This is a genomic window from Sulfurovum sp. TSL1, assembly GCF_019972135.1.
GTDB lineage: Bacteria > Campylobacterota > Campylobacteria > Campylobacterales > Sulfurovaceae > Sulfurovum.
In genome coordinates, this window is sequence record NZ_BPFI01000001.1 from 345,867 (window position 1) to 461,209 (window position 115,343).

Genomic DNA, 115,343 nt, shown 5'->3' on the forward strand with positions numbered 1-115,343 from the left:
AGCGCATCAAAGATACCTCTGGATGCACCGTCCAAAATGTTTTTGGCTTCCTGTTTGGAGGTAGAATGTTCACCACGATGTACGATCTGTGAGACGGTACCGCGTTTTGCTTCACTATTGAGATAGAGGAGGTGACCTGCATCTACATGGGCACGCTCAGCTAATTCTATTTTGAGAAGTTGCAGTGCATTGTCTCCACCCAGATCAAAACTTTTAAAGACGGCATGTGCATTTCTGTCAACATTGATCTTATGTGAAGCCACCATACTATAGCCGCTGTCTTGCATACGCTGCATTTTGACCACGCGCAGTGAAGAGTCCTGTGCAATATGCATATCATACCCATAAAGCACCAGTGAATTCTCAATACCTTCTTCTACAAAGTTCTCATAGACAGTGGCATGACGGTTCGCCTGTGTGTAGAGTACGATACGGTAGTTGATCAGTGCATTGCTTTGGGTAAACTTATGCTCTATCTCAACCTCTGTATCTCCATCCAGTTCTATTTTGATCGCTTGGGGAGAGAGCAGGTGCCCAAGATAATAGAGCGGATCAAAATGATCCATATCGATCTGTCCGCACGGTTCATTGTAGATACGCAGACCTTGTGGAGCAGCTACTACTACACCATCAACGATCTCTATCTTATCAGAGACCCTAAGCGTTTTTGGAACGTATGTAAGTGTTTTGTACTCTTTTTCCAGGAGTTTTTCTACATCAAAGTAACGATACTCTTCTGACTTTTTACTCGGAAGTCCCAGTGATACAAAACGCTCTACCAAGATATCTCTATCTTTTATATCCAACAAGCCGTTGACCTCTTGCAGGTTTTTGTTTTTAAGCGTTGAAAGGTTCATTATTCTTCCTCTATCGCATCATATCCGGTATCTTCAAGCTGTGATACAAGCTCTGGTCCTGCTGTTTTGATCACTTTTCCGTCTTTCAGTACATGGATATAATCCGGTTCGATATAGTCAAGAATACGGCTGTAGTGTGTGATAACGAGGAATGAACGTTTACCGTCTTTCATCTTGTTGATTCCTTCAGATACAGCTCTCAGTGCATCGATATCCAGCCCGGAGTCGATCTCATCAAGAATGATGACATCCGGCTCAAGGATAAGCATTTGAAGAATTTCATTACGCTTCTTCTCACCACCTGAGAAACCTTCATTAAGTGAACGGCTGATCATATCTGATTTCATACCGAGCATTTCCAAATGGTCTCTCATGAGACGTAGGAACTCAGCCGAGTTCAGTTCTTCTTTACCTTCGTGTTTACGTTTCGCATTGAGTGCCGTCCTTAGGAAATAGGCATTGTTCACACCAGGGATCTCTACCGGGTGTTGAAATGAAAGGAAAATTCCCTCTAAGGCTCTCTCTTCAGGTTCCATCTCATTGATGTTCTTACCTTTGTAGATGATATTTCCACCAAGTAATTCAATGTCGTAGTGTCCTACAAGCGCTTTAGAAAGGGTAGATTTACCGGCACCGTTGGGTCCCATGATAGCATGGACCTTCCCTGGTTCCAGTTCTAGGTTTAGACCTTTTAAAATCTTTTTGTCACCTATTTTCGCTTCTAAATTCTCAATTTTCATAATACTCATCCTACACTTCCTTCTAATGTTAATTCTAATAATGCTTTTGCTTCCACCGCATACTCCATAGGGAGTTGGCTGAAGACTTGTTTACAGAAACCGTGAACAATCATACTCACGGCATCTTCTTCATTGATACCTCTTTGACGCAGGTAAAAGAGTTGTTCGTCACTGATCTTTGAGGTGGTTGCCTCGTGTTCTATCTGTCCTTGGGTATCTTTTGATTCAAGGTAAGGGAACGTATGTGCCCCACAGTTAGGACCGATGAGCAATGAATCACACTCAGAGTAGTTTCTTGCACCTGTAGCATTGGCACCGATCTTTACCAGTCCTCTATAGGTATTTTGACCCTTCATGGCAGAGATACCTTTAGAGATGATGGTCGAAGAGGTGTTTTTACCGATATGTATCATCTTTGTACCTGTATCAGCCTGCTGTGCCAGAGTGGTGACTGCCACTGAATAGAATTCACCCACAGAGTTATCACCCTTCAAGATACATGACGGATACTTCCATGTAATGGCTGAACCGGTCTCTACCTGTGTCCAAGAGATCTTGGAATTGTCTCCTTCACATATACCTCTTTTGGTCACGAAGTTGTAGATCCCGCCTTTCCCGTTTTCATCTCCCGGGAACCAGTTTTGGATCGTAGAGTACTTGATCTCCGCATCCTTCATTGCAACGAGTTCAACCACTGCGGCATGAAGCTGGTGCTCATCACGTGTTGGCGCAGAACACCCTTCATTGTAACTTACATAGGATCCTTCATCTGCTACGATCAGTGTACGTTCAAATTGCCCTGTGTTCATGGCATTGATCCTGAAGTAGGTACTAAGCTCCATAGGACAGCGTACGCCTTTAGGAATGTAAACAAAGGTTCCGTCTGTAAAGACTGCAGAGTTCAGTGCGGCAAAATAGTTATCAGCCATGGGTACGACAGAGAACATATATTTTTTAATGAGCTCCGGGTGACGTTCTATCGCTTCTGAGATCGAGCAGAAGATGACACCATGCTCAGCAAGCTCTTCAGCATAGGTGGTCTTGACCGAAACTGAGTCAACTACGGCATCCACAGCCACTTTGACACCGGCAAGCTGCTTTTGCTCTTCTAAAGAGATACCCAGCTTCTTGTAGGCCTCCAGAATTTTGGGGTCTACTTCATCCAGACTGTCAATACCTTCTTTCGGTGCTGAATAGTATGAGATAGACTGGTAGTCTATTGGTTCATAGTTTAGTTTTGCCCAGTGCGGTTCAGTCATGGTTTGCCATTTTCTAAATGCTTTGATACGAAGTTCAAGCATCCAGTCAGGTTCACCTTTCTTTTTCGAGATGAATGCAATCGTCTCTTCTGAAAGTCCCGGTGGTGCGGTTTCGGTTTCGATATCTATCTCAAAGCCGAGTGCATACTCACCTGAGACAGCTTTATCTAATCCTTTGTTTGCCATTTAAAATCCTTATATAGATCGTTATTCTTTACACGTTATAGCACAATTAAAGTGTGCCGTCAAGTATTTTTTTTAATAAAGGAGTAATTTTATCCTATTTACCTTGTACTTTCAATAGGAATCAAATAATTCCTGTAATTTTTTTATATCATGGGTAAGCGTTGCAAGCGGATCCTGTTCCTCTCCCCTGATATTCTCTTCAAATGTGGCATGCGTATGCTGGTAAAAAACGCCTATAGGTATGGGATCATTTTCAAGTGCTTTTTTCATGGCTGAGGAGAGATCGTTCTTTTCATAGCTGCTATCGAGTTCATAGGTATTTTCATTGAACCATTTATAGGTGTTGATCTTGTTAAAGACCACACAGGGCTGAAAGACATCTACCAGGGCATACCCTTTGTGTAAAAATGCCTCTTTGAGCACTGTTTTGGCATGGGCTTGATTACCTATATTGACCCGTGATACAAAACCGGCCCTGAGTGCCAGTGCAACCGAGATGGGATTGAACGGTTCATTACTGACGCCTTTCACCTGTACAGAGCTTTTAAAACCTATTTGGCTTGTGGGTGAGGCCTGACCTTTGGTAAGACCATAAACCATATTGTTGTGTACGATATGTACGATATCAGGATTCCGCCTGATGGTATGTATAAAATGGTTTCCCCCTTCACCATACATATCTCCATCTCCGCCTTCTGCAATGACATTGAGTGCAGGGTTGGAAGCTTTGAGCGCTGTAGATACAGGCAGTGCACGCCCGTGAAGTCCACAGAACATATGCGTATCGATATAGTAAGGTGTTTTGGCGGCTTGCCCGATACCAGAGACGATGACTGTATGTTTAGGATCACATTCCAGTTCGGTCAATACTTCTTCCAGAAGTTTCAGTATCCCGAAATTCCCGCACCCGGGGCACCATGCATTGTCTATATCTGTTCTGTCAAGAGGATGTTTCATTTTAACTCCTTTAGTACTTTTTCTAAGGATTCTTTCAACCGGTCTGTAAAAAAGCTGAAACCATTGGACTGGAGTATACGATGATCGATCCTGATATCATGGCTTTTCAACAACTCTGCAAACTGACCTGTGACATTGTTTTCTATGACAATATTGACCTTCGTGTGTTTGAGAAATGTAAGCTGCTCCGGGTTGAGGGGATGTACCCAGAAAAAATGTACATGAAAGAGTCTGGGATCATCTAACGCGTTCACTGCTTCCATGATGGCCCCTTTGGTAGAACCCCATCCTATGAGAGCGATATCTCCTTCTCCATAGACCTTAGGCCCAAGTGCTTCAGAAATGCTCAACTCTATCTTTTTTTGCCGCTTCTCTACCATCTTATCACGCACTTGGTAGCTCTCAGTGATCTGCCCACGCTCATCATGTTCATCACTGGTAGTGACGATTATTCCATCTCCAAGACCCGGGACTCCCCGTGCTGAAATACCTGTATCATTGAGTGTATAGCGGTCATATGATGCATCCGTTGTGTCAATATAGCGTCGTTGTTCATAGGTTTCAAAATCAATCGTTTTTATGAGACTGATAGTGTCCGCAAGGTATTGGTCACTCAGATAGATCACGGGCATCTGGTACCTGTCTGCGATTTCAAAAGCAAGATAGCCGTAGTCGATGCATTCCTGAAGATCACCCGGTGCTAAGACAATACGACCAAAATACCCGTGGCCACTGTGTATGGCCAGGTTCAGGTCTCCCTGTTCTGTTCTTGTAGGCAAGCCTGTGGCCGGCCCCGGACGTTGTGCCAGGTAGACCACGGCGGGTGTTTCACTCATCCCTGAAAGACTGAGCGCTTCACTCATGAGTGCAAATCCGCCGCCCGAAGTGGAAGTCATGGCTCTTGCACCGCCATACCATCCGCCCAGTGCCATATTCAGTGATGCGATCTCATCTTCACTCTGTTCAACTACTAGGGTAAACTCATTGGACATCGAAGCCATAAAGTTCAGTACACCCGTGGAGGGAGACATCGGATAGGCAGTGATCATATTGCATCCTCCAGCCAAAAAACCGAATCCTGATGCGGAAGAGCCATCCATAAGATGCATGGAATCCGCAGAATCCAATAGCCTTTCAGGTAGTGTAAGAGATGGAGGTGACTCCAGCTTTCTACCATAGGTCAATCCTTCTTCCATCGCTTTTTCATTTCCTTGACGATCCTTTTCATCAAAGAGTCTGGTGATACTTTTTGACAAAGTGTCAGATTCAAGGTTAAACATCCCAAAGAGTACACCGGCGGCATAAGAATTTGCATAATTTTTGCTTCCAAGCTCTTTGGCTGTATGACTCATAGGTATGCCTGTGGTCTGTATCTGTTCATGTTCAACATTCTCATCTGCCAAAACAACAGTATTTTCCGTCAACCGTTCCTGTACATGAGAGAGGGCATCGGTATCCAGGGCGATAAAAAGGTCCACATACCAGCATGGAGCACTCACAGGTTTATCTGAGATACGAAGCAGGGTAGTGTTGCTGCCGCCTCGTACCCTTGACATATACTCTTTGGTAGAGAAGACAAAATAACCGCTGCTTTTAAATGCTGCAGATAATATATTTTCCAGTGTCTTGATCCCTGTTCCTGCTGCACCTCCGATGAGTATGGAGATACTATGCCCCTCACCATGTACGTTTACGTCTTCCTCTTTAGGCAGAGATACGGGCGGATCGGAAATCGCTGACTGAAACGGTATGGTCAGCTCTTTCATGGTAACATGCATCGTCTCTTTCCCGCTCTCTCCTTCATTCTCGTCTTTGGCATCTTTTCTGATATCTTCATTCGTATCCGGCCATGTAAGTTTCCCTCCGTAATATCCCAGCACGATCACTGTGATCCCTGTTAGCAATATAGTACCGTGGTAGACGATACCCGGAAAAGCAGTTGAATAGGCCACATCAGGATAATTCAGGTAGATCACAATACCGATAATACCAAGTATGAGAGTAATCACAGAGAATGTCAGTTTCATACGTAAAATATGGGTCAATGCCAGTCGATAGTTGATCCACCAGCTTAACATTCCCGAAAGTATCGTAAATACACCCAATACAGTGGAGACAAAAAATGTGTAAAACACTGCTGCAGCAAAAGAAGCTTTAGGTTGAAACAAAAAAATAAGATCCATTCCGGCAGCGAAGAGGTGTAGGGCAATAGGAAAATGAACCAGCATCGGATGCGGGTGGTATTTGCGATACCATCGAACCCAATCTCTTCTATTCTCATTCTCATCTTCACCGTTTTGAACCTTTTCAGCATAGTTGTCAAGCGTATCTACGATCTCAAACTTGCTAAAGACCTCTTCAGCATGCGGTGCATTGGCCAGTGCATCCGTGAGATCAACACCCGCTTCATGTAGACCTTCATGCATTCCATTTTCCCATAGAGGACTGTCGGTTACATCATAGACATTCCCTTTATAGGCAAAATATGCTTTTTGATCGTTTTTTCCATTAAACTGCTTCAATTGTTCCAAGGTCATAATATAAGCTCCTGATCAGAAAAGCAGTGACTTTGCACATAATACGAGATCAAGTTGCATTATCGGTATCATTGGTCTGATTATCATCTTCTGCTTTTACTTCTTTATATTGAGGATCTCTGGAGTAAATGTTACACCAGCCATTGGGGTCAACACTTCCTTCCACAGTTTTACACTCATTGGTCTCAGGGATAAAGTGTATACATGTCTTACATGAATCCCCATCTTTTGGTGTTGATTGATATTTGACGATATTTTTAGCTGTCTTAGCATTGAGGGGTGTAGTGAAAAAACTCACCAACCCGAGTGCAGACATAAATCTGAAAAAATCTCTTCTTGATGTTTTCATGATGGCTCCTTTATGTGTTAGAATGATTGGGATGCCCTACACTGTCACTTTATAGGACATCATTTTCAATTGTTCCAAGGTCATAATTTAAGCTCCTGATCAGAAAAGCAGTGACTTTACACATAATACAAGATCAAGTTGCATTATCGGTATCACTGGTCTGATTATCATCGGTATCACTGGTCTGATTATCATCTTCTGCTTTTACTTCTTTATATTGAGGATCTCTGAAGTAAATGTTACACCAGCCATTGGGGTCAATACTTCCTTCCACTGTTTTACACTCATTGGTCTCAGGGATAAAGTGTATACATGTCTTACATGAATCCCCATCTTTTGGTGTTGATTGATATTTGACGATATTTTTAGCTGTCTTAGCATTGAGGGGTGTAGTGAAAAAACTCACCAACCCGAGTGTAGACATAAATCTGAAAAAATCTCTTCTTGATGTTTTCATGATGGCTCCTTTACGTGTTAGAATGATTGGGATGTCCTACTCTGTCACTTCATAGGACATCATTTTGTACATGCTGCCAGATTTTCCGATACAAAGTCCCAGTTCACAAGCTCCCACCATTTTTCAAGATAATCCGCTCTGGCATTTCTATAGTCTATATAGTAAGCATGCTCCCATACATCACAGGTAAGTAGCGGTGTATGATCTAAAAGAAGTGGATTACCGGCATTTGAAAATGATTCTATGACCAAAGTGCCTGATTCATTTATACTCAGCCATACCCAGCCCGAACCGAACAAACCTGCGGCCATTTCTAAAAATTTCTTTTTAAATGACTCCAGAGAAGTAAAATCACGTTCAATTAAATCCAAGAGTTCTTTAGAGGGTGAGGTTTCTTTCTCGCTCATGCTATTCCAATAAAAATTATGGTTAAAGACCTGTGCACCATTGTTAAATATACCGCCATCTGCTTTTTTGACGATCTCTTCAAGCTCCATGTCCGCATAGACCGTACCTTCAATCAATGTATTCAGTTTTTCGACATATCCGTGATGATGTTTGCAATGATGATACGTTAGTGTTTCTTTAGAAATATGTGGCTCCAACGCATCCATCTTAAACGGTAACTTCATTAAATTGTGTGTCATTCCTGATCCTTTTAAATACTCACTTATTGAGTTGTTTTATTACTCTTATATAGTAGTCCAGAGTGTGTGCAGTCTGCGTGTAATTTTGTGTTATAGATAAAAAAAGTCGTATATTTAGAGTTTCTTATTTTTTAATCTTAATGCATTCATGATCACCGATACCGAAGAGAAACTCATTGCAACAGCTGCGATCATGGGAGAGAGCAAAATGCCAAAGAAAGGGTAGAGCACGCCTGCGGCGACAGGCACACCTAAAGTATTGTAAATAAAGGCAAAAAAGAGATTTTGTCTGATATTCTTCATGGTTGCCCGGCTAAGATGCACTGCCTTGACGATACCTCTTAAATCACCCTTAACAAGCGTGATCCCCGCACTCTCCATAGCAACATCGGTACCTGTTCCCATAGCGATACCTACATGGGACTGCGCCAGTGCAGGGGCATCATTGATCCCGTCTCCTGCCATGGCGACGATCTCGCCCTGGTCTTGCAGTGTTTTGATGATGTCTGCTTTGCCTTCGGGGAGTACATCCGCATGCACTTCATCAATACCGAGTTTTCTGGCAACAGCATTGGCTGTGGTCAGGTTGTCTCCTGTCATCATTACCACTTTCAGTCCATCTTTGTGCAGTGCATTGATGGCATCTTTTGTCGTCTCTTTTATAGGGTCTGCCACGGCAATGAGGCCGGCGATCTCATCATCTATGGCGACCAGTACCACAGTTGCACCGTCATCTCTTAAAGATTCAGCCTTCTCTTTCAAACTGCTTGTATCGATCTCCAAAGATTCAAACAGATGTATGTTACCTATCACCATTGCATGTCCATTGACAACCCCCTTGATACCCTGACCGGTGATGGAGTCAAACTCTTTCACCTCAAGCAATGGTATCTTTTGATCGTCTACTTCTTCCATAATGGATAGAGCGATAGGGTGTTCACTTGCATGTTCAAGAGAAGCACTCAACTGAAGCAGATCATTTTTCTCTATATCTCCGGCTGTTTCTATGGTAATCAGTTTAGGTTTACCCTCTGTCAATGTCCCTGTCTTGTCGACGATCAGAGTAGTTACTTTTTCCATGATCTCCAACGCTTCGGCATTTTTGATCAGTACCCCGTTAGTGGCTCCTTTCCCCGTACCCACCATGATCGAAATAGGTGTTGCCAAACCCAAGGCACAGGGGCAGGCTATGATCAGAACAGCTACAGCAGATACCAGTGCGTATGCCAATCTGGGCTCTGGTCCGACAAAATACCATACAATAAAGGTCAGAATAGATATAAGCACTACGGTCGGTACAAAATAAAAGGAGACAAGGTCTGCGAGTTTCTGTATAGGTGCTCGTGAACGTTGTGCTTTGGCGACCATATCGATGATCTGTGAGAGCAGGGTATCTGCACCGATCTTTTCTGCCTCCATCACAAGTGTACCGTTGCCATTGATCGTGGCACCTATTAGTTTCATGCCTGATGCTTTATTGACAGGGATGGGCTCACCCGTTACCATAGACTCATCCACATGGCTCGCTCCTTCCAGTACGATACCGTCCACAGGTATCTTTTCTCCGGGACGGATACGCAGTTTGTCACCTACTTTAACCTCTTGTGTAGAGACCCTCGTTTCCGATCCGTCAGGATGAATGAGCGTGGCAGTGTTGGGTGCAAGACTGAGAAGCATTTTAATGGCTTCATTGGTTCTTGAACGTGCCCGAAGCTCCAGTACCTGCCCCATCAGCACCAAGGCAGTGATCACCGCTGCTGCTTCAAAGTAGACATGTACCGTACCCTCCGTTGAGCGCATCTGTGGCGGGAAAATGGTGGGGAAAAGCAAGGCCACTACACTATAGGTCCATGCGACGGAGACACCGAGCGCGATGAGCGTGAACATATTGGGGTTCCAACTTTTTACAGAGTGCCAAGCCCTGACAAAAAAAGGCCAGCCTCCCCAAAGCACTACAGGGGTCGCCAAAGCAAACTCTATCCAGTATAATGTTTTTGTTGAGAGTTCTTGCGGCAGCAGTGAAGGCATCATATCTGCTACCATCGCCAAGACAAAAAGAGGAAGCGCCAGGAACGCAGAGAACCAAAAACGCTGTGTCATTGACGTGAGTTCAATGTTCTCTTCTTCTTGGGCAGCCATCACAGGCTCCAGTGACATACCGCATATAGGACAGTTTCCCGGTCCATCCTTGATGATCTCCGGATGCATGGGGCAGGTGTATTGTGTCACACCCGGGCTTATGTCACAGCTGCCCTCAGGGCAGGTCACTGCATCATCTGTCTCTTTTGGATGAATATAGGTCTCTGGCGAGGCGTCAAACTTGCTTTTGCACTGCTCACTGCAGAAGTAGTAGGTCTCATGATGATAGGCACTTTGATATTTGGAATCCTCTGAAACATCCATACCACACACCACATCTTTGTGAGTCTCTTTCATCATTTTCCTTTTTGATTACTATCTTTACAGTCATTTTGTCTATGCTATCATATAAGTGTGTATTGTACGTGCAGATGTGAGTTGGCTGATTTCAAGGAAATAGGAGAGGGGAAAGTATCTATTTATCAACGATCGTCCTTTTTATCGTATGTTTTGGTATGCTTTGTCAGGACCGAAGATGTTTTTTCTTTGCACCTACAAGCCAGTAAGCAATGGCCAGTCCGACTATCACTCCGCCTATAATGAGCAGCTCTTCCCCTTTTTCAGAAGAGAGAGAGTATATCAGTACTTTTCTGATGAGGGCTGCCATAGCCAGCATGATAAACGCACCTATGGCAAAACCTTTGCCCTGAAGGTGGTTTATCTCTTCATGGATAAGCTCGATCGTTGCCCATAGGACAAGCAGGCTTCCAAGCACTGTCAAGATACCTTCTTCTATCTTCACATCCGTAAACAGTAAGAGATAAATGTCATATAAAAAAAGGCCTATAGAAAAAAAAGCAACGATGGCCAACGCAGCCGCCAAAAAATAATTGATATATGAGTTGAACTCTTTCAGTCCGGTTAAGATCTTTTTTTCGATCTTGGACAAAGAGAGAAATCTTCCCAGTTCTTCTTCTCTGTAGGAACTTGTTAAAGAGTCAAGGTTCATATCTATGATCTTTTCAACAGCATTGATCACTTTAATGTGTTCTTCTTTATTGTCGTAGTCTTCTTCGATGTGCTTGAGTACAAAGGTTCTGACAAAGGTAAAAGCAGAATTGACATAATGCGTGGGTAGACCGATCTTCATATGTACTTCACCGATCTTATAGAGGTATAAAAAGTACGGCAGGTCATACTTACCGCTAAACAGGTTGATAAACCATTCTCTGATCTTTTTTCTATGGTTATCAATGATCTCTTTATTTTTCAAAAACTGGGCCGTTTTACCGAACCCCCAGATATAATCATAAAATTCATCTATAAAAGTATCTGCAATGGCAGCCATTTTAGGCTGAAGTGCTTTTAAGCCCTCTTCTTCCTCTGGTGTGAACCGGTAGTGCTCTTTAAGGCTTTTATAATCATTCATCATGAAGACCCTTTCTGGTGCAAATATAGAACGGCTGAAGGAGCAAAGTCTCCTCTGTTGCACTAGTAATAGTAGGTAGAGTATATCAAAAATGTCTTTGAATAATAAATATTTTAAATTATATGACTTTATAAGTAAAAGTGAACAAAGAAAAATCAACCCGTCCCATTTAATTCCAATATGTAAATCCTTTTAAATTAATTTACTTGACTACTGTATCAAATAAATCTACTTTTTAGAATTTACACAGTTAGATTTACACTCCCTCTATTTGATCTTATAGCGACTTCTGTCATTTGCAAAGGTGACTTTACCTTTATAATTTTTGTGTATTTCTTTTTTTGTCTCTTCTTCTTTCCCCAAAGTTCTAAGCATTCTGTGTGAGATAACGACAGATCCTGCTTTCGCTTTTCTTACTATCTCACCAATAATAAGAGGTGTCATATGTAGTTGTGCGGCTACTCCTTTTGCATTTTTAGGTACAGCATTGTGCATGACTAAGATATTTGTTTTAAAACCGAGTTTTTCAAGTGTGTGGTAGTCCCCATTCATATCGCCAGAGAATGTGATAGACTTTTTACCTATATCTACTCTATATGCGATAGCAGGTATAGGACCATGATGTACACTAACTGCAGTAATTTTTATGTCACCTTGTTTATAGACCACTGATTCTTTTTTACTTTTTTTAATGTTATGTGCTTTGAGTTGTAGTCTCGCAGAACCATCTAAGTGGTCTTCGAGATATTGCCATGCACCTTTATCATTTTCAAAGAGCCTTTTTACAAATATTTTAGTGTTAGGCATAAATTTATTTTTATCAGGTCCAAAGAGTTGTAAATTTCCTGAGGCTCCTGTAAAAAAAGATGATTTTAACAGGGCAGGAAGATCTGCTGTGTGATCTACATGTAGATGTGTGAGCAAGATGAGATCCAAGTCTTGAATGCGGGCACCTGCTTCTTCAAAACGTAAAGAGGCGCCTCCACCAAAATCTATGAGTATTTTACTTTTACCGTCTATCCATATGACGTAAGAGGAAGAGGCACGCTTGTCTCCGCTTTCTGGGCCACCAGATCCAAGTACTTGTAGGGTAACTGAGGATTGTGCTAAAAGTAGTAGAGGGCTAAGTAAAAGAATTAAAAAGAGTTTTTTCAAGTTGTTTTCCTGTTTTAATATGATTGCATAGAAGCTACATAGAAAAGAGTATATACTCAATATGTGTAAAATTTGTGTACCTTGAAGGAGTAAGATGATGAAGAATATGTTTTTCTCGTTCTGCCTCTCCGTAGGTGGAATGCATAGGCAAATCTAATATAATCCGGTCTCGTTCCCAACGTCCTTCTCGTCGTATACTAAAAATGTGCAGAAATTTACATACTTTTAGAATGAATCATACATTTTAGGTATACTGATAAAATGAAAAATTATTATCTTCCCCTAACAAATAGTTAGGTGAATAATTTGCAGGAGGAACACTATGTCAGAAACCATAAAAAATGTGCTTATAGAAGCGATCAATGATGAATACAAGGCACTTGCAACCTATCAACATGTGATCAATAAATTCGGCGAGATACGTCCATTTATTAATATCATTGAGGCAGAGGGTCGGCATATTCAGGCCCTGCTGCCTTTGTTCGATAAATATGGCATCGAAGTTCCGGAAGATGATTGGGCTTCACGTACTGAAGCACCTCGCACCATTCAGGAAGCCTGTCAGGTGGGAGTAGAAGCGGAAATTGAAAATGGCGAAATGTATGACAGACTGCTTTCGTTAACAGTAGATCACCCAGATATTTATGATGTGCTCAAGCAATTACAAAGAGCATCCGTTGAAAACCATCTTCCTGCGTTCCAGCGGTGTGTCGAAAGAGGAGGAGGTCAAGGTCAGGGCCGAGGACGTTAAGACCGTCATCGATCATTGGGTGCTAGAAAAACCACCGTATCCCCGCACCCCATTTTGTATCATTGTGATAACGTGCACTTATACTGAATTGTTTATTGATACGGTAATCCAAAGTGGCCGACCATTCACTTTTGAGTTCTGTATCATACTTATATTCTAGTTCCAAGCCTGTGTTGTTGGTCAACATGATCTCTTTAATGAACCATATCCGCGCATCTCCCTTGCTGTCCACCCATAACATTGTATCGATTAGACCGGGAAGCAGGTAATTATATCCGATGATCGCACGTGTCTTATCGTTTTCTCTGTCGGCAATGCTTACACCAGCGAACCAGGAACTGAAGCGGTCTATATACCTGTTATAAACGAAATAGGTATCATACTCTTTGTCATAATCACTCTCCCAGTAAGCGATCAAACTGTTCTTTCCGCTTGCACCTGCAAGTAATCCTTCATTCATACTGTCAAGTGCCAGCATATTACCCCAGAAGTACCACTTGTCAAACTCTTCGAGGAACCTGTCGTAACTGGCTTGTTCTTCTTCATTTTTCGGTGTATCATAGCTGACGACACGTGTCATGCCTGACATCATATGGTAGAGAAAGTGGCAGTGGAAAAGCCAGTCTTTCTCATAATCGGCTGCAAACTCTATAACACTCTTTCCCAAAGGCGGTATGTCTACGGTATGTTTCAGCGGTGAACGACTGCCATGTTCGTTGACTACACGAAAAAAATGCCCATGCAAATGCAGAGGGTGGTGCATCATGGTCTTGTTATCGAAAATAAAACGTACATTCTCACCTTTTTTGATAGATATTTTGTCTTCTTCGCTCAGTATTTTGCCGTTAAAGCTCCAGATATACCTGCGCATATCACCATTGAGTGTAAGATGCACTTCTCTCCATGGCCGTTTTGTATCCAGTGTGGTATCTTCCAGTGCTTCGAGTTTTGCATAAGGGGTAAGCGGTCTTTGATCTGATGACATATCCATTTTATTCATATTCATGGAAGCACCGCACTTCATACCAGCTGTCGACTTCCCACCGCTGCATTTCATTGTTTTGCTACCACCGATCGCTTTACCAATGGATGACATCGAAGAGGCGCATTTCATCGCATAATAATTTGGCTTGGGTACCCCTTTGACCGATACCTTTTCTCCTTTGCCTATATAGATAGAAGCTTTTCCTGAACCATCCTGTGCTGTGGCTCTCAGTTCAAAAGCACCGTCTTCTGGTACAGTGAGAATAGCGTCATACGTCTCTGCGACAGAGATAAGAAGTTTATCTTGATCAAAAGGTTTAACATCTACACCATCAGCAGAGATAATGCGCAACGGTCCATCTGCATATTGCATATAAAAATAGGTGGAGGCAGAACCATTGATGATCCGTAACCGTATCTTCTCTCCGGCTTTTGCCTTGTAAGTACTGCTCTGTTTCCCATTGATAAGGAAAGCATCGTAGTAGACATCAGATATATCCATACCGGGCATTTGGTTTTTCCATTGGGTAAGCATATTACCCACAGCATCATTTTGAATGAATCCCCAGAGTGATTGTACAGAACCTTTTTTGATGGCATAGTATTCACTGCCGCGTTTGAGTGTTCTCATGACCTCTTCGGGATCCTCATCGGTCCAGTCCGAGAGAAGGAGAACCAGTTCTTTATCTACTTTATACCGTTTCTTTTTCGGTTGGATCATGATAGAGCCATAGATTCCTCTTTGTTCATGAAGCCCTGTATGGGAATGATACCAGTATGTTCCGGACTGTATCAGAGGAAAACGGAATGTAAGCGAGCCGTGTGCTTTTATAGGGGGAGTTGTAAGGTAGGGAACACCATCCTGATCATTACGTCCAGGAAACAGAATACCATGCCAATGGATGGAAGTGTCAACATCCATCTTGTTTGTCACTTTAATGTTAACCCAGTCTCCTTCTTCCGCTTTAATGGTTGGACCGGGAATGCCTCCATTGATGGTCATGGCTTCTACATCTTTTCCCGTAAAGTTAACAGTTTTATACTCTATTACAAGATCGTAGTATACATCTTTGGCTGAAAGTAGAGTACTCAGTAGAGTGAATAATAGCAGTAATTGCTTCATAACATCCCCTTCTAACGTTCATGAAACAGGATAATACAAAAGTGTGTAGTGCCTGTGTAACTTAAAACAAAGTCTCATGAATCGTTTTTCTTATAGAAGTGCGCATCATCTATGCACACTTCTATTTTTACTTTGTATCTTTTGTCTTTTTAGAAGCTAAAATAAAAGCCAAAATGTCTCTTGCCTCTTGTCCTGTAAGTCCGGCACGAACACGCATATGCTTCATAGAAATCGGCCACTTACTTTTACTAAGACTTGATGGGGTACGTAAATTGTGACAACGCATACAAGTATCAGCCCAAAGTTGTGCACCATTTTCAATATTACTGGTATTTTCATTTGCTACAGAAGCTGTGCCCATTGCAGCAAGTAATAGCATCGTTATTGTTGTTATTTTTAATATATTTTTCATCTTGTTCTCCTAAAAACCAATTGCAAACTGTACAAGGAAACGATCGTTATTTGCATGTGAATCAATTGCTGTATCATCTTCATCTTCATTGAACTCATATGCAACTTTGGCAAGAAGAGTGTTCGTAAAAAGATAGTTCAATCCAAATGCCCACTGGTTGCGATCGGCCTCAGGATTATGATACTCACTGTAACGAACGACGGGTTCAAGTTTCACCGATGAAAATTGATAGGCTGCCTGGGCATACCATGCCTTCCATGTGCCACCCTCTAATGTACTCAAAGCATTCTCACCAATTTTTTGTTGTATATACTCAGCTTTTAAATTGAGCGCATCAATGTTATACATTAGATCTGCCCCAAATACATCGTAATCACGGGCAACAGTTTCTTCTGAGGGGAGTTCCTCTTCAACTTCTCCAGTTGCCAAAGAAACGCCAATTTCCATATTTCCCAAAGGATTAACAGCATAACGTCCACCAATGGTCATACTTGCATCACTCACGTCTGTTTTAGCCTCTGTATCAATGATCACATCACCATCATCTGCTACACCAAAGGTCGGTGCATTTGCCACAAAGATAGCATAATTACTTCGCATCTCTCCTATCTTTGGCAAACCACCCCGAAGTGCTATACCGATATTAGAAGAGAGTGCTGCCCCGTCATGTCCAAAGCCGACCGGTGCACTTGGAAGTTTATTGATCCAGGAAGGATGTTGGTTTTGTACAAACTGTCCTATAGGTGATAGGAACTTACCTACTTGTAACCCCATATAATCATTGATAAAGAATGTACCTGCAGCATATTCAAGGTTCGTTTCGGTTTCACCTTCATCATTGATCTCAAGCTCTACTTCAGCTTCGAACAAAAAGATATCACCATATGTGTAGAGTAATAAAGGAGAAAACTTAACCTCAGAGAAGGAACCATCGTCATCTTCTTCATTTACAAAGTCAAAAGATGCATAGCCTGCCAATTGGAATGCAGACATTGAATGATCTTCAAAGCTATTTTGCATTTGTTTATCTCTTAGTTGCAAGGCGTCTACATCCTCACGCAGCTGTTTTATATCAACATCTTGTGTTTCTGCCACTAATAGTGTTGATGTCATCATCGTACTTAGTACAACGCCAATCATTAACTTTTTCATACAATACTCCTTGATGTATAAGATTTAATTATAAAAATTTTATGTGCAGTATGTGTGTAGTTGTTAGATTGATAAGAACGTTAAAGTTCTTCAGTTCTATACTTTTTTAAAAATATACTTTCGCCTATAAGTATGAACAAGATCCCTATCAATGCAGCATAAATTATCATGATGTCCGTGGATGCTTTTATCATAAGAAATGCACCAAGTACTATGACATCAAATATGATCGCAGATATCAGAATAAATGCATTAGCATGGATCTCTTTACGTAAATACCTGAAAACACCCCAGTGAACAGCAATATCCATAATGATATAAAAAATAGCCCCCAGTGATGCGATCCGACTCAAGTCAAAAAATATCGTCAGACATATAGCAATGACAACAGTATAGACCAATGTATGCTTTTGGATGTCCCCAGGCATACCAAAATGACTATGTGGTACAAGCTTCATTTCAGTCAACATAGCAAGCATACGCGATACTGCATACACACTTGCGATCAAACCTGATATAGTAGCTACAATCGCTATGGCTACAGTAAACCATAAACCATAATTACCAAATGCAGGTCGTGCTGCCTGAGCCAGTGCATAATCTTTTGCATGGATGATTTCCGGCAACGTTAGATTTGCTGCCACAGCCATAGCGACTAAAAAATAGATCACTACGCATATCACAATAGAAATGATAATGGCACGTCCGACATTCTTATGTGGGTTTACAATTTCTGAACCGCTATTGGTAATCGTGGTAAACCCCTTATATGCCAGAATAGCCAGGGCCATTGATGCTATGAACCCAGTAAGAGATGTATCTGTCATATTTACAGAAGTGTTTTCAAATGAAAAACCGGCAACCCATAAACCACCGAGTGAAAATACAATGATACCGCCAATTTTTATAAGAGCCATCAGTAAGGAAAAGAGTCCGATTATTCGATTTCCGGAAATGTTAAGCAGGAAGGCAAAAATCAATAGACCAACACCTAATGCCGGAACTATCCAGCTATTAGGATCAATATCAAATAACTGAGTGGTGTAGGTACCAAAAGTACGTGCGACAAGGCTTTCGTTGATGACCATGGAAAAGTACATCAAAAGTGCACCTACAGCTGTCTTAATACCTTTTCCGTAGGCTTTTTCCAAGAACATCGCAATACCACCGGCAGACGGATAGGCATTGGACATTTTTACATAGGAATAAGCACTGAATGCAGTGACTACAGCAGCCACAAGAAATACAAGAGGAAACAGTGAACCTGCAAGCTCGGCAATTTGCCCAGTAAGGGCCAAAATACCTGCACCTATCATCACGCCTGTACCCATTGATACAGCCCCGACAAGTGTCATACTGCTTTCTTTATATTTGGTAGATCTATCGTGTTTTGAATGATCTTTCATACTACTCTCTGTTTAATTATTGAATTTATTTGTTCATCATACCTTGATTGCCCATCATGCCTTGACCACCACATTTCATGCCTTGGCCCTGTTTCATACCTTTACCTTGCTTCATATCCTGGTTGTCCATGCCTTTTTTTCCCATCATACAACGATTGTTCATCATGCTCTGGCAACAACAGCAGCAACAACAGCAATGCATACCTTGGCCACCCATCATTCCCTGGTTGCCCATGCCCATCATGCCTTGACCACCCATCATGCCCTGACCACCCATCATGCCCTTACCTTGCATACCGTATTTTTGACGCTCTTCCTGTGTCATGGATTGCATACGTTTTTGCATCTCTTTTCTAAAGTCATCTCTCTGTTCCATAGGTACACTTCCACGCATATGCATCATATCTTCAGTACTCATATGTGTAAAATCTATCGCATAAAGTGAAGCGATCATAGCTGTGATTATGATTAAATATTTCATCATTTTTTCCTTTTTATGTTAATTATGTCATGATTGGACAGGCTTGATCCCGTCAACATATTGTTTCTTACTCATAAATTTGACGCTGATGTATTGTTGATGACATATTATCTACCTCCATCCTTCGCAGGATAGCACGTATGTGTGCATTATATGTGTAGAAGTCCTTTTCTACTACACACTCACTCCATACAGCATCTATTATAATTAATTATATTAAGCAGAAAAGAGTTATAGATGAAAGATGTATTGATCGTAGGCGGTGGATACGGTGGTATTGCCGCCTTGAAAACACTGGCACCGAGAAAAGATATTACTATCACTTTGTTAGATCAGAATCCTTACCATTTTTTACAGACGGAGGGATATTCGTTGATCGCAGGTACACTTCCTTTTGATAAAACGATCGTCAACTTAAATTCTCTGTGTCAGAGCTACGGTGAAAATATATCTTTCATACATAATGGTGTTTCACACATTGACTTGGATAGTAAGTGTGTCTATATAGAGCAAAAAGAGCAAATATTTTATGATTACCTGATCATCGCTACAGGTAGTGTGACACGAATGATGGACTCTATTGAAGGATTGCAGAACTGCAGTTATGGTATTAAAAGTCTTAGGGGAGCCTTTCATATGAAACAGTTCTTCGAGAAGGAGCTTTTTACAAGGTTGGAAAATCATAAACATGCTAAAGCCCATTATAGCATTGTTGTCGGTGGTGCAGGGCTTACGGGTGTAGAGATCGCTGCTGAAATGCAGCATTATTTTAACCGCTACTATAAGAACAATACACTGGCCTGTGATAAAATTACCATCCATCTCATTTCAGGTTCAGATACAGTGCTCAAAGGTATGCATCCAGATATCATTAAATATGCAACAAAACATTTGGAGCATCTTGGTGTGATTCTGCATTGCGGATTGCATATCTCTAAGGTTGAACCTCATAAGGCCTATCTGGAGAATGGTGAAGTGATCGATTTTGATTTCATGCTTTTTACCGGAGGAATTAGTGCTACGGCAATGGTAAGGTCCATAGAGGTTGAACACAATAAACTCGGGCAGATCATCGTGAACCCAACCTTACAGATACCCGGTCATACTGAAGCGTTTGCTGTGGGGGATGCTGCTGAGATATTGGATACGAAAGGGAAACGCATTGCCGATACTGCACAAGCAGCCATCAAAAGCGGTATACATGCCGCATCTAACATTGAGCATATCTTGAACGGAAAAGAGCCTGTGGCTGCGGATATAAGAATAGTGGGACTGGCTATTGCGATGGGTGGGAATTATGCCATTTTGAGCATTGGATCTATTAAAATGAGAGGGAAGGTAGCCCATTATGTCAAAAAACTGATTGAAAACTTATATAAATGGCCACTTTGGATACGTTGCAGGTTCGGATTTAATAAAGCGTGCGAAATAGAAGGATAGAAGATGTTGCAAGAGATAGGTACCTTTTCATCACTGTATGACCATTTGAAGGGATTACCTGAAAATGAAACATTTTTGAATCATTTGGAAATGGGTGAATGGAAGCGCTTTTCCAAATCGGAATTTCTTGAAACGGTACGCTATCTTACACTGGCATTCGATGCAAGAGGATGGCGCGATAAAAAGATCGCGATAGCGGTCTCTCCTTCTTCATACTGGCTGATGGTTGACTATGCACTGATGCTTTGCGGTGCGGTCAGTGTACCTCTTTTTACTAATATCTCGCCCAAAAACCTGCATTTTGAGATGGAAAACGCTGAGATCGATACAGTGTTTATGCAAACCGATGAGCAAAAAAATGCTATATATCTTGCTGATGAGAGTGTTACTTGTATCCATTTTAGGCCTGCGGATCCTCCATGTCAATCCTTCGAGTCATTCATCAAAGAGGGGAAAAGTATCGATCTGGCTGACAATACGAAGTTTGATCGTCTTTTATCCATGATCACACGGGACACACCGCTCACTGTTGTGTATACATCGGGTACTTCAGGATTGCCAAAAGGAGCACTGCTTACCCATGCAAACCTGATCTCACAGCTCATAGACACGGAACTTATCTATAAGCTTTATCCTGAAAGTGACAGAGCACTCAGTGTGCTTCCTTTGGCACACATCTTTGAGAGAATGGTCATGTACTTTTATCTGAGTCAGGGAGTCAGTGTCTATTTTGTCGATAAAGTCAAACATATAGCAGCAATTATGCAGGAGGTCCGGCCAACCTTGATGACCGTAGTACCAAGACTGCTTGAGAAGGTCTATTTTCGGATGTACCAAAAAGCACTTGACAATGCGTTCTTCAAACGTCACATCGCAATGCTGGCTTTCAGATATGCAAAACAAAAGATACCAGATGGTACCTCAAGCTTGCGGGCAAGGTTCTTCGATCATCTCGTGTATCAAAAACTGCGTGACTCTATGGGTAAAAAGTTCCGTATGATGATCTCGGGTGGGGCACAGCTTCCCGAAGAGATCAATTGTTTTTTTACCAATATCGGTATACCTGTGTATCAGGGATACGGGCTCACTGAAGCCAGTCCGGTGATCTGTGCGAATGCACCCGGTGATAATAAAATAGGTACCTGCGGCAAACGCTATGCACATACGGAAGTCAAACTCAGCAGTGAGGGTGAACTTCTGGCTAAGGGGCCTGGGATCATGCAAGGTTATATCAATAATCCTGAAGCGACCAAAGAAGCAGTAGATGAGGAAGGATGGCTTCATACAGGTGATCTGGCTGAGATTGATGCAGAGGGGTACATCACGATCACAGGAAGAAAGAAAGAACTTGCCAAAACCTCTACGGGTGAATATATTTCGGTGCAATATATAGAAGAACTTTTGACGGCCTGCGGATGGTTTGACTATGCAATGGTCATCGGGGATGATCGGCCTTTTGTCGTCGCACTGCTGATGCTCGATCCCAATATGATAAGTAGTTACGCACAAAAACATGGATTTTCAACGGCCCAAGAGGCTGCTGTATCCAAAAAATTCAAGCAGCATATAGACACCTTTATCGATCAGGTCAATACAAAACTGAACGATTGGGAGAAGATACGGAACTATCATCTGATCACTGAAAAGTTGAAAATAGAAAACGGTGATATCACCCCGTCAATGAAACTTGCCAGAGAGCATGTCAAAAAGCATTTTGAAAATGAGATCGCACAGATGTATGGAGGCCATAGATGAAAAGAGAACGTATTGCGATCATTTCGGGACTTCGCACGCCAATGGCAAGAGCAGGGGATAAGTTTCAACATCTCCAGGCGGATACCCTGGGGACCAGGATCATACGTGAAACAGTGATGCGTTCACCTCTGGGTTTTGACGAATTTGACGAAGTTATCATTGGAAATGTCGCACAGCCTATTCATGCGGCGAACATAGCCAGGGTCATTGCGCTGCGTTCTGGGTTTCCTCGTGAAACTCCGGCTTTTACTGTCAACCGTAACTGTGCTTCAGGTATGCAGTCGATTACTTCGGCTGCCGATCGTATACGTGCCAATGAAGGGAATATCTATCTGTGTGGAGGAGTGGAATCGATGAGCAATATCCCGCTGGTCTATAATCAAAAGATGACTGCACTCTTTCTAAAACTCTCTAAATCGAGAACCTTTTTGGAACGCTTCCATGCGCTTTTGAGTTTTCGTCCGGGTTTTCTTAAACCTATTGTCGGCTTGATGTCAGGTTTGACCGATCCGGTGAGCGGTCTGATGATGGGTTCAACCGCCGAAGTATTGGCCAGGGAATTCGGGATCAGCCGTGAAGCACAGGATGATTTCGCATTAGAGAGCCACAAAAAAGCAGCAAAAGCCAAACAAAGCGGCAGGTTCGCACAAGAAATGATGCCGATCATCTATGATGAAGAGAATGGCAAGATACTTGATTATGATGACGGTATCAGAGACGGACAAACGATAGAAGCACTCGCTGCACTGGAGCCTTACTTTGATAAAAAGAACGGAACCGTCACTGCAGGAAACGCATCACAGATCACAGACGCTGCTGCCGCAGTCATCGTTATGGGAGAGGAAGAAGCAAAACAAAGAGGCTTGACACCGTTGGGATATGTCAGTGACTATGTGTATGCAGGGCTCGATCCCAAACGCATGGGGTTGGGTCCGGTCATCGCAACCCATAAACTTTTCAAACGGACAAAGTTAGGTATGAAGGATATCGATCTGGTCGAGATCAATGAAGCCTTTGCTGCCCAGGTCATCGCATGTTTGCAATCATTTGACTCTACGGTATTTTCCAAAAAGCATTTTAATGAAAGTAAAGCTGTCGGTGCCATCGATCCTGCGATACTTAATGTCAATGGCGGTGCAGTAGCATTGGGACATCCTGTGGGAATGACGGGTACGCGCATGGTACTGACACTCTTGCATGAACTGAGAAACCGTCATCTTCAGCGGGGATTGGCAACACTTTGTATCGGTGGAGGGCAGGGTGCATCACTACTGCTGGAGGTAGAATAATGGACTATTTTAGACTGGAAAGACAAACCGACCAGATCGCAACGCTCTATTTTGATACGCCTGACAGCAAAGCCAATGTTTTCTCCACGACTGCACTTGAAACATTTGAAAGATATTTAGATATGTTGGCGCAGGAGAATACGCTTAAAATCCTTTTTATCGAAAGTACCAAAGAGGATATCTTCATTGCCGGGGCAGATATTCATGAGATCAAGCTGGCAAAAGATGCTCCGAGTGTTGAAACCTTTATACAAAAAGGACAGGACATCTTTAATAAACTTGAAAAATTACCGTTTGTAACTGTAGCGATCATTGACGGTGCATGTCTGGGCGGCGGGCTTGAGATGTCCCTTGCCTGTAATTACCGTATAGCTACATCAAACTCTCATACCCGCATAGGATTTCCGGAGATAAAGCTGGGTATTATACCTGGGTTTGGAGGTACACAGAGGCTCTACAGGCTGATAGGATATGCTAAAGCCATGGAACTCATTGCGGGTGCGAAACAGCTTACAGGTGATGAAGCATTCCAGGCAGGTATCGTCGATGCAAGTGTGCCGCAGGGGTATTTAGGATTTAAAAAAGATGCACTGGTCCATGGAATTTTAGACGGTACTTTAAAAGAGAAGATCATCTCTCAGCGAAAAGGGATCAAGTGGTACGAACATTTGAGAATAGTACGGCGTATAATAGAAAAGATAGCAACAAAAAAAGTTTTAAAAAAAACTCAGGGGCATTATCCGGCACCACTGGCCTTGATCAATGTAATAAGTGAGAGTTTCGGTAAGTCTATAGAAGCAGGTCTGTCCATCGAAAGAGATGCAGTGACCCAACTGGCACTCACCTCAGAATCCAAAAATATGGTCGGACTTTTTTTGATCTCAGAGAGGCTCAAGCATGAGACGTTCAGTAGAGCAGCTCCCAAAACGATCCTGCATGCTGCGGTCGTAGGCACGGGTACGATGGGGAGCAGTATCGCATGGGCACTGGATAATCAGAAGATCGATGTACGCCTGAAAGTGCGTAGTATCTCCAGTGCAGCCAATGCGGTCAAGAAGATACGACAGATCTATGAAACGATGAAGAAACGCCGTAAAATCGATAGACGTCATATACAACTCAATATGGACAGGATCACATATGCATTGAATGATGAAGGATTTTCGAGAAGCGATTTCCTTATAGAGGCGGTAAATGAAGATATCGATGTAAAAAGAACAGTCTATAAAGAGTTTGAAGCACTCCTGGAACCAAATGCGATCATCGCGACGAACACCTCTTCTATCTCTATCAGCGATCTGGCCAAAGATCTCAAACACCCAGAACGTTTTATAGGAATGCATTTTTTTAATCCAGTGGAACGCATGCCTCTGGTCGAAGTGATCCCCGGGGAGTTGAGCGATGAAACAACGATCGCAACGGTTGTTAATCTTGCCAAAAGTATGGGGAAAACCCCTGTCAAGGTGAAGGATAGCCCGGGATTTCTAGTCAACAGGGTCTTATTGCCTTACCTCAAAGAAGCAGCAATGATGTTTGAAGAGGGTGAAGATATAGAAAAGATCGATCGGATACTCACAGATTTCGGGATGCCAATGGGCGCATTTTTACTGATGGACGAAGTAGGCGTGGATATCGGTGTGGAAGTTGCCACAGTGCTGCATACAGCATACGGTGAACGTATGGCCATGGGCAAGGTGCTTGATGGCATGCTAAAGAACGGATGGCTTGGCAAAAAGAGTGGTACCGGGTTTTATAACCATGGACAAAAACGCCCATCGATCAATCCTCATATCCATATACTCCAAGAAGGTGAAACACGTTTGGATGCCCAGGCGATCATTCAACGTGCACTCTATATCATGATCAATGAAGCTTCACGTTGTCTTGAAGAGGGGGTCGTGGAGGATGCTGCATACCTGGATATGGCTATGGTCATTGGTATCGGGTTCCCAGCTTTTAGAGGAGGTTTGATGCGGTATGCAGACAGTGTCGGTATCGCTCAGATCGTAGAAACACTGAAACACTTCAGTACCACTTACGGCGATCGGTTTAAGCCATCCTCATTACTGCTTGTGATGGCACAAAAGCATGAAACATTTTACGGAGGGCAATGATGTCTTTAAAAACATTCAGAACAAATTACATTACCAAACCGCTTTTTAGGACACTCAAGCGTAAAGGATTGCTGCCTTCCATCTCCGATACGGAAAAAACAGCATTAAGGGCGGGCAGTGTCTGGATAGAAGGAGAACTCTTCAGCGGCAAGCCCGATTTTGAAAAGATCTTCTCTTATAGCTATCCGACACTCTCCAAAGAGGAGCAGGCATTTTTGGACAATGAAGTCGAAGAGGTCTGTGCGATGACGGATGACTGGCAAGTTTTTCAGACCAGGAGACTGCCTAAGAAAGTTTGGGAGTATCTCAAGGATAAACGCTTTTTTGGGATGATCATACCGAAAGAGCATGGAGGACTCGGGTTCAGTGCCTACGGACATAGCTGTGTGATCGAAAAGCTTGCTACACGATCCCAGGTACTTGCTATTACCGTCATGGTACCAAACTCATTGGGACCTGCAGAGCTTTTGCTGCATTATGGAGAGGAGAAACAAAAAGAGTATTATCTGCCGCGTTTGGCAGAAGGCAAAGAAATACCCTGTTTTGCTTTGACAGAGCCAGAAGCGGGAAGTGATGCCGCAGCGATCCGTTCTCATGGTACCGTCTTCAAAGATAGTAACGGAATGCTCAAGATCAAATTGGAATTTGAAAAAAGGTACATTACCCTGGGTGCCATCGCAACAGTTATCGGTCTTGCATTTGTCTGTAAAGACCCTGAAAATCTGCTTGGGATGGGGGAAGAGCCTGGTATCACCTGTGCACTAGTGGATGCTAAAAAAGAGGGGGTCGATCAGTCCAGACGCCATGATCCTATGGGGGTACCTTTTATCAATGCACCGCTGGTCGGAAAAGGAGTCGTTATCGATATCGATGATGTGATCGGAGGGAGTGAAGGCGTAGGCAAAGGGTGGCAGATGCTGATGGAATCCCTTGCGGTCGGCCGCGGTATTTCACTTCCTTCCACGAGTTCGGGCGGCAGTAAACTGGCAGCATTTGTTGCTTCGACATACAGTGTTGTACGGTATCAGTTCGGTATTGCCATAGGTAAATTTGAAGGGATTGCCGAAGTGATAGGGCGTATGGGTGCAGATGTCTATGTGATGGATGCGGCTAAAAACTTCACACTCGGGGCAATCGACACCGGAGCGAAACCTGCCGTGGCCAATGCCATCATGAAATACCACAGTACGGAAAAATTTCGAAAAAATATCATGGATGCGATGGATATACAGGGTGGAGCGGCCATTAGCATGGGTCCCAAGAACCTTCTTGCACATGCCTACTATGGTGCACCGATATCGATCACGGTAGAGGGTGCCAATATCATGACACGTACGCTGATCCAGTTCGGTCAGGGAATGATACGTTGTCACCCTTATGTCTATGCAGAGATCGAGGCACTTGAAAAAGAAGATATCGAAGCCTTTGATACGAACTTTTTCGGACATTTGGCGCATATCGGACGGAATATGTTAAGGGCTTGTCTTCTTGGGATCACAAGAGGGCATTGGCATCGCCCCGAAAGCCGGGGGATAGCAGCTCGATATGAGCAAAAGCTGGCATGGTGTTCGGCGCAGTTTTCCTGTATGAGTGATATAGCCCTCGGGATCATGGGGTCAGGGTTGAAAAAAAGAGAATCAGTCTCTGGACGCTTTGGAGATGTATTGTCCCAAATGTATATACTGAGTGCAGCACTGAGACGTTTTAAAGCAGAAGGAAGTCTAAGATCGGATGAAGTCATACTTAAGGTTGCGATGGAGGAGGGGTTTCGCAAGATAGACGAAGCCTTTTGGGGGATACATCAAAATCTCTCTTCCGGGCTGCTTGGGATGCTGTTTCGTTTCAAAGGCTTCTGTGGAAGGATCAACCCAATGGGAAATGCAGCCAATGACCGTGATCTGCATGCTGTCGCAATGCTGCTTGCATCGGATGAGTCCGTACGTAACCGTGTATGCAGCAATATGCATATAGGAGGCAGGGTCGAGGAGCTGCACGAAGCTTCGGATCTGATGATGAAAGCCAAAGAGGCGATCAGAAAACGGAAAAAAACGGGAGAGGATGCATTGAGCGAGAATGAGAAGAGGCTTTTGGAAAAAGCAGACAGAGCCCAAGCGCATATCATTGCAGTCGATTCCTATACGATAGAGGATTATTTTAAATGCTGAAGCTGATACTCTGGATATCATATTTCATTATCTATTTGATCAAAAAACTCAGTGGTGCCAACATCACTACAAGCGGTGAAAATATACCCGATCCCCCTATAATGTTTTTGGCAAATCACTTTACACGTTTTGAAACATTTGTCGTACCTTATTTGATCTTCACCAAACATAAGTATGTATCACGTTCCTTGGCCGATGACACGATCTTTGTAGGATGGTTGGGTGAGTATATGAGATTGGCAGGTACCATCTCAAATAAAAATAAAGAACGCGACTGTATCATATTGGATGATCTGATTTCGGCCAAAGCATGCTGGATCATCTATCCGGAAGGAGAAATGGTCAAAAACAAACAGATCAGTTTTGAGAACGGCGAGTTTCACATCCATATGGAAGATTATAACGGGCATGTGCATACAGGTTCCGCTGTACTGGCACTCAAAGCCGAGATCATGCGCGAACGTATCAAAACTATGGATGATGAAGCAGCGATCCGACGGTTTTGCAAAGCCCATCGTGTGGATCGTTCCAAACTGCAAGAAGGCGTGCATCTCCATATTATGCCGCTTTCGATCACCTATTATCCTATTCGTCCGGGTGAAAATAGACTGCTTTTGTTCATCGATAAGTTTTTGAACCTGCGGGGAACACGTTTTTTTGAAGAGCTGGAGGTAGAGATCAACCTGTTGATGAAAGCCAATATGCATCTCCATTTTGGAAAACCGATCGTAGTTAAAGAGTATATTGATGCATATCTTTCTAAACATGGTGGTACCATTGATGATGACAGCCTAATGGAAGAACTCATTGAGAACCAGAGAAAGAAACTTACCACAGATATCATGCGTGAAGTGTATGGTAATATGCAGATCAACTTTGATCATATCTTCATTCTGAGCCTTGTGACTATGCCGACCTTGAAAGTCTGCCCCAGCTATCTTAAAACATTGATCTACAAGAATGCCAGAGAGCTTCGGGTTATCCCAAAATTAAACCTGCATCCGGAACTTCAAACAGGTCTGTTCAGATTGATCCTTGATGAGGACTATGCACCGTTCGTCTCTGCCCTGAAAATAGCAGATGCACAGAATATCCTTTATCAAGACAGTGACGGGGATTATCTTTTTGATAAAAGTTTGTTGGAAAAAAACTATGATTTTCATAAGATCAGAGTGAAAAACACTATGCAGGTTGTTCTGAATGAGATCAATTGGCAGGAAAGATTTGTTAGCAAAGCAAAAGAGAATGCTACATTGAGTGAACAGGAGCTTAGAGTTGATAATTTTGAATATCTGAAAACATCTGATAGAAAAGAGTTTGAAAGAGAATATGTCTATTACCATTATCTACCGCCAGCAAAAAACAGCATCGGTGTTCCACAATTCTATTACGATCAAAAAAATTCGGTTGGACTGGTCTTCTCACACGGCTATCTTTCCGTGCCTGCAGCACTTGAGGAAATGGCAAAATATCTCTTTGAAAAAGGGATCAATGTCTATCTTGTGAGACTCAGAGGACACGGTACGGACCCTAGAGCACTTCAAAAGGTTAAATTTGAAGAGTGGGAGTGTGATTTTGGACGCGCTTTCACGGCTATGAGGCAAGTGTGTGACAAAGTCTTTATCGGAGGATTCTCTACCGGAGGGCTTTTGGCACTATTACATGCCGGAAAATATCATGTGGATGGTGTGATTGTGGTCAATACTGCCCTTAAACTCAATAACTTAAAGGTGGAATATGTCGTTACGACACTGAATGCCTTTAATGAGATGGTCGTACATTTGCATGCACAGGGTATCAAAGAGTGGATCGATAACCACAGTGAACTTTCTGATTTCAATTATCCAAGACACCCGCTTTCATCTGTTTCTGAACTAGAAAAACTGATGGATAAAACCCGTAAACTACTTTCACAGGTAGATGATCCTATTTTGATCATTCAGGGCGATCATGATCCTGTAGTCTATACGAAAAGTGCCAATATGATCTATGAAAGGGTCAGTACACAAAAGAAAGAACTGCTATTTATCCCTAGTATATACCATAATATTCTGACGCCAGGTAAAACTGATCCTTATGATCTTTATGAAAACATCTATGACTATATTATTCGGGCAATTGCTAACTAATATCGATACCATACGCTAGAGAAATAGAGACAGTTGGATGCGTTATTTTTTAAGTCTCTAATAGATGATCTTATCTCCGACATGTATCATACCACTTTGTACAATGAGAGCCCTGTACCCGCCTATATATTTCAGTCCCTTCATCATATCTTCATCTAACAGTCTAGAGAGGTAACGGCAGGGAGGGCAGGTACGTACGATGCGGAACTTTGCCGTTCCGATGGTAAATATTTTGTCTTCCAGAAGTGAAGCATCGAAGTTTTTGATGACAAGATTTCTACGCAGATCCAGAAAATCCAGATCACTCCCCAATCGTCTGTTACACTCTGCAAGGGATTCAAAAGGAAGTATGCTGACCTCTCGGACATCCTGGGAGAGTGGGGGTTTGTTGAAGGTACCTTGCCCGTAGAAATAACGGTCACCTTCCAGTCCTTTGCCTTTGACAGCCCGGACACGCTCTACATAATGCAAAGGTTCTTTGGCTTTTTCTCCGATGATAATGGCATGCAGGGTCATGATTTTCAGACACTATTCGGGTCTGTATACCCTTACATTTTTAACATCTTCCGCATCCCGCAGATATTGGGCATGCAATTGACTCATGATCCCTTTGTCACAGTAGAGGAGATACTCTTTGTCCTGCGGCAGCTTCTTGAACTCTGTTTTGAGTTTGTGGAAAGGAATCTTAATGCTCTTGCATGGTGTTTGGATGCATTCATCTTCCGTACGTATATCTATGACCACATACTTGTCATCATTGAGATCATGTATCACCTCTACCGGTGCTGCATTGGTGACATCATCGATGATCTCATCCACATAGATCTTCTGTGCATCTTCTACGGCTTTATCCAACACACTGTAATCAAAACGTGCTGCTTCTTTTTCCATACGTTTGTATGAACCGTGTGTAATAGGGTTCTTGGAGATGACACCGCAGTACTCCGGCATATTCTCTGCAAAACGGCGTGTACCTATCTCACTGGCTATCTTGATGATCTCCGGTTTGTTCATGGTAGCCAGAGGACGTAAAATGAGTTTATTGGTCACCTGGTCTATGAGTGCCAGGTTACGCAGGGTCTGACTTGAAACCTGTGCCACACTCTCACCCGTAAGCAGTGCATCTATCTCGAGTTCATTGGCCACTTTTTCAGAAGCAAGGAGCATCAGGCGTTTCAGGGTCACACCCATATAGCTCTCATGTGTAGAACGGAATATCTCCTCGATCACTGCATCAAACGGTACAGAGATGAAAGAGACACGATGCGACGCACCGAACTTGGACCAGAGGTAAAGGGCCACCTGCTTAACACCTATCTCATGGGCGATCCCCCCAAGATTGAAGAAGATAAAATGGGTTTTTATACCTCTTTTCATCGTGAGGTAAGAAGCCACTGTCGAGTCAAAACCGCCGGACATCAGCGAGAGGATATCTCCCTGTGTGCCCAAAGGAAAACCGCTGAGTCCTGCATGTTTGAGAGTAATGATATTGAGTTGCTTGTTGATAAGTTCCAGACGAATGGTCACTTCGGGATGATGCAGATCGACACCTTTTGTGTCATTGTGTGCCAGCATATATCCGCCCACCGTTTGCTCTATATCAAGTGATCTAAAAGGGTGTTGTCCCGAACGTTTGACACGTACCACAAAGCTCTTGCCAATGATCTCTTTGGCCATCATTTCATTGACCTTGACCTTGATCTGATCCAGTGTTTCCATGCCGTCAAACTGTAAAGCTTCAAGGACCTGCTCTATACCCGGAGTGTCAAGGAGCGTTTGGCGTACTTCCGTGAGAAATTCTATAGGTGTCACAACCTCAATCTTATCAGAAAACTTTTTGACGGTGATCTCAGCACTGTATCTGCCTAAAAGTTTTACAAGATTATTGTAAAGCTGTCCTACCATCTGCTTTTTGGCAGATGCACCTTTGACCATGATCTCCGGAAAGAGTTTTAAAATGAATTTTTGTGTTTTGACTGATGGTGTTCCCACTGTTGTATACCCTTGTTTTTGTCTGAGCGGCATTATAACACAAGAGGACTAAATGGCTATCACCTAATCTTCAAGCGGAAAGTGCAATGATACAGATCTTGATGCTTCAAAAAGGGCCTGCGTTGCAATGAAAACACTGCGGTTTGTATTGAGCAGAGAGATCACGTTCTTTTCGTTGATACCTTTATGACTGATAGAGATACTTGCTTCGTTCATGATTCGATGATTCTCTTCTTCTGCTTTAGAGAATTTTTCCTTACAGGTATCCATACTCCACACTTCATCCATATAATTGATATAGATCATGATCGCATAGAGAAGATTTCTTCGTATCGCATCATAAATAGTATGAATGGTCTCACTGCTGCTTTCGGAGAATTCGTTCATATCATTCTTGATATCTTTAAGCATTTTTGCTGCATAGACAGATTCACGTACAGAAGCTAAAAGTGTATCCAGGCTCTCTTTCTCATCCGGCAGTAGATCCTGTTGGTTCAAAGCCGACACAAATTCCATGATCTTGATCTCTATCTCTTTGATCGTGTTATAGGCTATTTTATGATTGAATTCTATTTGGTCCTGATTGGCTTCTACGGCCTCTTTCAAACCAAGTTTTTTTACAAAAACATCATTGGGTTTTATATTTGCGATCAAAAGTGCATATTTCATTGTTTTAACAAACAGATTGTTGACTTCATCACGTAATGCCACAAGAGCCGTTTCTGAAAATTGGGGATCGACCAAATGTATGTATCGTGTGGGTGCTGGTTCAACATGTACGAAGAGTTGATTCAGGTATTTGGCCATCAATGATACAAAAGGAAGAAGCAGCACCACACCGAGCAGATTAAATATCGTATGAAAGAGTGCCAATGCTATGACCGGGTCATCATACAACTTTTGAATCCCCATCAAAAAGTGTGCCAACGGTGTCAGTATGATAAATGCTGCTATTGCGGTCATAAAATTAAATATAAAATGTGCCAGTGCAACACGCTTTTTATCGGGTATACCACCCATAGCACCAATCATTGCTGTCACGGTTGTCCCTATATTCGTACCTATCACCATTGCAGCAGACTGTTCAAAGCTCAAGATATGTACATAAAGTGCACTCAGTACGATCGCCGTAGCTGCCGAACTTGACTGGATCAATGCAGTGAGAAAAAATCCGATACCGATAAAAGCGATGAGAGGTAAATGTGAAAATTTCTCAAGATCAATAAGAGTGGTCAAAGATTCTATAGCGCTTTTCATAAATTCAAGACCAAGAAACAGAAGACCAAACCCCACAAATACCTTGGCAACGAGAGTGATCTTTTTATGATCAGGCGCAAATATAAGCAGTAGCCCTCCTGCACCTATCATAGGCAGGGCAAACGCTTCGATCTTGACCTTGAAACCCAGTGTGGCTACGATCCATGACGTCAGTGTCGTACCCACATTTGCACCAAATATAACGACAATCCCTGAATACAGTGAGATCAATGACGCACTTACAAAAGAGAGCGTCATAAGCGTGACAACGGAAGAACTTTGAAGCAGGGCAGTCGCAACAGTCCCGGTCATGAGTGATTTTATCGTAGAGGAAGTTGAATTCTTGACCCAGCTTTTAAAACGACGGCCCGCTGACTCCTTCAATGCAAGTTCCATATACAACATACCAAACAGGAACATTCCCAAACCAGAAAGTGCTTGTACAAGTTGCGCAGTCATACATTTATCTCTTTTTTTGACCATTATAACACTATTATTGTCATCAAGCAACCAAGTCATTTGAATAATTATGACTGTGGCAAGGGTTAAAGGTATTTAACACTATCACCATATTCATAAATTATTTTCAGTATTTCTAAAATTAATTTATCTTATACTTAATTTATGTATATCAAAAGGAGCTCAATATGAAGCATAAAAAGATAGAGCATAGTAAACCTTTAGTGGATCTGTTACATGGTGAACCTACAGAAGGCATAAGCAGGAGAACCGCACTTAAAATGATGGGTGTTGGCGGTGCAGCCACACTGATGGGCTTGCCTACTTCTACACATGCAGATGAAACATCCACAGTCAAAAGTGAAAAGAACGCCAGGATCCTGGTCGTAGGCGGTGGGGCAGGTGGTATTATGGCACTTGCCAGGCTGCACAGTGCTTTGTCCAATGCAGATATTACGATCATTGCACCCAATGAAACACACCTGTATCAGCCCGGACAGGTCTTTATGGCCGCCGGTCTTTATACGTTAGATGATATTGCTAAAGAGAATAGAGAGTTCATACCGGAGGATGTCACTTGGATCAAAGATGAAGTCGCTTCTTTTGATCCGGATAACAATAAAGTGACTACACGTGCAGGGGTGGAAGTTCTTTATGACTATATGGTCGTAGCCACAGGTATTGTCTACCATTATGACTGGATCAAGGGACTGAGAGAAGAGGATATCGGTACAAATGGTATCTCCAGTGTCTATCTGAACAATCTGGAAAAAGGTACCGCCAAAGGCGGTGAAGTCACATGGGAATGGTTCAATGCACTCAAAGAGGCAGCAGCTTCAGGAAAAAAACCAACGGCTCTCTATACAAGCCCGAACACACCGATCAAATGTGGCGGGGCACCGCAAAAAATTCTCTATCTTAGTGCAGATCATTTGAAAAAAGATGATCTAGGGGCCAATTTTATCTACGTAACAGACAGTGCAAAGTTGTTTAGTATTCCTGAGATCGAAAGTTCACTGCTCGAAGTACAGAAGAGATATGACACCATTACCAATCATTTCAGACACAATCTTGTTGCTATAGATGTAAAGAACAAGGTAGCCACTTTTGAAGAGACCTATGAGGTCAAAGGTGAATATGATGAAGATCTGGAAGAGTATGATATATCAGAAGAGAAAAGAATGGTCGATATCGCTTATGACTTCATTCATGTCGTACCGCCTATGGGGCCGCCTCAGGCATTGGCGGATTCTCTTTTAGGATGGCAAAAAGGTACAGCTAAAGGATGGCTTGAAGTAGACCAGGTAACGCTACAGCATAGAAGATACCCAAATGTATTCGGCATGGGTGATGTCTGTGGTATTCCGCTAGGAAAAACCGGCGGATCTGCAAGACATCATGGTCCTGTCGCTGTGGGGAACCTTGTTTCGGCATTGGAAGGCAAACCACTGGTAGAGAAGTTCGATGGGTACACTGTATGCCCGCTTAAAACGCAATATGGTGAGATCATCATGGCAGAATTCAACTATAAAGGTCTGGCACCTACCATGCCATTCCTGGATCCTGCAAAACCAAGATTTATGTGGTGGGTTTTTGACCTGTATCAGTTGAAACCGATGTACTGGTATCTTATGTTGAGAGGTTGGTTTTAGAAAATAGAGAGCATTGTATAATGTAAAATTATCTAATGATATTTATAATTATAAACATCATTGGAATTCCTATGATATACTTAGCACATATAAAAAATAAAAGGGGTTGAAGATGAATGGTTTTGATGCACTTTATGCAAAAGCAAAAGATCGTATACGGGCGTTGTCTGAGTTACCTTCGATCAAAGAAGAGTCGATCGAACAGATGCTTGAAGCACGTGGCGTTGAGCGGCGTGATTTCATGAAGTGGGCTGCGGGTATTACCGCAATGCTTGCCTTACCGTCCCAGTTCACCCCTTTATTTGCTGATGCTGTGAAAATGGCAGACCGCATACCATTGGTCTGGCTGCATTTTGCAGAGTGTACAGGATGCAGTGAATCATTTATACGCTCGGATGCGCCAACGATCGATTCACTTATCTTTGATTATATCTCTCTTGAATACCATGAAACACTGATGGCTGCATCAGGCTGGCAGGCCGAAGAAAACCTGAATCATGCTTTGAAAAAATATGCAGGAAGATATATTTTGTTGGTTGAAGGGGGTATACCCACAGCTATGGATGGACAGTATTTGACCCTGGGGCCCCAAAGCCGGACTGGGCTCAGTGTAATCACTGAAGCGGCCAAAGATGCAGCAGCGATCTTCTCCATTGGGACCTGTGCCGCGTTTGGCGGTATTCAGGCTGCTGCACCTAATCCTACCGGTGCAAAAGGTGTGGACAAGGTGATCTCACAACCCGTGATCAATGTGCCTGGCTGTCCTCCAAGTGCTTCAAATATCGTCGGGACACTGATGCACTTCTTACTTTTTGGTACACTGCCGGCCCTGGATCGTTACCATCGTCCAAAATGGGCATACGGTAACCGTATACACGATCTTTGTGAACGTCGCGGACATTTTGATGCAGGAGAATTCGTAGAGAGTTTCGGTGACGACGGGGCCAAAGAGGGATGGTGCCTTTATAAACAGGGATGCAAAGGTCCTTATACCTTTAACAACTGTTCCACGGAACGATTCAACCAGCATGTCAATTGGCCTATTGGTGCAGGCCATGGCTGTATGGGATGTTCTGAACCAGACTTCTGGGATACGATGGGGCCATTGGAAAAACCCATTGATTCTCATCTCGTCATGGGACTCAATTCTACCGTTGATAAGATCGGAACGACACTTCTTACTGCTACGCTGGTCGGTATCGGTGCACATGCCGTTGCGAGTATCTTTATGAATAAAAATGATGAGAAGGGGGAGTAAGTCATGGGTAACAGACGTGTAGTGATCGATCCGATCACGAGAATTGAAGGCCATCTGCGTATAGAAGTAGAAGTGGATGAAAACAATGTGGTACAAAAAGCCTACTCCTCATCCACATTATGGAGAGGTATTGAACTTATTCTCAAAGGGCGTGACCCTAGAGATGCAGGCCTAATGGCTCAGCGCATCTGCGGTGTTTGTACCTACTCACACTATAAGGCTGGAGTAGAAGCGGTAGAAAATGCATTGGGTGTGGAAGCACCCTACAATGCACGATTGGTACGTTCGCTTCTGAATGAATCCCTTTATATGCATGACCATGTGGTGCATTTCTATCACCTGCACGGGCTTGACTGGGTGGATGTGGTCTCAGCATTGAGTGCTGACCCTGCAAAAGCATCAAAGCTGGCTTTCAAGTATTCCGACTCTCCTATTGCAACAGGTACGGATGAACTGACGGCTGTTCAAAAAAGAGTCAAAGAGTTTGTTGATAAAGGGCAACTGGGACCGTTCGCCAATGCCTATTGGGGAAACGGCACCTACAAATTCTCTCCCGAACAGAACCTTATCGCACTGTCTCACTATCTTAAGGCACTGGAAGTACAGCGTGTAGCCGCACAGATGTTCGCTATCTTTGGTGCAAAACAGCCACATCCTCAAAGTCTTGTAGTGGGTGGAGTGACCTGTGTGAGAGATATATTGAGTCCTACCCGTCTGGCCCAATGGAAAGAAAAATACAAGATCGTTAAAGATTTTATCGACCGTGCCTATCAGGCAGATATCATCATGGCTGCAGAAGCCTACGGTACAGAAGAGACCGTACTGGGTGGCGTAGGGGTAAAGAACTTTCTTGCTGCTGATGCATTTATGCTGAACCGCACAGAAAATCTTTTCCAAAGCGGATACATTAAAAACGGTGATCTCTCTCAAGTCTATGATATAGATGATATGAAAATAGAAGAGGATGTAACACATGCCTGGTACAAAGGCACAACGCCGCTTCAACCCTATGATGGGGTCACAGACCCTGAATATACAGGTTTTATAGATGGTGACACCGTCAATGGAGAAGCAAAGATCATTGATGAAACGCAGAAATACTCATGGGTGAAAGCACCTCGTTATGATGGTGAAGCGATGGAAGTAGGTCCTCTATCTTGTCTGCTCGTCAATTATGCCAGAGGTAATAAAAAGGTGCAAAATGAAGTCGGCGCCTTCCTCAAACGTACAGGATTGCCAGTGGGGGCACTCTTTACGACACTGGGCAGAACCGCAGCGAGAATGCTTCAAACTAAATTGATCTCTGACAATGCCATCATAACGTTCAATTCATTGGTGGAAAATATTAAAAGTGATGACAGTACCTATACCAAGTTTGAAATAAACCCTGACAAAGAGTACACAGGACGTTTTATCGGTGAAGTGCCTCGCGGGACACTGAGTCACTGGGTACGTATTAAAAATGGTCTTATTGAAAACTATCAGGCAGTCGTACCGACAACCTGGAATGCCGGGCCGATGGACGGTAACGGTACAATCGGTCCTTATGAAGCATCTCTGGTAGGATTAAAACTTGAAGATCCTGCAAAACCGCTTGAAGTTTTGAGGGTCATACACTCTTTTGATCCATGTATGTCCTGTTCTGTGCATGTGATGGATATGAAAGGGGTAGAACTCAGTGAATTTAAAGTAACCCCTATGAGCAGTGGAGCGGCCTGTTAGGGGATTAAATGAAAATGTTCATACAGATAAACGAGAAGGAGTAACCGTGGGACAACCAGAAAAATATACGTCAGACCATCCTGATTTTGTCTATAGTGCTATCAATCGCATCCTCCACTGGATAAGGGCGCTTGTGATAACTGGCCTTATCATCACAGGTTTTTACATCGCTGAACCTTACCTTTCCTCAAAAGGTTCAAGCGATATACTGATCTATGGAGAGTGGTCTATGTGGCACTTTATCCTGGGTTTCATCCTTATCTCTTCAGGGTTGTTAAGGATCTATCTTTTCTTTTTTGGAAACGACAGTGGAAGAGAGCTGAGTTCGCTCAAGGATGTCTTGAGTATCAAGTCCTGGATCACGCAGTTGAAATCTTACTTTTTTATCGGGGAGTTGCGTAAAAAAGGTTTTTATGGTCCTTTACAGTTCATTATTTACACGGCTATTATGATCCTGGTTGTTTTGGCTTCGATCACAGGATTGATCCTGTATGTCCATGTCTATCATCAGGGAATAGGTGGCTTACTCTATGAACCTATGCGCGTGATTGAAGCATGGATGGGTGGCCTTGCCAATGTCCGCTATATTCACCATATTACAATGTGGGGTTTTTTGATCTTTATTCCTATACATATCTATATGGTCGTCTGGTCTGCGGTTCGATTCAAGCATGGTGCACTGGATGTGATGTTCACAGGTTATGACTACCATCTGAAAAAAAAGCAAGAAGAGAAAGAAGAGAATACGTGAAAATACTACTACTAGGCATAGGTAACCTGCTTTTTGGGGACGAGGGCATAGGTGTCCATTTCATCAATTATATAGGAGAGAAATACCGTTTTGAAGGTGAACCAAAGATCGATCTGGTGGATGGAGGAACCCTGGCACAAAGACTCATACCTATTATTGTAGAGTATGATCATGTGATCATTGTTGATACGATCAATGCTCCGGGCGTACAGGCGGGTGAAGTCTACTTCTTTGATTTTGATGCTATACCTGATACTGTAGACTGGCAGGGAAGTGCACATGAAGTTGAAATGCTGCAGACCCTCAATATGATGGACCTTGCAGGTGATCGTCCGACTACGATGATCATGGGAGTCGTACCCACAGTAATAGAAGCCACAGAATTCTCTCTTTCTGAAGGTGTGGCTGCCGCTGTACCACTGATGGAAAAGACACTGCTGCATTACTTAAAGAGCATGGGGATCGATGCGGTGAAAAAAGCTGAAGTCGATATACAGGCCATTCTCCCAAATTCATATAGGGTACTTGATGCATATTGCATTTAAATTTAGATACACCCATAGTAATGGGTTGTTCGCACGGCTGTTATACCGCATCAATGAACTCTCAAATCTGCCGCTTTCACTGCATCAAAATGGTACAGAGTTCAGGATAGAAGCTTCAGGTGACCAAACAAGTTTAGAGGCACTGGCGGAACAAATAGCCTCACTCGTACCCCAATCTCTCTTTTTGGAAGCGTACAAGATAGAAGAGGCTGACACTGAGGAAGCTTCTGAGATACTCTCTAAGAATGATACTCCATATGAAGTGCCCTATTGTCCTGAATGCCAGGAAAAAGTGATCAACACATTAAATCCCTTTCATCTATGTACTGTTTGCGGGTTCAGCGAAGTGTCTATTTCTATGGATGATCTCACTAGATATACAGGCATCACAGCAACTACAGATGAGGACTTTTTTCTGCAGTTGGCAACTGCTTTAAAGGAGACAGGGGAATTGACCTTGCCCACCTATAATGGTACACGCCGCTTTGCTTTGTTACATACAAAGGAGCAGAACGGGCAGGGTATTCTTTTTTGTGATCCTACAGATATTTCCGATAAATTTCTTATCACGCAAGGTGAACTCGATAGCTTGATGACGGTGGAAAAACCTTCCATACGTTTGAAACCGAAATTGAGGTTTCGTTCTGAACATGAACTAAATAAACCGTTTTACCCGGTTTTTTTCGCAGATGATAAGATCACTTTGGCTCTCTCCACAGCACTCAAAAGCAAAGGCATCGATGCAGTCTATTGCGACTGTCTATCGACACTGCGTGTTGCAACCGCACTGGATGAACAGATGATCATTACATCAGGTCGTGATATGCTTCCATGTTCTATGGATATCCCTTTAAAACAACCTTCTTTCTGTGACTATAACGGTTTCCAAGCCTATGGAGATGCAAATGGCTTACAGTTGAACAAAGTACTTCACTTAGAAAAACCAACGATACACTATATTGCAAACCATGAAACACCTAACGTTGCCAACGCGATACGTTTTGAACCTGCACATGCCGCCATGCGTTCCATTGTACTTGAACATGGACTGGGAGGAGAAGCTCTCTGCGGGATACATTTCAGCCGGGTTCATCCATCTCATATCTTCTCTTTTTCCACCAAAATAGGCTATACCCCTATGGTACTCTTCAGAGATAATGCCATCACACAACCAAATCAGTTGTTAGAAGCGATCAAAACTATGGACGAGGGTGGTATGCGTCTGGTGAACAATTTCCAAAAACGTTTTCCTGCCCTCTATGATACGATCGAACAAGTGGAGTTTACCTCCCATACCGATATTTCTGACATTACCAAAATATGGTCTATGGCAGCTGTTTTTATCGGCTTGTATGCAGGGAGTGATGCACTGGAGTCATGCGAAAAACTTGAGTCGACTGCTATTGAATTCAACGGTAAATCCGGTCCTCGTATCGATTATAAGGTCATAAGCACAGAAGAGGGATACCAGCTTGACCCGAGGCTTGCCATCCGTTCTGCCATGAGTTTCAAACTTGCCGGCCTTGATGACTATCTTCTGAGTTTTGGTTTTATTGATTCTTTGGCAGACTTTATTGCACTGCAGGCTGAAAATGCGGATGCAAATATAGGGATCCGCGGTGTGACACTCAGCGGTGGGTTATTTGAAAACCGTCAATTGTTGATGCGTGCCTATAATGCTCTGAGCGTCAATTATCCGATCTACAGAAACAAGCGTTTGAGCATAGACGATGCCAATGTCGCATTCGGAGCGATCACCCTTGGAAGTGAATAAAAAACTCGACATCACAGGGATCGTACAAGGCGTAGGTTTTCGTCCTTTCGTCTACCAGCTCGCGGACCGTTTCCATCTGAACGGATCCATATGTAACACTGCATCCGGGGTAAAGATAGAGCTTGAGGGTCAAGAGCATGCCATTGATGCTTTTACAGATGCACTCTATGAAGAATTGCCTCCTTTAGCACGTATTGATGCATTCTCAAGTGAAAATGCACCGTATGTCGGTCATACAACTTTTCAAATTCTTCAAAGTGAAACAGAAAATCAGAAATCCACTTTAGTCTCTCCTGATATAGCGATCTGTAAACATTGTCTGCAGGAGATGCATGATCCAACCAATAGACGATATGCCTATCCTTTTATCAACTGTACAGACTGTGGACCGCGTTACAGCATCATAGAAACACTACCCTATGACAGACCCAACACGTCTATGCATGTTTTCAGGATGTGCAAATCATGCAGGAAAGAGTATACGGATCCCTTGAATCGACGTTTTCATGCACAGCCTATCAGCTGTCCTGACTGCGGGCCCACGCTTAGATTACTTGATAACAGCGATAAAGTCTTAGAAGAGGGAAATGACACTATAAAAACAACTGCTGAGGCCATCAAAAAAGGTGCTATTGTCGCAGTCAAAGGACTTGGAGGATTTCATCTGATCTGTGATGCGACCAGCACCCATGCCGTTGAAAAATTGAGAAGAAGGAAACAAAGGCCACTCAAGCCTTTTGCTGTAATGTTTCCGGATATCGAAAATATCAAAGCTTCTGCAGAAGTATCTCCAAGGGAAGCAGAACTGATCACTTCGAAAGAAAAACCTATCGTGATCGTTCCTCAAAGAGAAGAGAGTTCTATCTCTTCTCTTGTAGCACCGGGTATCGATCGTATCGGTGTTTTTCTTCCTTATACACCTTTGCATCATCTTTTGCTCAGAGAGCTCAATGTCCCTCTTGTCGCCACAAGTGCGAATCTGAGCGATGAGCCGATCATACGGGACAGTGTTGAGTTACTTGAAAAACTTGGCCCGGTTATTGACCTGGTACTCGACCATGACCGTGATATACGCAATGCAAATGATGACAGTGTGGTGCAAATGGCAGGAGATGAGAAGATCACGCTTCGTATGTCCAGAGGCTATGCACCCAAAAGCATAAAGCTGCCATTGAAGAGTAAGAAAAAGATTCTTGCTGTCGGAGCCAATCAAAAGAACAGTATGGCTTTGGTCTTTGATGATACGCTTGTGATGACTCCCTACATCGGTGATCTGAATTCACTGGAAGCCTTCGAATATTTTGAACGTACACTGCGCTCTTTTAAACGCTTTTATGATTTTGAACCTGATGTCATCGTCTATGACAAGCATCCGGAATATATGACCACAAAGTGGGTGAATGAATCACAAAAAGAAAACCCTGAGTTACAAGCTATTGAAGTCCAGCACCATTATGCTCATCTACTTGCAGCGATGGGAGAACATCAGATTGATGGAAAGGTGTTGGGCTTTGCATTTGATGGAACAGGCTATGGTGATGACGGAAACATATGGGGCGGGGAAGTGATGATAGCGGATCAGCAGAACTATGAACGTATCGTATCCCTTGCATCTTTTCGTCTTCTGGGAGGAGAAAAGGCCATTAAGGAGCCACGCAGAACTGCACTTTCGCTCTTGTTTGAAACCTATACACTGGATGAGATAGTTACACTTAAGATACCGCTACTACAGCAGTTTTCTGATGAAGAGATCCTTATGCTCCATAAGGTATGGGAGAAGGGTATCAATGCTCCATTGTGCAGTTCTATGGGAAGACTCTTTGATGCGGTGGCAAGCTTTGCAGACATTGTACATCTGTCAAGTTTTGAAGGAGAAAGCGGCTTGCGCATGGAACAGTATGTCGACGAGAATATCACTGACATCTTTGAGTTTGAGATAAAAAGTGGCACCATAAACCTGCAATCCATGGTAAGATCCATGGTCAAAATGAACGATAAACAACAGATGGTCTCCACCTTTTTCAATACGATCACAGAGATCATTTTTCATATCGCTCGGAAACATCCTGCACTTCCGCTGGTTTTTTCCGGAGGTGTTTTCCAGAATAAAGTACTGGTGGAGAAAATAAGCAGTCGCTGTAAAGTAGAGAACCGTACCTTTTATTTTCAAAATGAAACAGCGATCAATGATGGAGGTATTGCATTCGGACAGGCATGGTATGCCTTGCATGATTACTCAACACAAAACGCATGATCAAGATACCAATCTTTAAACACAATTTTATGAAAAGACTCTATAATTAAAACTATAAGGAAGGTAAGATGGAAGCTGGCTTATTACTCATTTTCTGGTATGGCATATTACATGCATTCGGTCCTGATCATCTTACCGCCATTGCTGATTTTTCCATAGGAAAAGATAAACCAAAAACCTTGTTGATCACGGCACTCTTTGCCGTAGGTCATGGCCTCAGTCTTTTTATCTTTGCAAAAATACTTCAACATACTGCATTATCTGAAGAAATTTTAGCCTATGGAGATATGATCTCCGCCTTAGTGATCATTGGTATAGGTATCTATTTGCTTCTTATGGTCTTTACAGATCGTATTCAACTTCGAAAACATACCCATGGTAAAAAAGTGCATATACACATTTGGTTCGGAAAATCACATGAACACCATGCTATAGAGAACAGTTCTTCATTTTCACTGGGACTTTTAATGGGAGCAGGAGGTGTGAGAGGTATGCTGATCACACTGGGTGCTGTTCAGGGTGGCAGTGTAGATCTATCGATGGTAGCTCTTTTTACACTGGGGGTCATGCTGGTATTTTTTGCATTTGGACTGTTGATACTCTATATCAATCAAAGCTTTTTAGGTACTCTACAAAACGTAAGAAGAGCATTTGCAACGGCCGGTTTGGTTTCACTGCTTGTAGGAACCAATATATTATTAGGATAAAGGAAAAATATGTGTACAGATTGCGGGTGTAGTATAACAGAGAGTGTGATGGAACACAGCCATGAGGGGAATGGTCATGAGCATTCACATCAGCATCAAAAAGCACATGAGCATTTACATCACAACCCTCAGCTCAATGATGCCAAGACCATCTCGGTCATTCAAAAGATCCTGGATAAAAATGACCATGAAGCAGAGCATAACAGACAACATTTTAACAACAAGGGTATCTTGGGTATCAACCTTATGAGCAGCCCGGGAAGCGGGAAAACCACACTCTTGGAGCATATGGCAGATGTAGCAGATTTCAAATTCGGTGTGGTTGAGGGTGACTTGGAAACCAGTAAAGATGCCCAGAGGCTTCAAGCAAAAGGCATTCCTGCAATGCAGATACAGACTGGTTCAGCGTGCCACCTGGATGCTTTTATGGTGCACAAAGGTCTGCATGATATGCCACTGGATGAGTTGGATGTATGCTTTGTGGAAAATGTAGGGAACCTGGTCTGTCCTGCCTCATATGATGTGGGTACACATTTGAACATTGTACTGGTCTCTATACCCGAAGGGGAAGACAAGATAGCCAAATACCCAGTCATGTTCCGTCAGGCAGACCTTGTTCTCATCACGAAAACAGACCTTCTTCCATACTTCAAGTATGATATTGAAAATGAAAAAGCCCAGGCCAGACGCATCAAACCCAATGTGGATATCCTGGAGGTCAATGTCAATGATAAAGAATCTATTCGTTCCGTTGTAGAGTGGATCAATTTCAAACGAAAAATGAGAGGATAATATGTGTCTCTCCATACCCTCAAAAGTGGTTGAAATCGATGAGTGCAATATGGCCACGGTCGATACCATGGGGATCAAGCGTCATGTCAGCCTTGATCTCATAGCGGATGAGATCCATATAGGAGACTACATACTCATCCATGTCGGTTTTGCCATGAACAAAATAGATGAAGAGGAAGCGCTGCAAAGTTTAGAGCTTTATCGAGAAATGCTTGAAGCCATGGAAGAGGAAGAGAGACGTCAGGTCATTGAATCTGATGATAATTGTGAGAATCGGACCCAAGCATGAGTGAACTTCAGCTTAAAGATCTGTATGACGGCTTTCGAGATCCTGATGTGATCAAAGCCCTGGCTAAGAGCATTATAGATGAGGCAAAGCATTTAAAAGAACCGTTAAAACTCATGGAAGTCTGCGGCGGGCATACCCATACCATTATGAAATACGGCCTCAAGCAGCTGCTTCCTGACCGTATAGATTTTATACATGGTCCTGGCTGCCCGGTGTGTATCATGCCAAAAGAACGCATCGATCATGCCATTACCCTGGCACAGATGTCAGATACCATTTTACTGACCCTGGGTGATATGATACGTGTACCGGGATCTAAAAGTTCTTTGGCTGTGGAACGGGCCAATGGGTATGATATACGAGCACTTTATTCTCCTTTGGATGCGCTCAGGATCGCACGTGAGAACCCGGACAAAAAAGTTGTTTTCTTTGCCATAGGTTTTGAAACAACCACCCCTATGACAGCAGCACTTCTTGAGCTGGTGGAGAAACAGGGTATCACTAATCTCTATTTTCATATCAATCATGTGCTTGTGCCTCCCGCAGTGGATGCCATCATGGCAGATGGTCAGGCAAAGATCAATGCATTTATAGGTCCTGCTCATGTCAGCGTGATCAGTGGAGCGAAGATCTATCAGCCATTACCGGAAAAATACAGTACACCTGTGGTTGTCAGCGGATTTGAGCCTATTGATGTCTTGCAGAGTATTTTGATGATCGTGAGACAAAAGAATGAAGCACGCTGTGAGATGGAGATTCAATACAGCCGTTCTGTCACACTGGAGGGCAATACTAAAGCACAGGAAATGATCGAAAAATTCATGGAACCCCGTGTACATTTTCGCTGGCGCGGCATAGGTGACATTCCCTATAGTGCATTGGCTTTAAAAGCACAGTATGCTGCGTATGATGCCGAGAAAATATTTGCCGATATTCTTCCAACAGAGCCTATTGATGATCATAAACTCTGTATATGCGGTACCATACTCAAGGGATTGGCCAAACCGAATGACTGTCAAGTCTTTGGAACGGCCTGTACGCCAAATACACCTATGGGAAGCTGTATGGTAAGCTCAGAGGGTGCCTGTAATGCCTACTACCGATATGGAGCCATTAAATGACACGTCCGAAACAGATACAGCTAAGCCACGGAGGAGGAGGCGAAGAGACCAACAGTCTCATACATGATCTCTTTTACCATCATTTTTCCAATGATACACTGCTGGCTGCAGAAGATGCTGCCGTTTTGGATGTCAAAAACAAGATCGCTTTCACTACAGACAGTTTTACCGTAAGTCCGATCTTTTTCAATGGCGGTAATATAGGGAAACTCGCCATAGCCGGCACGGTCAATGATCTTGCCATGATGGGCGCGAAACCGCTTTATCTCAGTGCATCCTTCATCATCGAGGAAGGGTTTACTTTTGCTGACCTTGAGAGTATCGTCAAAGCCATGGCAGAGGAGCTTAAACACTCTGGGGCAAAGATCGTCTGCGGCGATACCAAAGTGGTTCCCAAAGGTGCTGTTGACAAACTGTTTATCAATACCTCCGGCATAGGGGAGATAGAAAAAGAGGGGATCTCAGCGAATCATCTCCAGGAGGGAGATGTCATTATCGTTTCAGGTGATGTGGGACGGCATGGTGCAGCGATCCTTATGGAACGTGAAGGATTGGGGATCTCCGGTGACCTGCAAAGTGATTGTGCCACACTGTGGCCGGCAGTGCAAGCCTTGATCGATGCAAATATTTCTATCTCTGCGATGCGTGATGCTACACGTGGAGGTCTTTCAGCCGTATTGAACGAATGGGCTGAACAAAGTGCAGTGTGTTTGGAAATAGAAGAGTCAAGTATACCCGTTGATGAAGCAGTACAGGGGATATGCGAGCTGTTTGGTTTTGAAGCGTTTGATTTTGCCAATGAGGGTACCTGCATACTGGCTGTCCCCCAAAAAGATGTACAATCGGCTTTGGATGCTCTGCATGAAGTAGAGGTCACAAAGAAGGCGACGATTATCGGTCAGGTAAGCAGAAAAAAAGAGGGCAGAGTGATCCTTCATTCTGCTTATGGAAGCAGCCGTTATCTTGACTTGCCTAAAGGCGAACTTTTACCCAGGATTTGCTGACGCATGCATGAATACTCCATCGTCCAGGCTCTTTTAGATCAATGTGAAGCACATGCCAAAGCGAATGATTCAACAAAAGTCACCAAAGTAGTAACCAAGATAGGAAAACTCAGCGGTGTGGAACCGCATCTGCTGGAAAGTGCTTTTGAAACCTTTAAAGAGCATACCGTCTGTGACGGAGCAGAGTTTGTCATGCATCTACAAGACCTTAGGCTCTACTGCAATGCCTGCCAAAAAGAGAGCGAGCAAAATGAAGTACGGTATCAGTGTCTCCACTGTCAAAGTACAGAAGTATCTGTCATTGACGGTGAAGAGATGTATTTAATGACACTGGAGATGGAATAAGCTGCACGATCTACAGAAAATGTATCCAAAAAGATCGGGCCACCGTAACGATCAGTAAAATACCCAAGATGTTAAAAACAATACCGTACGTTGCCATGGTTTTGACAGAAACTGCCCCTGAACTCATCGCTATCGCATTAGGCGGAGTAGCAATAGGAAGCATAAATGCATAGGAAGCACAGATCGTCGCAACCATCATGATCAATGTTGCATCGATACCCGTTTGTTCTGCCACCTTGTAGAGAATAGGGAGCATGATAGAGATCAGTGCTGTATTGCTGGTGATCTCTGTAGTAAAGGTGATCATCACAGCAATGATGAGCAAAAAGAGCATCATAGGCATGTTCGCAAAGCCCATAAGATGGGAAGCGATCTCTTCGGCCATGCCTGTCTGTGTGACCGCTGCTGCGATCGCAAAACCTGCACCAAAAAGAAACATAATACGGTAAGGGATACTGTCTTTGTCACTCATCCAATCCAAAATGGAAAAAGGCGGGGCAAAAAGGAGCAGCCCGGCTGCAAGCAGTATACCGGGTTCACTCAATCCCAATCCGTTATAATAGGGTTTGATCGGAGCATTCACCAAAAGAAGTATGATCAATCCGGAGATAAGATAGACGACTTTCTTTTGATCCGCATTCAGTGTTTTGTTGCTGAGATCTGCTTCGATGTACAGGTTTTTAACACCCAATCCCAGTATAAAAGCCACCACTACAAACATCATAAGAACCAACGGTAACACCATATATATCCATTGTACAAAAGGGATAGGTTCCATCCCCATCTCATTCATGATCCCCAGAAGTATAAGGTTGGGCGGTGTACCGATAGGGGTCAATATACCCCCGATGCTTGCCCCATACGCTATACCCAAAGCAAAACGCATTTTGAGTTTAGGATCATCAGTCAAAAAGAGTGCGATAGGAAGCAGGAGAAGGGTGGTCGTGGTATTGGAAAGTATAGAGCTTAAAAGCCCCGATGTGATGATCAAAGCAAAGATAATACCTCTGACAGAACTTGGGAAAAGATACAACATTCTACTTGCTATCACTTTGTGAAGACCTGTTTTCTCCACGGCGATCGCGATCAGAAAACCACCCAGAAAAAGGTAGATGATAGGATTGGCATAATTAACTGCCGTCTCTTTGGTAGACAATATACCCGCCGCTGGGAAAAGAACAATCGGAAGCAGTGAAACCACAGCCAGAGGCAACCCTTCATTGGTCCACAGTGTGACCATCAACACGATCACTGAAACCATGAGGGACTGCTGCAGTGTAAAAAATGCGATCATCATTCCAAATGCGATCACACCCAATAAAAATGCCATGAATATTTTATCTGTCTGTCTAGCCATTGATGTTCTATATCCCTTTTATTATCAACTTGTAGTTTCATTGTGCCTCAAAAAACTTAAGAGTAGTTCTCATTTTTACTTATATAGATACAAAGTGTAACAGGTGAATCTAAGTGATGCGTATAGCGCAGTATTATTCATAAAAACAACATAGTAGGGTTTACCACTTCAACAAAAAAACAAGTTTAAAACTTTACCTTTTCAGTACCATTCTGTTGGCTAATCCCTATACTTCGATGTACATTGGTCAGTGGCTTTATATGAGAATCTCTACCATATATATAGCTCTGTTCATCGACAATCACTTTGTATGCCTTATTCAGATTCAAGGCTCTGCTTGTTGAAGGGTAAAGAAGATAAGAGATATCCTCTTTGATCTTCGCTGTTGCTTCCTCCTTTAGTGTTCCATTTTGATCAAAGAACTTCTCCAATATCTCATCATTTGCTCTAAATTCATCACCTGCATGGTTGACAGAAAGATAGAGCTGATATTCATCTCGTCCATCTTTCGTCAGAGGCTCAGCGATATCTTTTAGACCGTTTGGTTTTTGACTCCAATGGTACCAACTGTTTTTTTCTAATTTTCTTTGGAAAACAAATGTACTATCTTTGATCGCACCAATACCACTGTGACACCCGATGCAGTATTGAGTCTCCTCATAATTTTGCGGTCTTAACTCCCCTTGAACATCTTCGATAAATCCCTGATAGACCCACCCTAGACTAGTTTGAAGTCCCTGTTCTGTGTCACCTATGATAGTTCTAAGTCTGTTTGGAAACGCATCTTTCTCTTTGATCTCTGCAGTAGCCGCATTTGAAAGCTGAGGATAGGTATTCCAGTTCACTTTGACACCGTAGCGAAGTTCTTTCATACGCTCTGCCATTTTGATAGAGACATTGTTTTCATCGATATCGATATAGCGTACAGAGTGTAAAAACTCTGTATACCTTGGATAGAGCCCAGGTGCAATAAGAGACTCGTTTGTTGCAAGCAAGGATTTTGCCTTTCCAACATAACTCATTGAAAAATTTTCGATTTTTCCTGTTCCACTGTTATATCTTGGGGGAATCCATCGGAAGACGATCTTATCTGCCAGACCAAGTTTTCCGTTTTGATCCAGATCCACCCTATACACATTTTCATCAACTGCAGATTCAAGCTTGATATTTTTTTCTTTGATCAGTGATTCAACAATTGCGAGATTGACTTTATAAGTTTGTAGATCAAAGACCCCCGCTTCATTTTCACGGAACACTTTTGGAAGTCGGATCAGCACATCATCCGTAGAACCGTTGGTAGGCCAAAATGTACCCAAGACCGGATAGTATGCAAAAGCTCTCCATCCAGTGTACTTTCCGCTTTTATCTTTATCAAATCCTTCATGATCGAAGTTAAAATAACAATCTGGTATATACCCGTCCCATTTCCCGTTTTCATTCGCATCCCAAACACTTGGAAGATTTTTCAGTTTTTGAGCGAGTTTTAGCTGACCATTTACATCTTTATAGTTATCCTCTCTGACATACTCCAATATCTCTTTATCACTGATAGCTGCTACTTCTTCCGTTCTGTCTTTGAACAGGTTCTTAAACCTGTTGATCCTGGTATATTCTCCAAACTCATTATTGAGTTGAAGTTCCCAGTCATTTATATAGTTTGGACCTTTGGAATTGATATGACAGCTAAAGCACGGATTATGGATATTACCGTTATTGTCCATGGTTTTAGTATAACACTGGGAAGTCACATAGGCTGCTTTATTGTTCTGTGATACAGTCACTTCAAAATCAATACCGCTTTCATCAATATGGGAAATATTTTCTTCCATTTGATTGACATGATTTGTACCAGAACTGCTATAGCCTGTCAGGTAAATGCCAAAAGCAGTCACTACAGTGATAGAGAGACCTAAAAATATATTTTTATTCATTGTGTGGATCCTTATCGCATAAAAAATACCTATACGAAACGTACATGAGATATTTTTTATACCATACGAGGCAAAAAAGGGGATTCCCCTTTTTTGAGACAATCATATGATTATCTAACTCCTTTGCCGTCACCTTCGATAAAGTCAAATGGTCCAACCACACCGATAGATGAATCTTTTTCAGCTGTGCTATCTGAAGCAAGTGCATAATCAGGATCAGATGAAGACGTTTCACCAAATGGGTGCTGTGTAGTAAGTGTCATATATCCAAATCCGTTCACATCTTTATACCAGTATGGAGAAGTTGTTTCAGAACCATAAGGTGTAGATACGATTCTAGTCAATGCACCTGTTTGTGTATTCATCGCCCATACAAAGTCGTTTGGATGTGAACCTGTATCTTCCCCGATTGCCAGTATATGTGAACCTTCAAGATATGTGACGTTGTCCGGGTTTGAGATACCATTTACATCACAGGTATAAGCAACATACGGTGATGATGCATCATAAGTCGTAGGTGTACCGGCAATGATACCTTTCATATTCATAACAACCATAGAACTGTTGATGTCCTTTCCTGTTGAATCTTTGATAGCACCTTGAACATCTAACGCATAAACTGCACCACAACTATTTCCTGTAAGTTTAATATCACCGCTAGTGTCGCTCATTCCTTTGGTTACCTGACTCATTGCAACGTAAAGCTTGTTATCATCTGCATTAAATGTGATACCCTCTTCTTTTCTGAACTCTGTCGTAGCACCAAGGTATGAAGCATATCTTCTTGTCTCCATAAATGCAGCTGCTTTCTCTTGTCCTGCAACCACTTTCAGACATTCATCTCCAGTAGCGGTTTTCGTATGTATAAAGTCTGCAGGACATCCTGTTGTCGGATTAGCAGTAGTATCATAAACAGCTGTATCAAAAATATCACTAAACATTGGTTGACCTGAAACTATAGCCTTGATTTCTGCATCTGTTGCTTTTCCAAGTTTTACCCAGCTGAGATCTGCTTCACCACCGTTTGCTGTATCAGCAGTCTGATTCCATTTTGCAGCATAAAGTGTACCGGAACTAAGATCTTGTGCTTTGTCTGCAATATACATATAGAACCCTACATTTGTGCCATCATCTGAAAGATATACTGTTCTTTCATCCGGCATTACATAAGCCATTTCCCATGCCGCTCTACCCATAGAGAAGTGTTTTGTATAAGTATATGCTGTAGTGGCACCACTACTGTCTACTGTAACTTCCGGGATATATCCATAGTAGTAAGGGTTATTATCATACATTGCATTGGCATTGTTTTCATCGTTCCAATAATATTGTGTTACTTCATCAAACCTCCCATTACCTGTAAGTTTTGTAGTCGGATCCATTATAGTTTTACGTGCATCAGGCTCATACTCTTCTGAACCAAGGTGAGTGTTCCATGGTGTCGTCATACCTGCACAGTGTACCCATCCACCAAAACCATCCTTTTGGCTGATATATTGCATTGAGTTTTCTTTCACGCTAAGCTCGCCTGTCATACTGTCCTGTGCAAGCTCCATACCGTACATCGCTCCTACTCCACACTCAAACTGAGTAACCATAAAGATTTTTCCGTCCTTTTGAAGGATCGAAGCATGGTCAAGCCCAGAACCACTTGCATTACCATTAGCTCCATCACAGATGAACGGTGAACCGTCCGAAAAATTAATTGGGTTATCATTGTGGTCTTTTAGAAGACCAAAAGTTTCTCCATTATTGATATCTCTTGCTTTAATTAGCTGAGTATAGAGAAGATCATCTGCTTCCCCATTACTATATGTTACGCTATCTGAAGTCATGATAGCCATTTTTTCAGCATCTGTTATAGGTGCAGAAACTTCACTGAAACTCTCTACCGCAACACTTGTAACACTTACAGATTCATTTGTAGTATTACTATCACTATTACACCCTGTCAAAGTACCTAATAATACTGCAGATGCAGCTAAACTTATCCATTTATTCACAACATTCTCCTTGTTTTGTTTTTTGTTGTAGGCGAATGGTAAAGTAGTTTGATAACAAATTTATATCATTATGATAACTTTTTTGTATCTAATTTTTTTGATTGTCGTATAAAATGACCAAGACACACGTTTAGATTGTAAAAGTATCTTAATGCCCGAAAAAACTCACTATTGATTTATCCAATGAGTATAGATATATTGAAAAGTGTGACTCGTATATAATAGACTTGACTAAAGTATATAAAATTATTATAATAAAATATAATAAAAAATAAAATAGGTAATGTGGTTATGAATTTTGATGGAAATATTATTGTTATTGCCAACTTAGGCGGGTTTGAAGCATATCAGGTTGAAACGGTCACAGGTATTGATCAGCAAGAAACAAGAAATGTCAGTGCCAACACGCAAAAAGTAAGAAGAAATCTCACCTTAATTAAAAAATTTGAATACATCGAACCGCATACCCATACCTCTGATGATATGAGCGACCAGTTAGGAAATCAAGGGCATAATACCGGAGAGCAGCATAACCGTTCATTAGAAGCAGAACGCCGTGCTATGCAACAGATCTCTGAGGATATTACTGCATTGATCTCGAATACCAATCCAAAGAAATGGCATCTTGCTTTTCCACAGGAAAATTTGAATAAAGTTACTGAAATGATCGATACTAAAACCAAAGGAAAGCTCGGAAAGAGTATTGGAAAAGATCTGAGAAATGCACATGTGAAAGATCTGTTATCTTTTTTTGAATAGGTTTCCATTCTTAATACTTTGATCATGAAGTGATGGTAGGCCGTAGTGTTCAATGTATACATGGTGATATCATTGCATGACCTGGAGAAACCGCTACAATCCCAAGACTACATTCAATGCATCATAAAGACCTCGTTTATACTCTGTATCATCAAGACAATCATAACGCTTCAACTGTTTTGATATCTGCTGCTTGAACTCTTCACCTATCTTCTTCTCTTCCTGCAGGTAATAGTAAGTAAGCTCGGTAAGGTATTCCAGAGCGGTTAATCTCCCTTCTCTATACTTATCACTGATATGAAGTGTCGCAGTGTTGAACTTATACAGTGTTAACTCATTATAGCAATGCTTACTGACCGCTTCAAGCAGTTCCTTAGATGTAGGTTTCATACGCATATTCTGACAGAAAAAAATGGAAGAAGTTGAAAGTATGTCAAATTGTCATAGAAAATAATAGGGATAAACAGCTCATGGTATTTTTGATAAGTCAATGGCGAAAAAAGTGCTACAATAATAGTATAGATGTAATGCTGAATTTCAGCCTCTGAAGTGCCTGTGTGAGGGCTAAGATCAAAAATAGGAGAGAAAGATGGACAGAAGATTTGTATTAACCGGTTTGATGTATGCCATTGTCGGATTGGCACTCGGTATCTACATGGCAGCATCCAAAGATCATGGTCATTTGGTAACGCATACACATATCCTGCTTATAGGGTTTGTCGTCTCATTTATCTATGGGGTGTGTCACAAACTATGGCTCAATAATCTGATATCAAAACTATCTGTTGCCCAATTTTATATTCATCAGGTCGGAACACTTGGTGCTGTGATCGGATTATTTTTATATTATGGAAATTTTGTTTCCCTTCAAACTATTGACCCTTTTTTGGCACTCTTTTCTATCACCATATTTATAGGAATGATCCTTATGACAGTTCTTTTCATTCAATCATCTAAAACTATATCGAAAGATGCTCAAGTAAAATAGGTAACGATGCTTTGATAATGGTCGAAGAAGAAACATCATAAAAAATAATGTCAAAAAAATATCAAAGATAAATCATCTTGCTAATAAAATAGGTAATATAATTTAAAAAAAGGAACAGAAATGAAAAGAATACTACTCGCAGGTATACTCGTATTAGCAATGGGTGCCTTTGCACATGCAGAATCCGATGAGTTCGATGATGATCTGGGTGAAGATCTAACAGATAGAGAGATCGTCCAGGATTTTATAGATGATTGTAACAATCATGGGGACTATTACGGATGTTTTTCAGCCGCAATGAAATATGAAAAGGGTGAGGTATTGGAAAAAGATATTTCAAAAGCGATCGAGTATTACGAAAAAGCCTGTAAACTTGGTTCTAAAGAGGGCTGTAAAATGGCGGAAAAGCTTAAGACAAAGTAATTCAATTCTCTAGATTAGGAGGATAAGATAAAAATAGTTTTTATACAATCGCTCCACATTTTTATTCTATACTATGATGTATAAAACGAGGAGGAACAATGAAAAAAATGATGATGACGGGGTTGCTGTGTATCAGTGCATGCATGCCTTTACAAGTGTCCGCACAGTCTTTGCTGGAAAGAGTGGTGGTAGATGTGATCTTGGGTGTGTATGATAAACCGCAGTACCGTGATAACAGACCTTACTACTTTTACAATAACAGATACTATTATGGCGGTGACTGGAGAAACGGATACTACTACTATGAGGGTAGAAGACTAAGCGGTGGCCACTATTATGAAAGAGGATATTACGACCACTATAATAGAGCGTATGATAGACCACACTACCGTGATGAGAGACCGTATTACTTTTACAATAACAGATACTACTATGGTGGTGACTGGAGGAACGGATACTACTACTATAAGGGTGAAAGACTCAGAGGCGGCCACTACTATGAAAGAGGGTACCAAGAGCACTATAGAAAACAAAAGCATCCAAACCATAAGAACGGCCACTACAAACATAACAAGCACTATCGAGATAATGACGGTCATAGATATAGAGAGTATGACGATCATAAAAAATATAAAAAGAACGGAAAGCCAAAGAAACATGAGAGATAGCTCTCTTGTTTCAAATTGAATTTAAAGACGTTGATTCACACTATTCTAAATAAGTTTAAATAACTATCTTATTAGAAGAGGATCAAAAATCCCTACTTGAAAATCGGCATTCCTTTTGTTGATTTTTTCTTCTACTCTCAAGAATGAAAACCCTTTCTACACACACATTACACCTACTGTTACTATACTTTTAACATAAGAATGTTCATAAAGGATAGAAAATGGATTTTATCGGACATGGTTGGGGTATGGGTTTTGGTATGTGGTTTTTACCGGTATTGCTGATCATCATTGTCATCTATTTTTTAAAAGATAACAGTAAAAATGAAGAAAAACACTCTTCTGCACAGGATATACTTGATAAACGCTATGCCGGTGGAGAGATAGATACAGAGGAGTATAAAGAAAAGAGTGATGTCCTCAAAAAAAGAAAATGACAAATATGACTGTGTGTAGTAAGTGACTGGAGATGTGTGATGGAGAACAAGATGAATTTATTTTCAGAATTAACCATAGGAAAGAGCACTTTAAAAAATAGGATCATCATGGCGCCTATGACACGATGTAGAGCGGTAGAGAAGAACTGTGCCAATGATCTTATGGCTACCTATTATGCCCAGAGAGCAAGTGCAGGGCTTATCATTACTGAGGCATCACAGATATCTCCTTTGGGGGTAGGGTACCGAAATACGCCTGGTATCCATACTGATGCACAGATAGAGGGATGGAAAAAAGTCACTGCAGCAGTACATGAAAATGGTGGGATCATCTATCTGCAATTATGGCATGTGGGCAGGGTCTCCCATTCCTCTTTCTTAAATGGCCAACTTCCTGTAGCGCCATCGGCTGTAAAAATTGATGGCAAACATTATACCCCTGAAGGCATGCAGCCATATGAGACACCAAGAGCACTAGAGGTTCATGAGATCAAAGAGATCGTAAAAACCTATGCGCAGGCAGCTACGAATGCCATGAAAGCGGGTTTTGATGGCATAGAGATACATGGAGCAAATGGCTACCTGATAGACCAGTTCATCAAGGATGGCACCAATAAGAGAACCGATGCGTATGGCGGAGGTATAGAAAACAGAAGCAGATTTCTCTTTGAAGTTGTTTCAGCTGTCTGTGAGGCTATAGGCAGTGAGAAAACAGCTCTTAGACTTTCACCCAGCGGTACATTCAACAGTATGACCGATACCGATCCCCATGGAGACTTCACCTATATTTGTAAAAAACTGAATGATCATGATCTGGCATATCTACATGTCATTGATGCACTGGATGAAGATATCAGACACGGTGCCAATGTAGTGGAGCTTCAAGCACTTCGAAATGCATACAAAGGGATATTGATCACCAATGGTGCATACGATAAATCAAGAGGTAACGAAGCCATAGAGAACAATCTTGCAGATGCTGTTGCATACGGTACATTATACATTGCAAATCCTGATCTGCCTAGACGTTTTGAAATTGATGCGCCTTTGGCTACAGCGGATCCCCATACATTCTATACACACGATGAGAAAGGGTATACAGACTATAAAAGTTTGGAACGTTAGATATGTTTTCTTCCCTATTAAAGCCTTAAGTCTGTACAGATACAATAATGAATAAACATATACAACTTTAAAGGGACACTTATGAAAACCATTGGCATCCTTATGTTCGTCATCTTGGCTATCCTTCTTATTTTTACCGGTCGTGAGGATACACAGGAAGTGGATACAACTACTACACAAACACCTCAGAAAACCTACCTTGATACCCCGACAAATACCTACAAAAGGCAAGTGGAAGCGCTGAGTATCTCCAACACCCTGCAAAACCCTGTCAATAGCTATATGGACAGTCGTGTCGATGCGATAGGCAATTCCAGAAAGTCGGTCAATGTGGCTAATAAAAGGATGAAAGAGCAAGATAAGGCCATGGAAGATTTCATAAAATAATATTTAACTTTTTTTTCATATGTATTGTACTCATACCAAACAAATTAAATGATATAATTACTAATGATAAAACTAATTTTATTACTATTATCTATTTCATATACATACAGTGCCTACGGATTGATGATACAAGGTACACAAAATGCAACGGCCAAAGATCACAACTTAGGGGGATTTGGACAATTGCGATATACCTATTATAAAGGTGATATTTATAGACTCGATGGGATCAATAAAACACCTTTTTCATTCAACAGACCTGATCTGAAAAAGCAAGAGACATGTATACTCTCTCGTTTAAGAGCTGGATTAAAAGGATGAGATTCAATCAAGCAGCTTTATCAAATATTGTTTTAACAATTATCGGGCTTGTTATGATTGTTTTTTTTAGCCATACTCTACTCAATATCCGTACAGATGCACTTGTCAACGAGAAATATACCAGTGTTGCCAACGATATACAGTTTAAAACCCAATCATACATTGATGCGAAAAAAGAGTCTATTTTATTTATTGCACTCTCTCTGGCACAGGATGATCGATACATCAATGCGCTTGCATCATCAGCTAAACCAAATTTTGATCTGGATACGTTTATAGAAAACCTACGTCTTAATACAGACTATCAAAATGTATGGATACAGGTCTCTGATGAAAAAGGAATAAGTTTATACAGGAGTTGGACCGACAAAAATGGTGATGATCTTAGTAAAGTGCGTAAAGACATTATCCAAATGATCCATGATCCAAAAGTCAGGTCAACTATAAGTACAGGCATTTATGATATGACTTTTAAAGCGATGGTTCCCATACTGAAAGATGGCAAATATATGGGCACTATCGAAGTCATCTCAAAATTTAACTCTATTTCCAGACAATTGTCCAATATAGGATATGAATCTGTATTACTTGTCGACAGAGCCTATACGGATCAGATCAAGAGACCTTTCACAAAAATGTTTTTGGATGATTACTATATTGCGAATTTAAATGCTTCGGAGTCAAATCGACACTATATTCAGAATTTTGGCATTGAAAAACTATTGCATGACAAAAACACCTATATCATTGATCAAAAGCATAATCAATTTATCACCAAATATGTACAAAAAGATATCAATGGCAAGGATATGGCATATTTTATTTTATTCTATCCATTAGATAAGATCGATCTAAGTCATATCAACTTTTTTCACAATGCGATATTACTTTTTATCTCTTTATTGATCATCGGTATATATCTGGTGTTGCAATTGCTTAGATCCAAACATAAAAAAGAAAAGACCGATCTGAAGAATCAACTCTTATCAAAAGAGATTGAAGAGAAAAATAATGAATTGGAAGAACAACATGACTTTTTACAGAAAGTGATTAATGGTATAGACCAATCTGTTATGGTTATAGATAAAGAATCTAATGTTCTCTTGGCAAATGATGCAGCTAAAAAATTCGATGATAAAAAAATGATAAAAGGGATATCACAACCTAAATGCTATGAATTATCACATTCTCAAGATCATAGTTATAACTGTGACCAACAACCATGGCCACTTATAGATACATTTGATAAACAAAAAAGTGTACAGAAGATTCATAAGTATATGACTCCTTCAGGAGAGGATGAGTACATTGAATTAACATCGACACCACTCTATAACAGAGATAATGAACTCTGTGCCGTTGTAGAATTAGGCCACAATATCACAGAGCACTTGAGAATACAAAAAGTACTTGAAGAACAAAAAGATGAGCTTGATTATCAAGCACATTATGATGCTTTGACCGGACTTCCAAATAGAGTACTCTTCTTGGATCGATTAAAGCATTCGATAGATATTGCAAAACGTGACAACAATAAAATTGCATTGATCTTTATCGATCTGGACCATTTTAAAGAGATCAATGACTCCATAGGCCATCATGCAGGAGATTACATTCTTAAAAAGTGTGCAAAAAGACTGAAATCTATGTTGAAAAACAGTGATACAGTATCAAGGTTCGGAGGTGATGAGTTTACCATTATCCTGGAAAAGATCGATAATGATAATGAGATCGTCGATATCGTACAACGCATGCTTCATAAACTCCAGGAACCTTACTTTTATGAACACAGAAAATTGTACAGTGGCGCGAGTATCGGGATAAGCATTTATCCGGAAAATGGATACAGCGATCAAGAGTTACTCAAGAACGCAGATGCGGCTATGTACGAAGCAAAAGAAAAAAGTAGAAATACCTACAGTTTCTATACACAAGCTATGACACAAAAAGCACATGAAAGAGTGGTTCTGGAGACTAAGCTAAGAGAAGCGCTTATATACAATGCATTTACACTGCATTATCAACCTATCATCAATATGCAAACAAATAAGGTGATAGGATATGAGGCACTGCTTCGCTGGATAGACTTAGATGGTACTATCATATATCCAGACGCCTTTATATCGATCGTGGAAGAGATAGGACTCATCATTGATATAGGAAAATCCATATTAAATAGTGTTTTTTTACAAGCTGTCACATGGAAAAAAATAAATATGCCGTTTGAACGGATATCCATTAATATCTCTGCAAAACAGTTAAAAGACCCTGACTTTATACCTTTTATTGAACAACTGCTGAAACATACTGAATGTGCATCTGAATGGATAGAATTTGAGATCATTGAAAGTTTTATCATTGGAGATATTGTTGAAGCGATAGATATACTGGAAAAGATCAGAAACATAGGTATCAACATCAGTTTGGACGATTTTGGTACAGGGTATTCATCATTATCCTATCTTAAAAAACTTCCGATCGACAAACTCAAAATAGACAAATCCTTCATCGATGACATACCCATTGATGAAAATGATATGATGATCACAAAGACCATTATCAATCTCGCAAAATATATGAATATCGATGTCCTGGCTGAAGGTGTTGAAACCATAGAACAAGAGAAGTTTTTGATAGAAACCGGGTGTAACCTGGCTCAAGGATACCTCTACGATAAGCCATTATCAGTCAAAGAGATAAATAAAAAGTGGAATGCTGCTTTAGATGAATTATAAATTTGGTTGCGGAGACCGGATTTGAACTCACTACCTTCGGGGGGATACATTTTATACCATAAGATTGCGAAGCTGACTTGCCAAATTCCATTATAGCTTTAAATATGGATTTTATTGCACATGTAGTACACGCTACTTTAGGATAATTGATATATTGCATAAAAGGATATGTCATGAAAATGTTTTATATTTTCGCAGTGATACTGTTAGTTTCAATAAGTAGTTATGGTGCTTCGAACCAGAATGCAAGCCAAAACGCACAGAACCCAAATCAAGAAATACTGGACAGACTGAGTGATCTTGAGACAAAAATAGATGACCTAGCTGGTCCCCAAGTTACAGCAACTTTTTGTATGTCTCAAGATCGTGCAATTAGTTTAGGGGCCGACTGGATACTTCAAATCGATGCAGAGTTTGAAGCTGGTGTTGGTTGGGCGGAAGTTTTTAGCGGAGAGGGGACATACGAATCAAAGATACCTGCTGGACCTATTCCATCAGAAACAGCTATTAGTGTAGCTGCAAGTAAAGGACGGGGTCTCAATGTCTGTGTAGACTTACCTATAAGACTTGGTCCGACAGATACCGCTTTACTTACTGAACTTGCTCAGGATATTAATGTTAATGCTAACGATTTTCCTGATCGAGGAAAATTTCAACGTAGGGCTCATCGTCTGCTTAATTACACTAAACTTCGTGTTCCTGGAGTACAAATACGTACAGATGCAGATCCAGCATTTTCCACTCTTGCTGTTATACAGGAAGAGGAAGAGGGTAGTGATGATGAATTTGACGTGAGTGATACGGCGGTTGAGAATATATTTACTAACGGCCTCAGAGGAGGGAATGGCCCTTTCGCTGTTTTCAAAAATACAGATATTAAAAACCTGGTTGCTTCTCTTGGTGGATTACCAACAGATATAACTGCAATGATAAATGATCCCGAACAGATAATCAACCCGATTTCAGATGCCGTAAATAGTGGAATCGATAACATGGATTGTGCAAGCTTTGGTATTGATACAGGGTTACGTAATGAAAAGCCGGGACTTAATAAGCTTTGTAACAGACTTGAAGGGCTCCCTGATTACTCGGATATAGAGCGTGTACTTTCCGGTGAACTTATTGGTGAACTCTTTTCAGCGTTAGATACTCTTACAATCGGTGATACCGCAGGTAATGTAAAAGATGGTGCACAGAATAGGTTTTGTCAAACTAGAATTGGCCAGCTTCCAAAATTTGATCAATTTTGTAAGCGATAATAAAGACTAAAAGGATAGAAATAAAAGGGGATGGAATCACTTCCGTCCCACATAATAATTATAGAAAATCACTATTACAGTTCTAATAGAGCTGTTAGCGATGGAAAAGTAAAATGAAAACAATTAAAAGTAAAAGTGTTGTAAGATTATGAAAACGCCAATTCTAACAATAAACGCAATTTTACAAATCAAGACCAAGAAGTCTTTATGAATATCTCGCAAAAAAAGATATCAGCTGTTAAACTGTTATTGACAACTGGAAATTATATTAACGCTTCTAAAGAATAAGGTCACCCCCCCTCACAGAAAAGGTTTGGCATTTATTTTAAATAGGGATGGTCATGTCCTAGAAATATTAGCCAAAGTTAACTGATCTAAGAAGACAGCTATAAAAAACGATACTTAACCAAGAGTCCGAGCGGAATTTCTTTGTATTGCTAAGCTATGCTACGACTCATCTAATATACTCACAAGAATTCGCTACACAGGCAATACACACTTTCATAATATTCTATAAAAAATAGGAGAATAGTTATGAAAACATTAAACATTAAAAACATTTTACTTGCTGGTACTGTAAGTGTAGGTGGAAATGATGATTATGTTTACGATTCGCCAAATAATTATAAAAGGAAAATAAAATGCTTGAAACGATTGCAATTATTCTAATTATACTTTGGGCTCTTGGACTTGTCAGTGCATATACTATGGGCGGATTCATCCATATTCTTCTAGTCATTGCAATTGTGGTTATTTTGATTCGTGTTATTAAAGGTCGTCGCATACTTTAAAGAGTCAAAAATAGCTCTGCACAGAAAACATCTGGCTTCTATTTTTTAGTTACTTGTATCTGGCGGAGAATCAAATCGAAAAGGAAGTAAAATGAATGCAATCAGAATTTTTGGGATCATACTGATCATAGCTGGTGCACTAGGTTTAGCATACAGCAGTTTCAGCTACACTAAGGATACAGAGGCGGTCAAGGTGGGACCAGTAGAGATGACCGTAGAAGAAAAACAGACGGTAAATATTCCAGTTTGGGCTGGTACTGGTGCCATAGTATTAGGCAGCTTGATATTGCTTTTGGGAAACAGACGAAGCTAAATAGAGTATTTTGGGTAACTAGGTAGATCAGACATTTATTTGAAAGTCACCCAAAATAAAACAAACTTATTACATAATAATTTATGATATAATAAGTTTATCTAAAGAAATAGGAGAATAATAATGAAAAATATAAACGTTAAAAAGATGTTAGTTGCTATTTCAGTTGCAGGGTTGATCTCTGGATGTGCTCAGCCCGGCCCAAAAACACAAAAAGGTGCTCTGATCGGAGCCGGTACCGGAGCAGTGGTTGGTGCAGTATCTGGAGGTTCTGTACTTAAATCAGCAGCCGTCGGTACAGCCATAGGTGCAGGTGTTGGATATTACGAAGACACAAAATAAGATAAACACCCGTAAAAAGTGTAAAATTAGACCTCTGTCTAATTCAGCCTTTAGTTGACTCATTACAAAGCCCTACATAGAGAGACATTCTGACCATTTTGGGAGTGTAGTGAGTCAAGAAATGCGTCAAGCATATGACTTTTTTTCATCTTCATCTCTTGTATTTCACCCATTCTAACAATAAACATGATTTTCTAAATGTAGTGTGAACGAGGGGATTAATCGAATATTGGCTATCCTTTTTCACTACGATAAAGATGTGACAACTCAAGAATATACTATGCATTTGCAAATACAGTTGCAACACAATTCGCTTAAGTTTTAGCTGCTTGATCAAGGTGAAATTACACATGTGATTAGAATTGGCGATTAATTTAACGATGTAGTAGATGCTTATGATTGGTTGCGGAAACAGGATTTGAACCTGTGACCTTTGGGTTATGAGCCCAACGAGCTACCAGACTGCTCTATTCCGCGACATTTTGTTGTAGTAAATTGTTTGCTTAAAAAAAGATTCAGGTTAGTGAAAATATTCAGAAGAAAATAATTGGTTGCGGGAGCCGGATTTGAACCAACGACCTTCGGGTTATGAGCCCGACGAGCTACCAAACTGCTCTATCCCGCGACAGGAAATCATAAATCTTTACGATTTAATTGGAGTGAGATTGTATCTTGATTTAATTAAACCAAGATTAAATCTTATGGATGGGGTAGAGGGATTCGAACCCCCGAATAACGGTACCAAAAACCGTTGCCTTACCGCTTGGCGATACCCCAATCGATATAAGCTAACTGCTTATGTGGACGGCATTATAGCACCATATACTTCACATGTCAAGGGGTTTGAAAGAAAAATTTAAAAAAGTTTCTAAAGTGAAGTACGAGATAGGTATAATACGATTCATAATATATACAGTATAAAACAGTAATAAAAGTTTTTGGAGTAATTGAATGTCAATTGAAGCGATTAAAAGAGTAGAAAAAGCGATTGAAGATATAAAACATGGGAAAATGGTCATCATGATGGATGATGAAGATCGTGAAAATGAAGGTGATCTTGTTTATGCAGCGACGTTCTCTACACCGGATATGGTAAACTTCATGGCAAAAGAAGCCAGAGGACTGATCTGTACACCCATCACCAATGAGATCGCCTCCAGGCTTGATCTAGCACCCATGGTAAGCAATAATGTGTCTGCCCATGAAACGGCATTTACTGTATCTATAGACTCTACCAATGCTGAGACAGGTATCTCTGCAGCAGAGAGAGATGACTGTATCTCCAAACTTGCGAATCCTCAAACAGTGAGTGAAGACTTTGTACGTCCGGGGCATATCTTTCCGTTGATCGCCAAAGATGGTGGTGTTTTAGTACGAACCGGGCACACTGAAGGTTCTGTAGATCTCTGTAAGCTCGCTGGACTTGCTCCTGCAGCTGTGATCTGTGAGATCATCAAAGATGATGGCAAAATGGCACGAATGGATGACCTTAAGATCTTTTCACAAGAGCATGATCTCTCCATCGTGTATATTTCAGATATCGTTGAATACCGTTTGGCCCATGAAAAACTTATCAAACGTATCAAAGAAGAAGATTGTGAACTCAGGGGTATCAAAGTAGAAAAGATCACATACTGTGACCATCTCGATAGAACACATACCGTCATACAGTTTTACAAACCACATGAAACTGCCAATGTGAAGTTCCATAATATAGGCTCAGATATAGGACTGGTGCTTGACGACAAACGTTTTGATGCACTCAACAACTCTATGGAGTACTTAAAAATCAATGGAGGAACATTGATCTTCCTTGATACTAAAGTGATCTCTCACGAACAGGCCAAAGAGTTTGGCGTGGGTGCACAGATACTCAAAGACCTTGGTATTAAAAATATTAATCTGCTTACCACAAATAAAGACACGGAATTTGTCGGACTGGCAGGTTTTGGACTGGATGTCATAGAAAAAATTGAGATCATATAATACACATTGGTCCCAACATCTAACAAATAGGAGCAAATACTCCTATTTAAACTTTCTTACTTAATTCTATGTTAAAATGATTCTTATACTTATACAAAAGGATGGTTAATGATAAAAGAGACTTTTAACCCAAATCCAGAACTCGCTGCAAATGCCGCAATTAAAAATATGGATGAATATTGGGCGTTACAAAACAAGGCTTTAGAAGACTATGAAGGTTTTTGGAAAGAATATGCTGACGAGAAGATCGATTGGTTAGCTCCTTATGATCAAGTACTTGACGAGAGTGATGCACCTTTTTATAAGTGGTTTATCAATGGTAAACTCAATGTTTCCAACCAGTGTATCGACAGACACCTTGCAGACAAAGCAGATAAAACCGCTATCTTATTCGAGGGTGACAGAGGCGATGTAGAGCAGATCACTTATGCGCAGCTCTCATTACGTGTAAATAGAATGGCAAACCTGCTCAGAAATGAATTTGGTGTAGGCAAAGGAGACAGGGTTGTACTCTATATGCCGATGATCCCTGAAGCTGCCTATGCGATGCTTGCATGTGCCCGTATCGGTGCAATACACTCTATCGTTTTTGGCGGTTTTTCTACAGAAGCACTAAAAGACCGTATCGAAGATGCAGAAGCGAAGCTTGTGATCACTGCTGATGGTGCCTACAGAAAAGGGAAACCTTATATGCTTAAACAAGTGGTCGATGATGCACTCTCTCAAGGTGGAAAGAGTGTTGAAGCAGTACTTGTCGTAAAAAGAAACAATGAAGAGATCAACTGGATAGAGGGTAGAGACCATGATTACAACGAACTGATCACATCTCAGCATGCAGAGTGCCCATTTGAACTGATGGACAGTGAAGACCCGCTTTTCTTACTCTATACCTCAGGAAGTACGGGTAAACCAAAAGGGGTACAGCATGCGAGTGCAGGGTACATTCTTTGGGCACAAATGACCATGGAGTGGGTCTTTGATCTCAAAGAGGATGATGTCTACTGGTGTACCGCAGACATCGGTTGGATCACAGGGCATACGTATATTGTTTATGGACCTTTAGCCGCCGGTACAACAACACTCATGTTCGAAGGCGTACCGACATACCCTGATGCAGGCCGTGCATGGAAAATGGTACAAGACCATAAGATCAACCAGTTCTATACTGCACCGACTGCGATCCGTGTGCTGCATAAGATGGGAGAACATGAGCCTGAAAAATATGACCTCTCAAGTTTAAAGGTACTGGGAACCGTTGGAGAACCGATAGATCCGCCGGCATGGAAATGGTATTATGAAACCGTAGGTAATTCAAAATGTGCCATAGTGGATACATGGTGGCAGACAGAAACAGGTGGACATATGATCTCGCCACTGCCTGGTGCTACGCCTATCAGACCCGGATGTGCGACATTTGCACTACCGGGGATCATCGCAGAGGTCATTGATCCTGATGGCACGTCTAAAAAAGTAGGGGAGACAGGACTCCTTTGTATTACAAGACCTTGGCCAAGTATGATCAGAAATATTTGGGGTGATCCTGAACGTTATAAAAAAGCATACTTTGGTGATGCAGTAAAAGACGGTAAACCGGTTTATTTCTCCGGAGATGGTGCAGTAGTTGATGAAGATGGCTACATTACGATCACAGGTCGTGTGGATGATGTGATTAATGTTTCCGGTCACCGTATGGGAACCGCTGAGATCGAAGCAGCAGTAAAAAAAGATGATTCTGTAGCAGAAGTTGCTGTTGTAGGACGTCCACATGAGATCAAAGGTGAATCTATTTTCATCTATATCGTACTCAAAGAGGGGCATATCAACAAAGATATCAAGAATCATATCAATGCGTTGCTTGCAGCTGAGATCGGTAATATTGCCAAAGCAGATCATATCATTGAAGTACCTGGATTACCTAAAACACGTTCCGGTAAGATCATGAGAAGGATTTTACGTTCTATCGCGAAACACGAAGAGATCACGCAGGATATATCCACACTTGAAGATCCGTCTATCGTTAAGGAGATCGAAACAAAAGCAAGAGAAGCCTAAGCACTTCTGATTCATCGTATTTCCCGATTTGGATCGGGAAATAGTATTTATTTATCCATCAACTCTTTGACTTTCAACAGATCCTCAAACACTTCTTTTTTAGCACTTGGATTTCTAAGTAAATAACTTGGATGATAGGTAGGAATGACCGTATAGTCATTTTGTTTGTGTATCGTACCTCTCACTTTACTGATCTCTGTATCATCCCCTGTAAGATAGTGATATGCAGTTGCACCCAGCGTGACTATGAGCTTTGGCCGTATCAGTTCGATCTGCTTCATCAAGTAGGGTTGACAGGTATGTGCCTGGGTTGGGGTAGGTGTTGCATTATTTGCTGGACGGCATTTTACGATATTGGTGATGTAGACATCTGATCGGGAAACCAGCAATACATTTTCTATCATTTTCGTGAGCAGTTCACCCGATCTACCGACAAAAGGTTTACCCGAACTGTCTTCCATCGTACCTGGTCCTTCACCGATAAAAAGTATATCTGCTTGTGGATCACCCTCTCCAAATACCACTTTCTGACGACTTTTACTCAGTTCACACAGATGACACTCCATGGCTTGTTTTTTCAGTGACTCCAGTGTATTTGGAAGTCTAAGGTCCTGTTCATCTTCTTTGTAGGGTGTGACTGATGTATATTTGTACCCCAATTGTTTCAATTGATAAAGTTGTTTAAGTAAAAGTGCATTTCGCAGGTTCTTCATGGAGATATTATACTCCCTAATCTCTTAATATGTACACTCTTGCTACTAAACTAAAGAGTTAACTCTAAAACAACTTATTTTGTTTATTATTTTTGTTCTCTTGCTCATAATAAACTAAAACAGTTTACCATAGATACTTTGAATCAAAACCTGAGGGTAGTAAAAAGAGAAGCGTGGCGAAAACTATGGCTTACCCAAAAAAGATATTGATAGGTAGAGACCTCTAAACAGTTAGCGTTTATATGTTTGTAGTGTTCTAATAAAATACGAAAATAGTACACTTCCTGCTGAACAGTTGACATAATACTTAAAAGCCTTCTTACAAGAGTTCTATTTTGTTTTCTCATTGGAAACGATTCCATTTTTTCCATTCATTTTTGCTCTATACAGTGCCTTATCCGCACGAGAAATTATACTCACTATGGTATCATTTGGAGAAAATGCCGTAACGCCCATACTGACCGTTTTATTACCGACTGTTTTAAAGTTATTCGCATCGACCTTTGACCTAATACTTTCTGCAACTTCTAACGCTGAGTTTAAATCTGTCTCCGTGCAGATTATAAGGAACTCTTCTCCTCCCCATCTTCCAAAGACATCAGTTTTACGTATCATAGGTAAGATGATAGCAACAAGATCAACTAAAACCTTATCCCCTATAATATGGCCATACTGATCATTTACACTTTTAAAGTCGTCGATATCTATTAAAATAATAGACAAATCATTACCATACCTTTGTGATCTTTGTATCTCCTCTTCTAAGAACTGATCTAAATATAAACGATTGCAAATCCCCGTAAGCGTATCTGTGAGGGAAAGTTTCGTTGTTTTTTTCACAGCTTCTTGAAGCTCTTTTTCTACTTCTTTTCTTTTTATGATCTGATTCCGTAGTAAAACGACCCAAACCATGGGAATTATCAATAAAACAATTAATCCAGCAATGATCTTCATAAGTACATAGTAATCGATTTCATGTTTATGGTCAAAGAACAGCCAATTACTATATAGATCATCTTTTTCTTTTTCAGTGATGGAATCCATGGCTTTCTGCAAGATATAAGCAAATTCAGGCCAATCCTTTCGTACAGCCATTCTCAATTCTAAATGCTCACCCATATCTCCGGAAATTTTTAAATTACTTAACCCATTTGCTTTAATATAGTGACTGCATGTTGCAATATTCTCTACCATAGCAAAAGCATTTCCATATGAGACCATTTTTAATCCCTCTTCTATGGTTGGGACTCCAATAAAATCCATTTTCGGATACTTTCTGGCAAGTATATGCTGAGTGATAGAGCCATTCTGTATAACTACTTTTTTTTCTTTAAGCTGTCGCAGGTCATGCAAATATGAGACATTGTCTTTTGTAATAATCGAGATAGGGAAAGAGAGATAAGGTTTAGTATAATTTACATATTGAATTTGATCTGCACTTAAAATAGACAGACCCAGCATGTCCAGTTCTTTTGATTCCATCTTATTCTTTACTTCAGACCGACTATAAAACGTTTCTACCTGAAACTTAACACCTATTTTTTTTTCGAGAATATCCAAATATGCACGAACCATTCCCGTATGTCCCATTGTATCAACATATTCAAAAGGTTGATAATTTTTATGAGCACCGATATTGATCACAGGATGTTCTTTTATCCATTTTAATTCTTCTTGGCTAAACTGAAGTTTTCTTTTATCTTTAAAGTCACTATAGAGAATATCATCAATAATATACTCTTTTTCAATAAGCCCTAAAATGAAATAGATATCTGCTATACGTCGTACCTTATTAATATCGACATGTCCTAAATCTATGTTATCCCTATAAGCATACTTTTTTAATACTCTTCCTTCATAGATCAAAGCATCTAAACTTTTGTTTTGTGTATTGTATTTAGTACTGATCAGCTTAGCCGTTTCTTCAATATGGGAAAAAGCATATTCCCAACCTTTCAATGTTGCCTTGTAGAATGCCTCTACCTGCTTAGGATGTTGCCTTAGTTCTTCTTTTGAAGTAAATAAGAGATCACCATAAAGGTCAAAACCATAATCTGCCGGATCCAATATATTGTATTTAATCCCTTTTTTCTTTAGTTGATAAGGTTCATTAGAGACGTAAGCACCCATAATATCTGTATTTTCTTCGATTAAGTCATTAAGATCAAAAGTATGTTCTTGTATCTTTATATCATTTAAGGAGAGTCCCTGATTCGCTAACATCGCTACAATTGAAGCTGAATTGATCAGATCATTAGTAATCATTGCCCGCTTGTTTTTCAGGTCTGATACACTCTTGATATTTGATGATTCTTTAGATAGAAGTATGTGTGGTGATTTTTGAAAAATGGCTCCGAGTATAATGATCGGCTTATCTTGAATCCTATCAATAATCAATGATGATCTGCCAACACCAAAGTTACTTTTCCCTTCAAGCACTTCATCCCTAACATTCATTCCATATTTGAATTCTTTTAACGCTACATCTAATCCTGAATGTTTATAGAATCCTTTCTCTTTTGCCATGTAATAACCAGCAAACTGAAACTGGTGAAGCCATAAAAGTTGAACAGATACTTTTTCAAGATCATCATCTCCAGACTTAGAGTTATCTGCATTTATGATAGATGAAAATAAAATAAATAATATTAAAAATATTTTATTCATCTTTTTATCCCTTACATAAAGATTTACTAACTCGCCATTGGTCCTCTAAATATTATAATTATTTTAACTTGATCATCTACACTTATATATACATTTATAAATTATTTATAAATCAATTATACCCATATTTTTTATCTGAAGAAAATAATTTTCAGTAATAATTTTTTTATTATTCTTCCTACTGTTCGTTAATAATAGCATTTTGAATATAATATTCAGAAATTAAAAAATTAAAAATATTTTAGATGATTTTTTAGCCTATTTTTAGGTTAGCTCGCTAAAGTGCACATTATATCCTAAAGGAAAAAATATGGATCAACAGACAAACAATGAGTATGGTATCAAGGTTGCGATGTTTATAAACGAACCCAAATATTTAGGTACTATCTCTGAAGAAGAAGCCAAAGCCCTAGGTGCCACACTTTTTAGCTATACCTATGGAGATGAATCTCTAGGGTACAAACTTACAATATATTGGGCTGTAAACACACATGAAGACACCATTGTTCGTGCACGTTATACGTATGAAGGAATAGCGTCCGGTATTGCAGTCAATCATATACTGGCGCTCATTTGTACGAATAAAAGCATACCACAGATCAATGACATCTCTTACAAAGCTTTGGAACGCTTGCTGCGTGACAACCCTACGATAGAAGCACTCCCTGCTTCTGAACGCTATACGATCACTTTCGCGATTGATGCTGCAAAATTGGCGGTAAAAGAGTATATTCATACACCGCTGAGCCATGAAGAAAAAACTGTTCCCTGTAAAGACAGCCCAATGAGCATTGCCTCTATCAAAGAGTCTATTGAATTACATAACATCGATACACTCGAAGGCCTTGTAGAGTATACAAAAGCAGGATCTTCGGACGCTGCTTGCAAAGAGAACCTTTTAAGCTACATTGAGGCACACCAAAAATTATTGGAAGAACAAAAAGAAGCAGAGAATGCGTTGGCGGATGTACCGTTTAGAGAACTAAGTACAGGATATAAAATTATGGCAGTGGAGACTGCCATAGACAACACTGTAAGACAGTTTCTTATTATGGATGGTGGCGATATCGATGTGCTTAATGTCAAAGAGAACGGTGAGATATTTGAGGTTTACATCAGTTATCTTGGTGCATGCAGTGACTGTTCCAGTTCAGGTACAGGTACACTCCAGGCCATACAAAATGCGCTAAGGGATAAACTCGATCCAAATATCTATGTTATTGCTATTTAATGATAAAAGTAAGATCCAGGTCTTTTAAAAGCCATACGTTATTGTATGGCTTTATTTATTTTGACACTCTTTGTTAGATTACTCTTCAGGACATTGATTGCATTCATCAAAAATTTCATCCATACCTTCGATAGATTTTATCTCGCTAATACATTTTTCCATTGATTTTATAAAGCTTTCTGTCACTTTACCCTCTGATTCACAATAGATCGTGAGCATACGACAGTATCTTTTGATCAACGGTAAGGGTACAATCGAACTGTCACCCATCTTCTCTTCTATTTTTTCTAAAAACTTCTTTTCACACGTGTCTGCTATCTCTTGCATGTTCATTTTTAACCCTTAATCTTTTGTAAACGTAGTGTAGCAGAAGATAGATAAAGGTGTGAAAATAAAAATCTTTTATCCCCCTATCAAATCTATACTAAAAGATTAGAACGAAACATATGAAGCAGATGTGTGAGAATTTTATATTTAATAATATCAGTTTTATATTATCTTTTTTACGTTACTATAGATAGACCAAATCATAGGTTATCTAAGAAATGAGAGGTAAAAGTATGAAGTTTTGCACTAGTTGTGGTCATAAGGTTTCCCCGTCTGACCGTTTTTGCAGTAATTGTGGCATGGAATTAAGTCATGTGACCGACAATGCCGGTTTTATAAAATCGGATCTGAAAGTTCAAAATATTATTTCTGATACAAAAAAATCTGCAAAAAAAGTAAGAAAACTGCTATTACCGACATTATCAGTATTCATCGTCGGTGGAGTTGCATTGGTAGCATACAAGATCATAAAAGATCAGGAGCAGGAAAAAGTGTACGCCGTTCGTGATCAGGCATTACAGGAACAGGAAGCTAAACAAAGGTTAATAAAACTGGAAGAATGCGTACTTGAAAATTTTGCCAATGCGCATGGTAACAGTAAGAAGGTTTGGAGTTATCTAAAGGTCATGTGTTCGTTAAAAAATGCAGAAGTGGGCAAGTATCAAAACGAATGGGGGAAAAATTTGGAATTACTCAAAAACAAGAGAGCAAAGGAAGCTATGATCGTCCATTAAAATAGATATTGACATATTTATTTAACTATGATAATATCCAATCAATGAAATCACATAAAGTATATTTTTTAGCGATCATCATTGTTATGTTGAATGTAATGTTCTTTGCTGGTTCATCATCTTCACTTATTGAGAATACATCGGAAACCAAAATAGAAGTTTCTCTTGAAGAGCAGGGATCGGAAGAGAAGTTAGATGAGAAGTTACTTGTCAATATGTCAACATTTTCGCTCAAGGATCCAACATTTTATACACTTTATGATTTTACTACACCTATTGTAGATCAACTTTATCTCAACAATATCTTTAAACCCCCTATATTCTCTTAAAGCACGATCACACTGCCTGCATTTGTTGGTATGTACTCGTGTGATTGTTCGTATATCAATATTTAACCAATACAAAAAAATGAAAAACATATATACATATTTAGGAGAATACACTCATGAAAAAATTATTAACACTTACAACTATAGCGAGTTTTTTACTAGTTTCTAACGGATCTGCATCGTCTCAAATGACAACAAAAGAAGAACAAATGTCCAGTACCATCCAAAATGCTGCTGCTGAGGATGGGTGGACACAATATACACCGACTATGCACAATGCTGCACAATCACTTTATTTCAAAAAAAGTATCAAAAATAAAGACTACTACACATACAGATATCAGAACAGACATCAGAATAAACGTATGACTGTGTATGCAAAAGTAGATTACACAGCAGATACTGTTAAGGTAGAATTCGTAGATAAAATAGCTATGAACCCGGGAAGACTCGGTATTGACAATAAAGTAGATAGAAGCTTGGATGAACTCAAAGAAGCAATTTCTATGAAGCTGGCTGCAGATTAAGAGCCGCAGCTTTATTTTCATTCCCATCAGAATGATGGGAATCATTCTAGAGATGAGAAAAAGTTCTAGAACATACCGATAAGACTTAAGGGTCTTATTTAAGACCCTCTGCAACAGTGATGGTCACCTGATTGGAGATAAATGTGATCATTATTCTTGCATTATCATTTTTCCATTCACAATTGCTTATTCCAAGTGTTTCTGAACATCCCTCAGGTTTACCCAGAAGTTCTACAGTTTCCTCATAGGTCATTCCGCTCTTGATTTTATCGTAATTCTCTTTAGTCACTTTGCTGCATCCACTTAACAATAAGATGAATATTGTGATGATCAAATACCGTTTTTTCAACTCTTTCCTTTTTATAGACTAGACTTATAAATGTATCATTTATATTTTTTGCATAGGGATTATAACAAAAGTTAAGAAAGATCACTCATAAATAGATAGGACATTCAAAAAAGATTTTATGGATCGGTTGTAATTGTATGTGGTGTTTTAAAGTAAGTTAGAAGTTATGAAGCGTAAGCTAAAGCCCTCAACAAGGGCTTTAAGGCTTACAGAGTAGGGCAATAATTATGCTTCTACAGTTACTTCTTTTTCCGTACCTTCCCAGATACCGTGCTTAGTACAGTAACCATGTGCATTAAGCTTAAGCTTTTTACCAGTTGGGATGATAGTAAAAGTTGTTGTGTTATGTGCTTTAGTGTTACCAAGAGTTCCCGGTACATACGTTGCTTTTGCAAGTTGAGTATCACCATCAAAAAGTGTTACAGATTCGATATAGTGATCAAAGTCATCCGGGTGAGTATACTCGTTACCCATTTTTACAGTTACTTCAAACGGCTCACCGGCTTTTGCAGTATCTGCACAGTGAATGAATGGAGAGTGTCTGTCGATAAGGTCTTTTTTCGCTTCTCTATCGATCTCTGAAATGTCTTGGTATTTGTTGATTTTTGGCATATTTTTCCTTTTTTATTTTTTTGTGGGATTATTATAGCACAAAAAAAATTAATTAGGATAAAATTTGTCTTATTTATTTCATTTTTATGTTCTTGTGCAAAACAGTACAGTCGAAAAACTCAAAAAGAGTCATTTGGTTCACTGTCATAAATCAATAGTGACGATAAAAAGAGTGTAATAGAATGTATATAAGAGGAGAAGAATCGTATAGATCAGACCATTCAGAACGTAACTCTTTGAATGGTCTAAGAAGTAGTCATATATTATGCTGTATAAAGATGTTTCGCTTTTTGAACGTGGAAGTTAAGTCCGATCTCTTTTTCTGTACATCCAAGCGCAAGCGCAACCATTTGCGGCATATGTAGTACCGGAAGTTCTACATCACGGCCCATCACTTTACTTATACTGTCCTGGTAGGTATCCATTTTCAAGTGACACAGAGGACATGGTGTGACCATGAGGTCTGCATTGTTATCCATGGCATCCAGCAGGGCATTACCGGCAAGCACTTCAGACGTATGGTTCGCTTGTAGTTCTACGTGGAAACCACAACATTTGTTCTTACTCTCATAATCTACCGGGTTACCTTCAAGTGCATCGATAAGACTGTCAAGAGATGTAGGTTTGTACGGGTTTTCATGACCATTCGCATCTTCATGCAATTCAGAAGGACGGATGTTATGACAACCGTAGAACGGTGCAATATTCAGATGACTGAGTGGTACTTGTACCTTATTTTTAACATTCTCCAAACCATACTCGTCGATAAGTGTGTAGAGGAAGTGTTTGATCTCAGATGTACCTTTGTACTCAAGCCCGACTTCCGCAAGTTTTTCGTTGACTCTCGCTTTAAGCTCCGGATCGGTATCAAGGGCATGTTTTGTCATCGCAGAGTTCAGCTGGCATGTATTACAGATCGTGATCATCGTAAGGCCCAGTTTTTCTGCATAACAGATGTTTCTCGCATTGAGTACGTGTGCCAAAAACTCATCGAAGTCCTGCAGGTGGCTTGCACCACAACAACTCGCTTCTTCCAATATAGTGATCTTGATACCCAACTTATCAGCTACTGCAAGTGTAGATGAAAGTAACTCAGGTGTAGACTGCTTCGCAGTACATCCTGTAAATAATGCATAGTGTAATTGTTCGCTCATCTTTTCTCCTTACAGTTTATTTGTTTGTGAAATTTCAATCAGTTTTTGAACTTCATCCAAGTTTTTGATCTTTGGAATACTGTCAATGAACGGTACCCCTGAATGCCAGTGAATTTTACCGCTTTTCATCATTTTCATCGCAGTACCTATGTGTTTATATGCACCGAGTAAGCCTTCAGAGTAGGTAACGATATCTGCTTCATCAAGATAACCGTACTTTTTCATACCTCTAAGGAAACCTTCTGCGTGTTTTGTTGCCACGTTTCGCTCAGCAATACCCTGTTCAAACTGCATGTTATGAAGTTTTGTGATCTTCTCTATAGGATTGATCTCTTTTGGACACGCTTCTGCACATTCAAAACACTTCACACAATCCCAAACACCTTGACCTGCCTGTGCAGTCAACTCCAGACGTTCTGCACCAGCACTGTCTCTCGTGTCTACAGTAAACCTATATGCCGCAGCAAAAGCAGCAGGTCCGAAGAACTCCGGGTTCACTTCAAGAGCAGGACATGAGTAGTGACACGCACCACACTGGATACAAAGATCAGAATCCAGGAAGTTATTGAACTCACTGATAGATTGCTTTGTCTCATGTGTTGGATGAGGATCAACGTCTGCAACGACATAAGGCTTGATCGCTGCATGTTTTTCCCAGAAGTCTGATTTGTCAATGATCATATCTTTGATAGCACGTTTTTTAGAACTTGGCTCAAGCGTGATGTCATTATCAAAAAGGTCTAAGAGTTCGATAGCATTTTGTTTACAGGCAAGAACCGCTTTTCCGTTGACTTTGATTGCACAGGCACCACAGATACCGTGACGACAAGAACGTCTATAAGAGAAACTTCCGTCATGCTCCCATTTGATTCTGTTCATAAGGTCAAGGATCAAATCATCTTTTCCTACTTCCATTTCATACTGCTTTGTATATGGAAGATAGTCTGTTTCAGCATTAAATCTGAATGCTTTTATTGTTACTTTTCTAGTTTCACTCATCATGACCTCCTTAATATGTTCTTTCTTTAGGCTCAAACTTACCAAGCACTACATCACCCCATTCTTGGGTAATGTTAAAATCTTTATCCATATATGCATAGGTATGCTTCAAGAACTTCTCATCATCTCTTTTAGGGAAGTCTTCACGATAGTGACCACCGCGGCTCTCTTCTCTGTTAAGCGCTCCGACAACAATGAACTTAGAGAACTCTAACATATGTCCAAGCTCTAAAGCTTCCTGAAGATCTGTATTGAAAGTGTCTGATTTGTCATCTATACGGATGTTGTTAAATCTTTCCAAAAGATCATCGATAAGCGCCATTTGTCTTTCTAAAGATTCTTTACTTCTGAATACACCTGCATCAGCGGTCATCCCGTTTTGAAGCTCGATTCTGAGTCCAGGAACCGTTTCAATACCGTTTGACGTTTTGATCTTATGCATCTCTTCGATCATTCTGTCAGCATCTGAAGCAGTAGCTTTACGCAATTCTATACCTTCATCAAGTGCCTTGATCATGTTTTCACCGGCATGACGACCAAAGAGCAGGGCTTCAAGTACTGAGTTTGCACCCAAACGGTTCGCTCCATGTACCGATACACATGAACACTCACCAGCTGCGTAGAAACCTTCTACCAATTCTCTTGGATTTTTACGAACCTGACAGTCGATATTTACGGGGATACCACCCATAGAGTAGTGCGCTGTTGCCGAAATATGAATAGGCTCTTTAAGCATGTCCTGTCCTTGGAACGCGATAGCAAGTTCACGTAGTTCCGGAAGGCGTGTTAAGATGATCTCAGGATCAAGGTGGGTAAGATCAATGTTCACTGACTGGCCATCCTTACCTACACCTCTACCTTGGCGTACCTCTTCCATAATAGCTCTGGATACAACGTCACGTGAAGCAAGTTCCATGGCATTTGGTGCATACTTGCTCATAAATCTTTCACCTTCAGAATTGTAAAGACGGCCACCTTCACCACGTGCCGCTTCTGAGATAAGTACACCTGAACCACCAAGTCCACTTGGATGGAACTGAACAAACTCCATATCTTCAAGAGGAAGACCATGACGTGCTACAATTGAAAGAGAATCACCCGTGTTCGCATGTGCATTTGAGTTAAATCTATAGGCTCTGGCATGTCCGCCTGTAGCGAACATCGTTACTTTTGCATTGAATATAGCCGGTTGTGAATTACGGATATTATAGGCAGCAACACCAGATACTTTTCCATCTTCATAGAGAAGATCAGCAGCATACCACTCATCAAATATCTCTACACCAGCACGGAATGCCTGCTCATAAATAGTCTGAAGCAGTGTAAGTCCTGTTCTGTCTTTTGCATAACATGCTCTAGGCTGGGACTGTCCACCAAAAGGTCTGATAGCAATATCACCTTCTTCATTTCTTGAGAATACAGCTCCCATTCGCTCTGCCCATCTGATAGTCTCAGGAGCTTTTGAACACATAAGTTCAACACAGTCCTGGTCTGCAAGATAGTCAGAACCTTTTACCGTATCGAACTCATGAAGTTCCGTAGAATCATCCTTACCAAGAGCGGCGTTAATTCCACCTTGTGCTGCGCCTGAGTGAGATCTTAATGGGTGAAGTTTTGTAATAACCGCTGTCTTTTTCCCTGCTTCTGTCAACTCTTTAGCTGCTGCCAGTCCAGCTAGTCCAGAACCAACGATGACTGCGTCATATTCGTAGATTTTAATATCTGAGTTTTTGCTCATAGTATCTATATCCTTTTGTTTACAATTTGGCCTATTATATCTTTTTAGCATTAATTTTCGTAATAAATTGGAGTATAAGCGAGGAAAAGTAGGGAGGTGTACAGTTTCGTAGCGTGGCAATTCAGCCAACACTACTTGTGGATCATGCTGCGATAGAATTTACTTGCAAAACAAAATCATTTGCAGAGATAAGTTCTAGACCTTTTATCTTTCTACCTACTATTTTTTCTATGGCAGCATAGTGTTTCCTGAACATGTCAAGTATGTCAAGATCTTCAACTATAAGCACTTCAGCACCACGGTCATACGCATCTAAAAGTATGACACCTGCTTTTTGTAAGGCAAGGTCTCTGTTCTCTTCCAATATCCCAAGTCCGGCAAGTTTTCCAGATCTTGAGAAGTGCACACCTTTCATACCTTTTTCAGCGATCAGTTTGTGCATGGTATCATGGGAAGCAGGGCCATGATAATGTGCGACCTGTTTTTCTTCCAGATTTTCAATCGTCTCAACAGCTCTTTCGGGTACAGCAGCTTCAATCTCTTTCTCCTCTTTTTTGGAAAAGCGTGCTATCAGTCTTGCACAGAGAGAAGGACCTTCTTCCGGTTTAGCCATCGCTTTGAGTTCATTGATCGCAGCAGTATGGTCCTGGGCATTAAAGAGGTTGTTTTCATATTCACAGTCAAACAATCCCGAGTTCACAGAAGTGATCGCCTCAAGTATCGCTTCTTTATGTTCTGACCCTTCTGTGATCATTTTATGTGCCAGAACGAGTACTGCATCACCGATGTACTCACGGTTAAAGTTTTCTGTCTCTGATGCATAGTGAAGTGCATACAATGTTTTGTAGTATGTTAGATCTGATTCTGAAGCATAAGGAGCCAAAAGTTCAAAACTTTCCATAAAGTCACTGTCATTGATCTTCAGTCCATCATTGGAACGATAGCTGTTTGCCGGATCGATCTGTAAAGAGGTTCCAAGTCTTTCCACCAACGCTGAAACAGGTTGCTTCGCCTCTACAACAAGACCGTTGATCTTCATGATAAGTTTTTGTTTCGGAAAACTGAAGTTTTCGTTCTCTTCTTGTATCTTTACAAGCAGGTCTTTCGCTGTCGCATCCTCATTCACCCGGATCGTGAAGTTTTTGTAGTAAGGCAGATAGTCTGTTTTCGCATTAAAAAAGAATGCTCTTATTTCAAGTGTATATGACATAGGTATTTCCTTAATAAAGATTATTTAGTATAACTTATACAACTATGAATGAGACTATTTGACTCTTACTAAAGCGAAAACACTTGAACTATGTTACAATTCTACCAATTCTAAAGATCTAAGCGCTCAAAGGACAGAAACTATGCCCAAACAGGATAAAGAACAATACCTTATAAACAACCTAGCTTCGAAGTATGTAGGTGATGATGCCGCTGTTGTAGGAGATACGCTTTACAGCATGGATGCTTTCTTTGAAGATACACATTTCAAACGTGAATGGATGAGCATAGCACAGATAGGACGTAAAGCGATGCTTATCAACATTTCTGATGCCATTGCCATGAATGCTCAGCCGAAATTTGCTCTTATTACCGTCTCTCTGCCTCACAGTGTTACTGAAGATGAGATAGATGAACTCATGAATAGTATGGACAAGACAGCAAAAGAGTACGGTTGTGAGATCATCGGAGGAGACACGATAGGAGGAGACAAGCTTCATCTCTCTATTACGATCATTTCGAAAAGTGATACCCCTCTCTTACGTACAGGATTAAAAGAGGGGGATCTGTTAGCCTATACAGGAACACTGGGAGAGAGTAAACGAGACTTTGATGCTCTTTCCAGGGGTGAAAAAATAGCTGATGATTCCCGCTTTTTTGAGCCTACTTTAAGGTCCGAATTTGTAACCAAAGCAAGACCTTTTTTACGGACAGGTATGGACATCTCAGATGGACTCTTTTGCGATACGAACAAGATGTTAGATATTAATAAATATGGATTTCATGAATTTGAAAAGATCGACGATGAGATGGGGCTTAGCGGAGAAGAATATGAAATGTTGGTAAGTTTTGCACCGGAGCATTACAGTGATGTCATGCGGATCGCCGAAGAGACCAATACCCCTTTAACCGTCTTTGCCAAAGTGGCTAAGAACAGTGATAGGTATAAGTGTAAAAGTCACCACTTTTAGTCAGTCAAAAAGCTCATTGGCTTTGCCATTGAGCCTTTATCTGTCGTCTAAATGCTTCATGCACTTCATCCAGAAGCATCTTTGCTTCCTCCCCAAATACAAAGACACCTTTAAACTCTTTTTCTACCGATTTGATATAGGTGTGAAGTGCTTCCTTTTCCAACGCTGTTTTTGGAGGGGTAAAAAGGTATTTCATCCCACTCTCTTTGTCATAACTTTTTCTTGCTGTTTCTATATAGACCTTGCTTGATATTAATACGACCGTATGATCCGGGAGCATTTCATACTGCTGTATCCTTGCTCCGTAAGGGCTGTCATACGCTTTTCCTTTCCTGTCCCAAAAACTGTAAAGTGTGATAGTTGTACCGTTGATCTCATAAGCGCCTTCTTGTATGCTTTTATCTGCACAGGTACCTGTTTTGTCTTTTAAGATCAAACTCAATACAAAGGTGAGGTCATTGTTGCGTTCTTCTTTATAAAACTTCATCACTTCACCTTTAGAGTCATAGATCTCATAGGATTCCGTGACTATGGAAAAGTCCTGATTTCCCAGTGTGACATGTTCAAGCTCTGCAGTAGCGAAAAGCATATTGACGGTTAATACTATGAGAGAAAAGAGTTTCATGGGACCTGCTTTGAAATATTTCTGTTGGCTAAAGCGCTCGGGTAGTGACGTTTTACTGCGATGGATTCTGCTCTTTTTCTTAATGAAGTCTCATCCAGCTCTGTAGCATGTGTAAAGTCACGTTTACCCAGTATATCGGCCTTTAGGTACCCTAATTCAATGAATTGTTTCGCAATGGCATCTATCATATCCAACACTGAAGAGACTTTGACGATCTCGCATCTGGCATAACGCTCTCTGGGGAAAGAGACTTCCGCCACACGCAAGGTCGGGTCATCACCAGGGATCTGCTGTGCACCAAAAAGCGGTTTGCTTCCTACCGTTGCCGTATGAAATGAGGGAATATACTGAGAGAGATGTTCAATCGCAGCTTTTGTACGTTCTTCTGTCTCCTCTTGCGTCCAGGATTTTTCTATCTTGTCTATAAAATCCTGCCCCAATCTGGGTTGGCAGCTTACAAGAGAACTTGAGACCAGCCCATCTTCATAGAGTGTGATCTCTTTGGTCATGCCATGCAGTTGAAAATAGCCTCCGGGGTAGGGAGTGAATTGTCCCATACCTCGAGGTGTACCACGCTCTCCATGAAAAACAATTTCGGGGAACTGTGTACCTTCAGACCCATCCCAGTGACTCACATAGGCTGCTTTGAATTCTACCATCGACTTACAGGGTGCACCTAAAAGATCATCGATCTTGCCTGTTTTAAAGCCCGCAGCATTGATGAGATAATCAAAAGAATCTGTATGGCTGACATCTTCTTTGACATAACTTATATCCCAGCCTTCAGTTTGAACATTTTGCTGTACATTATAGACGATACTTTTTGTATGGAGTGTGACGCAGTCCAGTGCTTCAAGGGTCATTGCTACACCGGCTGAAAGCCTGAAAAGGTTGAGTCCGTACTCCTGGACGAGAACAAGAGGGAACTGTACTTTATCCAGATCGATGTTTTTGGCTACAGGTATCATCCATTCGTCAGATGTTTTTGGTCTTTGGACCAATGCTTTTTCTCTTAGTCTTTCTATCTCTTCTTTGTTGTAGACCTGATAATAGTTTTCCGGTTTTCCCAGCACTTCATTCTTGGGGTCTTTGGCGATATGTGCTTTATACTCCTCTGTCAGTAACTTAAGACGTGGAAGCAGTGCCTCAGGCGTGGAACTGTCGGTAGTGGGTAAGACTATCACTGTAGGTCTGTAGTCTACGACAAAAGGGTAGAAGCGTAAAAAGTCTATGGATTGTTTCAGTAAAGCGATACACTGTGCATCAGATATTTCACGATAAAGATTGCCCCCGGCATGCAAATGACACCATGGCGGCCCACTCACTAAGCTTTCATCCTTTTCAAACAGTGTCACATGTAGTCCAAGCTGACCAAAGTAGAGCGCTGCACTTGAACCCGCAGCACCTCCACCAATAATAGCAATTTTGGCTTTACTCTTTTCTATCATACTCATAGCAGTGCGCTTAACTCCGAAAAATCATCTATGATATATGTTGGGTCATATATCCCGATCTCTTCTCCATAATTATACCCATACGTGACACCGACACTCTGCATGCCACACGTTTTTGCAGCCAGGAGATCATTTTTGGAATCACCGACCATCACACACTGATCTACAGTTACATCCATATGCTCGCATGCATGCAGTAAGGGGAGGGGGTCCGGTTTCTTCTTCTCCAGACTGTCTCCTCCCAACCAAAAGTCAAACACGCCATCAAGTCCCAGCGCTTCCAGGATAGGGCCGACAAAATTAAAAGGTTTATTGGTCACGATCACCAAACGGTACTTTTTCTCTTTTAAGGTATGTAGTGTAGTAGCTACATTGGGGTAGGTAGCCGTATCGATACAAAGATTCTGTCCATAGAACATTAAAAAGATATCTAAAGCCTTTTCAAACAGTGCCGGATCGAGATTTTCATCTATCTCTGTCTGCCCTGATAAGGCACGTTTGACCAATATTTGTGCCCCGTTGCCCACCCAGTAGCGAATCGTATCTTCACTGAATGTCTCACGCTCTAATGCTTTTAACATATGATTGACTGCTGATGCCAAGTCCGGTACACTGTCGATCAGTGTGCCATCCAGATCAAATAAAATGACCTTTTTTTGAGTGAATTTCAAATTTAAAACCTTCTTCTGACTTTTTATATATAACTTATTTATATTATTCCGGTTGATTATACATTTTTTAGCTAAAAATGCTTAATCTACAGAAAAGTTGCAACTTTCATACCATGCAGTGTTACAGATTTGGGTCAATGGGCCTGTTTGCATAGATGGAGAGAAATTTTTGATATTCTTCATAGTATTCTCGGTATTCCTCTTTAAGCACTTCATTCATTTCAAAAGTGATCTCATCGGTATACGCTTCAAATGTACCTGTCGGATTTTCTTTCTTCCAATGATCATATTCAACTTTTTCAAATAAGCCAAAAGCGGCAACTCCCATGACCGGCATGGCAGACAGGGTTCTCTGGATCTTTGCTTTAGCCCTTTCTCTGGCTTTTACTTTTGCCAATTTTTTCTGATACTTACGCTTTATCCTGGTTATTTCTTTCTCATGGGACTTCTTGAGCCTGGATACTTCTTTTTTGTGCTTAAGTTTTTCGGATACCACAGCGGTAAGTGCTGCGTTTTTCAAGCTCTCTTGCCAAAGAGAATATCCTTTCACTCCTCCTAAGACTAAAGCAATGATGATGATCATAGATACATTTTTCATACATTAAGCCTATTATTTAAGATGGACGTTCAAATCCTTTTTTCTGATGCTACTATAGTCTCTATGGAATATTATATAGCAGTTAACTTAGAAGCTTCTCAGGTAAAAAGCGTAGTAGCAGGATGAAGCAAATATATCTCACAATTCCTCTGAACTAGAGATAGGTAATTAATCACTTTTCAGCTAAAATATCACTCACTAAAACAGAAAGAAGCCCATGAAACTGATCTACCCACTGAACGTCAAAAATGAATTTGTTTTTAACTCTTCTCCTAGAGATTTTACCGTAGAAGAGATACCTCTGTATGAATTTACGGGGGAGGGTGAGCACCTGGTACTCAAAGTACGAAAAAAAGAGTTAACGACATGGGAGATGCTCGATATCATCTCCAACCATGTAGGTATACGCCGCCGTGATATGGGCTATGCTGGGTTAAAAGACAAACATGCTATGACGATACAATATATCTCTCTGCCAGCGAAATTTGAAGAGAAATTGGCAACATTTACCCATGAGAAGATAAAAATACTTGACAGTACAAAACACAACAATAAGATACGAGTAGGGCATCTAAAAGGAAACCGTTTTAAAATTCGTTTGAAAAAAGTGCTTGGTGTCCAAAAAGACAAATTGGACTCTGTCATTCACTGGATAAAAGCCAATGGTGTTCCAAACTATTTTGGTAACCAGCGTTTCGGCACGGATGGGAACAACTGGGAAGATGGGAAAAAACTCATAGAGGGAACACTCAAAATACGTGATAGAAAAACGAAAGAGTTCTTGATGGGTGCTTACCAAAGCTACCTTTTTAACCAGTGGCTCTCCAAGCGTATGGAACTCAATCACTTGCTTGAAAAATTCACTGAAGCTGAGACCGAACAGGTGATGAACTTGCCTGAAGGCTCACTCAGGGGAACAAAGTCCCAGCCGAACTTCTTTAAACTGGTAGAGGGTGATGTGATGATGCATTACCCTTACGGGCGTTTATTTACGGTAGAGAACCTGGAAGAAGAGGCGATACGCTTTCAGGCTAAGGATATCGCACCTGCAGGACTGCTTCCTGGGAAAAAAACAAACAGGGCCCAAGGTGTTGCCGGTTTGATAGAAGCACCTTTTGCAGAAGATATGAATTTAAATGGTGCCAGACGCTATGCATGGATACAGGTAACCGAGATCAATAAAAACTATGTAGAAGAAAAAGCCCATTATGAACTGAGCTTTGCATTGCCTAAAGGCTGTTACGCTACAAATGTTTTGGACGTTCTAAGAGGCGGAGAAGACACCGGAGCTTAGATAAAAAATCATTTCACACGTATTGCACACTTCTGGTTTATGATTTAATTCAATAACCACTACAAAGGAATGTAGCATGATAAGAAGTAATCTTAAACTTATAGGTGCAGCAAGCATACTTACTTCAGCATTGATCTTTAATGCGTGTAATCCACAGGAAAGAGCATTTGCTACTGGAGTAGGGGTTGGTGTTGTGGCCGCCTCAGTCTACAGTCATCCTCACTATTATGGTCATCCATACTATTATTACGATGGCAGATATTACTATGGTGGATATTATCGTAACGGATTTTATTATTATAAAGGACAGAGGTTTAGAAACGGCCACTACTACCATAGGGGATATAGATACCATCATGGACACAGTTATCGTGCACGTGTAGGTAAATATGGTTATTATCAAAATAGAAAACAATATAACAATCGCCACAGATATAGATAGTCACTGAAATTGTAAATTGAAGGAAATTTTATCTTAGATACAGCAACGTTGGGTTTGTTTCGTTGGTAGTCGAGACAATGATGTTTTTCTAAAAGGAGGAAGAATAAAAAAAACTGCCATACCTAAGATATGTGCGAATTTTATCTAAATAAGATAAATTTAGTCTTAATTTAAAACTTATAAATAAAATTTGTTCAAATTATTTTAATTAACCTAACACACAAGCCAGTTTTCTATTTTGAAGATCTCCTCTGTAGCAGGCATTCCTTTCCACCCATTCGATTCCAGGTACATCATTTTATTTCCAAAATATCCAACAATGTATTTTTCTTTATAGATAGGAAATGTCCCTGAATGCAACATGGCAAAGATATCTTCATGGCTTTTGGCTGTTTCGTAATAGCTGAAGTCAAAACTATGCAGGGCTATCAGAGCTGTTTGCAGCATCTCATTGTTATGCATAGCACTGCTTAATACATAGTAAGAGGGGTAAGGAACAGCAGGGTTGTCCAGTAGGTCACAGATATATAATCTTTCTTTTTTCTTGTTATACATGGCGGTATTGTATGGTAAAGGGTCATAGAAAAGCTAAAAATATGTCAAATTGCCATATTTTTAGCATCAACACTGTGAGGCATCTCACTGCTACATAGAGAGTACACAAATTTTAACTATAGTTATAACAAATAAAAAAATAGGTTGTTATAATGAAAGTATTGATCGTTTACTACTCAATGTACGGACATATCTACAGGCTGGCAGAAGAAGCTGCTGAGGGAGTCCGATCTGTTGCAAATGCAGAAGCTATCCTGCGCCGGGCTCCAGAGACGTTATCCGAGGAGATATTAGAAAAAATGGGTGCAACTGAAGCCCAGAAACAGCAGTCACATATACCTGTATGCACTGTAAAGGAGCTGAGTGAAGCTGATGCGATCATTTTCGGTACACCTACCCGATTTGGAAATATGTGTGGACAGATGCGACAATTTCTTGATGCTACCGGAGAGCTATGGTCTAAGGGATCGTTGGTAGGGAAAGTAGGAAGTGTGATTACGAGTTCAAGTACCCAGCACGGGGGACAGGAATCAACGATATTGACCTTCCATGTTACTCTCCTGCATCAGGGTATGATCATTGCAGGTTTGCCTTATACGTTCGAAGGACAGAGGATGATGGAAGAAATAAGTGGCTGCTCTCCCTATGGTGCATCAACGATCGCTGGAGAAGATGGCAGTCGATTCCCAAGTAAAAATGAGCTTGACGGAGCACGATACCAGGGTGCCTATGTCGCAGAGATCGCAAAGAAACTCACAACGTGATGAAAAATACTCTAAGAATCTGCTTCAGAGGTACGGCTTGAGAAACATCCCAATTCAGATGTGGAGAGAAATTCCAGTCCTCTATCATGCCACTATTCAATCAGATACTGTATAAAAAAGAGATAAAGTCAGTCGTGGCGTAGATAAAGAGGCTTTGGTACGCGGCCTAGTTTGGTAGAGCATCACTTTTATATCTTCATAGAGCGTATCCGAATGCATTACCAACTGCCGCCGCCTCCACCTCCGCCGCCGCCTCCCGAGAAACCACCTCCACCTGAAAAACCGCTGCCGCCATTGGAACTTTTGGAAGGTGATGTGGATGCTGCGCTAACAGAAGAAGAGAATCGACCCAGACCTGAAATATCTCCATGATACCAATACGGTGGGTTCACATGCAGTATATCATAGAAGGAGAGCCAATGGTCCGCTTCATCAAAAAGAACGGCATACGGCAACATCGTTTCCAGATAAAGCGGATCCATTTCCAAACGTCTTTTGATCTCATCTTCTTTTACACGTTTGATGAACTCTTTTAATCCCAGTAGATGCTTCGATGTATAGGCACCTTTTCGTGTAAACTTTCCTATCTTTCTATAGGTTAAAACCAAAGCTGCCACCAGTACGATCAAAACGCCTAAAGGACCCAGAATCAATTCATTGAGATGTATCCCCTCTTTGTGTATGGCAATAAAAGGCATCATTCCTGCTACTGCGAAGATAAGGCCTGTGATTTTAGAGAACCAGTTTCTATTCAATGTCATAACATTGAGACCTACACCGCCAAAGACCAGTGGAAAGATAAGAAGAAAAATCACCTCTTCTCCAAACTTCACATAGAGGTTGTAGAACACCAATCCCACCACAGGTAATAAAAGTAAAATACTCTTAAACAAAAAGTTTCTGCGTACTCTTTGTGGATTCTCGACCATATACCCATCTGCCACCGACCAAGTATAAAGGTTGTCATTGATATATTTGAACCCTTTCTGCAGAGCCGATGCTTTTTCTTCGGAACCAGAGGAGAGCACAAAACTGTTTTTCCCTTTAAAAAGTACCTGTTCAAGCAGATACTTCTGGTCCATTCTTAAATCTGATGTCTCACTCTCTTTACGTATCAAAAGAGGGTCAAGTTTCTTCTCTCTTTGGTCTATCTCCAGATGCCCCAAATGTGCCAGTTCAAGTACAGCTGCTGCAAAGTCTTTATTGTCAGCGAACTTGTCCAGAACAAGTCCTGATTCCAACAGACTCAGCCCTTTGGGAGGATCATATTGCACTGCTATGGACCGTTTGTCGACAAATCCTCTATTCTTCGTGTAGGTATGATAAAAATAGAACAAAAAACCGACCAATGCAGCCCAATGAAAATGGGCCAAAAACCACTCCGTAAAAGTGGCTTTGACATTCTCCAGTCCATTTTGATCTAAAATATCGGCCGGATATGCCAGCTCGACCGTTGCTCCTTCATAGGGATAAAGTTTTGCTGCTTTGACTTGCAGATGTCTTGGATCTACCCACATACTTGTAGCAGAAGAAGCCTTTGAGCCATAATGGCCTGTATACGTTGAGAGTGCAATATCATGTTGACTGAGGGAAGAGGGTAGGAAAAAATTTGCTTCAATATTGGTAATAGGGACCTGCCATCCTGTACCGATGACATTCCAACGTATCGCATCCTCGTCTTCATTCTGGGCAGCAGGAAGCACCCCTTTTTTCACACGGTAAGCGATCCTATAGTGGTGTTCCTCCGTGATATACCTGTTTGGTGAACCTATTTTCAGACGTAAGACATCTCCTGCCTGTGTAGAAGCAAGTGTGGACTGCTGCCACTCTACGATTCCCCCGTCAAGCTGTACCGAAAAGTTATAGAGCCCCAGATCTTTTATAAGATCGTTTCTTTTGACGGTGTAGGGAATATCTCGAAAGATCCCGTGCTTATTTCTACCTTCAAAGTCATACGTAATATACTCTACGATAGAGAGTTCACCACTCTGTTCTACCGTAATATCTATCTTATAGTTTGTAATCTTTTCAGCGTAAGCAGAGGCATTCAACCCCCAAAAGAGGAGGATGAGGATCAGTAGTTTTTTCATAAGGCTAAAAGTCTATTTTAGGCATCTTTTTCGCAGCTTCGGCTTCACTCTGATCCAGTTCAAAATACTCACGCGCGGTAAAGTTAAACTTTTTCGCTACATACAGATCAGGAAAAGAATCAAGTCTATAGTTATAATCTCTTACGATGGCATTATAGTAACGTCTTGCATTTTGGAGCGCATCTTCTATACTTGACAATTCATTTTGAAGGTTCATAAATGTGGTATTCGCCTTGAGATCAGGATAGGCTTCTGCCAGAGCAAAGAGTTTACCCAGAGCCCCGGAGATCATATTGGCTGCGGCAGCCTTTTCTTCTATACTTCCTGCATCCAAACCCTGTTGGCGTGCCTGTATCACTTTTTCAAGCGTCTCTGCTTCATAATCCTTATACCCTTTGACCGTATCGACCAGTGCCGGGATAAGATCGTAGCGACGCTTCAACTGAACATCGATATCGGACCATGAAGCATCTATACCCGTACGCAAAGATATGAACCTGTTATAGATGACCACAAGATAAGCAGCTACAGCTACAATGATGAGTAAAACAATATTTCCAAAACTCATTTCTCTTCCTTTACATGTTGTATGTTGTATGGCTTTATTATAACCAAAGATACTATTTTACTCTTCTAAATGTTCTTGCTCTTCCTTGAGGATATAGATAAAAGTATCTACGTCGAGTTCATCATATCTCTCAACACTCACAGCAGTACGGATAAACTCATCTCCTTCAAATTCATCGAGATATTCCCAATGCTCATCCAGATTCCGTGAGTAGAACAGGTAACCATGAACCGTATCGCCATGCGGGTCGAGTTTGATACCCGGATACCCCATAGAAGCCGACCAACCCGCGCCTATAAGGTTTCCTCGAACCGTTGCAGGGACAAACTTACCTGTGATATTTTCCAGTACATGACCATTGGGACAATTTGGCATCAGCGTACCGTATACAAACAGTGTTTCCATCTTTGACCTTTGATTTAGTAAAAGAATTCTAGCATAGGTTTTATTTGGTACACTCTTTTCTCTGACTCATAAAGTAAAATTGACTACAATACAGCAAACAATAAAAGGAAACTTATGGCTTATGATCTTCAGAACAAACTTGTAATTGCCATCTCTTCTCGTGCACTCTTTAGTCTTGAAGAAGAAAATAGCATCTTTGACAAAGAGGGATTAGAAGCATATTATAACTATCAGCTGTCTCATTTGGATGAACCATTATCCAAAGGTTCTGCATTTAAATTTATACAGAACCTGCTTGCGATCAATAAAAAATTTGACAACAAACTCATTGAAGTGATCATCCTTTCTCGCAATAATGCTGCGACAGGCTTACGAATAGGACGATCCATAGAACACTACAAACTGGATATAGAACGAACAGGCTGGACCGCAGGTACACCTGTAAGCAGGTATCTTGAAGCGTTTAAAGTAGACCTGTTTCTTTCTGTGCACTCCCCGGATGTTGAGGAAGCAGTAAACTCGGGAGTAGCTGCTGCGACCATACTCCCACACACCCCTATCACCTCTGAAGAGAGTGATATGGTAAAAATTGCCTTCGATGGAGATGCTGTCTTATTTGGAGACGAAAGTGAAAGAGTCTATCAAGAAAAAGGCTTGGAAGCATTCATCGAACACGAACGTCAAAATGCCAAAAACCCGTTAAGCCAAGGACCGTTTTTCAAGTTTCTTAAAACAATATCAGAGATACAGGACAAGTTCCCTATGGAAGGTTCACCGATCCGTACAGCACTGGTGACGGCAAGAAATTTCTCCACACATGAAAGAGTGTTAGGTACCTTAGAGGGATGGGGTGTACGTGTAGATGAAGCTTTTTTCCAAGGCGGTGTACAAAAATACGAAGTCGTTAAAGCGTTCGGTGCTGATATATTTTTTGATGACCAGGATACGCATCTAGAACATACATCCAAAGAGACCCCTTCTGCCAAAGTCCCATACAGACGTTTATAGTATTTAATATTATACTACTTTTCCTTGGTATCAGATGCGTTAAATATTATTTCCGTTTTTCGTAGAACTCTGCTTTAAATGCATCAAACCTTTGTGCTTGTATCGCCTCTCTCATCTGTGTCATCAAGTGAAGATAGTAGTAAAGATTATGGATCGTTGCGAGCCTGAAGTAGGTGATCTCTCTTGCACGGAAGAGGTGGCGTAAATAGGACCTTGAATAGGTTTGGCAGACCATACAGCCACACTCAGGATCGATGGGAGCTTCATCCGTCGTGTATTCAGCCTTTTTGATATTGACTTTACCAAAACTTGTAAAGAGGGTTCCGTTACGCGCATTCCTCGTAGGCATTACACAGTCAAACATGTCCACACCACGTGCAACGTTCTCGACCAGGTCTTCAGGAGTTCCTACACCCATAAGATAACGTGGTTTCTCTTCGGGCATGAACTGCGTGGTCCACTCTACCGTGTCATACATATCCTTATTTGATTCTCCTACGCTGAGACCGCCAATGGCAAAACCGTCATAATCCATCGCACAGAGTTCTTTGGCTGATTTCTCACGAAATGCTTTATCGGTACCACCCTGGATGATCGCAAAAATGTTTTGATCGACACCGATACCTTCTTTCTGCTTGGTTCTGAAGTAGTCTATGGATTCCTCTGCCCAACGTGTGGTACGTTCGATACTCGCTTGGATACGTTCCTGGGTAGCTGGAAGGGCAACAAGGTCATCAAGTATCATCATAATATCCGATCCCAGGTTATGCTGGATATCTATCACTTTTTTGGGCGTAAAATAGTGTTTGCTTCCGTCAAGGTGACTTCTAAAATGAATACCATTTTCATCTATCTTGACATTATCTGAAAGTGAAAAAGCCTGAAACCCGCCGCTGTCTGTCAGAAAGCTTTTAGGATACTTCGTAAATCCATGCAGTTTACCCATGGTTTTGATCGTTTCATCACCCGGACGCATGTATAAATGATAAGTGTTCCCCAGTATGATCTCCGGCTTGATGAATGTAGCAAGATCGGTTGCATCAAGTGCCTTGACCGCACCTACCGTACCTACAGGCATAAATACCGGTGTTTGTATCGTAGAATGGGCTGTTTTTATCGTACAGGCTCTTGCTTTACCATCTGTTTTATCTATCTGAAATTCCATTGTGTTATAATATCCCTCAAAAATAATTACGGAAGTATATCTATATTTTACAAAATAAGACAAAAGTGACGCTTCATATGACACCTGTACTATACGTAGGAAAAGTCGTTACATACCTTTGACTTATGGGTAAATGGTATAAAGGATCCTCATCAAAAATATACTTATTTTAGCCAGTGGCAGTATTGCCAGACATTTTATCGAATGGGTCAGTAAAAACAGGGTTGCGGACAACGAATATTATGTCACATGCTATAAAGAGCATACCATACCTGAGAAAATAGGCCAGAACATTACGATCATTGATGCCGACCCTACAAGTTTTTCAAAATTGAATCGTATTATGCATCAGACCAAATTCTCAAATATTTTTGTGGTCATGGAAGATCTGGAAGATGCCAGATATGTACTAAAAAATATAGCCATGATCAAGTCTAAGGTACGTATCACGCTTGTCAACCAATGGGATGACCATAAGATAGGGAAGGACCATGAGAACATTACCATCGTACATAGTGATAAACTCATAGCGGCCCATCTTTATGATCAACTGCCCAATGTGCCTTTGGTCGCACAGAATGTCGGACTGGGCCAGGGAGAGATCATGGAAGTCCATGTACCTTTTGGAAGTTCTTACGCCTATAGACATGTAGGGTCGATCCTTCAGCAAAAATGGAAGATCGCTGCACTCTATAGAGATGAAAAACTGATACTTCCGGAAAGTACCACGATGATACGTCCCAACGATACCTTGCTTATCCTGGGAAAACCTATCGTACTGAACGGTGTATACAAGACCATCAATAAAAGAATAGGTCTTTTCCCTGAACCCTTTGGTAAGAACATCTATCTCATCCTTGATCTAAGACATGATAACAAAGAGGCATTACTCTGCCTTAAACAAAGTATTTACCTTATAGAAAAACTGGAAGACAAATCACTTTTCGTGCGTATTTTATACCCCAATGATTTTGATTTGATCGAAGAACTCAAGACCTTGGAGTCAGAATGTGTGACGATCTCCATCTCTTATGAAAATGAAAATGCCAAATTACTGATAGAAAATGATATACATGAGTTTGACATCGGGCTTGTGATGAACAGTATCCCTACATTTGAAGCAGATGACCTTAAAGAGACACTCTATGATCTAAAAAAACTGGTCTTCCTTTTTGGGGATAAACTGCTGTATAACATCAAGAACTCTATCGTATTGATGAGTGAAAATGAAAAAATGGAATCCATTTCTTCGACAGCTTTTGACATATCAGAGACACTCGGACTGGGGTTAACACTGGGTGACTTTAACCCCGAAGGCGATTTTGAGAGTAAAAAGATGATCATAAACCATTATGAGACACTGGCACATATCTTTAACATGGAGTTGAACATCGAACAAAAGGTGGCTAATCCTATACGTGAACTTTCAAATATGGAAGATATACTCCAGATCGCACCTTTTGAAAAAAGTCTCAATACAGATAGCCTTAGAAAATTCATTTCCAACAGAATACAGGACTTTCTTCTTACTACCAACAAGCATCCCAAACTGCTTGTTCCTTTTGCAAGCACATAAAGGTTCCAGGGGACATAAAAGCCTTTAAAACGATACTTAATCACAAATAAGATAAAATAGAGCCAATAATAACGCGCAAGGTTTTACTAACATGATCGTCCCTATCGAATTAGCTCATACTCAAAACATCACTTATGATATTACTATTGATGCATTACCCCAACTTACTTTTGACACCAATGTTGTTGTAGTGACGAATCCGACAGTTGCAGGATACCATCTTGAAACACTTCTTTCCCACATTCATGCCACAAAACTCAATGTTGTTACGATCCCTGACGGGGAAGGGTACAAGACCCTGGAAACCGTTGAAAATATACTGAATGAATGTTTTGAACACAAACTCGATAGAAAATCTCTGCTGATCGCCTTTGGTGGGGGTGTGATAGGTGACATGACAGGATTTACGGCAAGCATTTATCAAAGAGGGATAGACTTCATACAGATACCTACCACACTCCTGAGCCAGGTGGATGCCAGTGTAGGGGGCAAAACAGGGGTCAATAACAAATATGGGAAAAACCTCATTGGTGCTTTTTATCAACCCAAAGCTGTCTACATAGACCCTGCATTTTTAAAAACATTACCCCCCAGAGAGTTCTCTGCAGGTATCGCAGAGATCGTCAAAATGGCGGTCATGTTTGACAAGTCTTATTTTGAGTTCTTGCAAATATCTGACTTCAGTGACACTGAAACACTCAAAGAAGTGATCAAGAAGAGTGTGGAGCTAAAAGCATGGGTGGTCAATCAAGATGAAAAAGAGGCAGGTATACGAGCGGTGCTTAACTACGGACATACGTTCGGGCATGTCGTTGAAAATGAAACCAACTACACCACCTACCTCCATGGCGAAGCAGTCGCTATAGGTATGGTCATGGCCAATGCTTTGGCAGTGGAACTCGGCCTGTTTACACAAGAAGAGGCGGAAGCAGTTAAAACACTTCTAGAAAAGGCTTCTTTGCCTACTGACTATGCGATCAAAGATGTAGATGACTTTTATGAGCATTTCTTTTTAGACAAAAAAAGTGCCAAGGGGAGTATCAAATTCATCTTACCTCAAGGTATAGGCAACTATAAAATGGTATCCGATATTGATGAAAGTGTTGTCAAAAAAGTACTTCGCAGCTTTGGAGAAGAAAAATGAGTTTTAAGAATATTTTTATAGCCTTCTCTTTTTTATCTTTGGTCCCTGCATTTGCTGAGCCTGCTTTAGAGCAGAACACTACTTCAGAAATAGTCACAGAGGCTAATAAAACAGAAAAAGCCCCTTTGGATATGCAGCGTATAAATCAGCTTCTTGTCCAAAAAGAAACGCTGGAAAAAGAATTGAGCGACAACAACATCTGGTCAAAGATCTATAGTAACTACCATACCTACAAAGAACTTGAAAAACAACAGATAGCACTGGATGAAGCGATTCTCCGCTTAGAAAAAATAAAACAAAAAACACAAGCAGAAAAAGAAGCGTACCAAACTGCACAGGACACTAAAATAACACTTCTCGGAAAACTTCAGCTTCTCAGAGAGTATGAAAAAGACCCCTTTAAAAAGTTCCTTACCCCGCCTGAGCTCACTGCAGTACCTAAAGTAGACAGTCCTTTTGCACTGATCTCTGCAGTCTCCTATAGAGAAAAGCTCCAATCAGACATGGAAGAGTATAACAACCGATATGAATCTCTCTATCGTATCGTCGAAAAACTCAAAGAGAAACAGCTTGTGCTTAAAAAAATTTTAAAGTTGGACCCGCTGAACATAGACTACATTACTGAACAGCAAGACACGATAGATCAAATTAAAACATTTATTCCTATCCTTGAAATATTTAAAACCACCAAGAATGTCTACAGTAAAAAAATCGATGAGATCGAACTCAAGCTCAAAAATGATATTCAAAGAGAGATACAAAGAACGATGATGATCGGGGGGATCATCCTTTTCTTTATCTTCCTTTTGTTCTTCATTAAACATTTCGTTAAAAAATACATGTCAGAAGATGAGCGCTTTTATGCCATCAACAAAGCGCTCAATATCTCTTTTGTGAGTATTCTGATCTTAACCTTGCTCCTTGCCTATATAGAGAACGTAAGTTATCTGGTCACGATACTTGGTTTTGCCTCAGCGGGTATTGCCATTGCGATGAAAGACTGGTTCATGTCTCTTATGGGGTGGGCGACCATCGTGCTCGGAGGGGCTATCCATGTAGGTGACAGGGTTCGGTTTGTACGTGAAGGTGTGGAGTATGTAGGGGATATCGTAGATATCTCCATGCTCCGTATGACCATGCATGAAGATGTCAACCTCACATCTTACATGACCAACCGGAGAGCTGGGCGTATGATCTTCATTCCAAACAACTTCATATTTACTGATATGATCGCGAACTATTCTCACGCCGGACTCAAAACTGTATGGGATGGGATAGACTTTGTCATTACCTTTGATTCTGATGCCAATAAGGCCACCCAAATTGCCAAAGAGATCACCAAGAAGTACTCAAAAGGGTATACAGAGATCACAAGAAAACAGCTCAACAAACTTAGAAGCAAGTATGGTATGAGAAACACCAATGTTGAACCGCGGATCTTTGTGCATATCGAACCGTATGGTTTAAAGATATCCGCGTGGTATCTCACTAACTCCTATGCGACCATGACACTGAGAAGTACCATTTCCGTGGAGATCATCGCGCGTATTCAGGAAGAAGAGAAGATACAGCTGGCATTTCCTACACAATCTATATATGTGGATAAAAATGTACCTAAACCTGAAATAGGATTAGATACGATCAATCCTCCTCAAGGACTTCAATGATGCAAAAAGTTTATTTTAAAACCTTTGGATGTCGTACCAACCAGTTTGATACACAGGTCATGATGTCAAAACTGAAAGATTACGAACTGACAGATGATGAACTGAGCTCTGACATCATCGTTGTCAATTCCTGTACCGTGACCAATGGCGCAGACTCCTCTGTACGTAACTATATCTCATCCATGCAGCGAAAAAATCCCGATGCAAAAGTCATACTGGCAGGTTGCGGATCACACTCAAAAGGTGAATCCTTATTTGAAGACAAAAAAGTATTTGGTGTCATCGGCCACTCTGAGAAAGAGAACATCAACGCTGTACTGAAAAATGAAAAACCGTTCTACCAGATCGGTGATCTGGAGCATATAGATTCGACCATCGTTGAAGAGTTTGTGGGTAAGAGCCGGGCCTTTATCAAGATACAGGAGGGGTGTGACTTTAGGTGTTCTTACTGTATCATTCCTGCGGTACGAGGTGATGCACGTTCTCATAAAGAAGAGACGATCTTAGAACAGATCAACAAACTTGCCGCCAATGGATTTGGAGAGTTCATCCTTACCGGAACCAATGTAGGAAGTTACGGTCAGGATCATAATACATCCATGGCCAAACTGCTTAAAAAGATGAGTATGATCCGTGGTGTACGGCGTATACGTATAGGAAGTATGGAGCCTATACAGATCGATGATGAATTTTTAGAACTGCTCAACGAGCCCTGGATGGCAAAACATATGCACATTGCTCTGCAGCACACCAGCGATAAAATGCTCAAACTGATGAACAGAAGAAATGAATTCAAGAGCGACCTGGCACTTTTCAGAAAAATTGCGGACCAGGGTTATGCTTTAGGAACGGATTTTATTGTGGGACATCCAGGTGAAGATGAGAAAGAGTGGGCAGAGGCGATCTCCAGGGTCAAAGAACTACCTTTGACCCATGTACACGCTTTCTCCTACTCCAAGCGGGATAACACGCCTTCGGCGACCATGAAACCAGAAGTAAAAGGTAACATCGCCAAAGAGCGTCATCGTGAGCTCACAGATATCATCAAAGCAAAGAACTTTGCTTTCAGACGTGCACATACACAGAACCTTGAAGTACTGCTAGAGAGCGGTAAAGACGGTGTCTATCAAGGATTCGACCAATATTTTAACAAAGTATCAGTAACAAGTGATGAAGACCTCAGTGCAAACTGGGTACTGCTAAATAACGTGGAGGTAAGCAATGAAGGCAATAAAGCCAAAGTTTGATCCATCAGCACTCAATCCCTCAAATATCAAGATCATTGTGGGATTACTTGCAGTATTGGTACTTTTACTTTCATTTGCCATTCTTAGAGACACAGACACACTTATTACCCATGATCAGGCCAATGCCCTCTATACTGAAAACAAGATTCAAAAAGTCATTATAGATGGTGATTTCATACGTCTAAAAACAGATACAGACAACTATAAGATCTACAAAGATGCCGTCAATAAAACAGCTTTTTTTACCAAATATCCTGTTGAAGTACGTCAAGACAACAGTGAACTTTATGATCTTCTTTCATTTCTTATCATTATCGCGGCATTTGGGTTTTTATATAGATTGATGCAACAGAACAGACTGCAACAGCTCAGACAACTAAGGGCCGCCTCTAAGTCCGATGATGCACCGGTCAATGAGCCTGTACAGGCACTGACCTCAAATGTCACTTTTGCGGATGTAGCTGGGATCAAAGATGTGAAAGAGGAGCTTGAAGAGATCATTGATTTTCTCAAAGCACCACAAAAATATCGTGACCTGGATATCCGTTTACCCAAAGGGGTACTGCTGGTAGGTCCTCCCGGCGTAGGGAAAACGCTTATCTCCAAGGCAGTTGCAGGTGAAGCCAATGTACCGTTCTTTTACCAAAGTGGTGCCTCTTTTGTCCATATCTATGTCGGAATGGGGGCAAAAAGAGTTTCTCAGCTTTTTAAAAAAGCGAAACAGATGGCACCGAGTATTGTGTTTATTGACGAGATCGATGCTGTAGGGAAAAGTCGCGGTGAGTTTAGAAATGATGAGAGAGAAGCGACGCTCAATCAGCTTCTCACGGAGATGGATGGATTTGAAGAGAGTTCCGGTGTCATCGTCATCGGTGCTACCAATAAAATAGAGATGCTTGATGAGGCGCTTCTCAGAGCAGGGCGTTTTGACAGACGTATCCATATTTCACTGCCTGACCTGGAAGACAGGGCCAAAACACTTGAACTCTATCTTGCACACAAACCAAACAAAGTGGATATCGATCTTGTAGCACGTATGACCGTCGGTTTCAACTCTGCTGCATTGGATACACTGACCAACGAAGCCGCTATTTTTGCTATGAGAGCAGGACGCAGTGTCGTTGAAACCTCTGATTTTGAAGCTGTCAAAGAGAAAGTCTTACTGGGAAAACGGAAGATACTCTCTTTCACAGAAGAAGAGAGAGAAATTCAAGCCGTTTATCAAGCCGCAAAAGCGCTTATCGCCACGTGGCTGGATGTTGAATATGAAAAAATAGGTATCGTGAACACAAGGCTCCTCAACCAGGAGCATGAGATACTCTCCAAAAGCCAACTTCTTTCACGTATCAAAGTCTATCTTGCAGGAAGCATTGCCACAAAGCTGCACTATAATGAACAATACACCAATGCAAGCGCAGACATTGCCCAGGCAAAAGAGATCGTAAGAAAAGTGGTCTACGAATATGTGATGAGTGACAACTTCATCGTAACCACACAGCAGGAAGAGGAACTGCTGCGTGAATCTGTTTCAGAGATCACAAAACTTTTGAACACACTGGATAAAGCACTCAGAGAGGTGACTGCTTTCCTCTTGGCACACGAAAATATCACACCTGAAGAGTGTCGGGTGATCTTACGTAAGATCTTTTAGTCAGGAGAACCTTCACATGAAATATTTTAACGGGTTTTCACTTCAAAAGGAAAAGGAACTTTTCCTTCCATATCTGACACAGAGTGCATACTGTGTTGCCGGTTTTTCCTATGGGGCACAACAGGCATTTGAGTATGTATATCACGCTACAGAGCGAATAGACAGGCTTATACTTCTCTCTCCGGCTTTTTTTCAAACAGAAAAACCAAGTTTTATCCGTACACAGTTGCGTTACTTTGAAGCAGGGCAGGAGGCCTATGTCAAGCAGTTCCTCTCCAATGCTGCTTACCCCTCAAATCTTGATCTTTCGAATTATGTGAACGTGGGAACCAAAGAAGAGCTTGAAGCACTTTTGACCTACACTTGGGATAGTAAAAAGATACAAGAAGTGCTGGACAGGGGTACAACCATAGAAGTATTTCTTGGAGAATATGACAAGATCATAGATGTACAAAATGCATTTAATTTTTTCGCACCTTTGACTACGACTTATTTCATGAAGCGTGTGGGACATGTTTTGCAAAATTAAATGCTACTATCCTAAGCAGTGATCATTTTTCACTGGTTACACCTATCCTCAAATATAATGTATTTCAGTATACAATAAATATATAATAATTCAATAACAGTCGAATATAGGCTTTGATTCCGTTATAATTTTGATATGCATTCCACCTCGAAAAGGTGGAACGAGGAAAGAAAATGAAAAAATTCTATCGTTGCCTAATTGTAGTTTTTTGGTTAATCAATTCAGGATACGCTTCAACCGTCAGTTCCGTTAATGTAGTCTCGATCACTGATGAGAATATCAGAAATGATGTATTGATCTTTGCTCGTTCGATTGCCCAATCGCATTTTTCAGGCGTACAAGTTTCTTTCCCAAAAGCGATCGCGATTGATGGCAACTGGACCGTATCTGTAACACCCTATTTGCATGGAATGGCTATTGGCACAGGCACTGGAAAAAGTCACATGCTTCACCAGGCGGTTGTAAATGCCGTTCAAGACCTCATATCAGCTCCTGGCCATACGCATCCAAGTGAAAAGGATTTAAGGGATTCAAGATTTATGATTTCTTTTTCCCGATCTGAGTCCCAGGCTTACGCTCTGATTGAATACAAAGGTAAAGCCGAAGAACTTATAAATGACGTAGTAGTCATTCGCAATTTGGGTAAGGATTTGATCTACAGCAAAATCAAGGATGCGAAAGAGTACCTTCTACGCGCAATGGATAAAAATACCCATGGGTTTCATAAGCTGTATACCGCCACCAGTGGCACTTTCGATAAGAGAGTGATCACCACCTATTCTTCATCCAGTCTATATAGCCTTTTAAAACTCAATGATCAAGAGAGAGATAAAAGAATTGTCAAACAGATTCCTTTTATTGCCGACTTTATCTTGTCCATGCAAGTTCATAAAGGTCCTAACAAGGGAGCATTTCACTACTCCCTTGCACTGGAAACCGGCGAAAAAGACAATAGATTTGTAGTCGGAACAGTATCGAAAACCATATTTACCTTATTGGAACTCTATACGAGGACAGAAGATAAAAGATATTTGGATTCCGCTGTATTGGCATCTGATTGGCTACTTACCATGAGAAATCCTAATGGTAGCGTAATCAGTCAGGTTAAAATAAAAAATGGACAGCCGGTTTTTGACAGAAGATATTCAACTCTTTATACAGGCGAGGTACTATCCGCCTTTTCAAGGATGTATGCGGCTACATCGGATAAACGCTATTATAATGCTGCTAAAATACTGGCTGACAATTTTCTAAAAAAAGCAGAGAAAGACTCATACTTTTTAAAGGATGATTATCGGTTACCAACAGATGCTGTGCCTACGAGCTGGACAGTGATGAGCCTTCTTGATTTTTACAAGATCAGTGGAAATAAAATGTATCAAAAAGTCTCACTGAAATGTCTTGATGAGATTATGAAAAGGCAGAATAATAATCCGAATGATCTACAAAATTATGGCAGGGTTGCCGCGCAAAAAACAAGCGGTAACGGATGGATCAATGAAGTCACTTCAGAAGTATATCTGTCGTGCAGTCAAGAGAACGGGAAGGAGTGTATAAAATACAAAGAGCCTATGTTGAGAATGATGCGATGGCTGATACAAAATACCTATTCCGAAGCAAATACCTATTTTTTGGAAGAACCTGCAAAAGCCATTGGCGGTCTTATCAGAGATTATACGAGAGAAGAAGTAAGAACCGATGCCGTTTGCCATGGCGTCAATGGATATATAAACCTGTTAAGTAGTGGCATTATGTAATTTCTATTAGAGTCGGAATCATACTTCATTGATGAAAGAAAAGGGTCAGCTAATTAATCTTGCTGATGGTAATGTTATTTCGATCATAGAAGTGTTTCTTGGAGAAAAAGATAAGATCATGAGTGCACAACAAGCATTTAATTACTTCGGGTCTGTGACTACGACTTACTTTATGAAGCGTGTAGGACGTGCATTGAAAAGTTAAACTTAATACATAATAGTGGAGTTTAGTGTTTCTTCATAAACACATTTATCTCATCTTTTTTAAACTTTCATGTGTCGCTCTTTTGCCTATTTCTATCATCTCATAGGCTTTGTCAAACTCATAGGATTCACAAGCATCCCTAGGGATCTCTATAATCAGATCGGGTTGATGTTCCCTGAGGATATTTTCTACTATAAGACTTTGGGTAGCATCTAAACTTTTATTGAGTATATAAAAAATATCTATTGGCAGCTCTTCTTTAGACGTTCCGGTACCTATCGCCTGCTTGGCTTTTTCCACTAGTTCTATAGTCTTTTTATACAATGTATTGTCTGCTATCTCCTCTTTTACAGGACGCTCAATTTTATAGGTATTTTGTATGTTCGTATTTAGATTCACTGCTATTGTAAGATCTGTCTTATCCGATGAGACTGAGTCTATGGGTAAAGGATCCAATACACCACCGTCTACAAGGATCATATCCTCTTTTACTACTGGTGTAAACACGGTGGGTATAGCGATAGAAGCTCTAATAGCATCGATAAGTTTTCCCTTTTTGAACCATATTTTTTTATAATTTTTGATATCTGATGCTACGGCCATATACGCTATAGGTAAATCTTCAATTTTAGTATCACCGATCATCCCTTCTATTCTCTTATATACAGTGTCGATATTCACTATACCCCCATGTGAAAGTGAAAGATCAAGCAGCTTGAGGGTATCAATAAAATCCAGAGAGAGTACCCACTCTTTATAGACATCCAGTTTGCCTGCTGCATAAAGTCCTCCGATCAATGCGCCCATAGAAGATCCCGAAATAGACTTGATCTCATATCCCTGTTCTTCAAGGATTTCAATGACACCGATGTGCGCATATCCTCTGGCCCCACCGCTGCCAAGGACGAGGGAGACAGTTTTTTTATTTTTGTGCATATCACTATCCTTTTTTATGTTTTGACTATCCGCAAAGAGTAAAAACGGTATGAATATCACCAACGCTATGGGTAAAGAAAACCACTTTATCATGATGATACAGCCTTATAAATCATCTTTTATGCCTCAGGTAACAAATATTGAAACGTCTTTTTATATATGTTTAAAATCGTATCCAAAAGAGCAGCGATCACCGGACCGATAATAATACCCAAAGGACCAAAGGAGACAATGCCTCCAAAGATGGAAATGAGTATGACCAGATCGGGCAACTTTGCATCATTTCCAACGATCCATGGACGCACGATATTATCAACCATTCCTACTACCAATACTCCCCAAACCATTAGACCTATACCCCAACCCGTACTGCCTATGAAGAGTAAATAGAGAGCTGCAGGCAACCAGATCAGCGAGGCTCCCAATCCTGGAATAGCAGCAAGGAGGAAAACAACACTTCCCCAAAATGCCGAACCTTCGATCCCGGACATCCATAAACCCAGCCCGACCAAAATCCCTTCGAAGAACCCTACAACGATGATACCTTTCAGAGATGCCCTGGTTACCATCAACCCGCGTCCCATCACTTCAGTCCTGTCCTCCTCTGAAAGAGGCAGTAAAGAGGCAACTGTACGCAGGAGTTTCGGTCCATGTATCAGGAAATGGAACATGGCATAGAACATAATGAACAGACCGATAAAAAATCCCACTGTACCTTTCGTTGCACTGGATAAACTTGAAACCAGCCAACTTCCCATTGCACTGATCGCCTCAGAGCCTTTCTTCATAATGCTCTCATGAAAAGGTTCAAGTTTTTCTTTAAAAGGCAGCCATTCTGGCAGTTGTTCACCCAAAGAGAGATTATTGTCCAAGACCTTTTTGACTATAGGACGCGCCTTTTTAGTGATCTCTATGGCTTCACCTGTTACCATCCCTGTAAAACCGGCAAGCGGTAAACCGAAAGCAAAAACAGTGATGATCAGTGTAGTACTTGCTGCAAGAGCAGATCTTTTTTTGAAATAGTCAAAGAGTTTACGGTAAAAAGGATAGAGCAGTCCTGCAAAGATCGCAGCCAGTAACAGGGCGATCAAAAATTCATGTATCATCCCGATAAAACCTATCAGAGCGATAAAGAGCAGCAGCAGAACAAAGCCTTGCTGAAATTTATTGGGTAACTCTTTTTTCATCCTTTGTCTCCTATGGCAAACTATTAATCAAGACTCTATTTTTCAACCCACTTGCCGTCTTTTTTTTCATAGCTGTGCTTTACTGCAGCCCAGGCAACCTTGTGTGCCGTTTCTTCACGGCTGGCATCACCATACCTCTCTTGGGGGTCTGCATATTCATCCCATGCACTGTTAAAGGCTTCTTTATAGATCTCCTGTGCATGTTTTGGGAGGTTCTCTTTGACTGAGTCAGGCAGTGCATCCAGTGTGTCATAAGGCATCACTTCTCCTTTAAATAAAGTTTGAAGCCGGTGTATGACTCGAAACTATGAGCCGTGTAGTTCTTCGGTGAATAAAATACTTCATTCTCTCTCCTTATCCTCATAGATCAAGCTTGTTATTTTCCACCCATTTTTAGGCTTCAGTTCATGGTCTGTGGTAAAAAAATACAAATTTCCATCTTTATCTAATAAGTATAGCGGAATAACTTTACTGTTATGCGCTTGTATATAGGTTTCCAGATTGAACTCCTCTGACAAGGTCGTTGTCTTAATTTCCCCCTGACCATGCAGCAAGGAGGAAAGTTTTGAAAATGTTACATCCTCGGTGAAAAGTTGACGCCCAACGATCCTGGAGTGCGATGCTTTGCTCTTTTCAAGTTTCTTCCCCTCAGTATTCTGAAGATAATAGATATTTTCGGAACCAAACTCTGATTTGAACCGCGTAGATGCCAGAGCATTCAATGTAGCATGAGGGCTGATAGCCAATAGCTTTCCTATACCGGACAGTTCCATATTTCTGTCTGCATGATCAGAGACGACCCGTCCGTAATAGGTATCAAATCCCTCCATTCTGGCAGTACTGATGTTTTCCCAGTCCGTATCAGCCAACTTTACAGCAAAACCCTGTTGTTTAAGTGACTTTCCTATTTCACGAGAGACACGATTTGCACCAAGGATCAGCATACCGGTGGGCTCAGCTTCTCGAAGACCGAGCCATTGGGCAAATGATCTGGCGCTCAATCCCTGCAGTAGGATCGTGCCCATAATGACCATGAAGGTAAGAGGTACCAGAAGCCGGGCCTCCGTGTACCCAAATTCCTCAAGACGTATAGCAAAAAGGGCCGAAACAGCAGCAGCGATGATACCACGCGGGGCGATCCAGCTCAAGAAGATCCTGGCACGCAGTGTGAGGTCTGAAAAGAGTGTCGATAGCATCACAGAGAGTGGACGTACTACAAAGAGTATGATCCCCAACAGTCCCAGAGCAGGCCAGCCTATATCAAAGAGAGCGAAAAGATCCAGACGAGCTGAGAGGATGATAAAAAGCACAGAGAGAAACAACAGGCTCAAACTTTCTTTAAAAAAGAGTATATCGTCAGTACTTACATTTTTCATATTTGCCAGCACCATACCCATGAGTGTCACTGCCAATAATCCTGACTCATGCGCGATGGCATTGGAGAGTGTAAATATCACCAATACCAGTGTCAAAGTAAACACATGGTGCAGAAAGTTCGGGAGAAGATAATGACGTAATAAAAATGCCAGCAGAAAAGCACCCGATGCACCACTGATGATACCTGTGGCAATAATGGAAGCGAGGGAAAGAGGGATCATTGCTCCGGAGTGCTGAAGGGTAATGGTCTTGTAGACAAGGACGATCAGTATAGCACCGGCAACATCCAATATCACTCCTTCCCAGTGGAGGATATTAGCAATATCTGCATGAGGACGTACTGTTTTCAGCAGTGGTTTAATGACCGTTGGGCCTGTTACCGTCATCAGTGCACCAAAGAGTATGGAGAGTTCCCAGGAGAGTCCTATGAGTAGATGTGTGGATACAGCTACCAAGATCCATGTCAAAACCAAACCAAGCGTGAGCAGCATATAAAGTGGTCTGGTCAAACCTTTGATCTCATGAAACCGCAGTGTCAATCCTCCTTCAAACAGGATAATAGCGACACCCATAGAGACAAAAGGGAAAAGAAGCTCTCCCATCAGTGCATCCGGATCGAACAGTCCAAGCACCGGTCCGACCACTATACCAAACAGAAGCAGGAAAATGATCGATGGAAGTTTAATAAACCATGAGAGCCACTGACTCAAGATACCAAAAAAGCTGACAAGTGCGAATGTGAGCAGTATATATTCTGTCATCGTTAAAAGACCAATCCCTGTAATATTTGAAACCCCAAAGCAAGTACACATCCGATACTTCCCAACAAAGGCAGCCAGTGAGGAAGGCGTATAGCATCGGCATCCAGATCAGGATTACTTTGTTTGATCTTCCATAATGAAAAATGTATCAAAGTAAATACAAAAAGCATGATGCCACTGGTCACCTTGGCAAAAGTGATCAATGGAAACAGGAGTGGAAGAAGCAACATAATAGCTGTAATTACAATGGTTGCCCGCAATGGCAGTATTGAAAAATCAGACATATCGCTCTCTTTTTTTCATAATAAAAGCTCCTGAATGCTCAGCACGAGAATAATCGTTGCCAAAGGAATACCAAAGGCAATGGACAAATGATTCCCCAATACTTTGTTACCTATTGTATATGCGATAGCAAGTTTCGTCAAAGAGTTAGAGAATGTTGCTATAACGATTCCAATAAGTGCAGTATACAACATGAGGTTTCCATCTGTATAAAGTGTACTAAGTGAAAGAGTGATCGCATCAACGTCACTTATTCCAGATAGCAGGGAAGAAAGATAGACCCCTAGCGTTCCAGTCCAATTCTTAAGCAATGTCGTAGCACCAAATACGATACCAAACAGTAAACCAAATTTCAAAGCCTCTTTCAGATCCAGAGGATTTTGATACATAAAATCTATATCGATTGGGCTTTGGTCTGAATGTTTGTACAAATAGTAAACATACATATACCCGGTAATCGTGGCCAAAAGATAAGCTGGAAGAAGTTTTATGGCAATACCTATATCTATGAATGCCGATACGATAATGATTCTGACATACATTGTTGTGCAGGCAAGTGCAATAGCTGAAGCTAAATGACGGGTTGCCTTATTTTGCGTATCAACCTTTTTTGAAAAAGTGATGGTTGTAGCGGTTGAAGATAAGAATCCTCCAAAAAAACCAGCTACCATAACACCTTTGGAAACACCTATGAGACGGGCTGCTATATAACCAGCGAAAGAAAGACCGGATATCAGAACAACCATCATCCAGATAAAATATGGATTTATGATCTGATAGGGATCAATTGTATGGTTAGGTAAAATAGGGAGGATAATAAAAGTAATCAACAAAAATAGTACCATAGAATGTAGGTCTTTATTTTTGGTTTTATCTGTAAGCTGCAATATATTACTACGTATATCCAATATAAAAATAACTACAACTGCGGTAAATGTAGCAACTAAATATAGCCCGTCATAAACGAGCATACCGATCAAAAATGCCACTATAGCTGCAAACGCTGTCGTACTACCAGTTTTTTCCTTATTCAGTGCACGAATGATAAAACTACTTATAAGCAGTGCACCGAATATGAAAGTGATCACTATAGTGATCAAAATAAAGTTTGCCTTGAAATATGCGGCTAAAAACCCAAGCAAAGAGATGATAGCAAAGCTTCTTGCTCCGGTAAACGCAGTATTCTCTTCTCTAAGAGCAAAACTTACTTCTCTTTGCAGACCAATTGAGAAGCCTAGTAGTACGCTAAGTAGTATGGATTTTGCTATGTTGAGATCTAGTTCCATATTTGCTTTTGACCTTTCTGAGACTTAATTCATCTACACTCTAATGCCCTACACTCCATGATCAAACTATAACCATTATAGCATATTGGCTATTTCAGATCATTCTTTGTTGAAGCTGTCTACCACAATGGCCCCCATTGATGCAGGCATGGCAATCAATATGAGTCTTTTTAAAGCGATGATAGGTTCGTCTATAATAGGTAACTTATTTAAAGATAGTAATACTAAAGCCACTACCAGAGCGGAGATGAAATAGGCAATGAAAATACGTAATATGAATATATCGTAGCGTTTGGATACCTGTTTTTGAAAGACACTGTAGTAGGCATAAATGCCTAAAAAGGTCAGAGAGAGCACAAAAACCAGTAAGAGATTGTAAAATGGTAAAGTGATACTCATTTTCCATGCCTCTTCGGTAAAAGAGATCGGAACGGCAAGGGCAAATGCACCAATGGCTATTTGAATGATATCTTCATTGTTGATACGAAGTTTCATTTTCACCTACTTTTCTTTACTAAAAGATCAATCCATTATATCATAATTTCAGCTTCCTATTGAACCTGTACCCAAAGAAGAGAACACTTATAAATTACTTGACTTCATCTTTTTTCAGCACAGCAGAATAGTGGATTTATAGATACTTTTCGTTAAAATAGTCTTATATTCCCGACCACTGTATGAACTATTTAACATACAGAAACGATACAAAGGAGTGCTTTCATGCCTTTTACACCCGAGACACCTTACCTTACGACTGATGGCATCATAGAGTTGTATGAAGGAGATACATTCAAGGGTATCATACTTATCGAGCGTAAAAATGCGCCAAAAGGTCTGGCGCTGCCCGGTGGTTTTGTCGATGTGGGTGAACGTGTCGAAGAGGCTTTAGTCCGTGAGATGCAAGAGGAGACGAACCTGGAGGTAGAGATAAGCACACTGCTTGGTGTCTATTCTGACCCGAAGCGTGATCCCAGGTTTCATACGGCAAGTGTGGTCTTTGTAGCAAAAGCCCAAGGGCAACCCCAAGGCGGAGATGATGCAAAAACAGCAAAAGTTTACGCATTGGAAGAGATACCGATGGATCAACTGGTCTTTGACCATGGTACTATCCTGAAAGATTATCTGCTACAGCTCCATACAAACAAGTAAGGGTATTTTTTGCAAAGTAGTTACGATCTTCTCTTCGCCCTTAAAAAAATGGGCTATCTCAAAACAACCAGAGATCCTCTCTGGTGGCCGAAAAGCGGTACCTTCGAAGTCATCATAGGTGCGATCTTGACCCAGCAGACCAAATGGGAGAAAGTAGAGAGATCACTGGAAAACTTGAAAGAGGCTGGTCTGATATCACTGGAAATGCTCGGCAGAGCGGAAATAAGCCAGATCACTGCATCTATCAAACCCAGCGGTTTTTACAATACCAAAGCCAAAAGGCTTCAACTGCTTTGTCAAAATATTTTCAGTGATTTCCATACTTTTGAAAGGTTTCAAAATGAAGTCACAAGGGAGTGGCTGCTTGAGCAAAAAGGGATAGGGATGGAGAGTGCGGACTCTATCCTTTGTTATGGATGCGGTAGAGAGGTCTTTGTCGTCGACAGCTATACAGCCAGACTCCTTGATGCATACGGTTATCACTTCGAGAGCTATATGCAGATACAGGAGTGGATGCAAGAGGGGATCGAAGCAAACTTTGATAAAATTACCCAAATGTATGGCAGCGAACTGACACTGCATATGCTTTATGCACGTTTTCACGGGATGATCGTGGAGTTTGCCAAAGAGCATATACGAGGCAGGAATGTCAATACGGATATACTCGAAAAATATATAGAAGGATAACACAGTGGCCAACATTGTCATTACAGGATGCAGTACAGGCATCGGACTTGAAACTGCAAAGTATCTCAAAGACAAATTTATCAAGGTCTTTCCTACGGCAAGAGACCCAAAAGATGTAGAGATGTTAAAAGGGCTGGGGTTTGAACATGCCATGCAGCTGGATGTAAGAGACCCTGAAGAGATCACAGCAGTGATCAACAAAGTGCTCGAAATTGATGGCAAGATAGATGTCTGGTTCAACAATGCCGGCTATGGACAGCCCGGTGCGGTAGAAGACATTACAATCCCCGTACTCCGAGAACAGTTTGAAACCAATGTGTTCGGACTGCATGAATGTACAAGACAGATCATACCCGTGATGAGAGAGCAGGGGCATGGGAAGATCATTCAGCACAGTTCGGTACTCGGTATCATCTCACTATTTGGACGTGGTGCCTATAATGCAAGCAAATACGCTATAGAAGGGCTTACAGATACCCTTAGACTGGAGCTTCAGGATACAAAGATCTATCCTGTACTTCTCAATACCGGGCCTATTGTAAGCCATTTTAGACAGACAGCTGTAGAGAAACTTGAAGCAAATGTCGATATAGAACATTCCGTATTCAAAGAGAAATACCTTCGCAGCCTCAAAGAGAGAACACACAAGAAAGTACCGTTCAAAGAGGGGGCTGACGCTGTTGCAGCTGTGGTCCATAAGATCATTTTGGCTGATCGGCCAAAACCGCGTTATTATATTACCAAAGCTACGTACTTATTGGGGTACTTCAAACGGATCTTAAGTACCACATACTTAGATAAACTCTTGAAGAGGATCGATTAGTGCCAAGCGCAACACCAAAACTGTATTAAAAGAGTTTTGCTATAATCTGCGTAATAAAACAATAGGATAGTATATGGATAAGATAAAAATAGGTGTTGTCACCACAAGCGACAGAGCTTCAAAAGGTATCTATGAGGATATCTCAGGTGTAGCCATCATGGATACAATGAAAGAGTACCTGCTCAATGAATGCGAGTATGAATACCGATGTATACCTGATGAACAGAGTCTGATAGAAACCACACTGATAACACTTTCACGTGATGAAAAGTGTGACCTTATCGTTACCACTGGCGGTACAGGCCCGGCACCCAGAGATGTAACCACTGAAGCCACTGAAAATGTGTGCCAGAAACTGCTTCCTGGTTTTGGAGAACAGATGAGAGCAGTGAGTCTGCAGTATGTCCCAACAGCCATACTTTCACGTCAGACAGCAGGGATCTGCAATGGTTCACTCATCATCAACCTACCGGGAAAACCAAAGTCCATTCGTGAATGTTTGGATGCTGTTTTTCCTGCCGTTCCATACTGTATAGATCTTATCGGTGGCGCATACATGGAAGCAAATGAAGATGTGATAAAGATCTTCAGACCTAAAGCAAAATAGGGACATACTAAATAATATGAATGTAGATTTTATAGAAAATAAGATCAATGAGATCATCCAAGAGCTTGAAAAAGAGGTCATGGATGTACTCATGGATGAAAGCCTTGACAAGAAGCAGACAAACCTCCATATGAAACCTCTGACATCCACCAAAAAGATACTCAATAATGCTTTAGAGAGTATCAAAATGGTGGATAAACTGGGAAAAGAAGAGTTAGATAAATAAAAATGACCAATAGTCTCATCCTCATCCTCTTTGTCTTCACTGTTATCCTCTTTTTCTGGGGTGTATTCAAAACAGTCAGAACCCAAAAAAAGATCTTTTTGTTAGCGCTTCTACCCTTTGTGTCTCTGATTGCAGGGATGTTTTTTATTTAACGTACCAAAATTATTGTTACATCCTTACAATAATTTTGAACAATAATTTTCATATAAGCGTAAATAATTATATTTATTCGTTTTTTAACTCTTTTATGCGCCTTTTTTATCCAATTCATTTTATAATCCAAGAAAATTCAAAAAAGGATTATTGATGAAAAAATTCACATCTGCTCTGCTAGCCTCTACGATAATGTTATTGGCCAATGATACGGTAGCACAAACAGAGAATTTACACTGGGGCTATACAGGTCACAATACACCTGATAAATGGGGATCTCTTTCTGAAAAATATAGAGAATGTGGAGTAGGATTGAACCAATCACCTATCAATATTACACATTCACTTCATGCCAATCTTCCACCACTGGCTCCATCCTATCAAAGTGATTCTAAAGATGTTATTGATAATGGGCATACCATACAGATCAATATGGCTCATGGAAGTACAATTAAGGTCGATGACATTGTGTTTGAACTGAAACAGTTTCACTTTCATACACCAAGTGAAAACCATATCAACGGGAAAGCGTATCCGCTTGAAGGACATTTTGTGAATATAGACAAAGATGGGAATATCGCAGTACTGGGTGTGATGTTCACAGAAGGTGAAGAGAATAAGGCTTTAGCAAAATTTTGGGATAAACTGCCAACCAACGAGGGAGAGGTACATACATTGGAACATTCCAAGATAGCCAATGAATTATTGCCAAAAGATAAACATTATTATCGCTTCAATGGTTCACTCACAACACCTCCATGTACAGAAGGTGTAAGATGGTTCGTCTTCAAAGAAACACTCAGTATTTCTAAAGAACAGGTAGCAAAATTCCATAAGATCATGCATGGTGATAACAATAGACCTATCCAGCCTTTAGATGCGAGAGTCGTTGTTGACTAGATCTATTTTCTAGTAGACACCATACCCGCAGCCAACCATGCCTGCATCCCTCCACGGTACCACTTGATCTTTTCAGTTGGATACCCGATCTCAAGAAGCGCGATGATCATAGCGACGGATTGGCTGCACCATGGACCGTTACAAAATACTGCAACGGTTTTTGCTTTTGTAAAATCCAATGAGTCATCTTCATTGATCTTTACACCCAATGTTCGTATATCATGTTCAAATTCAAATTCATAACTTTGACGTTCTTTGAGATGATAAAAAGGCATATTCACTGCACCGGGGATGGTACGATACTCATACCAGTCCTGTTTACGGCCATCAACCAGTATCATAGAGTCATTTTCCTGCATCTCTTTTATGAAAGCTAGAACTTCAAGTTCTCCATAGGTATCGATATCCTCATGCAACTGCATGGGAAGAAGTTTGCCTTTGGTACTCACATAGGTGGATTTACATGCTTCAGGTACTTTTGCATTGGCATAGTTTCCGGTCCACAGCATCTCATTATTGAGAGGTACTTCTTTACAGACTTCCGGGATCTCACGTTTTACAACAACCTGTTTTATCTTACCGTCTGTATCTACCGTTTTTACAGCTACTCCTTCATATTCAAAGCCATGCTCTCCGGCTATTATAAAAACAGTTAGAAATAATGAGAACATTGTCATTTTATAAAACATGATACATCCTTTTTTGAATGACCATAACATAGTGTATGTAGAAAGTGCGTGTAATGAAGTGTAAGCGTATACTGTTATAAAATCATTTTCTTGTAGAGGTCAAACCTGCTGCCAACCATTCCTGCATTCCTCCACGGTACCAGTTTATTTTCTCTGCAGGATATCCAAGATCAAGCAAAGCCAGGATCGCGGTTACAGATAGACTGCACCAGGGTCCATTACAAAACAGAGTGATTGTTTTGGCGTGGGTAAAATCCAAACTATCATCTTCTTCATTCACCAAAACACCCAGATCCTTCATATGCTGTTCAAATTCAAATACATAGTTTGTAGGATCTTTAAAGTGGTTAAAAGGCATATTGACTGCTCCGGGGATGGTCCGATAATGATAGAACTCTTCTTTACATACATCTATAAGCAGCATAGAATCATCCGTTTGCATCTGTTTGATAAAAGCCAAAACTTCCAGTTCACCATAGGTATGGATATCTGTATCCAGATACATGGGGTATATATGACCACCCATAGTATGTACGAAAGTAGACTTGCATGCTTCAGGTACATTGGGATGGGCGTAGTTTCCTGTCCATAGCATCGTATTGGTCACAGGTATGCTTTCACACTCTTTTGGAATATTCCATTTTACCATAGTATAAACACTCTTACCTTTTGCATCGATGCTTTTGACCGCTATGCCTTCATACTCCAGACCAATCTCTTCTGCCAAGAGCAGAGAGCTGATCACCAATACAAATGTGCAGTATTTAAAAAACATCCTTTTCCTTTAATACACACTAGAGTATTAGGAATATAGTAGTATAGAGAGTATGGAAAGCGTGTGTAACGAGAGAAGAGAGACATCAGCATTTTAAATGACTTGGAAAATGCTGGCGTATAGGGCGTATAGTAAGATTATTTATACGTTGGCTGCGACTTTATATGTCGGATCATCCTCTTCATAGGTACAGAAAGGTCCAGCTGTTTTGAGCAAACTCTTACAGTCTTTGGAAAGGTGTCTAAGTGTGAGTTTTTTTCCGGCTTGTTTATATTTATCCGTAATGCTGTCTATCGCTTCCGCACCGGAACTGTCCATGACTCTGGCATCCTTAAAGTCTATCACAACGACGTCCGGGTCATTCTCTACATCAAATTGTTCGTTGAATGAGGTCACCGAAGCAAAGAAGAGCGGTCCTTCAAGTGTGTAGATCTTTCTTCCTTCCTCATCGGTAGAAGTACGTGCAAAGATCTTTGCATGCTCCCAGGCAAATACCAGTGCAGAGATGATGATACCTGCGATCACAGCCACGGCAAGGTCTTCCAGTACCGTGATAATGGTCACCACAACCAGTACAAAGGCATCTGTACGGGGCATGTGCTTGATACGCTTCAATGAAGAGAATTCAAAGGTACCGATACTCACCATGAACATGATACCCACGAGTACCGCTATAGGAATGACCGCGATGATATGAGAAAAACTCACCACAAGAGTGATAAGCAGCACCGCTGCGGTAAAAGAGGAGAGACGGCCCAGTCCGCCGGAGGTAAAGTTGATGACCGACTGGCCTATCATTGCACATCCTGCCATACCCCCAAAGAGTCCCGAAGTAGAGTTCCCGATACCTAACGCGATACACTCTTTGTTCCCTGAAC

Annotated in this window: 109 protein-coding genes and 3 tRNA genes (2 of these 112 cut by a window edge); 58 read left to right on the forward strand and 54 right to left on the reverse strand. The window is 41.0% G+C overall.

The window, feature by feature from the left end:
* The 11 genes from LDM98_RS01765 to LDM98_RS01815 form a co-directional block, all read right to left on the reverse strand.
* Positions 1–857 carry the 5' portion of a SufD family Fe-S cluster assembly protein gene (locus LDM98_RS01765; RefSeq protein WP_223897616.1) on the reverse strand. Its footprint begins 334 nt before the window's first position, so the window shows 857 of its 1,191 coding nt (coding positions 1–857); the start codon lies at positions 855–857; the stop codon falls past the left edge of the window.
* The gene (gene sufC / locus LDM98_RS01770; protein ID WP_223897618.1) at positions 857–1,606 is read right to left on the reverse strand and encodes a Fe-S cluster assembly ATPase SufC; all 750 of its coding nucleotides are present in this window, start codon (positions 1,604–1,606) and stop codon (positions 857–859) included. The genes LDM98_RS01765 and sufC overlap by 1 nt, the downstream gene beginning before the upstream one ends.
* The gene (gene sufB, locus LDM98_RS01775) at positions 1,603–3,042 is read right to left on the reverse strand and encodes a Fe-S cluster assembly protein SufB (protein ID WP_223897620.1); all 1,440 of its coding nucleotides are present in this window, start codon (positions 3,040–3,042) and stop codon (positions 1,603–1,605) included. The genes sufC and sufB overlap by 4 nt, the downstream gene beginning before the upstream one ends.
* Positions 3,043–3,153: 111 nt before the next feature.
* Complete coding sequence (locus LDM98_RS01780; RefSeq protein ID WP_223897622.1) at positions 3,154–3,999, reverse strand: thiamine pyrophosphate-dependent enzyme; 846 nt, start codon at positions 3,997–3,999, stop codon at positions 3,154–3,156.
* On the reverse strand, positions 3,996–6,536 hold the full coding sequence (locus LDM98_RS01785) for a 2-oxoacid:acceptor oxidoreductase subunit alpha (RefSeq protein WP_223897624.1): 2,541 nt from the start codon (positions 6,534–6,536) through the stop codon (positions 3,996–3,998). Before LDM98_RS01785 ends, LDM98_RS01780 begins: the two co-directional genes overlap by 4 nt.
* 49 nt (positions 6,537–6,585) lie before the next feature.
* A complete protein-coding gene (locus tag LDM98_RS01790; protein WP_223897625.1) occupies positions 6,586–6,885 on the reverse strand; it encodes an iron oxidase oxidoreductase in 300 nt (99 codons plus the stop codon).
* Positions 6,886–7,018: 133 nt separating this feature from the next.
* A complete protein-coding gene (locus tag LDM98_RS01795) occupies positions 7,019–7,342 on the reverse strand; it encodes an iron oxidase oxidoreductase (RefSeq protein WP_223897627.1) in 324 nt (107 codons plus the stop codon).
* Between the two features lie 59 nt (positions 7,343–7,401).
* Entirely contained in the window at positions 7,402–7,989 is a 588-nt protein-coding gene (locus LDM98_RS01800) for a superoxide dismutase (protein WP_223897628.1), read from the reverse strand.
* Between the two features lie 114 nt (positions 7,990–8,103).
* Positions 8,104–10,425 carry a heavy metal translocating P-type ATPase gene (locus LDM98_RS01805; RefSeq protein ID WP_223897629.1) on the reverse strand — a complete coding sequence of 774 codons (2,322 nt, stop codon included), beginning with the start codon at positions 10,423–10,425 and terminating at the stop codon, positions 8,104–8,106.
* 166 nt (positions 10,426–10,591) lie between these two features.
* Positions 10,592–11,497: a protoglobin domain-containing protein gene (locus LDM98_RS01810; protein WP_223897630.1), complete on the reverse strand. Its 906-nt coding sequence runs from the start codon at positions 11,495–11,497 to the stop codon at positions 10,592–10,594.
* A gap of 267 nt (positions 11,498–11,764) precedes the next feature.
* Entirely contained in the window at positions 11,765–12,652 is an 888-nt protein-coding gene (locus LDM98_RS01815; RefSeq protein ID WP_223897631.1) for an MBL fold metallo-hydrolase, read from the reverse strand.
* Between the two features lie 322 nt (positions 12,653–12,974).
* Here LDM98_RS01815 and LDM98_RS01820 point away from each other — a divergent pair, with 322 nt between their 5' ends.
* Positions 12,975–13,403 (forward strand): DUF2202 domain-containing protein, encoded by a 429-nt coding sequence (locus LDM98_RS01820; protein ID WP_223897632.1) that lies wholly within the window; start codon positions 12,975–12,977, stop codon positions 13,401–13,403.
* A gap of 22 nt (positions 13,404–13,425) precedes the next feature.
* On the opposite strand, the gene LDM98_RS01825 is transcribed toward LDM98_RS01820, so the two are convergent.
* The 5 genes from LDM98_RS01825 to LDM98_RS01845 all read right to left on the reverse strand — a co-directional run bounded on the left by LDM98_RS01825 (position 13,426) and on the right by LDM98_RS01845 (position 18,961).
* Positions 13,426–15,510, reverse strand: a complete 2,085-nt coding sequence (locus LDM98_RS01825) for a multicopper oxidase domain-containing protein (protein ID WP_223897633.1) — start codon at positions 15,508–15,510, stop codon at positions 13,426–13,428.
* 127 nt (positions 15,511–15,637) lie between these two features.
* Positions 15,638–15,922 carry a cytochrome c gene (locus tag LDM98_RS01830; RefSeq protein ID WP_223897634.1) on the reverse strand — a complete coding sequence of 95 codons (285 nt, stop codon included), beginning with the start codon at positions 15,920–15,922 and terminating at the stop codon, positions 15,638–15,640.
* A 9-nt stretch (positions 15,923–15,931) separates the two neighbouring features.
* Positions 15,932–17,074 (reverse strand): porin, encoded by a 1,143-nt coding sequence (locus LDM98_RS01835; RefSeq protein ID WP_223897635.1) that lies wholly within the window; start codon positions 17,072–17,074, stop codon positions 15,932–15,934.
* Positions 17,075–17,154: 80 nt separating this feature from the next.
* The gene (locus LDM98_RS01840) at positions 17,155–18,480 is read right to left on the reverse strand and encodes an APC family permease (RefSeq protein ID WP_223897636.1); all 1,326 of its coding nucleotides are present in this window, start codon (positions 18,478–18,480) and stop codon (positions 17,155–17,157) included.
* 25 nt (positions 18,481–18,505) lie between these two features.
* Positions 18,506–18,961: a DUF1104 domain-containing protein gene (locus LDM98_RS01845; protein WP_223897637.1), complete on the reverse strand. Its 456-nt coding sequence runs from the start codon at positions 18,959–18,961 to the stop codon at positions 18,506–18,508.
* 237 nt (positions 18,962–19,198) lie between these two features.
* Here LDM98_RS01845 and LDM98_RS01850 point away from each other — a divergent pair, with 237 nt between their 5' ends.
* From LDM98_RS01850 to LDM98_RS01875, 6 genes are read left to right on the forward strand one after another with little or no spacing between them, the layout of a single operon-like run.
* Complete coding sequence (locus LDM98_RS01850) at positions 19,199–20,401, forward strand: NAD(P)/FAD-dependent oxidoreductase (RefSeq protein WP_223897638.1); 1,203 nt, start codon at positions 19,199–19,201, stop codon at positions 20,399–20,401.
* A 3-nt stretch (positions 20,402–20,404) separates the two neighbouring features.
* Entirely contained in the window at positions 20,405–22,156 is a 1,752-nt protein-coding gene (locus LDM98_RS01855) for a long-chain fatty acid--CoA ligase (protein ID WP_223897639.1), read from the forward strand.
* Positions 22,153–23,445: a thiolase family protein gene (locus LDM98_RS01860; protein ID WP_223897640.1), complete on the forward strand. Its 1,293-nt coding sequence runs from the start codon at positions 22,153–22,155 to the stop codon at positions 23,443–23,445. Before LDM98_RS01855 ends, LDM98_RS01860 begins: the two co-directional genes overlap by 4 nt.
* Positions 23,445–25,559, forward strand: coding sequence for a 3-hydroxyacyl-CoA dehydrogenase NAD-binding domain-containing protein (locus LDM98_RS01865; protein WP_223897641.1), 2,115 nt, complete (start codon positions 23,445–23,447; stop codon positions 25,557–25,559). Before LDM98_RS01860 ends, LDM98_RS01865 begins: the two co-directional genes overlap by 1 nt.
* A complete protein-coding gene (locus tag LDM98_RS01870; RefSeq protein WP_223897642.1) occupies positions 25,559–27,724 on the forward strand; it encodes an acyl-CoA dehydrogenase in 2,166 nt (721 codons plus the stop codon). The genes LDM98_RS01865 and LDM98_RS01870 overlap by 1 nt, the downstream gene beginning before the upstream one ends.
* The gene (locus tag LDM98_RS01875) at positions 27,718–29,853 is read left to right on the forward strand and encodes an alpha/beta fold hydrolase (RefSeq protein ID WP_223897643.1); all 2,136 of its coding nucleotides are present in this window, start codon (positions 27,718–27,720) and stop codon (positions 29,851–29,853) included. Before LDM98_RS01870 ends, LDM98_RS01875 begins: the two co-directional genes overlap by 7 nt.
* A gap of 57 nt (positions 29,854–29,910) precedes the next feature.
* On the opposite strand, the gene LDM98_RS01880 is transcribed toward LDM98_RS01875, so the two are convergent.
* Genes LDM98_RS01880 through LDM98_RS01890 form a run of 3 tightly spaced genes read right to left on the reverse strand, consistent with a single transcriptional unit; the run spans position 29,911 to position 33,585 of the window.
* On the reverse strand, positions 29,911–30,369 hold the full coding sequence (locus LDM98_RS01880; RefSeq protein ID WP_223897644.1) for an MOSC domain-containing protein: 459 nt from the start codon (positions 30,367–30,369) through the stop codon (positions 29,911–29,913).
* Between the two features lie 12 nt (positions 30,370–30,381).
* On the reverse strand, positions 30,382–31,878 hold the full coding sequence (gene thiI, locus LDM98_RS01885; protein ID WP_223897645.1) for a tRNA uracil 4-sulfurtransferase ThiI: 1,497 nt from the start codon (positions 31,876–31,878) through the stop codon (positions 30,382–30,384).
* Positions 31,879–31,908: 30 nt separating this feature from the next.
* The gene (locus LDM98_RS01890) at positions 31,909–33,585 is read right to left on the reverse strand and encodes a Na/Pi cotransporter family protein (RefSeq protein WP_223897646.1); all 1,677 of its coding nucleotides are present in this window, start codon (positions 33,583–33,585) and stop codon (positions 31,909–31,911) included.
* 164 nt (positions 33,586–33,749) lie between these two features.
* Between LDM98_RS01890 and LDM98_RS01895 the strand changes: the two genes are divergently transcribed.
* The 13 genes from LDM98_RS01895 to hypA all read left to right on the forward strand — a co-directional run bounded on the left by LDM98_RS01895 (position 33,750) and on the right by hypA (position 47,775).
* Positions 33,750–35,213 carry an NAD(P)/FAD-dependent oxidoreductase gene (locus tag LDM98_RS01895; RefSeq protein WP_223897647.1) on the forward strand — a complete coding sequence of 488 codons (1,464 nt, stop codon included), beginning with the start codon at positions 33,750–33,752 and terminating at the stop codon, positions 35,211–35,213.
* A gap of 112 nt (positions 35,214–35,325) precedes the next feature.
* Positions 35,326–36,471 carry a hydrogenase small subunit gene (locus LDM98_RS01900; RefSeq protein WP_223897648.1) on the forward strand — a complete coding sequence of 382 codons (1,146 nt, stop codon included), beginning with the start codon at positions 35,326–35,328 and terminating at the stop codon, positions 36,469–36,471.
* Positions 36,472–36,474: 3 nt separating this feature from the next.
* Positions 36,475–38,193 carry a nickel-dependent hydrogenase large subunit gene (locus LDM98_RS01905; RefSeq protein WP_223897649.1) on the forward strand — a complete coding sequence of 573 codons (1,719 nt, stop codon included), beginning with the start codon at positions 36,475–36,477 and terminating at the stop codon, positions 38,191–38,193.
* Positions 38,194–38,239: 46 nt separating this feature from the next.
* The gene (gene cybH, locus LDM98_RS01910; protein WP_223897650.1) at positions 38,240–38,944 is read left to right on the forward strand and encodes a Ni/Fe-hydrogenase, b-type cytochrome subunit; all 705 of its coding nucleotides are present in this window, start codon (positions 38,240–38,242) and stop codon (positions 38,942–38,944) included.
* The gene (locus LDM98_RS01915; protein ID WP_223897651.1) at positions 38,941–39,489 is read left to right on the forward strand and encodes a HyaD/HybD family hydrogenase maturation endopeptidase; all 549 of its coding nucleotides are present in this window, start codon (positions 38,941–38,943) and stop codon (positions 39,487–39,489) included. The genes cybH and LDM98_RS01915 overlap by 4 nt, the downstream gene beginning before the upstream one ends.
* On the forward strand, positions 39,473–41,263 hold the full coding sequence (locus LDM98_RS01920; protein WP_223897652.1) for a hypothetical protein: 1,791 nt from the start codon (positions 39,473–39,475) through the stop codon (positions 41,261–41,263). Before LDM98_RS01915 ends, LDM98_RS01920 begins: the two co-directional genes overlap by 17 nt.
* On the forward strand, positions 41,256–43,517 hold the full coding sequence (gene hypF / locus LDM98_RS01925) for a carbamoyltransferase HypF (RefSeq protein ID WP_308443043.1): 2,262 nt from the start codon (positions 41,256–41,258) through the stop codon (positions 43,515–43,517). The genes LDM98_RS01920 and hypF overlap by 8 nt, the downstream gene beginning before the upstream one ends.
* 68 nt (positions 43,518–43,585) lie before the next feature.
* Positions 43,586–44,224 (forward strand): hypothetical protein, encoded by a 639-nt coding sequence (locus tag LDM98_RS01930; RefSeq protein ID WP_223897653.1) that lies wholly within the window; start codon positions 43,586–43,588, stop codon positions 44,222–44,224.
* Positions 44,225–44,233: 9 nt separating this feature from the next.
* Positions 44,234–45,016 (forward strand): hydrogenase nickel incorporation protein HypB, encoded by a 783-nt coding sequence (hypB, locus tag LDM98_RS01935; RefSeq protein WP_223897654.1) that lies wholly within the window; start codon positions 44,234–44,236, stop codon positions 45,014–45,016.
* Between the two features lies 1 nt (position 45,017).
* Entirely contained in the window at positions 45,018–45,305 is a 288-nt protein-coding gene (locus tag LDM98_RS01940; protein WP_223897655.1) for a HypC/HybG/HupF family hydrogenase formation chaperone, read from the forward strand.
* On the forward strand, positions 45,302–46,426 hold the full coding sequence (gene hypD, locus LDM98_RS01945; protein WP_223897656.1) for a hydrogenase formation protein HypD: 1,125 nt from the start codon (positions 45,302–45,304) through the stop codon (positions 46,424–46,426). The genes LDM98_RS01940 and hypD overlap by 4 nt, the downstream gene beginning before the upstream one ends.
* Positions 46,423–47,430: a hydrogenase expression/formation protein HypE gene (gene hypE, locus LDM98_RS01950; RefSeq protein WP_223897657.1), complete on the forward strand. Its 1,008-nt coding sequence runs from the start codon at positions 46,423–46,425 to the stop codon at positions 47,428–47,430. The genes hypD and hypE overlap by 4 nt, the downstream gene beginning before the upstream one ends.
* A 3-nt stretch (positions 47,431–47,433) precedes the next feature.
* Positions 47,434–47,775 (forward strand): hydrogenase maturation nickel metallochaperone HypA, encoded by a 342-nt coding sequence (gene hypA, locus LDM98_RS01955; RefSeq protein ID WP_223897658.1) that lies wholly within the window; start codon positions 47,434–47,436, stop codon positions 47,773–47,775.
* A 10-nt stretch (positions 47,776–47,785) separates the two neighbouring features.
* Here hypA and LDM98_RS01960 read toward each other — a convergent pair whose 3' ends face one another.
* The 3 genes from LDM98_RS01960 to LDM98_RS01970 all read right to left on the reverse strand — a co-directional run bounded on the left by LDM98_RS01960 (position 47,786) and on the right by LDM98_RS01970 (position 53,066).
* A complete protein-coding gene (locus tag LDM98_RS01960) occupies positions 47,786–49,132 on the reverse strand; it encodes a DASS family sodium-coupled anion symporter (RefSeq protein WP_223897659.1) in 1,347 nt (448 codons plus the stop codon).
* Positions 49,133–49,317: 185 nt separating this feature from the next.
* Positions 49,318–51,063 (reverse strand): hypothetical protein, encoded by a 1,746-nt coding sequence (locus tag LDM98_RS01965; RefSeq protein WP_223897660.1) that lies wholly within the window; start codon positions 51,061–51,063, stop codon positions 49,318–49,320.
* 110 nt (positions 51,064–51,173) lie between these two features.
* Positions 51,174–53,066, reverse strand: coding sequence for a PhoX family phosphatase (locus LDM98_RS01970; protein ID WP_223897661.1), 1,893 nt, complete (start codon positions 53,064–53,066; stop codon positions 51,174–51,176).
* A gap of 291 nt (positions 53,067–53,357) precedes the next feature.
* Here LDM98_RS01970 and LDM98_RS01975 point away from each other — a divergent pair, with 291 nt between their 5' ends.
* Positions 53,358–53,825: a host attachment protein gene (locus LDM98_RS01975; RefSeq protein ID WP_223897662.1), complete on the forward strand. Its 468-nt coding sequence runs from the start codon at positions 53,358–53,360 to the stop codon at positions 53,823–53,825.
* Between the two features lie 93 nt (positions 53,826–53,918).
* Here the strand turns inward: LDM98_RS01975 and LDM98_RS01980 are convergent, their stop codons facing one another.
* Positions 53,919–54,215, reverse strand: coding sequence for a hypothetical protein (locus tag LDM98_RS01980; RefSeq protein WP_223897663.1), 297 nt, complete (start codon positions 54,213–54,215; stop codon positions 53,919–53,921).
* Positions 54,216–54,414: 199 nt separating this feature from the next.
* Here LDM98_RS01980 and LDM98_RS01985 point away from each other — a divergent pair, with 199 nt between their 5' ends.
* The 12 genes from LDM98_RS01985 to LDM98_RS02040 all read left to right on the forward strand — a co-directional run bounded on the left by LDM98_RS01985 (position 54,415) and on the right by LDM98_RS02040 (position 63,614).
* Positions 54,415–54,813: a TonB-dependent receptor gene (locus LDM98_RS01985; protein ID WP_223897664.1), complete on the forward strand. Its 399-nt coding sequence runs from the start codon at positions 54,415–54,417 to the stop codon at positions 54,811–54,813.
* Between the two features lie 120 nt (positions 54,814–54,933).
* Positions 54,934–55,236 (forward strand): SEL1-like repeat protein, encoded by a 303-nt coding sequence (locus LDM98_RS01990; RefSeq protein WP_223897665.1) that lies wholly within the window; start codon positions 54,934–54,936, stop codon positions 55,234–55,236.
* Between the two features lie 98 nt (positions 55,237–55,334).
* Entirely contained in the window at positions 55,335–55,904 is a 570-nt protein-coding gene (locus LDM98_RS01995) for a hypothetical protein (protein ID WP_223897666.1), read from the forward strand.
* A gap of 221 nt (positions 55,905–56,125) precedes the next feature.
* Positions 56,126–56,341, forward strand: coding sequence for an SHOCT domain-containing protein (locus LDM98_RS02000; RefSeq protein ID WP_223897667.1), 216 nt, complete (start codon positions 56,126–56,128; stop codon positions 56,339–56,341).
* Between the two features lie 51 nt (positions 56,342–56,392).
* The gene (locus LDM98_RS02005) at positions 56,393–57,466 is read left to right on the forward strand and encodes an alkene reductase (protein ID WP_223897668.1); all 1,074 of its coding nucleotides are present in this window, start codon (positions 56,393–56,395) and stop codon (positions 57,464–57,466) included.
* An 81-nt stretch (positions 57,467–57,547) separates the two neighbouring features.
* Complete coding sequence (locus tag LDM98_RS02010) at positions 57,548–57,853, forward strand: hypothetical protein (RefSeq protein WP_223897669.1); 306 nt, start codon at positions 57,548–57,550, stop codon at positions 57,851–57,853.
* A 63-nt stretch (positions 57,854–57,916) separates the two neighbouring features.
* A complete protein-coding gene (locus LDM98_RS02015; RefSeq protein WP_223897670.1) occupies positions 57,917–58,174 on the forward strand; it encodes a hypothetical protein in 258 nt (85 codons plus the stop codon).
* A gap of 53 nt (positions 58,175–58,227) precedes the next feature.
* A complete protein-coding gene (locus tag LDM98_RS02020; protein WP_223897671.1) occupies positions 58,228–60,909 on the forward strand; it encodes an EAL domain-containing protein in 2,682 nt (893 codons plus the stop codon).
* Positions 60,910–61,082: 173 nt separating this feature from the next.
* A complete protein-coding gene (locus LDM98_RS02025) occupies positions 61,083–62,168 on the forward strand; it encodes a hypothetical protein (protein WP_223897672.1) in 1,086 nt (361 codons plus the stop codon).
* A 641-nt stretch (positions 62,169–62,809) separates the two neighbouring features.
* Positions 62,810–62,959 (forward strand): lmo0937 family membrane protein, encoded by a 150-nt coding sequence (locus LDM98_RS02030; protein ID WP_223897673.1) that lies wholly within the window; start codon positions 62,810–62,812, stop codon positions 62,957–62,959.
* 91 nt (positions 62,960–63,050) lie between these two features.
* Positions 63,051–63,272 (forward strand): hypothetical protein, encoded by a 222-nt coding sequence (locus LDM98_RS02035; RefSeq protein WP_223897674.1) that lies wholly within the window; start codon positions 63,051–63,053, stop codon positions 63,270–63,272.
* A gap of 123 nt (positions 63,273–63,395) precedes the next feature.
* On the forward strand, positions 63,396–63,614 hold the full coding sequence (locus LDM98_RS02040) for a YMGG-like glycine zipper-containing protein (protein ID WP_223897675.1): 219 nt from the start codon (positions 63,396–63,398) through the stop codon (positions 63,612–63,614).
* Positions 63,615–64,014: 400 nt separating this feature from the next.
* Here LDM98_RS02040 and LDM98_RS02045 read toward each other — a convergent pair.
* From LDM98_RS02045 to LDM98_RS02055, 3 genes are all read right to left on the reverse strand, one after another.
* A tRNA-Met gene (locus LDM98_RS02045) sits at positions 64,015–64,091 on the reverse strand.
* Positions 64,092–64,162: 71 nt separating this feature from the next.
* Positions 64,163–64,239, reverse strand: a tRNA-Met gene (locus LDM98_RS02050).
* Between the two features lie 77 nt (positions 64,240–64,316).
* A tRNA-Gln gene (locus tag LDM98_RS02055) sits at positions 64,317–64,391 on the reverse strand.
* 174 nt (positions 64,392–64,565) lie between these two features.
* On the opposite strand from LDM98_RS02055, the gene LDM98_RS02060 reads away from it, so the two are divergent.
* Positions 64,566–65,600, forward strand: coding sequence for a bifunctional 3,4-dihydroxy-2-butanone 4-phosphate synthase/GTP cyclohydrolase II (locus LDM98_RS02060; RefSeq protein ID WP_223897676.1), 1,035 nt, complete (start codon positions 64,566–64,568; stop codon positions 65,598–65,600).
* Positions 65,601–65,708: 108 nt separating this feature from the next.
* Positions 65,709–67,652 (forward strand): acetate--CoA ligase, encoded by a 1,944-nt coding sequence (gene acs, locus LDM98_RS02065; RefSeq protein ID WP_223897677.1) that lies wholly within the window; start codon positions 65,709–65,711, stop codon positions 67,650–67,652.
* 47 nt (positions 67,653–67,699) lie between these two features.
* On the opposite strand, the gene LDM98_RS02070 is transcribed toward acs, so the two are convergent.
* Both LDM98_RS02070 and LDM98_RS02075 read right to left on the reverse strand, forming a co-directional pair.
* Entirely contained in the window at positions 67,700–68,365 is a 666-nt protein-coding gene (locus LDM98_RS02070; RefSeq protein WP_223897678.1) for a uracil-DNA glycosylase, read from the reverse strand.
* A 330-nt stretch (positions 68,366–68,695) separates the two neighbouring features.
* Entirely contained in the window at positions 68,696–71,032 is a 2,337-nt protein-coding gene (locus LDM98_RS02075; RefSeq protein ID WP_223897679.1) for a diguanylate cyclase, read from the reverse strand.
* 310 nt (positions 71,033–71,342) lie between these two features.
* On the opposite strand from LDM98_RS02075, the gene LDM98_RS02080 reads away from it, so the two are divergent.
* Positions 71,343–72,263 carry a NifU family protein gene (locus LDM98_RS02080; protein WP_223897680.1) on the forward strand — a complete coding sequence of 307 codons (921 nt, stop codon included), beginning with the start codon at positions 71,343–71,345 and terminating at the stop codon, positions 72,261–72,263.
* A 78-nt stretch (positions 72,264–72,341) separates the two neighbouring features.
* On the opposite strand, the gene LDM98_RS02085 is transcribed toward LDM98_RS02080, so the two are convergent.
* Positions 72,342–72,596, reverse strand: coding sequence for a hypothetical protein (locus tag LDM98_RS02085; protein ID WP_223897681.1), 255 nt, complete (start codon positions 72,594–72,596; stop codon positions 72,342–72,344).
* A gap of 227 nt (positions 72,597–72,823) precedes the next feature.
* Between LDM98_RS02085 and LDM98_RS02090 the strand changes: the two genes are divergently transcribed.
* From LDM98_RS02090 to LDM98_RS02100, 3 genes are all read left to right on the forward strand, one after another.
* Positions 72,824–73,324, forward strand: a complete 501-nt coding sequence (locus LDM98_RS02090) for a zinc-ribbon domain-containing protein (RefSeq protein ID WP_223897682.1) — start codon at positions 72,824–72,826, stop codon at positions 73,322–73,324.
* A gap of 44 nt (positions 73,325–73,368) precedes the next feature.
* Positions 73,369–73,653, forward strand: coding sequence for a hypothetical protein (locus LDM98_RS02095; RefSeq protein ID WP_223897683.1), 285 nt, complete (start codon positions 73,369–73,371; stop codon positions 73,651–73,653).
* A 116-nt stretch (positions 73,654–73,769) separates the two neighbouring features.
* A complete protein-coding gene (locus tag LDM98_RS02100) occupies positions 73,770–74,180 on the forward strand; it encodes a hypothetical protein (RefSeq protein WP_223897684.1) in 411 nt (136 codons plus the stop codon).
* 94 nt (positions 74,181–74,274) lie between these two features.
* Here the strand turns inward: LDM98_RS02100 and LDM98_RS02105 are convergent, their stop codons facing one another.
* The 6 genes from LDM98_RS02105 to LDM98_RS02130 all read right to left on the reverse strand — a co-directional run bounded on the left by LDM98_RS02105 (position 74,275) and on the right by LDM98_RS02130 (position 80,242).
* Positions 74,275–74,529, reverse strand: coding sequence for a DUF3862 domain-containing protein (locus tag LDM98_RS02105; RefSeq protein ID WP_223897685.1), 255 nt, complete (start codon positions 74,527–74,529; stop codon positions 74,275–74,277).
* A 225-nt stretch (positions 74,530–74,754) separates the two neighbouring features.
* Positions 74,755–75,141, reverse strand: a complete 387-nt coding sequence (locus tag LDM98_RS02110; protein WP_223897686.1) for a class II SORL domain-containing protein — start codon at positions 75,139–75,141, stop codon at positions 74,755–74,757.
* A 263-nt stretch (positions 75,142–75,404) separates the two neighbouring features.
* Complete coding sequence (locus LDM98_RS02115; RefSeq protein WP_223897687.1) at positions 75,405–76,295, reverse strand: CoB--CoM heterodisulfide reductase iron-sulfur subunit B family protein; 891 nt, start codon at positions 76,293–76,295, stop codon at positions 75,405–75,407.
* 9 nt (positions 76,296–76,304) lie between these two features.
* On the reverse strand, positions 76,305–77,294 hold the full coding sequence (locus tag LDM98_RS02120) for a succinate dehydrogenase/fumarate reductase iron-sulfur subunit (protein WP_223897688.1): 990 nt from the start codon (positions 77,292–77,294) through the stop codon (positions 76,305–76,307).
* 10 nt (positions 77,295–77,304) lie between these two features.
* Entirely contained in the window at positions 77,305–79,032 is a 1,728-nt protein-coding gene (locus LDM98_RS02125) for an FAD-binding protein (protein WP_223897689.1), read from the reverse strand.
* A gap of 142 nt (positions 79,033–79,174) precedes the next feature.
* Positions 79,175–80,242 (reverse strand): hypothetical protein, encoded by a 1,068-nt coding sequence (locus tag LDM98_RS02130; RefSeq protein WP_223897690.1) that lies wholly within the window; start codon positions 80,240–80,242, stop codon positions 79,175–79,177.
* 142 nt (positions 80,243–80,384) lie between these two features.
* On the opposite strand from LDM98_RS02130, the gene LDM98_RS02135 reads away from it, so the two are divergent.
* Complete coding sequence (locus tag LDM98_RS02135) at positions 80,385–81,212, forward strand: thiamine-phosphate kinase (RefSeq protein ID WP_223897691.1); 828 nt, start codon at positions 80,385–80,387, stop codon at positions 81,210–81,212.
* A gap of 13 nt (positions 81,213–81,225) precedes the next feature.
* Here LDM98_RS02135 and LDM98_RS02140 read toward each other — a convergent pair whose 3' ends face one another.
* From LDM98_RS02140 to LDM98_RS02155, 4 genes are all read right to left on the reverse strand, one after another.
* Positions 81,226–81,837, reverse strand: a complete 612-nt coding sequence (locus LDM98_RS02140) for a hypothetical protein (protein WP_223897692.1) — start codon at positions 81,835–81,837, stop codon at positions 81,226–81,228.
* Positions 81,834–83,291, reverse strand: a complete 1,458-nt coding sequence (locus LDM98_RS02145) for an FAD-dependent oxidoreductase (RefSeq protein WP_223897693.1) — start codon at positions 83,289–83,291, stop codon at positions 81,834–81,836. Before LDM98_RS02145 ends, LDM98_RS02140 begins: the two co-directional genes overlap by 4 nt.
* Positions 83,288–83,962 carry a phosphoglycolate phosphatase gene (locus tag LDM98_RS02150; RefSeq protein ID WP_223897694.1) on the reverse strand — a complete coding sequence of 225 codons (675 nt, stop codon included), beginning with the start codon at positions 83,960–83,962 and terminating at the stop codon, positions 83,288–83,290. The genes LDM98_RS02145 and LDM98_RS02150 overlap by 4 nt, the downstream gene beginning before the upstream one ends.
* Before the next feature lie 121 nt (positions 83,963–84,083).
* A complete protein-coding gene (locus tag LDM98_RS02155; RefSeq protein WP_223897695.1) occupies positions 84,084–84,560 on the reverse strand; it encodes a hypothetical protein in 477 nt (158 codons plus the stop codon).
* Between the two features lie 217 nt (positions 84,561–84,777).
* Here LDM98_RS02155 and truD point away from each other — a divergent pair, with 217 nt between their 5' ends.
* Both truD and LDM98_RS02165 read left to right on the forward strand, forming a co-directional pair.
* The gene (gene truD / locus LDM98_RS02160) at positions 84,778–85,854 is read left to right on the forward strand and encodes a tRNA pseudouridine(13) synthase TruD (RefSeq protein WP_223897696.1); all 1,077 of its coding nucleotides are present in this window, start codon (positions 84,778–84,780) and stop codon (positions 85,852–85,854) included.
* A gap of 76 nt (positions 85,855–85,930) precedes the next feature.
* Positions 85,931–86,296 carry a hypothetical protein gene (locus LDM98_RS02165; protein ID WP_223897697.1) on the forward strand — a complete coding sequence of 122 codons (366 nt, stop codon included), beginning with the start codon at positions 85,931–85,933 and terminating at the stop codon, positions 86,294–86,296.
* 213 nt (positions 86,297–86,509) lie between these two features.
* Here LDM98_RS02165 and LDM98_RS02170 read toward each other — a convergent pair whose 3' ends face one another.
* A complete protein-coding gene (locus LDM98_RS02170) occupies positions 86,510–86,851 on the reverse strand; it encodes a hypothetical protein (RefSeq protein ID WP_223897698.1) in 342 nt (113 codons plus the stop codon).
* Between the two features lie 152 nt (positions 86,852–87,003).
* On the opposite strand from LDM98_RS02170, the gene wrbA reads away from it, so the two are divergent.
* The gene (wrbA, locus tag LDM98_RS02175; protein ID WP_223897699.1) at positions 87,004–87,615 is read left to right on the forward strand and encodes an NAD(P)H:quinone oxidoreductase; all 612 of its coding nucleotides are present in this window, start codon (positions 87,004–87,006) and stop codon (positions 87,613–87,615) included.
* Between the two features lie 218 nt (positions 87,616–87,833).
* Here wrbA and LDM98_RS02180 read toward each other — a convergent pair whose 3' ends face one another.
* Genes LDM98_RS02180 through LDM98_RS02190 form a run of 3 tightly spaced genes read right to left on the reverse strand, consistent with a single transcriptional unit; the run spans position 87,834 to position 90,678 of the window.
* Entirely contained in the window at positions 87,834–89,705 is a 1,872-nt protein-coding gene (locus tag LDM98_RS02180) for a DUF2207 domain-containing protein (RefSeq protein ID WP_223897700.1), read from the reverse strand.
* 4 nt (positions 89,706–89,709) lie between these two features.
* A complete protein-coding gene (locus LDM98_RS02185; RefSeq protein ID WP_223897701.1) occupies positions 89,710–90,273 on the reverse strand; it encodes a LemA family protein in 564 nt (187 codons plus the stop codon).
* 57 nt (positions 90,274–90,330) lie between these two features.
* A complete protein-coding gene (locus LDM98_RS02190) occupies positions 90,331–90,678 on the reverse strand; it encodes a gamma-glutamylcyclotransferase (protein ID WP_223897702.1) in 348 nt (115 codons plus the stop codon).
* A 114-nt stretch (positions 90,679–90,792) separates the two neighbouring features.
* Between LDM98_RS02190 and LDM98_RS02195 the strand changes: the two genes are divergently transcribed.
* The gene (locus LDM98_RS02195) at positions 90,793–91,686 is read left to right on the forward strand and encodes a 5'-nucleotidase (RefSeq protein WP_223897703.1); all 894 of its coding nucleotides are present in this window, start codon (positions 90,793–90,795) and stop codon (positions 91,684–91,686) included.
* A 46-nt stretch (positions 91,687–91,732) separates the two neighbouring features.
* On the opposite strand, the gene tgt is transcribed toward LDM98_RS02195, so the two are convergent.
* On the reverse strand, positions 91,733–92,851 hold the full coding sequence (tgt, locus tag LDM98_RS02200; RefSeq protein ID WP_223897704.1) for a tRNA guanosine(34) transglycosylase Tgt: 1,119 nt from the start codon (positions 92,849–92,851) through the stop codon (positions 91,733–91,735).
* Positions 92,852–93,194: 343 nt separating this feature from the next.
* Between tgt and LDM98_RS02205 the strand changes: the two genes are divergently transcribed.
* The 8 genes from LDM98_RS02205 (at position 93,195) to LDM98_RS02240 (ending at position 102,627) form a co-directional block, all read left to right on the forward strand.
* Positions 93,195–94,427: a COG3400 family protein gene (locus LDM98_RS02205; protein WP_223897705.1), complete on the forward strand. Its 1,233-nt coding sequence runs from the start codon at positions 93,195–93,197 to the stop codon at positions 94,425–94,427.
* Between the two features lie 91 nt (positions 94,428–94,518).
* Positions 94,519–95,571, forward strand: coding sequence for a 3-dehydroquinate synthase (gene aroB / locus LDM98_RS02210; protein ID WP_223897706.1), 1,053 nt, complete (start codon positions 94,519–94,521; stop codon positions 95,569–95,571).
* Positions 95,568–97,238, forward strand: coding sequence for a mechanosensitive ion channel domain-containing protein (locus tag LDM98_RS02215; protein ID WP_223897707.1), 1,671 nt, complete (start codon positions 95,568–95,570; stop codon positions 97,236–97,238). The genes aroB and LDM98_RS02215 overlap by 4 nt, the downstream gene beginning before the upstream one ends.
* Entirely contained in the window at positions 97,238–98,485 is a 1,248-nt protein-coding gene (mtaB, locus tag LDM98_RS02220; protein ID WP_223897708.1) for a tRNA (N(6)-L-threonylcarbamoyladenosine(37)-C(2))-methylthiotransferase MtaB, read from the forward strand. Before LDM98_RS02215 ends, mtaB begins: the two co-directional genes overlap by 1 nt.
* Positions 98,460–100,136: an AAA family ATPase gene (locus tag LDM98_RS02225; RefSeq protein ID WP_223897709.1), complete on the forward strand. Its 1,677-nt coding sequence runs from the start codon at positions 98,460–98,462 to the stop codon at positions 100,134–100,136. Before mtaB ends, LDM98_RS02225 begins: the two co-directional genes overlap by 26 nt.
* 16 nt (positions 100,137–100,152) lie before the next feature.
* Complete coding sequence (gene bioV / locus LDM98_RS02230) at positions 100,153–100,665, forward strand: pimelyl-ACP methyl ester esterase BioV (RefSeq protein ID WP_223897710.1); 513 nt, start codon at positions 100,153–100,155, stop codon at positions 100,663–100,665.
* A gap of 173 nt (positions 100,666–100,838) precedes the next feature.
* Positions 100,839–102,422: a hypothetical protein gene (locus tag LDM98_RS02235; RefSeq protein WP_223897711.1), complete on the forward strand. Its 1,584-nt coding sequence runs from the start codon at positions 100,839–100,841 to the stop codon at positions 102,420–102,422.
* Between the two features lie 31 nt (positions 102,423–102,453).
* Entirely contained in the window at positions 102,454–102,627 is a 174-nt protein-coding gene (locus LDM98_RS02240) for a hypothetical protein (protein ID WP_223897712.1), read from the forward strand.
* Positions 102,628–102,672: 45 nt separating this feature from the next.
* Here the strand turns inward: LDM98_RS02240 and LDM98_RS02245 are convergent, their stop codons facing one another.
* From LDM98_RS02245 to LDM98_RS02275, 7 genes are all read right to left on the reverse strand, one after another.
* Entirely contained in the window at positions 102,673–103,563 is an 891-nt protein-coding gene (locus LDM98_RS02245) for a patatin-like phospholipase family protein (RefSeq protein ID WP_223897713.1), read from the reverse strand.
* 119 nt (positions 103,564–103,682) lie between these two features.
* Positions 103,683–104,750 carry an AI-2E family transporter gene (locus LDM98_RS02250; RefSeq protein ID WP_223897714.1) on the reverse strand — a complete coding sequence of 356 codons (1,068 nt, stop codon included), beginning with the start codon at positions 104,748–104,750 and terminating at the stop codon, positions 103,683–103,685.
* 35 nt (positions 104,751–104,785) lie between these two features.
* Positions 104,786–105,010 carry a ChaB family protein gene (locus LDM98_RS02255; protein ID WP_223897715.1) on the reverse strand — a complete coding sequence of 75 codons (225 nt, stop codon included), beginning with the start codon at positions 105,008–105,010 and terminating at the stop codon, positions 104,786–104,788.
* Positions 105,011–105,091: 81 nt separating this feature from the next.
* Positions 105,092–106,888: a sodium:proton antiporter gene (locus tag LDM98_RS02260; RefSeq protein WP_223897716.1), complete on the reverse strand. Its 1,797-nt coding sequence runs from the start codon at positions 106,886–106,888 to the stop codon at positions 105,092–105,094.
* 2 nt (positions 106,889–106,890) lie between these two features.
* Complete coding sequence (locus LDM98_RS02265) at positions 106,891–107,172, reverse strand: hypothetical protein (protein ID WP_223897717.1); 282 nt, start codon at positions 107,170–107,172, stop codon at positions 106,891–106,893.
* 15 nt (positions 107,173–107,187) lie between these two features.
* Positions 107,188–108,456: an MgtC/SapB family protein gene (locus LDM98_RS02270; protein ID WP_223897718.1), complete on the reverse strand. Its 1,269-nt coding sequence runs from the start codon at positions 108,454–108,456 to the stop codon at positions 107,188–107,190.
* Between the two features lie 99 nt (positions 108,457–108,555).
* A complete protein-coding gene (locus tag LDM98_RS02275; protein ID WP_223899057.1) occupies positions 108,556–108,951 on the reverse strand; it encodes a DUF2391 family protein in 396 nt (131 codons plus the stop codon).
* Between the two features lie 225 nt (positions 108,952–109,176).
* Between LDM98_RS02275 and LDM98_RS02280 the strand changes: the two genes are divergently transcribed.
* The 6 genes from LDM98_RS02280 to LDM98_RS02305 all read left to right on the forward strand — a co-directional run bounded on the left by LDM98_RS02280 (position 109,177) and on the right by LDM98_RS02305 (position 113,001).
* A complete protein-coding gene (locus LDM98_RS02280; RefSeq protein WP_223897719.1) occupies positions 109,177–109,605 on the forward strand; it encodes an NUDIX hydrolase in 429 nt (142 codons plus the stop codon).
* 9 nt (positions 109,606–109,614) lie between these two features.
* On the forward strand, positions 109,615–110,292 hold the full coding sequence (locus LDM98_RS02285; protein WP_223897720.1) for a 3-methyladenine DNA glycosylase: 678 nt from the start codon (positions 109,615–109,617) through the stop codon (positions 110,290–110,292).
* Between the two features lie 4 nt (positions 110,293–110,296).
* Positions 110,297–111,115 (forward strand): SDR family NAD(P)-dependent oxidoreductase, encoded by an 819-nt coding sequence (locus tag LDM98_RS02290; RefSeq protein WP_223897721.1) that lies wholly within the window; start codon positions 110,297–110,299, stop codon positions 111,113–111,115.
* 73 nt (positions 111,116–111,188) lie between these two features.
* Positions 111,189–111,722 carry a molybdopterin adenylyltransferase gene (gene mog, locus LDM98_RS02295; RefSeq protein ID WP_223897722.1) on the forward strand — a complete coding sequence of 178 codons (534 nt, stop codon included), beginning with the start codon at positions 111,189–111,191 and terminating at the stop codon, positions 111,720–111,722.
* 16 nt (positions 111,723–111,738) lie between these two features.
* The gene (locus LDM98_RS02300) at positions 111,739–111,948 is read left to right on the forward strand and encodes a hypothetical protein (protein WP_223897723.1); all 210 of its coding nucleotides are present in this window, start codon (positions 111,739–111,741) and stop codon (positions 111,946–111,948) included.
* A gap of 306 nt (positions 111,949–112,254) precedes the next feature.
* Positions 112,255–113,001: a carbonic anhydrase gene (locus LDM98_RS02305; protein ID WP_223897724.1), complete on the forward strand. Its 747-nt coding sequence runs from the start codon at positions 112,255–112,257 to the stop codon at positions 112,999–113,001.
* Between the two features lie 2 nt (positions 113,002–113,003).
* Here the strand turns inward: LDM98_RS02305 and LDM98_RS02310 are convergent, their stop codons facing one another.
* From LDM98_RS02310 to LDM98_RS02320, 3 genes are all read right to left on the reverse strand, one after another.
* Complete coding sequence (locus tag LDM98_RS02310; protein ID WP_223897725.1) at positions 113,004–113,690, reverse strand: rhodanese-like domain-containing protein; 687 nt, start codon at positions 113,688–113,690, stop codon at positions 113,004–113,006.
* An 82-nt stretch (positions 113,691–113,772) separates the two neighbouring features.
* The gene (locus tag LDM98_RS02315; protein ID WP_223897726.1) at positions 113,773–114,465 is read right to left on the reverse strand and encodes a rhodanese-like domain-containing protein; all 693 of its coding nucleotides are present in this window, start codon (positions 114,463–114,465) and stop codon (positions 113,773–113,775) included.
* A 141-nt stretch (positions 114,466–114,606) separates the two neighbouring features.
* Positions 114,607–115,343 carry the final stretch of a SulP family inorganic anion transporter gene (locus tag LDM98_RS02320; protein ID WP_223897727.1) on the reverse strand. The gene runs 847 nt beyond the window's last position, so 737 of the gene's 1,584 nt are visible here — the last part of the coding sequence; the start codon falls outside the window, past its right edge — the gene reads right to left on this strand; it ends in the stop codon at positions 114,607–114,609.

Bases quoted from the DNA above. Each gene is read 5' to 3' on its own strand.
- LDM98_RS01845 (WP_223897637.1), bottom strand. From the start codon at position 18,961: ATGAAATATTTAATCATAATCACAGCTATGATCGCTTCACTTTATGCG.
- LDM98_RS01795 (WP_223897627.1), bottom strand. From the start codon at position 7,342: ATGAAAACATCAAGAAGAGATTTTTTCAGATTTATGTCTACACTCGGG.
- LDM98_RS02170 (WP_223897698.1), bottom strand. From the start codon at position 86,851: ATGTATAACAAGAAAAAAGAAAGATTATATATCTGTGACCTACTGGAC.
- sufC (WP_223897618.1), bottom strand. From the start codon at position 1,606: ATGAGTATTATGAAAATTGAGAATTTAGAAGCGAAAATAGGTGACAAA.
- LDM98_RS01850 (WP_223897638.1), top strand. From the start codon at position 19,199: ATGAAAGATGTATTGATCGTAGGCGGTGGATACGGTGGTATTGCCGCC.
- LDM98_RS01785 (WP_223897624.1), bottom strand. From the start codon at position 6,536: ATGACCTTGGAACAATTGAAGCAGTTTAATGGAAAAAACGATCAAAAA.
- thiI (WP_223897645.1), bottom strand. From the start codon at position 31,878: ATGCCGCTCAGACAAAAACAAGGGTATACAACAGTGGGAACACCATCA.
- LDM98_RS02315 (WP_223897726.1), bottom strand. From the start codon at position 114,465: ATGTTTTTTAAATACTGCACATTTGTATTGGTGATCAGCTCTCTGCTC.
- LDM98_RS02075 (WP_223897679.1), bottom strand. From the start codon at position 71,032: ATGAATAAAATATTTTTAATATTATTTATTTTATTTTCATCTATCATA.
- acs (WP_223897677.1), top strand. From the start codon at position 65,709: ATGATAAAAGAGACTTTTAACCCAAATCCAGAACTCGCTGCAAATGCC.
- LDM98_RS02260 (WP_223897716.1), bottom strand. From the start codon at position 106,888: ATGACAGAATATATACTGCTCACATTCGCACTTGTCAGCTTTTTTGGT.
- mog (WP_223897722.1), top strand. From the start codon at position 111,189: ATGGATAAGATAAAAATAGGTGTTGTCACCACAAGCGACAGAGCTTCA.
- LDM98_RS02070 (WP_223897678.1), bottom strand. From the start codon at position 68,365: ATGAAGAACCTGCGAAATGCACTTTTACTTAAACAACTTTATCAATTG.
- LDM98_RS02085 (WP_223897681.1), bottom strand. From the start codon at position 72,596: ATGAACATGCAAGAGATAGCAGACACGTGTGAAAAGAAGTTTTTAGAA.
- LDM98_RS01865 (WP_223897641.1), top strand. From the start codon at position 23,445: ATGGACTATTTTAGACTGGAAAGACAAACCGACCAGATCGCAACGCTC.
- LDM98_RS02035 (WP_223897674.1), top strand. From the start codon at position 63,051: ATGAATGCAATCAGAATTTTTGGGATCATACTGATCATAGCTGGTGCA.
- LDM98_RS02120 (WP_223897688.1), bottom strand. From the start codon at position 77,294: ATGAGTGAAACTAGAAAAGTAACAATAAAAGCATTCAGATTTAATGCT.
- mtaB (WP_223897708.1), top strand. From the start codon at position 97,238: ATGCAAAAAGTTTATTTTAAAACCTTTGGATGTCGTACCAACCAGTTT.
- LDM98_RS01805 (WP_223897629.1), bottom strand. From the start codon at position 10,425: ATGAAAGAGACTCACAAAGATGTGGTGTGTGGTATGGATGTTTCAGAG.
- LDM98_RS02190 (WP_223897702.1), bottom strand. From the start codon at position 90,678: ATGGAAACACTGTTTGTATACGGTACGCTGATGCCAAATTGTCCCAAT.
- LDM98_RS02090 (WP_223897682.1), top strand. From the start codon at position 72,824: ATGAAGTTTTGCACTAGTTGTGGTCATAAGGTTTCCCCGTCTGACCGT.
- LDM98_RS02255 (WP_223897715.1), bottom strand. From the start codon at position 105,010: ATGCCTTATGACACACTGGATGCACTGCCTGACTCAGTCAAAGAGAAC.
- bioV (WP_223897710.1), top strand. From the start codon at position 100,153: ATGAAATATTTTAACGGGTTTTCACTTCAAAAGGAAAAGGAACTTTTC.
- LDM98_RS01965 (WP_223897660.1), bottom strand. From the start codon at position 51,063: ATGAATAAAAATATATTTTTAGGTCTCTCTATCACTGTAGTGACTGCT.
- LDM98_RS02155 (WP_223897695.1), bottom strand. From the start codon at position 84,560: ATGAAAAATGTATCTATGATCATCATCATTGCTTTAGTCTTAGGAGGA.
- LDM98_RS02025 (WP_223897672.1), top strand. From the start codon at position 61,083: ATGAAAATGTTTTATATTTTCGCAGTGATACTGTTAGTTTCAATAAGT.
- LDM98_RS02245 (WP_223897713.1), bottom strand. From the start codon at position 103,563: ATGCACAAAAATAAAAAAACTGTCTCCCTCGTCCTTGGCAGCGGTGGG.
- LDM98_RS01780 (WP_223897622.1), bottom strand. From the start codon at position 3,999: ATGAAACATCCTCTTGACAGAACAGATATAGACAATGCATGGTGCCCC.
- LDM98_RS02145 (WP_223897693.1), bottom strand. From the start codon at position 83,291: ATGAGTATGATAGAAAAGAGTAAAGCCAAAATTGCTATTATTGGTGGA.
- LDM98_RS01855 (WP_223897639.1), top strand. From the start codon at position 20,405: ATGTTGCAAGAGATAGGTACCTTTTCATCACTGTATGACCATTTGAAG.
- LDM98_RS02080 (WP_223897680.1), top strand. From the start codon at position 71,343: ATGGATCAACAGACAAACAATGAGTATGGTATCAAGGTTGCGATGTTT.
- LDM98_RS01920 (WP_223897652.1), top strand. From the start codon at position 39,473: ATGCATATTGCATTTAAATTTAGATACACCCATAGTAATGGGTTGTTC.
- wrbA (WP_223897699.1), top strand. From the start codon at position 87,004: ATGAAAGTATTGATCGTTTACTACTCAATGTACGGACATATCTACAGG.
- LDM98_RS01830 (WP_223897634.1), bottom strand. From the start codon at position 15,922: ATGAAAAATATATTAAAAATAACAACAATAACGATGCTATTACTTGCT.
- LDM98_RS02250 (WP_223897714.1), bottom strand. From the start codon at position 104,750: ATGAAAAAAGAGTTACCCAATAAATTTCAGCAAGGCTTTGTTCTGCTG.
- LDM98_RS02005 (WP_223897668.1), top strand. From the start codon at position 56,393: ATGAATTTATTTTCAGAATTAACCATAGGAAAGAGCACTTTAAAAAAT.
- LDM98_RS01890 (WP_223897646.1), bottom strand. From the start codon at position 33,585: ATGGTCAAAAAAAGAGATAAATGTATGACTGCGCAACTTGTACAAGCA.
- LDM98_RS02180 (WP_223897700.1), bottom strand. From the start codon at position 89,705: ATGAAAAAACTACTGATCCTCATCCTCCTCTTTTGGGGGTTGAATGCC.
- LDM98_RS01800 (WP_223897628.1), bottom strand. From the start codon at position 7,989: ATGACACACAATTTAATGAAGTTACCGTTTAAGATGGATGCGTTGGAG.
- hypB (WP_223897654.1), top strand. From the start codon at position 44,234: ATGTGTACAGATTGCGGGTGTAGTATAACAGAGAGTGTGATGGAACAC.
- LDM98_RS02225 (WP_223897709.1), top strand. From the start codon at position 98,460: ATGAAGGCAATAAAGCCAAAGTTTGATCCATCAGCACTCAATCCCTCA.
- LDM98_RS01985 (WP_223897664.1), top strand. From the start codon at position 54,415: ATGGACAGAAGATTTGTATTAACCGGTTTGATGTATGCCATTGTCGGA.
- LDM98_RS02195 (WP_223897703.1), top strand. From the start codon at position 90,793: ATGGCTTATGATCTTCAGAACAAACTTGTAATTGCCATCTCTTCTCGT.
- LDM98_RS01840 (WP_223897636.1), bottom strand. From the start codon at position 18,480: ATGAAAGATCATTCAAAACACGATAGATCTACCAAATATAAAGAAAGC.
- hypD (WP_223897656.1), top strand. From the start codon at position 45,302: ATGAGTGAACTTCAGCTTAAAGATCTGTATGACGGCTTTCGAGATCCT.
- LDM98_RS02310 (WP_223897725.1), bottom strand. From the start codon at position 113,690: ATGTTTTATAAAATGACAATGTTCTCATTATTTCTAACTGTTTTTATA.
- LDM98_RS01990 (WP_223897665.1), top strand. From the start codon at position 54,934: ATGAAAAGAATACTACTCGCAGGTATACTCGTATTAGCAATGGGTGCC.
- aroB (WP_223897706.1), top strand. From the start codon at position 94,519: ATGATCGTCCCTATCGAATTAGCTCATACTCAAAACATCACTTATGAT.
- LDM98_RS01880 (WP_223897644.1), bottom strand. From the start codon at position 30,369: ATGACCCTGCATGCCATTATCATCGGAGAAAAAGCCAAAGAACCTTTG.
- LDM98_RS02115 (WP_223897687.1), bottom strand. From the start codon at position 76,295: ATGAGCGAACAATTACACTATGCATTATTTACAGGATGTACTGCGAAG.
- LDM98_RS02300 (WP_223897723.1), top strand. From the start codon at position 111,739: ATGAATGTAGATTTTATAGAAAATAAGATCAATGAGATCATCCAAGAG.
- LDM98_RS01860 (WP_223897640.1), top strand. From the start codon at position 22,153: ATGAAAAGAGAACGTATTGCGATCATTTCGGGACTTCGCACGCCAATG.
- LDM98_RS01790 (WP_223897625.1), bottom strand. From the start codon at position 6,885: ATGAAAACATCAAGAAGAGATTTTTTCAGATTTATGTCTGCACTCGGG.
- LDM98_RS01905 (WP_223897649.1), top strand. From the start codon at position 36,475: ATGGGTAACAGACGTGTAGTGATCGATCCGATCACGAGAATTGAAGGC.
- LDM98_RS01960 (WP_223897659.1), bottom strand. From the start codon at position 49,132: ATGGCTAGACAGACAGATAAAATATTCATGGCATTTTTATTGGGTGTG.
- LDM98_RS02185 (WP_223897701.1), bottom strand. From the start codon at position 90,273: ATGAGTTTTGGAAATATTGTTTTACTCATCATTGTAGCTGTAGCTGCT.
- LDM98_RS01940 (WP_223897655.1), top strand. From the start codon at position 45,018: ATGTGTCTCTCCATACCCTCAAAAGTGGTTGAAATCGATGAGTGCAAT.
- LDM98_RS02060 (WP_223897676.1), top strand. From the start codon at position 64,566: ATGTCAATTGAAGCGATTAAAAGAGTAGAAAAAGCGATTGAAGATATA.
- tgt (WP_223897704.1), bottom strand. From the start codon at position 92,851: ATGGAATTTCAGATAGATAAAACAGATGGTAAAGCAAGAGCCTGTACG.
- LDM98_RS01810 (WP_223897630.1), bottom strand. From the start codon at position 11,497: ATGAATGATTATAAAAGCCTTAAAGAGCACTACCGGTTCACACCAGAG.
- LDM98_RS02130 (WP_223897690.1), bottom strand. From the start codon at position 80,242: ATGTCATATACACTTGAAATAAGAGCATTCTTTTTTAATGCGAAAACA.
- LDM98_RS01875 (WP_223897643.1), top strand. From the start codon at position 27,718: ATGCTGAAGCTGATACTCTGGATATCATATTTCATTATCTATTTGATC.
- LDM98_RS01835 (WP_223897635.1), bottom strand. From the start codon at position 17,074: ATGAAAAAGTTAATGATTGGCGTTGTACTAAGTACGATGATGACATCA.
- LDM98_RS01900 (WP_223897648.1), top strand. From the start codon at position 35,326: ATGAATGGTTTTGATGCACTTTATGCAAAAGCAAAAGATCGTATACGG.
- LDM98_RS02010 (WP_223897669.1), top strand. From the start codon at position 57,548: ATGAAAACCATTGGCATCCTTATGTTCGTCATCTTGGCTATCCTTCTT.
- LDM98_RS01895 (WP_223897647.1), top strand. From the start codon at position 33,750: ATGAAGCATAAAAAGATAGAGCATAGTAAACCTTTAGTGGATCTGTTA.
- LDM98_RS02275 (WP_223899057.1), bottom strand. From the start codon at position 108,951: ATGAAACTTCGTATCAACAATGAAGATATCATTCAAATAGCCATTGGT.
- LDM98_RS02240 (WP_223897712.1), top strand. From the start codon at position 102,454: ATGAAAGAAAAGGGTCAGCTAATTAATCTTGCTGATGGTAATGTTATT.
- LDM98_RS02015 (WP_223897670.1), top strand. From the start codon at position 57,917: ATGATAAAACTAATTTTATTACTATTATCTATTTCATATACATACAGT.
- LDM98_RS02215 (WP_223897707.1), top strand. From the start codon at position 95,568: ATGAGTTTTAAGAATATTTTTATAGCCTTCTCTTTTTTATCTTTGGTC.
- truD (WP_223897696.1), top strand. From the start codon at position 84,778: ATGAAACTGATCTACCCACTGAACGTCAAAAATGAATTTGTTTTTAAC.
- LDM98_RS02095 (WP_223897683.1), top strand. From the start codon at position 73,369: ATGAAATCACATAAAGTATATTTTTTAGCGATCATCATTGTTATGTTG.
- LDM98_RS01975 (WP_223897662.1), top strand. From the start codon at position 53,358: ATGAATTTTGATGGAAATATTATTGTTATTGCCAACTTAGGCGGGTTT.
- LDM98_RS02305 (WP_223897724.1), top strand. From the start codon at position 112,255: ATGAAAAAATTCACATCTGCTCTGCTAGCCTCTACGATAATGTTATTG.
- LDM98_RS02100 (WP_223897684.1), top strand. From the start codon at position 73,770: ATGAAAAAATTATTAACACTTACAACTATAGCGAGTTTTTTACTAGTT.
- LDM98_RS02280 (WP_223897719.1), top strand. From the start codon at position 109,177: ATGCCTTTTACACCCGAGACACCTTACCTTACGACTGATGGCATCATA.
- LDM98_RS02165 (WP_223897697.1), top strand. From the start codon at position 85,931: ATGATAAGAAGTAATCTTAAACTTATAGGTGCAGCAAGCATACTTACT.
- LDM98_RS01870 (WP_223897642.1), top strand. From the start codon at position 25,559: ATGTCTTTAAAAACATTCAGAACAAATTACATTACCAAACCGCTTTTT.
- LDM98_RS02125 (WP_223897689.1), bottom strand. From the start codon at position 79,032: ATGAGCAAAAACTCAGATATTAAAATCTACGAATATGACGCAGTCATC.
- sufB (WP_223897620.1), bottom strand. From the start codon at position 3,042: ATGGCAAACAAAGGATTAGATAAAGCTGTCTCAGGTGAGTATGCACTC.
- LDM98_RS02135 (WP_223897691.1), top strand. From the start codon at position 80,385: ATGCCCAAACAGGATAAAGAACAATACCTTATAAACAACCTAGCTTCG.
- LDM98_RS02235 (WP_223897711.1), top strand. From the start codon at position 100,839: ATGAAAAAATTCTATCGTTGCCTAATTGTAGTTTTTTGGTTAATCAAT.
- LDM98_RS01930 (WP_223897653.1), top strand. From the start codon at position 43,586: ATGGAAGCTGGCTTATTACTCATTTTCTGGTATGGCATATTACATGCA.
- LDM98_RS02140 (WP_223897692.1), bottom strand. From the start codon at position 81,837: ATGAAACTCTTTTCTCTCATAGTATTAACCGTCAATATGCTTTTCGCT.
- LDM98_RS01825 (WP_223897633.1), bottom strand. From the start codon at position 15,510: ATGAAGCAATTACTGCTATTATTCACTCTACTGAGTACTCTACTTTCA.
- LDM98_RS02040 (WP_223897675.1), top strand. From the start codon at position 63,396: ATGAAAAATATAAACGTTAAAAAGATGTTAGTTGCTATTTCAGTTGCA.
- LDM98_RS02205 (WP_223897705.1), top strand. From the start codon at position 93,195: ATGCATCAGACCAAATTCTCAAATATTTTTGTGGTCATGGAAGATCTG.
- LDM98_RS02110 (WP_223897686.1), bottom strand. From the start codon at position 75,141: ATGCCAAAAATCAACAAATACCAAGACATTTCAGAGATCGATAGAGAA.
- LDM98_RS01980 (WP_223897663.1), bottom strand. From the start codon at position 54,215: ATGAAACCTACATCTAAGGAACTGCTTGAAGCGGTCAGTAAGCATTGC.
- LDM98_RS01820 (WP_223897632.1), top strand. From the start codon at position 12,975: ATGTCAGAAACCATAAAAAATGTGCTTATAGAAGCGATCAATGATGAA.
- hypA (WP_223897658.1), top strand. From the start codon at position 47,434: ATGCATGAATACTCCATCGTCCAGGCTCTTTTAGATCAATGTGAAGCA.
- LDM98_RS02000 (WP_223897667.1), top strand. From the start codon at position 56,126: ATGGATTTTATCGGACATGGTTGGGGTATGGGTTTTGGTATGTGGTTT.
- LDM98_RS02030 (WP_223897673.1), top strand. From the start codon at position 62,810: ATGCTTGAAACGATTGCAATTATTCTAATTATACTTTGGGCTCTTGGA.
- LDM98_RS02265 (WP_223897717.1), bottom strand. From the start codon at position 107,172: ATGTCTGATTTTTCAATACTGCCATTGCGGGCAACCATTGTAATTACA.
- LDM98_RS02020 (WP_223897671.1), top strand. From the start codon at position 58,228: ATGATTGTTTTTTTTAGCCATACTCTACTCAATATCCGTACAGATGCA.
- hypE (WP_223897657.1), top strand. From the start codon at position 46,423: ATGACACGTCCGAAACAGATACAGCTAAGCCACGGAGGAGGAGGCGAA.
- LDM98_RS01995 (WP_223897666.1), top strand. From the start codon at position 55,335: ATGAAAAAAATGATGATGACGGGGTTGCTGTGTATCAGTGCATGCATG.
- LDM98_RS02270 (WP_223897718.1), bottom strand. From the start codon at position 108,456: ATGGAACTAGATCTCAACATAGCAAAATCCATACTACTTAGCGTACTA.